The 92,188-nt window shown below is 70.4% G+C and carries 76 protein-coding genes, 3 tRNA genes and 2 pseudogenes (1 of these 81 only partly in view); 43 read left to right on the top strand and 38 right to left on the bottom strand.

Features of this window, described 5'->3' with window-relative positions; all coding sequences use genetic code 11:
- Window positions 1-374 (bottom strand): annotated as a pseudogene (locus tag ACWD3I_RS11380) (peptidase M4 family protein); the annotation flags it as partial.
- A 319-nt stretch (window positions 375-693) separates the two neighbouring features.
- On the opposite strand from ACWD3I_RS11380, the gene leuA reads away from it, so the two are divergent.
- The 6 genes from leuA (at window position 694) to ACWD3I_RS11350 (ending at window position 8,173) form a co-directional block, all read left to right on the top strand.
- Window positions 694-2,415: a 2-isopropylmalate synthase gene (leuA, locus tag ACWD3I_RS11375; protein ID WP_365393888.1), complete on the top strand. Its 1,722-nt coding sequence runs from the start codon at window positions 694-696 to the stop codon at window positions 2,413-2,415.
- Window positions 2,416-2,677: 262 nt separating this feature from the next.
- Entirely contained in the window at window positions 2,678-3,373 is a 696-nt protein-coding gene (locus ACWD3I_RS11370; protein WP_365393887.1) for a TerB family tellurite resistance protein, read from the top strand.
- Window positions 3,374-3,545: 172 nt separating this feature from the next.
- Entirely contained in the window at window positions 3,546-5,633 is a 2,088-nt protein-coding gene (locus tag ACWD3I_RS11365) for an MMPL family transporter (RefSeq protein WP_365393886.1), read from the top strand.
- A 73-nt stretch (window positions 5,634-5,706) separates the two neighbouring features.
- Window positions 5,707-6,918: a sensor histidine kinase gene (locus ACWD3I_RS11360; protein ID WP_451084068.1), complete on the top strand. Its 1,212-nt coding sequence runs from the start codon at window positions 5,707-5,709 to the stop codon at window positions 6,916-6,918.
- Complete coding sequence (locus ACWD3I_RS11355) at window positions 6,915-7,595, top strand: response regulator transcription factor (protein ID WP_365393884.1); 681 nt, start codon at window positions 6,915-6,917, stop codon at window positions 7,593-7,595. Before ACWD3I_RS11360 ends, ACWD3I_RS11355 begins: the two co-directional genes overlap by 4 nt.
- A 128-nt stretch (window positions 7,596-7,723) precedes the next feature.
- A complete protein-coding gene (locus tag ACWD3I_RS11350; RefSeq protein ID WP_365393883.1) occupies window positions 7,724-8,173 on the top strand; it encodes a protein-tyrosine phosphatase family protein in 450 nt (149 codons plus the stop codon).
- Here ACWD3I_RS11350 and ACWD3I_RS11345 read toward each other — a convergent pair.
- On the bottom strand, window positions 8,147-8,719 hold the full coding sequence (locus ACWD3I_RS11345; protein WP_365393882.1) for a class I SAM-dependent methyltransferase: 573 nt from the start codon (window positions 8,717-8,719) through the stop codon (window positions 8,147-8,149). The genes ACWD3I_RS11350 and ACWD3I_RS11345 overlap by 27 nt on opposite strands.
- A gap of 56 nt (window positions 8,720-8,775) precedes the next feature.
- Here ACWD3I_RS11345 and ACWD3I_RS11340 point away from each other — a divergent pair, with 56 nt between their 5' ends.
- Complete coding sequence (locus ACWD3I_RS11340; RefSeq protein ID WP_365393881.1) at window positions 8,776-9,543, top strand: AraC family transcriptional regulator; 768 nt, start codon at window positions 8,776-8,778, stop codon at window positions 9,541-9,543.
- 4 nt (window positions 9,544-9,547) lie between these two features.
- On the opposite strand, the gene bla is transcribed toward ACWD3I_RS11340, so the two are convergent.
- A complete protein-coding gene (gene bla, locus ACWD3I_RS11335) occupies window positions 9,548-10,369 on the bottom strand; it encodes a class A beta-lactamase (protein WP_365393880.1) in 822 nt (273 codons plus the stop codon).
- Window positions 10,370-10,563: 194 nt separating this feature from the next.
- On the opposite strand from bla, the gene ACWD3I_RS11330 reads away from it, so the two are divergent.
- Window positions 10,564-11,712, top strand: coding sequence for an abortive phage infection protein (locus ACWD3I_RS11330; RefSeq protein WP_365393879.1), 1,149 nt, complete (start codon window positions 10,564-10,566; stop codon window positions 11,710-11,712).
- Here ACWD3I_RS11330 and ACWD3I_RS11325 read toward each other — a convergent pair.
- The gene (locus ACWD3I_RS11325; protein WP_365393878.1) at window positions 11,700-13,175 is read right to left on the bottom strand and encodes an alpha/beta hydrolase; all 1,476 of its coding nucleotides are present in this window, start codon (window positions 13,173-13,175) and stop codon (window positions 11,700-11,702) included. The genes ACWD3I_RS11330 and ACWD3I_RS11325 overlap by 13 nt on opposite strands.
- Window positions 13,176-13,743: 568 nt before the next feature.
- On the opposite strand from ACWD3I_RS11325, the gene ACWD3I_RS11320 reads away from it, so the two are divergent.
- From ACWD3I_RS11320 to ACWD3I_RS11300, 5 genes are all read left to right on the top strand, one after another.
- Complete coding sequence (locus tag ACWD3I_RS11320; RefSeq protein ID WP_365393877.1) at window positions 13,744-13,959, top strand: hypothetical protein; 216 nt, start codon at window positions 13,744-13,746, stop codon at window positions 13,957-13,959.
- A 25-nt stretch (window positions 13,960-13,984) separates the two neighbouring features.
- On the top strand, window positions 13,985-14,611 hold the full coding sequence (locus ACWD3I_RS11315; protein WP_365393876.1) for a DUF1266 domain-containing protein: 627 nt from the start codon (window positions 13,985-13,987) through the stop codon (window positions 14,609-14,611).
- Between the two features lie 137 nt (window positions 14,612-14,748).
- Entirely contained in the window at window positions 14,749-15,495 is a 747-nt protein-coding gene (gene recO, locus ACWD3I_RS11310) for a DNA repair protein RecO (RefSeq protein ID WP_365393875.1), read from the top strand.
- 23 nt (window positions 15,496-15,518) lie between these two features.
- Window positions 15,519-16,370, top strand: a complete 852-nt coding sequence (locus ACWD3I_RS11305) for an isoprenyl transferase (RefSeq protein ID WP_365393874.1) — start codon at window positions 15,519-15,521, stop codon at window positions 16,368-16,370.
- A 76-nt stretch (window positions 16,371-16,446) separates the two neighbouring features.
- Window positions 16,447-17,793 (top strand): histidine-type phosphatase, encoded by a 1,347-nt coding sequence (locus ACWD3I_RS11300; protein ID WP_365393873.1) that lies wholly within the window; start codon window positions 16,447-16,449, stop codon window positions 17,791-17,793.
- Here ACWD3I_RS11300 and ACWD3I_RS11295 read toward each other — a convergent pair whose 3' ends face one another.
- Genes ACWD3I_RS11295 through ACWD3I_RS11280 form a run of 4 tightly spaced genes read right to left on the bottom strand, consistent with a single transcriptional unit; the run spans window position 17,794 to window position 20,925 of the window.
- A complete protein-coding gene (locus ACWD3I_RS11295) occupies window positions 17,794-18,210 on the bottom strand; it encodes a Fur family transcriptional regulator (protein WP_365393872.1) in 417 nt (138 codons plus the stop codon).
- Window positions 18,211-18,269: 59 nt separating this feature from the next.
- Window positions 18,270-19,172: a metal ABC transporter permease gene (locus ACWD3I_RS11290; RefSeq protein ID WP_307030872.1), complete on the bottom strand. Its 903-nt coding sequence runs from the start codon at window positions 19,170-19,172 to the stop codon at window positions 18,270-18,272.
- Window positions 19,172-19,918: a metal ABC transporter ATP-binding protein gene (locus tag ACWD3I_RS11285; RefSeq protein WP_365393897.1), complete on the bottom strand. Its 747-nt coding sequence runs from the start codon at window positions 19,916-19,918 to the stop codon at window positions 19,172-19,174. The genes ACWD3I_RS11290 and ACWD3I_RS11285 overlap by 1 nt, the downstream gene beginning before the upstream one ends.
- Window positions 19,919-19,968: 50 nt before the next feature.
- On the bottom strand, window positions 19,969-20,925 hold the full coding sequence (locus ACWD3I_RS11280) for a zinc ABC transporter substrate-binding protein (protein ID WP_365393871.1): 957 nt from the start codon (window positions 20,923-20,925) through the stop codon (window positions 19,969-19,971).
- 186 nt (window positions 20,926-21,111) lie between these two features.
- On the opposite strand from ACWD3I_RS11280, the gene ACWD3I_RS11275 reads away from it, so the two are divergent.
- From ACWD3I_RS11275 to ACWD3I_RS11255, 5 genes are all read left to right on the top strand, one after another.
- Window positions 21,112-22,494, top strand: coding sequence for a glycine--tRNA ligase (locus ACWD3I_RS11275; protein ID WP_365393870.1), 1,383 nt, complete (start codon window positions 21,112-21,114; stop codon window positions 22,492-22,494).
- 140 nt (window positions 22,495-22,634) lie between these two features.
- Window positions 22,635-23,546 carry a DUF4394 domain-containing protein gene (locus tag ACWD3I_RS11270; protein WP_365393869.1) on the top strand — a complete coding sequence of 304 codons (912 nt, stop codon included), beginning with the start codon at window positions 22,635-22,637 and terminating at the stop codon, window positions 23,544-23,546.
- Between the two features lie 67 nt (window positions 23,547-23,613).
- Window positions 23,614-24,225 carry a LysE family translocator gene (locus ACWD3I_RS11265; RefSeq protein WP_266892644.1) on the top strand — a complete coding sequence of 204 codons (612 nt, stop codon included), beginning with the start codon at window positions 23,614-23,616 and terminating at the stop codon, window positions 24,223-24,225.
- A gap of 77 nt (window positions 24,226-24,302) precedes the next feature.
- Window positions 24,303-25,316 (top strand): aldo/keto reductase, encoded by a 1,014-nt coding sequence (locus tag ACWD3I_RS11260; RefSeq protein WP_365393868.1) that lies wholly within the window; start codon window positions 24,303-24,305, stop codon window positions 25,314-25,316.
- Between the two features lie 25 nt (window positions 25,317-25,341).
- Window positions 25,342-25,947 carry a TetR family transcriptional regulator gene (locus ACWD3I_RS11255; protein ID WP_365393867.1) on the top strand — a complete coding sequence of 202 codons (606 nt, stop codon included), beginning with the start codon at window positions 25,342-25,344 and terminating at the stop codon, window positions 25,945-25,947.
- On the opposite strand, the pseudogene ACWD3I_RS11250 reads toward ACWD3I_RS11255, so the two are convergent.
- The 4 genes and pseudogenes from ACWD3I_RS11250 to ACWD3I_RS11235 all read right to left on the bottom strand — a co-directional run.
- Window positions 25,848-26,326: pseudogene (locus ACWD3I_RS11250) on the bottom strand (helix-turn-helix domain-containing protein); the annotation flags it as partial. The gene ACWD3I_RS11255 and the pseudogene ACWD3I_RS11250 overlap by 100 nt on opposite strands.
- 82 nt (window positions 26,327-26,408) lie before the next feature.
- Window positions 26,409-26,606 carry a hypothetical protein gene (locus tag ACWD3I_RS11245; protein WP_365393866.1) on the bottom strand — a complete coding sequence of 66 codons (198 nt, stop codon included), beginning with the start codon at window positions 26,604-26,606 and terminating at the stop codon, window positions 26,409-26,411.
- A 9-nt stretch (window positions 26,607-26,615) separates the two neighbouring features.
- Window positions 26,616-26,822, bottom strand: a complete 207-nt coding sequence (locus ACWD3I_RS11240) for a hypothetical protein (RefSeq protein ID WP_046262677.1) — start codon at window positions 26,820-26,822, stop codon at window positions 26,616-26,618.
- Between the two features lie 85 nt (window positions 26,823-26,907).
- Complete coding sequence (locus ACWD3I_RS11235) at window positions 26,908-28,338, bottom strand: MFS transporter (protein ID WP_365393865.1); 1,431 nt, start codon at window positions 28,336-28,338, stop codon at window positions 26,908-26,910.
- A 101-nt stretch (window positions 28,339-28,439) separates the two neighbouring features.
- Between ACWD3I_RS11235 and ACWD3I_RS11230 the strand changes: the two genes are divergently transcribed.
- On the top strand, window positions 28,440-29,315 hold the full coding sequence (locus ACWD3I_RS11230; protein ID WP_451084067.1) for a helix-turn-helix transcriptional regulator: 876 nt from the start codon (window positions 28,440-28,442) through the stop codon (window positions 29,313-29,315).
- A 195-nt stretch (window positions 29,316-29,510) separates the two neighbouring features.
- Here ACWD3I_RS11230 and ACWD3I_RS11225 read toward each other — a convergent pair whose 3' ends face one another.
- A complete protein-coding gene (locus tag ACWD3I_RS11225; protein ID WP_365393864.1) occupies window positions 29,511-30,956 on the bottom strand; it encodes an MFS transporter in 1,446 nt (481 codons plus the stop codon).
- Window positions 30,957-31,053: 97 nt separating this feature from the next.
- Here ACWD3I_RS11225 and dusB point away from each other — a divergent pair, with 97 nt between their 5' ends.
- The gene (dusB, locus tag ACWD3I_RS11220) at window positions 31,054-32,208 is read left to right on the top strand and encodes a tRNA dihydrouridine synthase DusB (protein ID WP_365393863.1); all 1,155 of its coding nucleotides are present in this window, start codon (window positions 31,054-31,056) and stop codon (window positions 32,206-32,208) included.
- 15 nt (window positions 32,209-32,223) lie between these two features.
- Here the strand turns inward: dusB and ACWD3I_RS11215 are convergent, their stop codons facing one another.
- The 3 genes from ACWD3I_RS11215 to ACWD3I_RS11205 all read right to left on the bottom strand — a co-directional run bounded on the left by ACWD3I_RS11215 (window position 32,224) and on the right by ACWD3I_RS11205 (window position 37,481).
- The gene (locus tag ACWD3I_RS11215; RefSeq protein ID WP_451084066.1) at window positions 32,224-33,906 is read right to left on the bottom strand and encodes a CDP-alcohol phosphatidyltransferase; all 1,683 of its coding nucleotides are present in this window, start codon (window positions 33,904-33,906) and stop codon (window positions 32,224-32,226) included.
- Window positions 33,907-34,131: 225 nt separating this feature from the next.
- On the bottom strand, window positions 34,132-36,075 hold the full coding sequence (locus ACWD3I_RS11210; RefSeq protein ID WP_365393862.1) for an amylo-alpha-1,6-glucosidase: 1,944 nt from the start codon (window positions 36,073-36,075) through the stop codon (window positions 34,132-34,134).
- Window positions 36,072-37,481, bottom strand: coding sequence for an MGH1-like glycoside hydrolase domain-containing protein (locus tag ACWD3I_RS11205; protein WP_365393861.1), 1,410 nt, complete (start codon window positions 37,479-37,481; stop codon window positions 36,072-36,074). The genes ACWD3I_RS11210 and ACWD3I_RS11205 overlap by 4 nt, the downstream gene beginning before the upstream one ends.
- A 120-nt stretch (window positions 37,482-37,601) precedes the next feature.
- On the opposite strand from ACWD3I_RS11205, the gene ACWD3I_RS11200 reads away from it, so the two are divergent.
- Window positions 37,602-38,798, top strand: coding sequence for an ROK family protein (locus ACWD3I_RS11200; RefSeq protein ID WP_365393860.1), 1,197 nt, complete (start codon window positions 37,602-37,604; stop codon window positions 38,796-38,798).
- A 406-nt stretch (window positions 38,799-39,204) separates the two neighbouring features.
- Complete coding sequence (gene ppdK, locus ACWD3I_RS11195; protein ID WP_365393859.1) at window positions 39,205-41,925, top strand: pyruvate, phosphate dikinase; 2,721 nt, start codon at window positions 39,205-39,207, stop codon at window positions 41,923-41,925.
- A 125-nt stretch (window positions 41,926-42,050) separates the two neighbouring features.
- Here ppdK and ACWD3I_RS11190 read toward each other — a convergent pair whose 3' ends face one another.
- A complete protein-coding gene (locus ACWD3I_RS11190) occupies window positions 42,051-42,440 on the bottom strand; it encodes an excalibur calcium-binding domain-containing protein (RefSeq protein WP_365393858.1) in 390 nt (129 codons plus the stop codon).
- A 259-nt stretch (window positions 42,441-42,699) separates the two neighbouring features.
- Window positions 42,700-43,860 (bottom strand): alkaline phosphatase PhoX, encoded by a 1,161-nt coding sequence (locus ACWD3I_RS11185; protein ID WP_365393857.1) that lies wholly within the window; start codon window positions 43,858-43,860, stop codon window positions 42,700-42,702.
- A 234-nt stretch (window positions 43,861-44,094) separates the two neighbouring features.
- On the opposite strand from ACWD3I_RS11185, the gene ACWD3I_RS11180 reads away from it, so the two are divergent.
- A complete protein-coding gene (locus ACWD3I_RS11180) occupies window positions 44,095-45,024 on the top strand; it encodes an oxidoreductase (RefSeq protein ID WP_365393856.1) in 930 nt (309 codons plus the stop codon).
- An 11-nt stretch (window positions 45,025-45,035) separates the two neighbouring features.
- The gene (locus ACWD3I_RS11175; RefSeq protein WP_365393855.1) at window positions 45,036-45,488 is read left to right on the top strand and encodes a hypothetical protein; all 453 of its coding nucleotides are present in this window, start codon (window positions 45,036-45,038) and stop codon (window positions 45,486-45,488) included.
- Between the two features lie 27 nt (window positions 45,489-45,515).
- Here ACWD3I_RS11175 and ACWD3I_RS11170 read toward each other — a convergent pair whose 3' ends face one another.
- From ACWD3I_RS11170 to ACWD3I_RS11150, 5 genes are all read right to left on the bottom strand, one after another.
- Window positions 45,516-46,283, bottom strand: coding sequence for an SDR family NAD(P)-dependent oxidoreductase (locus ACWD3I_RS11170; protein WP_365393854.1), 768 nt, complete (start codon window positions 46,281-46,283; stop codon window positions 45,516-45,518).
- Window positions 46,284-46,375: 92 nt separating this feature from the next.
- Entirely contained in the window at window positions 46,376-46,957 is a 582-nt protein-coding gene (locus tag ACWD3I_RS11165; protein ID WP_365393853.1) for a TetR/AcrR family transcriptional regulator, read from the bottom strand.
- A gap of 59 nt (window positions 46,958-47,016) precedes the next feature.
- Complete coding sequence (gene nirD / locus ACWD3I_RS11160) at window positions 47,017-47,367, bottom strand: nitrite reductase small subunit NirD (RefSeq protein WP_046260233.1); 351 nt, start codon at window positions 47,365-47,367, stop codon at window positions 47,017-47,019.
- Window positions 47,364-49,970, bottom strand: coding sequence for a nitrite reductase large subunit NirB (gene nirB, locus ACWD3I_RS11155; protein WP_365393852.1), 2,607 nt, complete (start codon window positions 49,968-49,970; stop codon window positions 47,364-47,366). Before nirB ends, nirD begins: the two co-directional genes overlap by 4 nt.
- On the bottom strand, window positions 49,970-51,181 hold the full coding sequence (locus tag ACWD3I_RS11150) for an NAD(P)/FAD-dependent oxidoreductase (protein ID WP_365393851.1): 1,212 nt from the start codon (window positions 51,179-51,181) through the stop codon (window positions 49,970-49,972). Before ACWD3I_RS11150 ends, nirB begins: the two co-directional genes overlap by 1 nt.
- A 231-nt stretch (window positions 51,182-51,412) precedes the next feature.
- Between ACWD3I_RS11150 and ACWD3I_RS11145 the strand changes: the two genes are divergently transcribed.
- Complete coding sequence (locus ACWD3I_RS11145) at window positions 51,413-52,195, top strand: sulfite exporter TauE/SafE family protein (protein ID WP_365393850.1); 783 nt, start codon at window positions 51,413-51,415, stop codon at window positions 52,193-52,195.
- A gap of 14 nt (window positions 52,196-52,209) precedes the next feature.
- The gene (cpt, locus tag ACWD3I_RS11140; RefSeq protein ID WP_365393849.1) at window positions 52,210-52,731 is read left to right on the top strand and encodes a chloramphenicol phosphotransferase CPT; all 522 of its coding nucleotides are present in this window, start codon (window positions 52,210-52,212) and stop codon (window positions 52,729-52,731) included.
- 4 nt (window positions 52,732-52,735) lie between these two features.
- Here the strand turns inward: cpt and ACWD3I_RS11135 are convergent, their stop codons facing one another.
- Entirely contained in the window at window positions 52,736-53,632 is an 897-nt protein-coding gene (locus ACWD3I_RS11135) for an NAD(P)-dependent oxidoreductase (protein ID WP_365393848.1), read from the bottom strand.
- Window positions 53,633-53,731: 99 nt separating this feature from the next.
- Here ACWD3I_RS11135 and ACWD3I_RS11130 point away from each other — a divergent pair, with 99 nt between their 5' ends.
- Complete coding sequence (locus ACWD3I_RS11130; protein WP_365393847.1) at window positions 53,732-54,148, top strand: winged helix-turn-helix transcriptional regulator; 417 nt, start codon at window positions 53,732-53,734, stop codon at window positions 54,146-54,148.
- On the opposite strand, the gene ACWD3I_RS11125 is transcribed toward ACWD3I_RS11130, so the two are convergent.
- Both ACWD3I_RS11125 and ACWD3I_RS11120 read right to left on the bottom strand, forming a co-directional pair.
- The gene (locus tag ACWD3I_RS11125) at window positions 54,086-54,712 is read right to left on the bottom strand and encodes a class F sortase (RefSeq protein WP_365393846.1); all 627 of its coding nucleotides are present in this window, start codon (window positions 54,710-54,712) and stop codon (window positions 54,086-54,088) included. The genes ACWD3I_RS11130 and ACWD3I_RS11125 overlap by 63 nt on opposite strands.
- A gap of 115 nt (window positions 54,713-54,827) precedes the next feature.
- Window positions 54,828-55,349 (bottom strand): hypothetical protein, encoded by a 522-nt coding sequence (locus tag ACWD3I_RS11120; protein ID WP_365393845.1) that lies wholly within the window; start codon window positions 55,347-55,349, stop codon window positions 54,828-54,830.
- A 277-nt stretch (window positions 55,350-55,626) separates the two neighbouring features.
- On the opposite strand from ACWD3I_RS11120, the gene ACWD3I_RS11115 reads away from it, so the two are divergent.
- Entirely contained in the window at window positions 55,627-56,211 is a 585-nt protein-coding gene (locus tag ACWD3I_RS11115) for an NADPH-dependent FMN reductase (RefSeq protein WP_365393844.1), read from the top strand.
- A gap of 118 nt (window positions 56,212-56,329) precedes the next feature.
- On the opposite strand, the gene ACWD3I_RS11110 is transcribed toward ACWD3I_RS11115, so the two are convergent.
- Window positions 56,330-57,991, bottom strand: a complete 1,662-nt coding sequence (locus ACWD3I_RS11110; RefSeq protein WP_365393843.1) for a M4 family metallopeptidase — start codon at window positions 57,989-57,991, stop codon at window positions 56,330-56,332.
- 149 nt (window positions 57,992-58,140) lie between these two features.
- Here ACWD3I_RS11110 and ACWD3I_RS11105 point away from each other — a divergent pair, with 149 nt between their 5' ends.
- Window positions 58,141-58,554 carry a gamma-glutamylcyclotransferase family protein gene (locus ACWD3I_RS11105; RefSeq protein WP_365393842.1) on the top strand — a complete coding sequence of 138 codons (414 nt, stop codon included), beginning with the start codon at window positions 58,141-58,143 and terminating at the stop codon, window positions 58,552-58,554.
- 173 nt (window positions 58,555-58,727) lie between these two features.
- A complete protein-coding gene (locus ACWD3I_RS11100; protein WP_365393841.1) occupies window positions 58,728-59,651 on the top strand; it encodes an intradiol ring-cleavage dioxygenase in 924 nt (307 codons plus the stop codon).
- A gap of 43 nt (window positions 59,652-59,694) precedes the next feature.
- Here the strand turns inward: ACWD3I_RS11100 and ACWD3I_RS11095 are convergent, their stop codons facing one another.
- Window positions 59,695-61,785: a molybdopterin oxidoreductase family protein gene (locus tag ACWD3I_RS11095; protein WP_365393840.1), complete on the bottom strand. Its 2,091-nt coding sequence runs from the start codon at window positions 61,783-61,785 to the stop codon at window positions 59,695-59,697.
- Window positions 61,786-62,099: 314 nt separating this feature from the next.
- On the opposite strand from ACWD3I_RS11095, the gene ACWD3I_RS11090 reads away from it, so the two are divergent.
- From ACWD3I_RS11090 to ACWD3I_RS11080, 3 genes are read left to right on the top strand one after another with little or no spacing between them, the layout of a single operon-like run.
- On the top strand, window positions 62,100-63,647 hold the full coding sequence (locus ACWD3I_RS11090) for an amino acid adenylation domain-containing protein (RefSeq protein ID WP_365393839.1): 1,548 nt from the start codon (window positions 62,100-62,102) through the stop codon (window positions 63,645-63,647).
- Window positions 63,644-64,891: a ferredoxin reductase domain-containing protein gene (locus ACWD3I_RS11085; RefSeq protein WP_365393838.1), complete on the top strand. Its 1,248-nt coding sequence runs from the start codon at window positions 63,644-63,646 to the stop codon at window positions 64,889-64,891. The genes ACWD3I_RS11090 and ACWD3I_RS11085 overlap by 4 nt, the downstream gene beginning before the upstream one ends.
- Window positions 64,892-64,906: 15 nt before the next feature.
- On the top strand, window positions 64,907-65,674 hold the full coding sequence (locus tag ACWD3I_RS11080; protein ID WP_365393837.1) for an enoyl-CoA hydratase-related protein: 768 nt from the start codon (window positions 64,907-64,909) through the stop codon (window positions 65,672-65,674).
- Here ACWD3I_RS11080 and ACWD3I_RS11075 read toward each other — a convergent pair.
- The gene (locus ACWD3I_RS11075; RefSeq protein ID WP_365393894.1) at window positions 65,661-66,341 is read right to left on the bottom strand and encodes a SanA/YdcF family protein; all 681 of its coding nucleotides are present in this window, start codon (window positions 66,339-66,341) and stop codon (window positions 65,661-65,663) included. The genes ACWD3I_RS11080 and ACWD3I_RS11075 overlap by 14 nt on opposite strands.
- 310 nt (window positions 66,342-66,651) lie before the next feature.
- Between ACWD3I_RS11075 and ACWD3I_RS11070 the strand changes: the two genes are divergently transcribed.
- The 5 genes from ACWD3I_RS11070 to ACWD3I_RS11050 all read left to right on the top strand — a co-directional run bounded on the left by ACWD3I_RS11070 (window position 66,652) and on the right by ACWD3I_RS11050 (window position 73,589).
- Window positions 66,652-67,500 carry a sirohydrochlorin chelatase gene (locus tag ACWD3I_RS11070; protein WP_365393893.1) on the top strand — a complete coding sequence of 283 codons (849 nt, stop codon included), beginning with the start codon at window positions 66,652-66,654 and terminating at the stop codon, window positions 67,498-67,500.
- A 61-nt stretch (window positions 67,501-67,561) separates the two neighbouring features.
- The gene (locus ACWD3I_RS11065) at window positions 67,562-68,815 is read left to right on the top strand and encodes a deoxyguanosinetriphosphate triphosphohydrolase (RefSeq protein WP_365393836.1); all 1,254 of its coding nucleotides are present in this window, start codon (window positions 67,562-67,564) and stop codon (window positions 68,813-68,815) included.
- A 177-nt stretch (window positions 68,816-68,992) separates the two neighbouring features.
- Window positions 68,993-70,258: an NAD(P)/FAD-dependent oxidoreductase gene (locus ACWD3I_RS11060; protein WP_365393835.1), complete on the top strand. Its 1,266-nt coding sequence runs from the start codon at window positions 68,993-68,995 to the stop codon at window positions 70,256-70,258.
- 29 nt (window positions 70,259-70,287) lie between these two features.
- A complete protein-coding gene (gene dnaG / locus ACWD3I_RS11055; protein ID WP_365393834.1) occupies window positions 70,288-72,189 on the top strand; it encodes a DNA primase in 1,902 nt (633 codons plus the stop codon).
- A gap of 104 nt (window positions 72,190-72,293) precedes the next feature.
- A complete protein-coding gene (locus ACWD3I_RS11050; RefSeq protein WP_266892727.1) occupies window positions 72,294-73,589 on the top strand; it encodes an RNA polymerase sigma factor in 1,296 nt (431 codons plus the stop codon).
- 134 nt (window positions 73,590-73,723) lie between these two features.
- Here ACWD3I_RS11050 and ACWD3I_RS11045 read toward each other — a convergent pair whose 3' ends face one another.
- The 4 genes from ACWD3I_RS11045 to ACWD3I_RS11030 all read right to left on the bottom strand — a co-directional run bounded on the left by ACWD3I_RS11045 (window position 73,724) and on the right by ACWD3I_RS11030 (window position 79,410).
- Window positions 73,724-75,652, bottom strand: a complete 1,929-nt coding sequence (locus ACWD3I_RS11045; protein WP_365393833.1) for an ABC transporter ATP-binding protein — start codon at window positions 75,650-75,652, stop codon at window positions 73,724-73,726.
- Window positions 75,652-77,385 (bottom strand): ABC transporter ATP-binding protein, encoded by a 1,734-nt coding sequence (locus ACWD3I_RS11040; protein ID WP_365393832.1) that lies wholly within the window; start codon window positions 77,383-77,385, stop codon window positions 75,652-75,654. Before ACWD3I_RS11040 ends, ACWD3I_RS11045 begins: the two co-directional genes overlap by 1 nt.
- 162 nt (window positions 77,386-77,547) lie before the next feature.
- On the bottom strand, window positions 77,548-78,987 hold the full coding sequence (locus ACWD3I_RS11035; protein WP_365393831.1) for a xylulokinase: 1,440 nt from the start codon (window positions 78,985-78,987) through the stop codon (window positions 77,548-77,550).
- Between the two features lie 117 nt (window positions 78,988-79,104).
- Window positions 79,105-79,410, bottom strand: coding sequence for a YtxH domain-containing protein (locus ACWD3I_RS11030; protein ID WP_365393830.1), 306 nt, complete (start codon window positions 79,408-79,410; stop codon window positions 79,105-79,107).
- A 134-nt stretch (window positions 79,411-79,544) separates the two neighbouring features.
- On the opposite strand from ACWD3I_RS11030, the gene ACWD3I_RS11025 reads away from it, so the two are divergent.
- The 5 genes from ACWD3I_RS11025 (at window position 79,545) to ACWD3I_RS11005 (ending at window position 81,530) form a co-directional block, all read left to right on the top strand.
- A tRNA-Asn gene (locus ACWD3I_RS11025) sits at window positions 79,545-79,617 on the top strand.
- Window positions 79,618-79,623: 6 nt separating this feature from the next.
- Window positions 79,624-79,696, top strand: a tRNA-Asn gene (locus tag ACWD3I_RS11020).
- Between the two features lie 180 nt (window positions 79,697-79,876).
- A tRNA-Ile gene (locus tag ACWD3I_RS11015) sits at window positions 79,877-79,950 on the top strand.
- Window positions 79,951-80,892: 942 nt separating this feature from the next.
- Window positions 80,893-81,126 carry a type II toxin-antitoxin system VapB family antitoxin gene (locus ACWD3I_RS11010; RefSeq protein WP_053672219.1) on the top strand — a complete coding sequence of 78 codons (234 nt, stop codon included), beginning with the start codon at window positions 80,893-80,895 and terminating at the stop codon, window positions 81,124-81,126.
- On the top strand, window positions 81,123-81,530 hold the full coding sequence (locus ACWD3I_RS11005; protein ID WP_365393829.1) for a PIN domain nuclease: 408 nt from the start codon (window positions 81,123-81,125) through the stop codon (window positions 81,528-81,530). The genes ACWD3I_RS11010 and ACWD3I_RS11005 overlap by 4 nt, the downstream gene beginning before the upstream one ends.
- Window positions 81,531-81,588: 58 nt before the next feature.
- Here ACWD3I_RS11005 and ACWD3I_RS11000 read toward each other — a convergent pair whose 3' ends face one another.
- The 5 genes in view from ACWD3I_RS11000 to pglX are tightly spaced (each overlapping or abutting the next) and all read right to left on the bottom strand, a layout consistent with a single transcriptional unit that may run on beyond the window.
- A complete protein-coding gene (locus ACWD3I_RS11000) occupies window positions 81,589-83,721 on the bottom strand; it encodes a DEAD/DEAH box helicase (protein ID WP_365393828.1) in 2,133 nt (710 codons plus the stop codon).
- Window positions 83,718-85,046 carry a BREX system ATP-binding protein BrxD gene (gene brxD, locus ACWD3I_RS10995; protein ID WP_365393827.1) on the bottom strand — a complete coding sequence of 443 codons (1,329 nt, stop codon included), beginning with the start codon at window positions 85,044-85,046 and terminating at the stop codon, window positions 83,718-83,720. Before brxD ends, ACWD3I_RS11000 begins: the two co-directional genes overlap by 4 nt.
- Window positions 85,043-87,808, bottom strand: a complete 2,766-nt coding sequence (gene pglZ, locus ACWD3I_RS10990; RefSeq protein ID WP_365393826.1) for a BREX-2 system phosphatase PglZ — start codon at window positions 87,806-87,808, stop codon at window positions 85,043-85,045. The genes brxD and pglZ overlap by 4 nt, the downstream gene beginning before the upstream one ends.
- Window positions 87,808-91,722, bottom strand: a complete 3,915-nt coding sequence (locus ACWD3I_RS10985; protein ID WP_365393825.1) for a PglY protein — start codon at window positions 91,720-91,722, stop codon at window positions 87,808-87,810. The genes pglZ and ACWD3I_RS10985 overlap by 1 nt, the downstream gene beginning before the upstream one ends.
- Window positions 91,715-92,188, bottom strand: the end of a protein-coding gene (gene pglX, locus ACWD3I_RS10980; protein WP_365393824.1) for a BREX-2 system adenine-specific DNA-methyltransferase PglX. It continues 3,282 nt past the right edge of the window; the window shows 474 of its 3,756 coding nt (coding positions 3,283-3,756); its start codon lies beyond the right edge, outside the window — the gene reads right to left on this strand; the stop codon is at window positions 91,715-91,717. Before pglX ends, ACWD3I_RS10985 begins: the two co-directional genes overlap by 8 nt.

Below are 92,188 nucleotides of genomic sequence, written 5' to 3'. Positions count from 1 at the left end.
ATGGAGTCGCGCTGGTACGCCGCCAGGAACAGCTCGAAGGTGGCTCCGAGACCGGCGTAGGCACGGTTGACCGTGGCGTCCTTGCCGGGCTCCGATCCCTCGGTGCGCACCTTCTTGCCGGGCAGGTCGGTGCGGTGCCGGGCGTCGTAGACGGTGCGGTGCGGCTTGCCGGCCTCGGTGCCGGGCGGCGCGGCGACGGAGGGGGCGCCGACGACGGTGGTCAGCCGGCGGTGGGTGCGCTCGAAGGCGTCGCGCTCCAGGGTCCTGCGGGCGGGATCGGCGAGCGCGGGGTCCTCGGCCTGGGCGAGCTTGTCGAGGACGTGCGGTGGTACGACGGTGCAGAAGACGGGCTCAGAGCCCCCGTGGGTCGTCATGCCCGGCACCATTGCACTGTGTTATGCCGCTGTCACTACCCGCAACCATGATTGGTGAAATGTGCGGATAAGGAGCCTGGATCGCCGCTCCCGAGTGGTATGGCGCACGTTTTGTCCCGTTGGTCCCCCGGGTCCCGCATACTGATACGGCGCCCCGCACGGGCAGCGGCTCGGCTAACATACTTCGCATCATGCGTTTCGGGCTGCTTCTTCTTAGCTGCCGCGGCGAGGGCCTGTAGTCCAGGTCGACTCCCTCCCCGCGGAGCTTGGCGTTGCGTCGTCGGCCGTCCTTCCGGACATCCTGAGGAGCCCCCGCATCATGGCGAACCGCCAGCAGCCCAGTGCCATGCCGATCCACAAGTACGGCCAGTACGACCAGGTCGACATCGCGGACCGCACCTGGCCGAACAACCGGATCACCGCCGCCCCCCGCTGGCTCTCCACGGACCTGCGCGACGGCAACCAGGCCCTGATCGACCCGATGTCGCCCGAGCGCAAGCGCCGGATGTTCGACCAGCTGGTCAAGATGGGCTACAAGGAGATCGAGGTCGGCTTCCCGGCCTCGGGGCAGACCGACTTCGACTTCGTACGCTCCATCGTCGAGGAGCCGGGCGCGATCCCCGACGACGTCACCATCTCCGTACTGACCCAGGCCCGCGAGGACCTGATCGAGCGGACCGTCGAGTCGCTGAAGGGCGCCAAGCGGGCCACCGTCCACCTCTACAACGCCACCGCTCCCGTCTTCCGCCGCGTGGTCTTCCGCGGCTCCAAGGACGACATCAAGCAGATCGCCGTCGACGGCACCCGCCTGGTGATGGAGTACGCCGAGAAGCTGCTGGGCCCCGAGACCGAGTTCGGCTACCAGTACAGCCCGGAGATCTTCACCGACACCGAGCTGGACTTCGCGCTGGAGGTCTGCGAGGCGGTGATGGACGTCTACCAGCCCGGTCCGGGCCGCGAGATCATCCTCAACCTGCCCGCCACGGTGGAGCGTTCGACGCCCTCCACGCACGCGGACCGCTTCGAGTGGATGAGCCGCAACCTCTCCCGCCGCGAGCACGTCGTCATCTCCGTCCACCCGCACAACGACCGTGGCACCGCCGTCGCCGCCGCCGAGCTGGCGCTGATGGCCGGCGCCGACCGCGTCGAGGGCTGTCTGTTCGGCCAGGGCGAGCGCACCGGCAACGTCGACCTGGTCACCCTGGGCATGAACCTGTTCTCGCAGGGTGTCGACCCGCAGATCGACTTCTCCGACATCGACGAGATCCGTCGTACGTGGGAGTACTGCAACCAGATGGAGGTCCACCCGCGCCACCCGTACGTGGGCGACCTGGTCTACACGTCCTTCTCCGGCTCCCACCAGGACGCCATCAAGAAGGGCTTCGACGCCATGGAGGCCGACGCGGCCGCGAAGGGCGTCACCGTCGACGACATCGAGTGGGCGGTCCCGTACCTGCCGATCGACCCGAAGGACGTCGGCCGCTCCTACGAGGCGGTCATCCGGGTCAACTCGCAGTCCGGCAAGGGCGGTATCGCGTACGTCCTGAAGAACGACCACAAGCTGGACCTGCCGCGCCGGATGCAGATCGAGTTCTCCAAGCTCATCCAGGCCAAGACGGACGCCGAGGGCGGCGAGGTCACCGGCGGTGCCATCTGGGCGGTCTTCCAGGACGAGTACCTGCCGAACCCCGAGAACGCGTGGGGTCGCGTCCAGGTCAAGAACAACCAGTCGACGACCGACACCGACGGCGTGGACACGCTCAAGGTGGAGGCCACGGTCGACGGCCAGGACACCGTCCTGACCGGCTCGGGAAACGGTCCGATCTCGGCCTTCTTCGACGCCCTGCAGTCCATCGGGATCGACGTACGCCTGCTGGACTACCAGGAGCACACGATGAGTGAGGGTGCCTCCGCGCAGGCCGCCTCCTACATCGAATGCGCGATCGACGGCAAGATTCTGTGGGGGATCGGCATCGATGCGAACACGACACGTGCGTCGCTGAAGGCGGTCGTCTCGGCGGTCAACCGAGCGGCGCGCTAGGGGGTGCCGCTCGGGGTTGTGCTGCGGCTGCAGCGCCGTCGTGGCTGGTCGCGCAGTTCCCCGCGCCCCTGAAGGCGTCTCCCGCACCGGCGTTCGCAGGCCCCGCCCGCTGTATTACAGCGGGCGGGGCCTGTCTGTTTCCGGCCATCGGCCTGTGCAGGTCACGGAGAGGTCTCGTCAGGGGTGCTGACTCCGGGTCCGTGATGTGGCTAACATCACGCCAGCACGGCGATGTTGCCGTGCCGTTACGCGGAGGTGCGACGTGCTGCCAGGACGGGGACGAAACGGCCAGGCCGTCAGGGCTGCGCGCCTGCTGGGCACCCGCACCGCGTGGACGCCCGTGGGCGACGGGGAGTTCTTCTGCCCGGGCTGCGGCGGCGACCGCAACTACCAGCGGCTGACCGGCAGACGCCGCTTCACCCTCCTCGGCATGCCCGTGCTGCCGCGCGGCGAGACCGGACCGGTCGTGGAGTGCGCCGCCTGCAAGCGCCACTTCGGCACCGACGTCCTCGACCACCCGACCACCACCCGCTTCTCCGCGATGCTCCGCGACGCCGTCCACACCGTCGCCCTCGCGGTGCTCGCCGCGGGCGGCACCTGCTCCCGTACGGCACTGGAGGCCGCCGCCTGCACGGTCCGTGCCGCCGGCTTCGACGACTGCACGGAGGACCAGCTCGGGGCGCTGGTCGAGGCGCTGGCCGCGGACACCGGACGGGTCTTCGGCGAGCCCTGCGGGGCAGGCCTTGCCATAGAGCTCCACGAGGCGCTGGACCCGCTGGCCCCGCACCTCGCCCCCGGCGGGCGGGAGTCGATCCTTCTCCAGGGCGCACGGATCGCCCTCGCCGACGGGCCCTACACCCCCGCGGAGCGGGACGCCCTCGCGACGGTCGGCGCCGCGCTCACCATCTGCGCGGACGACGTGACACGGCTGCTGGTGGCGGCGCGCACCCCCTCGTAGCAGGCGGGCGGTGCCGCCGTCGTACAACCGCCGTTACTCCCCAGGGAGTAACGGCACCTGAAGGACGCCCTCCGCAGTAACCCCCAACTCGCCCTGCCGCCCGACGAATCGGCCCCCGGCCGCCGGGAGTCTGGAACCGAACCAGACATCCGACCGAGGGGAGGCCCGACTCATGGGGGCCGCAACGACAACCATTCGGGGACGGCGTGCCGTGCCCTGGCTCGTGCTCGGGCTGTGGATCGCCGTGCTGGCGCTCACCTCGCCGTTCGCGTCGAAGCTCTCGGACGTGCAGCGCGACCGGGCCGTCGACTATCTGCCGGCGAGCGCCGACTCCACCCAGGTCGCCAAGATCCAGGACCGGTTGCCGGGCGGCGAGACGACCCAGATGGTCGTCGTCTACCACCGCGACGGCGGACTGACCGCGGCGGACCGGGCGACGGCCGCCGACCAGATCGGCGAGATCGCGAGCGCGCATACGCTCACCGCGCGGCCGGAGGGCGTCCCGTCCAAGGACGGCACCACCCTGATGTACCCGGTGGCCAGCACCGAGCCGGGCACGGACGAGGAGAAGCGCGACCAACTCGTCAACGACGTACGGGACATCGCCAAGAGCGAGGACGGCCTGAGTGTCGAGGTCGGTGGGGAAGGCGCGCTCGCGACCGACGCGAGCGAGGTCTACAACTCGCTCGACGGGCCCCTGCTCTACACCACCGCCGCCGTCGTGGCGCTGCTGCTGATCCTCATCTACCGCAGCCCGTTCCTGTGGCTGGTGCCGCTCGCCGTCGCGGGCATCGCCGACTATCTGTCCATGGGGGTCGCCTACGGGCTGAACCAGGGGTTCGGGACGTCCGTGTCCGGCCAGAGCTCCGGCATCATGACGATCCTCGTGTTCGGCGCGGGCACCGACTACGCACTGCTGCTCGTCTCCCGGTACCGCGAGGAGCTGCGGCGCATCGAGCGGCCCTACGACGCGATGGCCGCCGCGCTGAAGGGCTGTGGACCGGCGGTGCTGGCCTCCTCCGGGACGGTCGCCGCGGGCCTGTTCTGCCTCCTCGCCGCCGATCTCAACTCCAGCCGCGGCATGGGCCCGCTGGGCACGGTCGGCATCCTGTGCGCGCTGGCCGCCATGATGACCCTGCTGCCGGCCATCCTCGTCCTGCTCGGCCGCCGCGTCTTCTGGCCGCTGGTGCCGCGCTACGGCAGCACGCCCAAGGTCCGCCGGTCGCTGTTCGCCGCGATGGGCAGCTCCGCAGGGCGCCGGCCGCTGACGGTCCTCGCGGGCGGCGCGGTGCTGCTCGGCACGCTGGCGCTCGGGGCGCTGAACCTCCCCGGCAGCCTCAAGCAGGAGGACTCCTTCACCAGCAAGCCCGAGGCGGTCGCCGCCATGGAGACCCTGGGGAAGGCCTATCCGGAGCGCGGCACCCAGCCGATCTCCGTCATCGCCCCCACCGACCGTGCCGACACCGCCCTGGCCGAGGCCCGGGACACCCCGGGCGTCGACAGCGCGGCCCTCGGCCGCAGCGGCGACGGCTGGACGGAGATCTCCGTCATCGCCGGTTCCGCACCCCAGTCGGCGGGGGAGACCGCCACCATCAAGGATCTGCGCGACCGCCTCGACGGCTCCTACGTCGGCGGCCCCAGCGCCGAACAGCTCGACCTGAAGGACACCAACGCCCGGGACCGTCTGGTCGTCGTACCGCTCGTCCTCGCCTCCGTGCTGCTGATCCTGATCGCCCTGCTGCGGTCGGTCGTCGCGCCGCTGATCCTGGTGGCGGCCGTGGTCGCGGTGTGGGGCGCGGCGCTCGGCATCGGCGGACTGGTCTTCGGCCCGGTCTTCGGCTTCGAGGGCACGGACCCGGGGCTCGGCCTGCTGTCCTTCGTGTTCCTGGTCGCCCTGGGCGTCGACTACGGCATCTTCCTGATGCACCGCATGCGCGAGGAGTCCCTGAAGGGCACCGAACCGGCGCAGGCCGCGCTGATCGCGCTGCGCACGACGGGCGGGGTCATCGCCTCGGCGGGCCTGGTCCTGGCGGCGACGTTCGCGGTGCTGACCAGCATGCCGATGCTGCAGCTGGTGGAGCTGGGCTTCGTCATCGCGGTCGGCGTGCTGCTGGACACCTTCCTGGTCCGCACCTACCTGGTCACCAGCGCGAGCGTGGCGCTGCGGCGCAAGGTGTGGTGGCCGGGCGCGCTGTCGAAGCAACCGGCAGTGGGCGGCGAGTCGCCCGAGCCGGTCGCGGAGCCCGCGGGGATGCGCTGAACCGCACGCGCACAGCCGGCCGGACCTCCGGGCTCACGTCCAGGGGGTCCGGCCCCGGGCCGGATCGGCGAGGATGGAGCACGTGGTGACCCCCCAGGAGCAATTCGCCCACCCCGGCAGGCGGCTCGTCCGGCCCGCCCGGCGCGACTGGCTGTTCGCGGTGGGGGTCGGGCTGGCGTCGGTGCCGCTGGCGTTCGTGGCGCAGGGCTCCGACGCGCACACGCCGGACGTCGTCGGCTGGACGTTGTTCGGCCTCTCGGCGCTGACGCTCGCCTGGCGACGGCACTATCCGATGGGGGTGCTCCTCGCGCTCATCGTCGTGGAGGGCACCTACCACTCACTGGGGAACGCCCACTCCGGGCTGATCGCGGTGACGATGGTCGCCATCTACTCGCTCGCCGTGGCCGGGCCGCGGCGCCGGACCCTGGCCGTGGTGCCGACCCTGCTCGTCCTCAGCGTGATCATGCTGACCACCATCAATCCGGACCGGGGCATCGAGCTGATGCGCATCTCCGGCTGGATCCTGGCGTGCGCGATCACGGGCGAAGCGGTCCGCGTGCACCGCAACTACATCGGCGCGATCGTGGAACGCGCCGAACGGGCCGAACGCACCCGCGAGGAGGAGGCACGGCGCAGGGTGGCGGAGGAACGCCTGCGGATCGCCCGGGACCTGCACGACCTGCTCGCCCACAGCATCACCCTGATCGGCGTGCAGACCTCGGTGGCCGCGCACGTGCTCTCCACGGACCCCGAACGCCTCGACCGCGAGACGGTCGCCAAGGCGTTGGAGGACATCGCGGAGACATGCCGTTCGGCCCGCGGAGAGCTGCGTACGACGCTGGAGGTGCTGCGCGAACAGGGCGCCGTCGGGGACGTCCGCGGTCCGCTGCCAGGCCTCGACGGCCTGTCCGACCTCGTGGAGACGGCCCGGCAGACAGGGGCACGGGTCGAGCGGACGGTACGGATCCGCGAGGCGCCCCCGGCCGTGGGCGCGGCGGCCTACCGCATCGTCCAGGAGGCCCTGACGAACGCGGTCCGGCACGCGGGACCCGAACCGGCGATCTCCGTCGAGCTCTACGAGGATCAGGGCGCCCTGCGGCTGTCGGTGACCGACGACGGCACGGGCCCGGTGGCCGGTTCCGGAGGCGCCGGCTTCGGGCTCGTCGGCATGCGGGAGAGGGCGCGCAGCGTGGGTGGCACACTCGACGCGGGGCCGCGGCCGGAGGGTGGGTTCGCGGTGACGGCCGTACTGCCGTTGACGACTGCACTGGAGAGGGCCGTATGACGATCCGTGTACTGCTTGCCGACGACCAGACCCTCGTACGGGCCGCGTTCGCGATGCTTGTCGAGTCGGCACGGGACATGGAGGTGGTGGGGGAGGCGGCGTCCGGCCGGGAGGCGGTGGACCTGGCCCGGCGCGCACGGCCCGACCTCGTCGTCATGGACATCCGGATGCCCGACCTCGACGGCATCGAGGCGACCCGGCTGATCGCGGCGGACGAGGCACTGGCCGGGGTGAAGGTGCTGGTCCTGACGACGTACGACACCGACGAGTACATCGTCGAGGCGTTGCGTGCGGGCGCGTCGGGGTTCCTGGTGAAGGACACCAGACCGGCGGAGCTCCTGGACGCGATCCGTACGGTGGCGGCGGGGGAGTCGCTGTTGTCACCGGGCCCGACGGCCCGCCTGATCGCCCGGCTGCTGAGCCACACACCGGCGTCGGCACCGGCGCTCTCAGGCGGCCCGGAGTGCTTGTCGGAACGTGAGCGTGAGGTGCTCGTGCTGGTCGGGCGGGGGCTCAACAACGCCGAGATCGCCGAGGCGTTGGGGTTGAGTCCGTTGACCGCGAAGACCCATGTCAGCCGGATCATGGGGAAGCTGGGGGCGCGTGACCGGGCGCAGCTGGTGATCGTGGCGTACGAGTCGGGGATGGTCACGCCGGGGAGTGTGCGCGAGGGCTAGCCTCCCGGCGACCCCTCACAGCAGCCCCGCCCTCGCCCGGACGGTGGCAGCGGAAGCGGTGTCCGGGCGGGAGCCGACGCTGCTCATGGGTGTGGCGGGCCGTGTACTGCGCATGGTCGAATGGGGCCGTGGAGCACTGGGACGAGAACACCGCGGGAGTCCTGCGACTGCCGTCGGGCCGGCTGGTGCGGGGCCGTGGCCTCCGGTACCCGCTCGCATCGGGGGCGCCGACCCCTTCGTACGCCCTCTACCTCCTGGGCCACCAACCGCCCGCGGTCCCCTGGGAGTTCCACTGGATCCGCTGGCCCGACTTCCGCCTTCCGGCGGACCGGCCGGCCGCTCGCGGGGCGCTGAGCGAGGCCTGGGAGCGGGCCGCGGGCGAACGCGTCGAGGTCGCCTGCGGGGGCGGACGCGGGCGTACGGGGACGGCGCTGGCCTGTCTCGCGGTCCTGGACGGCGTACCGGCGGACGAGGCCGTCGGATATGTGCGGGCGCACTACCACCGGCGGGCGGTGGAGACGCCGTGGCAGCGAAGGTATGTGCGGCAGTTCTCAGGGGCGGCGGGCGCGGAAGCGTAGGCTGCCGGACTTCTGGTGGACGTCCACGGCCACCTCGCCGAAGCCGGCCCGCTCCAGACGGGCCGGAAGGCTCGCGGGGTCCAGGGTGTTCATCGTGTCCCGCAGGTGGAGAAGCCGGAAGCCCACGCTCGGTTGGCTGTCGCTGCCGGCGAAGGTGCCGCCGGGGCGCAGGACGCGGAACGCCTCGGCGAAGACACGGTCCTGGTGTGCGGCCGTGGGCACGTGGTGGAGCATGGTGAAGCAGACGACGGAGTCGAACGCCTCGTCCTCCAGCGGCAGTCGGGCGCCGTCGGCGTGGAGGATGCGGGCGCGGTCGCCCCACCGCTCCGTGAGCAGGCGGGCCGTGTCCGCGTCGATCTCGGCGGCCGTCAGCCTCGGCACCCGCTCCACCAGGACACGGAGGTTGGCGCCGTAGCCCGGCCCGATCTCCAGCACGTCCTCGCCGAGATCCACCTGCTTCAGGGCCCAGGGCAGGATGCGGTCCTTCGTCGTCTGCGCCCACGCCTCGGAGCTGCACAGTCTCCGGTGGGCTCGGTTCATCGGCATGGGGCCGACGCTAGGCGGGGTCCCGGGCTGTCCACTACGGGCTAGGCTGCCGTCCCATGTCGCGGAACGGACAGTACGGCCCCTACCCTCCGGCCGACACCGCGGTCTTCGTCGGCCGTTTCTCGATGCCCCGGGGCAGCTTCTTCGGCACTCACCGGCACGACCACCACCAACTCGCCTGGTCGGTGCGGGGATTGCTCCGGGTCCGCAGCGAGCAGGGCGTGTGGCTGCTGCCGCCGTCGCTGGCCCTGTGGATCCCCGCGGGCGTTCCGCACGCCACCGGTTCGGAGGGCGGTGCCCTCCTGCGCAGCCCCTACGTCGACCCCGCGTGCTGCCCGCACATCGGCTGGACCGAACCGACCGTCGTGCAGGTCACCGCGCTGCTGCGGGCGCTCGTCGACCACCTCGTCCGTACCGACCTCGCCCCACGGGCCCGCTCGCGCGCGGAGGCGGTGCTGCTCGACGAACTGCGCCCGGTGCCGGTGACCAGTGTCTCGGTCCCCTCGCCCCGTGATCCGCGCGCCCTGGCCGTGGCCGGGGCGCTGACGGCCGACCCCGCGGACGCACGCACCCTGGCCGACTGGGGCGCCCAAGTCGGCGCGAGCGCACGGACGCTGGCCCGTCTCTTCGTCGCCGAGACCGGTCTGGCCTTCGGCCAGTGGCGGGAACGGCTGCGGATGCAGGCCGCGATGCCGCACCTGGCGGCGGGCCTCCCGGTCGAACCGGTGGCCCACCGCGTCGGCTATGCCTCGGCCAGCTCCTTCACCGCCGCCTTCCACCGCGTGGTGGGGGTGACGCCGAGGCAGTACTTTCCCGTCGGCTGAGCCGTCAACCGAGCGCCTCCGAAAGCGCCTTGGCCGTGTCGGAGACCAGCAGGTCGTCGCGGGCGGCGGACTGCTCCGGCATCGTCGTCAGGACGGCCAGCACGAGCGGGGTGCCCTCCGGCGTCCAGGCGATGCCCACGTTGTTGTTGGTGCCGTAGGAACCGCCGCCCGTCTTGTCGGCTACCGTCCACGTCTTCGGCAGCCCGGCGCGCAGCCGGGTCCCGCTCGTGGTGTTGTTCAGCAGCCAGTGCGTGAGGAGCTCGCGGTCGCGACGGTTCAGGGCGTCGCCGAGGACCAGTCGGCCGTACGTCCGGCCGATCGCGTACGGGCTCGTCGTGTCCGTGATCCGCCAGGGCTCCGCCGAGTTGAGCTCGGTCTCCCAGCGGTCCAGGCGGGTCACCCGGTCGCCGAGGGAGCGGGCGAAGCGGGTGATGGCGGTGGGGCCGCCGAGCTCCCGCAGCAGGAGGTTGCCGGCGCCGTTGTCGCTGAACGTGATGGCGACCTCGGCGAGTTCGGCGACCGTCATGCCGTCGGCCAGGTGCTCCCGGGTCTTGTCGGAGCCCTCCTTCGGCAGATCGGCGTCCGTGTAGTGGATCCGGCGGGACAGGAACTCGCCGTCGCGGTCCAGATCGCGCAGTACGGCCGCGGACGCCAGGGTCTTGAACAGCGAGCACATCGGGAACAGTTCGTCGGCGCGGTGCCGGACGGTCCGGCCGGTGCCGAGGTTGCGGGCGAACACACCCAGGCGGGCGCCGTGTCGCCGCTCCAGCTCGCGGAGGCGTTCGGTGACCCCGGGGGTGCCGGCGTGCGCGGGGGCGGCCGCCACGAGGGTGGCGGCAGAGGCGGCGAGAAGGGTACGTCGGGCTAAGATCGCGCTCTCCTTCGTTCGGTGGACGTGCCTTTGGCAGGCGCGCGTGGACGATCTCCTCAGTAGATCGACGCCGGAACTCATTCCTTGGTTGCGGGGCCGTAGACCATCGGCGGACGGCGGGGCGGGCGCGGGCTCGCCACAGTGGCCGTATGGAGAAGACCAAGGGGATCAACCGGGCACAGTTCCTGGCCGGGGCGGCTGCGGTCGGGGTGGCGGGGGCGGTGCTGCCCGCGGGCGGGGCCGGGGCGGTCGGGCGGGGCGAGGCCGTCGGCCGGGGCGGGCTGACCCGGCGGGGTGTCGTCTACACCCTCGTCGCCGGTGAGACGCCGGCCACCGCGTGGAGCGCCGACCGGATGCGGGCGGACCTCCGCGCCATCCGCGACGACCTGCACGCCGACACCGTCGACGTCACCGGCGACGGCGTCGAACGCCTCACCGCCACCGCCGCCGAGGCGGCGGAGCTCGGGCTGCACATCTGGCTCCAGCCCACCCTCGGTGACGTCCCGGAACGGGACATCCTCGACCACCTCGCCGAGACCGGCCGGTTCGCGGAGCGGCTGCGTCGGCAGGGCGCGAGCGTCGAGTTCAGCGTGGGCTGCGAGTTCTGGCTGTTCGTGCCCGGGATCATCCCGGGGGACACGGTCTTCGAGCGCATCGAGAACCTCCAGAACGGCACCGTCGACTGGGCGCGGATGCAGGGCCGCCTGGCCCGCTTCACGGCGAAGGCGGCGGCGCTCGGACGCAGGGTCTTCCACGGCCGGCTGAGCTACGCCTCCGCCCCGGAGATCGACAACGTCGACTGGAACCTCTTCGATGTGGTGGGCATCGACTACTACTCGTATTTCCCGCAACGAAAGGACTACGTACGGGAGTTGAAGCAGCACCTGCGCTGGGGCAAGCCCGTCGCCATCACCGAGTTCGGCACCTGTACCTACCGCGGCGCCCCCGAGGCGGGCGGCATGGGCTGGGACATCGTCGACTACGGCAAGACACCGCCGGAGATCAAGGGCGACCCGCTCCCGGTCCGCAGCGAACGCACCCAGGCGGCCTACCTCGTCGACCTGCTGGCCGTCTTCGAGTCGATGAACCTGTACGCGGCGATGGTGTTCGAGTTCCTCACCGCGGACGCCCCGCACCGCCCCGACGACCCCCGCCACGACCTCGACATGGCGAGCTACGGCATCGCCAAGGCGATCCAGGACCGCCCCGGCGACCCGGACACGGGCTGGCACCGGGAGCCCAAGGAGGCGTTCCACGCGGTGGCCCGTGCCTACCGCAGGGCGGGTCAGCGGCAGTAGGTGTCGGCGGCGGGACGCTGACCGGTGGCGAGGAACCTCGACACGGTCTCGTCCCCGCACGCGTTGCCGTTGCGGAGATAGGAGCCGTGGCCCGTGGAGTTCACGGTGACCATGACAGCGCGTCGACCGAGGGCCTCGCGGAGCTTCAGGGCGCCGCTGACGGGGGTGGCGACGTCCCGTTCGTTCTGCACGAGCAGGATGTTCGACGGCCCTCGGTCGGTGACGCGGACCGGCGGCTCCTTCGCCTCGTGGGGCCAGGCGGCGCAGACCATCGCGTTGCGCGGCATGCCGGCGGTCAGCGGGTACTTGGCCCGGCTCTCGGCAACACCCTTCTCGTACACCGCCGTCGAGCCGGGCCACGCGACGTCGTTGCAGAGGGTCCCGGCGCCGACGGCGGTGACGTTCTGCAGCACCGCGTCGGGCGGCGAGGCGGGCGCGGGTGGCAGGGTGCCGCTCTCGGCGGCCAGCATCAGCTTGGCCAGGACGGGGAAGGCGTCGGGGGCGTAGAGGCTGTCCAGCATGGTCTGGCGCAGCACATTGCCGTTCAGCTCCTCGGGGTTGGCGCCGGGCCAGGGGAGGGGCTCCCGGTCGAGCCGCTCGGCCAACCGCAGGAACAGCGGCCGCACTTCACCGGCGGTCTCGGCGAGACGGTACGGATTCCCGGGCTCCGCGGCCCACTTCGCGAACTCCGGGAAGGTGTCCTCGACACCCTGCTCGTGCCCGGCGAGCCAGGCCCTGGAGACCTTCGTCGGGTCGGGGTCGTCATTGCTGTCCAGTACGAACCGGTCCGTGCGCGCCGGGAACAACTGGGCGTAGACGGAGCCGACATACGTCCCGTACGACACTCCCCACGCCGAGATCCTCCGCTCGCCCAGCGCGGCCCGCAGCCGGTCGAGGTCGCGGGCCTCGTTACGGGTGCTGATGTGCTGGAGGAGCTCACCGCCGTTCGCCGCGCAGGCGTCCGCCATCCGCTGGGCGGTGACCATGTTGCCGTCGACGGACCCGTCCGCGGCGGGCCACGGCCGCAGCTTGGAGAGCGCGAGGTCCCCGTGCTCCAGCCCGCAGTCGACGGAGGTGGACGGGGCGAGCCCACGCGGCGCGAACCCGATGAGATCGTAGGCGTCCCGTACCTGCTGAGGCAGCTTCTGCCCCTTGTTCGAGGGGTCGTTGAGGCTCGACCCACCCGGACCGCCGGGGATCAGGAACAGCGCCCCACGCCGGGCGTCCGGGTTCTCGCTCGGAATCCGTGAGACGGCGATCCCGATCTTCCGGCCGCCCGGGTGGGCGTAGTCCATGGGCACCTCGAGGGTGGCGCACTGCTGACGGGGGTCGAGGGTGGATCCGGCGCACTTCTTCCAGTCGAGGGCGGGCGCCTGCTCCACCGCGACGGCCAGCGGAGTGACCATCCCGAGGGCGACGGCGGTGACGGCTACGAGGGCGGCGTTGCGCTTGATCTGCGTCATGGGACCGAGCCTCGCGGATCTTCCTCACGACCCCCATCCGGTCAACTCCCTTGTTGATCGGGGGGTTTACCCCCGCCCCCGCGGCCGCGGTCGGTGATGCGGACCGGCGGCTCTGCCGGCGCGCAGGGCCGGACGGCACACAGCGTCGCACTCCCGCCACCTGCGGCTACGGATCGACACCCTGATCGCGGCGCTGGGTCACCATCCGCAGTTCCCGTGAACTCGAATACAGTCGAATGCAGTCGAATGCAGTCGAACCAATCCGCATGGCGTAGGGCGTCGATATCCGCCGCACAATTCCCCGAGCGCTTTCCCGCCACGGCTTTCCCGCCAGGGCTTTCCGTCGCGCCTTCGAGTCGTCTGCTCGAACTGCCCCATATAAAGGCCGTATACAAAAGCCCGCGAGCCATGTGAACCCTTGGCCACGGTTCAACGCCCCTGCACCACCCCGTCCTTGGCGTGCACAGACTCCTGCCGAGTGTAGGAGCACAGCGTCCGGCCGGAGGTGAAAAGCGTGAAACTCGAAAAGGCGGGGGATCCAGGTGACGGTGAAGAAAGAGGAGCGGAAATGAAACCCCCCGTCGGAAGCCACGTCGTGGACACCCGGAGCGGAAAGGTCGGCATCGTCATGGGGCACGAAGGGCCGTACGTACAACTCAGACCGTACGGCGGCGGAAAGGAGTGGGACGCGGTCCCGGACACCGTCCGCCGGGCCACCCCCGCCGAGCGGCTCAGCGCGGCGACCGCGTACGCCAACGCCCGCAGCCGGGGTGAGGTGCCTTGACGCCGGTGTCGTAGGGTGCGGGCGCATGGGCCTGTGGAGCATACGCAGATGGACGAGAGCGAGGCGGAAGGCCACCGACCGTCCTCCCGTGCCGCCGCTCACCACGCACCAGCTCTGGATGGTGTCGCTGAGCGCGCCCGTGAGCCGGGACCGGGACGCCTCGCGGACCACCCTGTACCCGTTCACGCGGACCGACGACGACGGTGCCCGGCGCTGGCTGGCCGAGCAGTGGGAGATCACCTCGCGGGACGAGCTGGCCGACCGGCTCGACGAGCTGGCCCGCTCCGGTTACCGGGCCCGGGCCCAGCGCGTCCTCGGAGTCTCACCGCTCGCCTGGGACGCCGCCCTGTACGTCGACATCTCCCGGCGCGGTTTCGCCGGCGGGATGATCACCGAGGGCGAGGCCTGGACCGCCCTGAAGAACATCGTGCCGGCGGTGGTGTCGGCGTACGCCTCCTGGCAGGAGTACGCCGACGACTATCTGCTGGGCCGGAAGGTGTGGAAGGACGGGCTGGACGGCACCCCCGACGCCCCCGCCCCGCAGACGATCGCCGACGCCCACCTCCGCGCCCTCCTCGACCCCGCCAACAGGGACAGCCCCTGGAACCTGGCCCCCTGGGACACCATCAGCCACCCCGACCGTGCCCGCTGACCCCCGCGCGTACGGGAGAATGAACCCATGAGCCTGTTCCGCGACGACGGCATCGTGCTGCGCACCCGGAGGCCGGGTGAGGCGGACCGGATCACGCTGCGCGCCCCCAGGGGACACACCACCCCGGGAGCCGCCCGATGAGCCTCTTCCGTGACGACGGCGTCGTGCTGCGCACCCAGAAACTCGGCGAGGCCGACCGCATCATCACCCTGCTCACCCGCGGTCACGGTCGGGTACGGGCCGTGGCCCGTGGTGTCCGGCGCACCAAGTCCAAGTTCGGGGCGCGGCTCGAACCCTTCTCCCACGTCGACGTGCAGTTCTTCGCGCGCGGCAGCGAGCTCGTCGGGCGCGGGCTGCCGCTGTGCACCCAGAGCGAGACCATCGCGCCGTACGGCGGCGGCATCGTCAGCGACTACGCGCGGTACACCGCCGGGACGGCCATGCTGGAGACGGCCGAGCGGTTCACCGACCACGAGGGCGAGCCGGCCGTACAGCAGTACCTGCTGCTCGTCGGCGCCCTGCGGACGCTCTCCCGGGGCGAGCACGCCCCGAACCTGGTGCTCGACGCCTTCCTGCTGCGCTCCCTCGCCGTCAACGGGTACGCCCCGAGCTTCAGCGACTGCGCCAAGTGCGGTATGCCGGGTCCGAACCGGTTCTTCTCGGTCGGTTCGGGCGGTTCCGTCTGCGTGGACTGCCGGGTGGCGGGCAGCGTCGTACCCTCGCCGCAGACCCTGGAACTCCTCGGCGCGCTGCTTACGGGAGACTGGGAGACCGCGGACGCGAGCGAGCCGCGGCACGTCCGGGAGGGCAGCGGGCTGGTCTCCGCCTACCTGCACTGGCATCTGGAACGCGGGCTCCGCTCGCTGCGTTACGTAGAGAAGTAAGCCGAAGAGGAATCGAGAAGCACATGGTGGTAGGCCGGCTGTTGGGGCGCCAGCGCCGCGAGTACAAGTGGCCGGAGCCGCACCCGTCCGGCGCCCGTGCGCCGAAGCTGCCCGGCGAGCTCGTCCCCAAGCATGTGGCGATCGTCATGGACGGGAACGGCCGATGGGCCAAGGAGCGCGGGTTGCCGCGCACCGAGGGTCACAAGGTCGGTGCCGAGCGCGTTCTCGACGTCCTTCAGGGCGGGGTCGAGATCGGTGTCGGCGCCATCTCGCTGTACGCCTTCTCCACCGAGAACTGGAAGCGCTCGCCCGACGAGGTGCGCTTCCTGATGAACTTCAACCGCGACTTCATCCGCAAGACCCGTGACACCCTCGACGAGCTCGGTATCCGGGTGCGCTGGGTGGGCCGGATGCCCAAGCTGTGGAAGTCGGTCGCCAAGGAGCTCCAGATCGCCCAGGAGCAGACCAAGGACAACGACCGGCTCACGCTGTACTTCTGCATGAACTACGGCGGCCGTGCCGAGATCGCCGACGCGGCGAAGGCGCTGGCGGAGGATGTCCGGGCCGGGCGTCTGGACCCGTCGAAGGTGACCGAGAAGACCTTCGCGAAGTACCTCTACTACCCGGACATGCCGGACGTGGACCTGTTCCTGCGCCCCAGCGGTGAGCAGCGCACCTCCAACTACCTGCTGTGGCAGAGCGCGTACGCCGAGATGGTCTTCCAGGACGTCCTGTGGCCGGACTTCGACCGCCGCGACCTGTGGCGGGCGTGTGTGGAGTTCGCCTCCCGGGACCGCCGTTTCGGTGGCGCGATCCCGAATGAGGAACTCTTGGCCATGCAGGGAAGGACTCCTGACCAGGAGGCCACCTCGTAGCCGCCGCGCGTTCACCCGGGCCGTCGACGCTGCGGGAGATCACCCACGGTCTCCCGCTCGTTGAAACGGCCCGCACATGAAACGCGTCACCCCCGCCCTCGCCCTCGGCGCCCTGGTCCTCACCGCGCTGCCCGCCCACGCGGACGCGGCCTCCCCCGGGGCGCACCTGGCGCACCGCGACAGCTACGGCACGAAGGCCACGTACGCGCCGGGGCAGAGCGCGCACTCCTACGGCCGGGCGCCCGCCGGCTTCACCCCCGTCTTCACGGAGAACGTCTCCCGGCACGGCTCCCGCTCCGCCACCGACAGCGAGGACGGCGATCTGATCCTCGCGCTGTGGGACAAGGCGCGGGCGGCGGGCGAACTCACCGGAAAGGGCGAGGAGTTCGGCCCGAAGGTACGGGCCCTTCAGGCCGCCATGGCGAAGGTCGGCTACGGCGATCTGAGCGGGCGTGGCAAGGAGGAGATCCACGACACGGCCGTCCGCATGGCCGAGCGTCTCCCGTCGCTGTTCTCGAGGATCGCCGCCGACGGGGAGAAGATCGACGTCGTCAGCTCCGGACAGGGCCGGGCCGTCGACAGCGCGAACATCTACGCGGGCGCCCTCGGCGACACCGACCCGTCGCTCACGTCCCTCATCGGCGCGACCCGCACCGACAAGGACCAGCTCTACTTCCACAAGGCGGACGGCGGCGCCGCGTACCGCGACTACATCGCGAACGACCAGCGGCTGGCGAGCACCCTCGAGTCGATCACCGACCAACCCAAGACCCACAAGGCCGCCCGCAGCGTGCTGCGCCGGCTCTTCAAGGCCGACTTCGTGGCCGGGCTCGGCGCCAGCGACCAGATCGCCGCCGCGACCGCCGTCTACAACCTGTACGCCATCGCCCCCGCGATGAGCCAGGAGAGCCCGGACGGCAAGGGCTGGGGCATGGAGCGGTACATCTCGCGCTCCGACGCCGACTGGTTCGGATACCTCAGCGACGCCGAGGACTTCTACGAGAAGGGGCCCGGCTTCGCGGACAGCGACATCACGTACAAGATGGCCGACGTTCTGCTCGACGACTTCTTCCGGCAGGTCGAGGCCAAGAAGGCCGGCACCAGCACCCTCGGTGCCGAACTCCGCTTCACCCACGCCGAGGAGATCATCCCGCTGGCCGCGCTGATGGGCCTGCCGGGCAGCACCCGGGGCGTGACCGAGGCCGAGCCGTACACCTACACCGACAACCCCTGGCGCGGCGCGTCCGTCGCCCCGCTCGGCTCGAACATCCAGTGGGACGTCTACGAGAAGAACGGCCGCTACCTGGTCCGCATGCTCTACAACGAGAAGGAGACCGCCTTCAAGGCGAGCTGCGAGCCGATCGCCAAGGGCAGCAAGTTCTACGACCTGGACGAACTGGAGCGCTGCTTCGGGCGGGCGTAGCTACTTCGTCGCCGCCGCGCAGTCCGCGCAGGTGCCGAAGATCTCCACCGTGTGCGCCACATTGACGTACCCGTGCTCCGCCGCGATCGCCTCGGCCCACTTCTCCACCGCCGGGCCCTCGACCTCGACGGCCTTGCCGCACACCCGGCACACCAGGTGGTGATGGTGGTCGCCGGTGGAGCAGCGGCGGTAGACGGACTCGCCGTCGGAGGTGCGCAGGACGTCGACCTCGCCCGCGTCGGCGAGGTTCTGGAGCGTGCGGTAGACCGTGGTCAGGCCGACCGAGTCGCCCTTGTGCTTAAGCATGTCGTGGAGTTCCTGCGCACTGCGGAACTCGTCGACCTCGTCGAGCGCCGCCGCCACGGCGGCCCGCTGTCGGGTCGCGCGGCCCTTTACGGGCGGTCCAGCGGTCGTCACCGGTTGCCTCCTCACGTCTGCACTTGCCGGGCCATTGTGCCAGCCCGGTCTGTGCGGAGTCAGACGCCGACCTTCCCGGTCCCCTCCCGGCTGGCCGGAATCGTGCACTCCGCCGGGTCGCCGCCGGGCTGTGCCGCGGCCGCCTGACGGGCTCGGCGCCGGGCCAGCGGGGTCGCCAGCACGGTCAGCACGATGAACGCGCCGATGGTCAGCAGCACGATCGTCGCGCCGGGCGGGACGTCCTGGTAGTACGACGTCACCGTGCCGCCGATGGTCACGCTGACGCCGATGGCCACGGCGATCGCGAAGGTCGCCGCGAAGCTACGGGTGAGCTGCTGCGCCGCCGCCACGGGCACCACCATCAGGGCCGACACCAGGAGCAGGCCGACCACGCGCATGGCGACCGTCACCGTCACGGCCGCCGTGATCGCGGTCAGCAGGTTCAGGGCGCGCACCGGCAGACCCGTGACGCGCGCGAACTCCTCGTCCTGGCTGACCGCGAAGAGCTGCCTGCGCAGGCCCAGGGTGACCAACACCACGAAGGCGGCGAGCACACAGATCGCGGTCACGTCGTCCTGCGAGACCGTCGAGAGCGAGCCGAACAGATAGGAGGTCAGGTTCGCGTTGGAGCCCGTCGGCGCGAGGTTGATGAACATCACGCCGCCGGCCATACCGCCGTAGAAGAGCATCGCGAGGGCGATGTCGCCGCGGGTGCGGCCGAACCAGCGGATCAGCTCCATGAGGACCGCGCCGAGCACCGACACGACGGTCGCCGTCCACACCGGCGACCAGGAGAGCAGGAAGCCGAGGCCGACGCCGGTCATCGCGACGTGGCCGATGCCGTCGCCCATGAGGGCCTGGCGGCGCTGGACCAGGTAGATGCCGATCGCGGGGGCCGTGATGCCGACGAGGACGGCGGCGAGCAGGGCCCGTTGCATGAAGGCGTAGTTCAGGAATTCCATCAGCTCAGCAGCCCCGTCCGGATCGGTTCGGCGTCGTGAGCCGCGTGCGGGTGTACGTGGTCGTGGCCGGGCAGCGCGTGCTGGCCGACGGCCTTCGGGGGCGGGCCGTCGTGCATCACGCAGCCGTCGCGCAGGACGACCGCGCGGTCGATCAGCGGTTCCAGGGGGCCCAGTTCATGGAGGACGAGGAGGACGGTCGCGCCCTGCGCCACCTGCTCGCGCAGGGTCCGCGCCAGCACCTCCTGGCTGGCCAGGTCGACGCCCGCCATCGGCTCGTCCATGATCAGCAGTTCGGGGTCGGAGGCCAGCGCGCGGGCGATGAGTACGCGCTGGTGCTGGCCGCCGGAGAGGGCGTTCACGGAGTCCTTGGCGCGGTCCGCCATGCCGACCAGCTCCAGGGCGTGGCGTACGGCCGCGTGGTCGGCCTTGCGCAGCATGCCGAAGCGGGCCCGGGACAGGCGGCCGGAGGCGACGATCTCGGTCACCGTGGCGGGCACGCCGCCCGCGGCCGTGGTGCGCTGCGGGACGTAGCCCACGCGCGCCCAGTCGCGGAACCGGCGGCGCGGGGTGCCGAACAGCTCGATCTCGCCGGCCGCGACCGGCACCTGGCCGATGACGCTGCGCACGGCCGTGGACTTGCCCGAGCCGTTGGCGCCGAGCAGCGCGACGACCTCACCGCGGTGCACGGTGAGGTCGATGCCGCGCAGGACGGGGCGTGAGCCCAGGTCGGCGCGGACACCGCGCATCGATATGACGGGCTCGATGACGGGCTCGCTCACGAGGGCCTCCGTAACGATCACTTGGCGCCTAGTGCTGTCTTGAGCGCCGAGAGGTTGGACTCCATGACCTGGAAGTAGTCGTCACCCTTGGACTTGTCGGTGATCCCCTCGAGCGGGTCGAGGACGTCCGTCTTCAGTCCCGCGTCCGAGGCGAGGGTCTTCGCGGTCTTGTCGGACACCAGTGTCTCGTAGAACACAGTGGTCACACCGTCGGCCTTGGCCTCGGTCTGGAGCTCCTTGATCCGGGCCGGGCTGGGCTCGCTCTCCGGGTCCAGGCCGGAGATGGCCTCCTGGGTGAGGCCGTAGCGCTCGGCGAGGTAGCCGAAGGCCGCGTGGTTGGTGAAGAAGACCTTGGTCGCGCTGTTCTTCAGCCCGTCCTCGAACCGGGTGTTGAGGTCGTCGAGCTTCGTCGTCAGCGCGGCGGCGTTCTTCTTGTAGTCGGCCGCGTGGTCGGGGTCGGCCTTCTCGAAGGCCTTGGCGACGCCCTCGGCGACCTCGCGGTACTTCACCGGGTCGAGCCAGATGTGCGGGTCGAGGGCGTGCTCCTCCTCGTCGGCGTGCTCCTCGGAGGATCCGTGCTCGTGCTCGACGTCGCCGTGGTCCTCGAGCTTCGTCAGCGTCGCCGCGTCGATCTTCGTCTTGACCTCGGACTGGGAGACGGCCTCGTCGACGGCCGGCTGGAGGCTCTTGAGGTAGAGCACCGCGTCCGCCTCGCCGAGTTCGGCGGTCTGCCGGGTGCTGAGCTCCAGGTCGTGCGGTTCCTGGCCGGGCTCGGTCAGCGTGGTGACGTTCACATGGTCCCCGCCGATCTGCTGGGCGAGGTACTGCATCGGGTAGAACGACGCGACGACGTCGAACTTGTCCGTGTTGCCGGCCGCGGCGCTGTCGGTCGAGCAGGCGGACAGGGCTCCGAGGCCGAGAGCGGTGGCCGCCGCGATCGCGATCCCGGATATGTGGTGTCGTCGTACGTTCATGACAGTCATTTTCAACAAATATGGAAACGGTTGTCAACAAAGCGTGGTAGGAGGCCTGTGAGGGCCCGTAGACCGAACCGATTTGATTGAGGGGCAGGCACCGCCGGTAACCTGAGGCATTCGCTCTGAAGCACTGCTCGATCGCAGAGATGCTTCGTCGCCCGTCGTCGTAATGAAGAGAGCACCGTGGCCGCCGACAAGATCGACACCATCGTCAGCCTGAGCAAGCGCCGTGGCTTCGTATTCCCCTGCAGTGAGATCTACGGCGGCCAGAAGGCCGCCTGGGACTACGGACCGCTGGGTGTCGAGCTCAAGGAGAACCTGAAGCGCCAGTGGTGGCGCTACATGGTGACCTCGCGCGAGGACGTCGTCGGTATCGACTCGTCCGTGATCCTGGCCCCCGAGGTCTGGGTGGCCTCCGGCCACGTCGCCACGTTCTCCGACCCGCTGACCGAGTGCACCTCCTGCCACAAGCGGTTCCGTGCGGATCACCTGGAGGAGGAGTACGAGGCCAAGAAGGGCCGCCTCCCGGAGAACGGCCTCGCGGACATCAACTGCCCGCACTGCGGCAACAAGGGGCAGTTCACCGAGCCCAAGCAGTTCTCGGGTCTGCTCTCCACGCACCTGGGCCCGACGCAGGACACGGGCTCGATCGCGTACCTGCGCCCCGAGACCGCGCAGGGTATCTTCACCAACTTCTCGCAGGTGCAGACCACTTCGCGCCGCAAGCCGCCGTTCGGCATCGCCCAGATGGGCAAGTCGTTCCGCAACGAGATCACGCCGGGCAACTTCATCTTCCGCACCCGTGAGTTCGAGCAGATGGAGATGGAGTTCTTCGTCAAGCCGGGCGAGGACGAGAAGTGGCAGGAGTACTGGATGGAGCAGCGCTGGAACTGGTACACCGGTCTCGGCATGCGCGAGGAGAACATGCGGTGGTTCGAGCACCCGCAGGAGAAGCTCTCCCACTACTCCAAGCGCACCGCTGACATCGAGTACCGCTTCCAGTTCGGCGGCAACGAGTGGGGCGAGCTCGAGGGTGTGGCCAACCGCACCGACTACGACCTCAACGCCCACTCCAAGGCCTCCGGCCAGGACCTCTCCTACTACGACCAGGAGGCCCAGGAGCGCTGGACGCCGTACGTCATCGAGCCCGCCGCCGGTGTCGGCCGCGCGATGCTGGCGTTCCTCCTCGACGCCTACATCGAGGACGAGGCCCCCAACGCCAAGGGCAAGCTGGAGAAGCGCACGGTGCTGCGCCTCGACCACCGGCTGGCCCCGGTGAAGGTCGCGGTGCTCCCGCTGTCCCGCAACCCGGAGCTGTCCCCGAAGGCCAAGGGCCTCGCCCAGGCGCTGCGCCAGAACTGGAACATCGAGTTCGACGACGCCGGCGCCATCGGCCGCCGCTACCGCCGCCAGGACGAGATCGGTACGCCGTTCTGCGTCACGGTCGACTTCGACACGCTCGAGGACAACGCGGTCACCGTCCGCGAGCGTGACTCGATGAAGCAGGAGCGGGTGTCGCTGGACCAGATCGAGGGCTACCTGGCGAGCCGACTGATCGGCTGCTAGTCACGAGCGGTGCACGAAGACCCCGGTTCCGTAACAGACGTAACGGAACCGGGGTTTCGCCCATCCAGGGCGCAATCGCCTCCGAAGGGGAGGACATGCGCGGCCCGCAGGGGGCCACGCGGTCTCTCACGGGGGCACTCATGCGCAAGCAAGCAGTCATCGGCGTGGCCACGCTGGCCCTGGCCATCGGCACGGTCGGCTATGTGGCGGCGAACGACCAGGGCGACTCCCCTTCCGGTGTCTCCACCCAGTCCGGCACCTCGGCCGGGCTCCCCGGTGCCGCGGGCGGCCGGCTCAACGCGATCGGCCTCACCGGCGGCGGGCGTCTCGTCAGTTTCCGTGTCGACCGTCCCGACCGCATCCTCCCGCTCGGCAAGGTCGGCGGCCTCACGGGTGACAGCAGCCTGATCGGCATCGACTACCGCGTCCAGAACGGCAAGTTGTACGGCGTCGGCGACAAGGGCGGCATCTACACGATCCGCGAGATCGGCGCCAAGGCCACCAAGGTCTCCCAACTGAGCGTGGCCCCGCAGGGCACGAACTTCGGCGTCGACTTCAACGCGGCCGCCAACCGGCTCCGCGTCATCAGCGACACCGGCCAGAACCTCCGCCACAACATCGACGACCCGGCCGGCGCCCCCGCGGCGGGCACGACCGCGACCGACGGCACCCTCACCAACCCGCCGGTGCCGCCCGCGACGACCGGTGCGACGGCGACGGGCGTGACAGGGGCGGCGTACACGAACAACGACCTGAGCGCCGCGACGGCCACCACCCTGTTCGACCTCGACACCGCCCAGGACCGCGTCTCCGTCCAGTCCCCGGCCAACGCGGGCAACCTCGCCCCGACCGGGCAGAAGGGTGCCGACGCGCCGGGCGACTCCGGCTTCGACATCTACAGTTCGACCAGGACCGGGACCAACTCCGCCTATGCGGTGACGGGTTCGCGTGCCTTCCGGGTCGATCTGCTGACCGGCACGGCGGCGGCCACCGGCTCCTTCCCGAAGGGGTGGCAGGTGGTCGATCTGGCGATCCCGTTGAAGCAGGGCTGAGTGGTCCCCGTAGCGGCTGCTCGATTGGCCCTGTAGGCGGACGTGGCGGCCACGGCAGGGTGGCGGTATGAGTCTCGCGTTCCTGCTGACCACCCTCGTCGTGGTCGCCACTCCTGGTACCGGTGTCGTCTACACGCTCGCGGCGGGGCTGTCGCGGGGACGGCGGGCGAGCGTCGTCGCGGCGTTCGGCTGCACCCTGGGGATCGTGCCGCACATGGTGGCGGCCATCACCGGGGTGGCGGCGCTGCTGCACGCGAGCGCGACGGCGTTTCAGGTCCTGAAGTACGCCGGTGTCGCGTATCTGCTGTGGATGGCGTGGGCGACGCTGCGGGACCGGGAGGCGATCGCCGTGGAGCGGGACGCCGCTCCCGTCTCCGCGGGGCGGGTCGTCGTCCGGGCCGTGCTGATCAACGTCCTCAATCCGAAGCTGACGATCTTCTTCTTCGCGTTCCTGCCGCAGTTCGTGCCGTCGGGGGAGTCGGGCGCGTTGCTGCGGATGCTGGTGCTGAGCGGGGTGTTCATGCTGGCCACCTTCGTGGTGTTCGCCGCGTACGGGGTGCTGGCGGCGTCGGTCCGTCGCCATGTGATCGGGCGGCCGAGGGTGATGGCGTGGCTGCGACGGAGTTTCGCGGGGTCGTTCGTACTGCTCGGGGCCAAGCTGGCCACGACGGATGGCTGACAGATAGCAGATAGCAGATAGCCGGTGACAGCTGACAGATATTGAAATCTGTCAGCTGTCATGTCAGGGTGGAGGGCATGACGACACAGACCCCCCGCACTCTCGGAACCACCGGCCCCCGGGTCTCCGCCCTCGGTCTCGGCTGCATGGGCATGTCCGGCGCGTACGGCGAGTCGGACCGTGCCGAGTCCATCGCCACCGTCCACGCCGCCCTGGAAGCAGGCGTGACCCTGCTCGACACCGGCGACTTCTACGGCATGGGCCACAACGAACTGCTGATCGCCGAGGCCCTGCGCACCGCCCCGGCCGCCCTCCGCGAGAACGCGCTGACCAGCGTGAAGTTCGGTGCCCTGCGCGGCCCGGACGACGGCTGGTACGGCTTCGACGGCCGCCCGGCCGCCGTCAAGAACTTCGCCGCCTACTCCCTCCAGCGCCTCGGCGTCGACCACATCGACGTCTACCGCCCCGCCCGGCTCGACCCGGACGTGCCGATCGAGGAGACCGTCGGCGCGATAGCGGAACTGGTCGAGAAGGGATACGTCCGCCACATCGGGCTCAGCGAGGTCGGCGCCGACACCATCCGCCGGGCCGCCGCCACCGCCCCGATCGCCGACCTCCAGATCGAGTACGCGCTCATCTCCCGCGGCCCCGAGCGGGAGATCCTGCCCACCCTGCGCGAGCTGGGCATCGCCGTCACCGCGTACGGCGTGCTCTCGCGCGGACTGCTCTCCGGTCATGTCGCGGCCGGGCAGGGGTTCGCGGCGAACGACTTCCGCGCCCACTCGCCCCGCTTCCAGGGCGACAACCTCCAGCACAACCTCACGCTCGTCGAGTCCCTGCGCAAGATCGCCGAGCAGAAGGACGTCTCCGTCGCGCAGATCGCCATCGCCTGGGTGGTCTCCCGCGGCGAGGACATCGTGCCGCTGATCGGCGCCCGCACCCGCGAGCGGCTCGGCGAGGCCCTCGGCGCCCTGGACGTGGCCCTGGACGCGGCCGACCTCGCCACCATCGAGGCCGCCGTACCGGCGGACGCGGCGGCCGGTGAGCGGTACGCCCCCGCACAGATGGCCATGCTCGACAGCGAGCGCTGATCGCGGTGCCGGGTACCGTCTACGCATGCCTCCGACCAGCGAGACCCTGACCGCCGAGCGCATCCTCGAGGCCACCGAGGAGGTGCTGCGCCGCCACGGCCCGGCGAAGGCGACCGTGGTCGACGTGGCCCGCGCGCTCGGTGTCAGCCACGGCAGTGTCTACCGGCACTTCCGTACGAAGGCGGCGCTGCGGGAGGCCGTGACGAAGCGGTGGCTGGACCGGACGACGGAGGAACTGGCCGGCATCGTCGCGGCCACCGACCGGGACCCGCAGACCCGGCTGCGCGACTGGCTCGCGGCTCTCCTGGAGGCGAAGCGCCGCAAGGCGGGCGACGACCCCGAACTCTTCGCCACGTACTCGGTGCTGGCCGCGGACGCCGGTGAGGTGGTCGGCGCCCACCTCACCGAGCTGACCGACCAGCTGACCGAGATCGTGCGGGCCGGCGTCGCGGCGGGCACCTTCAGCACCCCCGACCCGGCCACCACGGCCCGCGCCCTCTTCCACGCCACCGGCCGCTTCCACGACCCCGGTTACGCCCGGGAGTGGGAGCGGCCGGAGGTGTGGGACGACTTCACGGCGGTGGTGGATGTGCTCGTGCGAGGGCTGCGGGCCCAGGTGCCAGGGGTCTGACAGGGCGTCTGCCCGCCCTCGGACAGCGCAAGGAACCGGTGTTCCGTGGGCGAGATCCCGTACGCGGCGCGGAAGGCGCGGGTGAGGACGGAGGAGCGGGGGATGCCTCAGCGGTCCGCGATGGTGTGGACCGGCGTGGAGCGCAGCGCGGGGTTCGCCAGATCACGGTGGGCGCCCGCCGGCCGCCGGCCGCGGATCCAGGCGGCCACCGTCTCGCCGGACCCCTCTTCCTGGACGAGCCGGTGCAGATGGCTGAGGGAGATGTGGTGCGCGGCGGCGATCATGTGCGGCCGTAGCTCGGGGTCGTGCGCGTGCTGTCGGATGAAGGCCCCCGTACGTGGGTGACCGTGACCCGGCGGCGGGTCTCGGGCGGCAACGCCCGGGTCGGACTGCCGCACCATCCGCGCGTTCCGCGGATACCGGGTCGGCAGCACCCGCACCGGCCCGGAACGTGGTCCCGATCACCCCGCCCTGTGCACGATCAGCCGGGACTGTCCGCCCCCGAACGCACTACGGAACGCCCTCGTCCCGACATCGCCCTGGGCGAAGACACCGCGCCTGTCGATGTGGAGGACGATGCGGTCGCAGAAGTCGTCGAAGGTGCCGATCGGGCGGCCCCGCAGGCCGACGATCAGCTCCCTGGGCTCCTTCTTCGGCATGGACGCAGGTCAGCCCGCGCTCGGGTCCACCGTCGCCTGGTGTTCCTCCGCGAGGTGTTCCTCCGCCTTCAGCCACGGCAGGAACTGCGCGTTCTTGCGCCAGCCGCAGGTGTCGCATCTGATCGTGCGTTGCGCGCCTTTGCGCTGCACTTGGACGACGTGCTCACGTCCGTGTTGGTCCCAGCGGCTCACTTTGCTCGTGTTGATCTGCAACATGGCCTCGCCTCCGGCTAGGAGTGTGCAGCAAGACCAACATCAACAGGAGCATCTTCACGGCAAGTTCGTCGATCCTTGAACCGCCTCACCCGACCGTCCGCGGCAGCCGCAGGCTCAGCAGCCCGGTCAGGGCCACGCCCACCAGCTGCACCAGGAGTGTCGTCACCAGCGCGTCCCGCATGCCCAGCCCCGGGGTCAGGGAGAGGAACAGGGTGCCGAGCGTCGCCACGCCCAGTGCCAGGGCGGACTGTTGGGTGGTGACCATGACCCCGCTGCCCACGCCCGCCCTCGCGGTCGGCACCTCGGAGAGCACGATCCGGAAGATCACCGGGAGTTGAAGGGCCTGGCCCGCGCCCGCGATCGCCGCTCCGGGCAGCAGCTCCACGAGGCCCAGGTCCGGCCAGGAGCGCCACGCCGCCAGCGCCATCAGGCCCACGCCCACCGCCTGGATCCCGGCGCCCGCGGTCACCACGCGTGTCCCGTACCTCGTCACCAGCCGCGGACCCGCGAGCGAGACGAAGAAGAACACCACCGCCATCGGAGCCAGCGCGAGACCCGCCTGTACCGGGCCGAGGCCCGCGCCCCGCTGGAGCGCCACCGCGATCACGAACATGAAGCCGCTGAAGCCGATGGAGAACGGCACGATCATCACCAACCCGCGCCGCAGGGACACCAGTCGGAACAGGCTCGGCGGCACCAGCGGCGTCCGCCCCCGCCGGTCCGCCCCGCGCTCCACCGCGTAGAACGCCGCCGCCACGAACGGGAACGCCGCCAGCGACAGCCACGTCCACAGCGGCCACCCCGCGGAGCGGCCCTCGGTCAGCGGGGCCAGCAGCGCGAGCAGGGACGCGGCGAGCAGGACCGTGCCGGGTCCGTCCACCGGCTCCGGGTTCTGGGAGCGGGTCTCCGGGACGGCACGGGCGGCCAGGAACAGGCCCACGAGGACGACCGGGACGTTCACCAGGAACACCGAGCGCCAGCCGGTGCCCGCGATGTCCGCGGCGACCAGTACCCCGCCGAGGATCTGGCCCGCCACCATCGAGAGCCCGGCGGTCGCGCCGTACAGGCCCATCGCCTTGGCCCGCCGCTGTCCGGAGGTCGCCGCCTGGATGGTGGCCAGCACCTGCGGCAGCATCGCCGCGGACGCCGCGCCCTGTGCGACCCGGGCCGCGACCAGGGTCCACGCGGTGGGGGCCAGCCCGCAGGCCAGCGAGGTCAGGCCGAAGGCCGCCATGCCGCCGAGGAAGAGCCGGCGGCGGCCGAAGAGATCGCCGAGCCGGCCGCCGAGGACGAGGAGGACGGCATACGCCAACCCGTAGCCGGAGACGACGAGTTCGAGGACCGACTCGCTCGCCGCGAGGTCGTGGCCGATGGTGGGCAGGGCGACGTTCACGATGAAGAAGTCGATGAGGGGGAGTGCCGCGCCGAGCAGCACGGTGAAGAGTCCGAGGCCGCCGAGCACGGGTGGCGCGCTCGCGGTGCGGACCTGGCCTGGGGTGGTGGTTTCGGTGCTCACGGAGACAAGCCTCCGCTTCCCGTCAGACGGGTACCAGAGTGTCTTTATCCTGGTAGAAGGAGTACCTGGAAACAGGGTCCGTACGGCGGCACGCTGGAGGCATGACGATGACGGTCCAGGAGACGACGACGGCGGCTCCCGCGGACATCCGGCGGCACGAGCTCGCCGCCTTCCTGCGCCACCGCCGCGAGCACATCACGCCCGAGCAGGTCGGCCTGCCCCGCGGCCGCCGGCGCCGCACCCCCGGTCTGCGCCGCGAGGAGGTCGCCCACCTCTCCGCGGTCGGCGTGACCTGGTACACCTGGCTGGAGCAGGCCCGTGACATCCAGGTCTCCGTGCAGGTCCTGGACGCCCTCGCCCGCAGCCTGCTGCTCGACCCGAGCGAACGCGCCCACCTCTTCCAGCTCGCCGGGGCGGCGGACCCGACGCCGGCCACCAGCTGCCCGTCGATCACGCCCGCGCTGCGCCAGGTGATCGAGCAGATGGAGCCGATGCCGGCCTGTGTGCAGAACAGCCGCTACGACATCCTCGCCTACAACCGCACCTACGGCCTGCTCCTGTGCGACCTGGACGCGGTGCCGCCCGAGGACCGCAACTGCATGGTCCTCTGCTACACGAACGAGGAGTGGGCCGGGTCGATCGTGCACCTGGAGGAGACCCGCCGTCTCATGGCCGCCCGGCTGCGCGCCGCCATGGCCAACCATCTCGCCGAGCCCGCCTGGAAGATGCTGCTGAAGCGGCTGCGCACGGAGTCCCCGGAGTTCTGCGAGGCCTGGGACCGGCACGAGGTGGTCTCCCACCGCAGCAAGCAGAAGGAGTTCCTCAACCCCTACGTCGGCCGGGTCTCCGTCATCCACACCGACCTGTGGCTCGGACCGGACCTGGGGCCGCGCATGGTCACGTACACGCCGGCGGACGAGGAGTCGCGGAAGCGGCTGGAGAAACTGCACGCGATCGCGGTCGCCAGGTCGGCCTGATTCACCGCGTCAACGGTCAGCTCCGGGCGCACGCAGGCCAGTACTGGCTTTCGGCTACTGGCTTTCGGTGCGACGGCGAGGTCCGGCGGCAGGCACCACGTACAGCTGGACCTGCTCAGGGGCGCGCGGGGCTGTATCGAGTTACGGCTCCGCCGCGCGGGCGCGACCAGCCACGACCAGCCCGCACCCGCCGAACTACGCGCCCACCCTCGCCACTTCGCGCACCTCGACCGACTCCAACCGCTCAGCGGTCCGCTGAGCGGTCCCACGGGCCCAGGCCCCACTCGTCACCGCGCCCAGCACCAGCACCGCGAGCCCGCACCCGGCGATGATCCACCAGGCCGGCACCGAGGCGGAGACGAACGTGTCGGCGTACGAGGACGACCCCACGCCCGCCACCAGCACGGCCCCCACCACGGCGACCCCCAGCGTCTGTCCCAGCTGCCGGCTCGTGGAGGCGACCGCCGCGGCGACCCCCGCCTGCGACCGAGGCATCCCCGACACCGCCGTGTTCGTGATCGGCGCGTTCACGAAGCCGAACCCGACTCCGAACAGCACATACCCGATCAGCAGGGTGCCGTTGGACGTCTCCGCGTCGAACGCGGCGAACAGCACCCCGCTCGCGGTGATCGAGACGCCGGCGACCAGCAGCGGCAGCCGCGGTCCGTGCCGGCCGACCAGCCGTCCGGACAGCGGGGCGCAGAGGAACGCGGGGGCCGCGATCGGCAGCATCCACAGGCCGGCGTGCATCGCGTCGAGACCGCGGACGTTCTGCAGGTACAGGGTCGACAGGAACAGGAACCCGCCCAGCGCCGCGAACGCGCTGATCGCGATCACCGTGGCCCCGCTGAACGGTGCCGAGCGGAAGAACCGCAGATCGATCAGCGGCTCGGTACGCCGGGGCTCGTACACCAGCAGCCCGATCAGCGCGGCCGACGCCAGCACGGCGTACGGCAGGACCGAGCCGAACCCGGTGTTCGGCGCCTCGATGATCGCGTACGTCATCGAGCCGAACAGCGCGATCACCAGGAGCTGGCCGACCGGGTCGGTGCGGCGGGCCTTGGGGGCGCGGGACTCGGGGACGAATCGGAGGGTGAGCAGGAGAGCGGCGAGACCGACCGGGACGTTGATCCAGAAGATCGAGCGCCAGCCGACGGTGTCCACCAGCAGGCCGCCCACCAGCGGTCCTGCCGCCATGGAGATACCGACGACCGCGCCCCACGCCCCGATCGCGCTGGCCCGCTCACGGGGGTCGGTGAAGGTGTTGGTGATGATCGACATGGCCACCGGGTTGAGCATCGAGCCGCCCACCGCCTGCACCATGCGGAAGGCGACCAGCGCCTCCAGGTTCGGGGCCAGCGAGCACAGCACCGAGCCGATCGTGAAGACGACCAGGCCCACGACGAAGACCCGCTTGCGGCCGATCCGGTCGGCCGTGGAGCCGGCCAGCATCAGCAGCGAGGCGAGCACCAGCGTGTACGCGTCGATGGTCCACTGCAGACCCGACGTGGTGGTGTCGAGATCGTGCTGCATGGACGGCAGGGCGACGTTCAGCACGGTGTTGTCGAGGCTCACGATCAGCAGGCTCATACAGCAGATCGCGAGGACCAGCAGACGTCGGCGGAAGCTGGGCTCGGGCATGCGCTTCATCGTACGCCGATATCGATAGTGCGTCTAACTAATGGTAGGTACAAGATCGGTCGGCCGAGCACGGGTCGCCGTACGCGACAATGGGGGAATGCCCACGACCGTGACCACCTCGAACACGACCCTGCAGATCGGGCCGCACACCGTGCAGCCGCCCGTCGTCCTGGCCCCCATGGCCGGGATCACCAACGCGCCCTTCCGCACCCTGTGCAGGGAGTTCAGCGGTGGCAAGGGGCTGTTCGTGAGCGAGATGATCACGACCCGGGCGCTGGTCGAGCGCAACGAGAAGACCATGCAGCTGATCCACTTCGACGCGACCGAGAAGCCGCGCTCGATCCAGCTGTACGGCGTCGACCCGGCGACCGTCGGCAAGGCCGTCCGCATGATCGCGGAGGAGGGCCTCGCCGACCACATCGACCTGAACTTCGGCTGCCCGGTCCCGAAGGTGACGCGCAAGGGCGGCGGCTCGGCACTGCCGTACAAGCGGAATCTGCTGCGCGCGATCCTGCGCGAGGCGGTGAGCGGGTCCGGCGACCTCCCCGTCACGATGAAGATGCGCAAGGGCATCGACGACGACCACATCACCTACCTCGACGCCGGCCGTATCGCCGTGGAGGAGGGCGTGACGGCCATCGCGCTGCACGGCCGCACCGCCGCCCAGCACTACGGCGGCACCGCGGACTGGGACGCGATCGCCCGGCTCAAGGAGCATGTGCCGGAGATCCCCGTCCTCGGCAACGGCGACATCTGGTCGGCCGAGGACGCGGTGCGGATGGTGCGGGAGACGGGCTGCGACGGAGTGGTGGTCGGCCGCGGGTGCCTGGGGCGGCCGTGGCTGTTCTCCGACCTCGTGGCCGTCTTCGAGGGCCGTACCGAGGACATCGCGCGTCCCGCGCTGCGTGAGGTCGCCGACGTGATGGTCCGTCACGCCACGCTCCTCGGTGAGTGGATCGGCGACGAGGCCCGCGGTGTCATCGACTTCCGCAAGCACGTGGCCTGGTACCTCAAGGGCTTCGCGGTCGGCTCGGAGATGCGCAAGCGCCTCGCCATCACCTCCTCCCTGGAGGAACTCCGGTCCGGTCTCGACGAGTTGGACCTCGACCAGCCCTGGCCGACGGGCGCCGACGGGCCGCGTGGACGTACGTCGGGGAACAACAGGGTTGTCCTGCCGGACGGTTGGCTCAAGGACCCGTACGACTGCGCGGGGATCGGCGAGGAAGCGGAACTGGACACCTCGGGCGGCTGAGGCGGGGGCGGATCCTCAGTCCTTCGACGGGTGCGGGGTCGAGCCGTACGCCGTCAGGAAGCGGTCGCGGAAGGAGCTCATTTTCCAGACCGGGGCGTTGTGGGAGGGGCGTAGGCCGTCGGTCCAGTTCCAGTTCGCGATCTTGTCCAGGATCTTGGGGTCCTTGGCCACGATCGAGACCGGGACGTCCCGGCTGGCGTGGTCGCCGCTGACGCGGGCGATGGGCTGATGGTCGCCGAGGAAGACGAGGACGGTGTCGTCGGTGCCGTAGCGCTCCAGCCACTGGGTGAGGGCCGTCACCGAGTACTGGATCGACTTGCCGTACTCCTCACGGGACTTGGTCGAGTCGGTGACGATGTCGCCGGGCTTCTTGCCGGCCTTCTGGATCGCGTCGAAGACCGAGCCGTCGCCGAGCCGGTCCCAGTCCACCAGCTTCGGGATCGGCGCCCACGGCTGGTGGCTCGACGTCAGGATGACCTCCGACATCAGCGGCTTGTCCCGCTTCTTGCCGTGGACGAGGCGCTGGAAGGCCTCCAGCGCATACTGGTCCGGCATCGTCGACCAGCTGAACTTCGGTCCCTGATAGCCGAGTTGGAAGGCGTTGTAGACCTTGTCCAGGCCGTAGTACTTCGCCTCCGGCCAGCCCTTCTGGATCCCCGGCATCACCCCGACCGTGTCCCAGTCACCGGTCTTCTGGAACGCCTTGGTGAGGGTCAGATGCTCCCCGGAGGTCACCGTGCGATACCGCTGCTGGTTGTCGATCCACAGCCCCGACAGAAACGTCGAGTGCCCCAGCCAACTGCTGCCCCCGTACGTCGCCGACGTCAGCCACCCGCTCTTGGCATGGAACCCCGCCTTGTCCAGCGCCGTCGTCCGCGCCGCCAGCGTCGAGTCCACCCCCGGCGCCATGATCGGATCCTCGATCGCGCTACGGCCGTAGCTCTCGATGAACGTGAAGATCACGTCCTTGCCCCGCAGGTCCGGCACCAACTGCGCACCCGGCGTTGCCCCGAACGTGTCCGCCTTCGCCTCCTTCGCGAACGCCGCCTCGTCCCGGACCGTGTCCGCCACCCGCCGCGCCTGGATCTTCAGCGCGTCGGCGGCCCGGTCGGAGGCGATGGGCGTACCGGCGATCTGCAGCCCGAGCGCGTAGCAGGTGATCCACGCCAGGGCCGCGATGAGCGTGCCCCGCGCGGCGACCGGTCTGCTCGCCACCAGGACGTTGCTCAGCCGCACCATCGCCAGCGCCATGACCCCCACCAGCACCAGCACCAGCACGACCGCCCCGACGGCGGCCAGCACCGCGAACGTCCCGCCCATCGAATCCGCGACATACGACTGCGCGTCGTCCAGCAACTCCCAGTCGAGCACCAGGTTGAAGCCCCGCCCCAGATACTCCCGGAACCCCATGTCGAGCACGTTCAGCACGGTCAGCAGCCCGAGCCCCACCCCGGCCACCACCGCCACGACCGCCCGAGGCCGCCGCGGCAGCCACAACGCCACCGCCGCCCCGAGGATCGCCTCGGCGGGGATACGGGTGAACCGGTTCGGCTTCAGCGCGCCCAGGGCGTTCGGCAGCAGCAGCGCACCGATGACCAGCAGAGCGGCGAGGGCGGTGACCGTCCATCGGAGGATCGGCGGACGCGCAGAAGGCGCGGGTGTGTCCGGCAGTTGCCGCGTGCGCAGAGTGACGGCCACCCGAGGGTCCTTCCGTACGGAACTTGGCAGGGCGGCGGATCCGACATGGGGTCTCGGACCCGCCGCACTCCCGTACGGCTCGCTTCAGGGGCCCGTTCACAGCACCGGGCAAACAGGCAGCAAACAGCAGACCAAGGGCAACTGCACCCACCTGAGGGGCGCGGGGAACTGCGCGACAGGCCACGAAGCACCCGCACCCGAAATTCGGCCCTCCCAGCGGAGCGTCTACGCACCCCCTACCGCGGTCAACAAGGCAAGAGGCGCCGCCGCAGACCGAGACTCCCGCACACACGCATGCGGATACGGCACCGGCTCCGCATGCGAGTCCCGCCCGTACCCCGCGAGAACCTCCGGCAGCCGATGCCCCGTGGCCGTCGCCGCATCCACCAACGCATGCGCGACCACCCGCGCCTCGTCATGCAGCCCGTACCGGGCCAACCCCAAGGTGATCAGCGCGTTGTCATGCGGCCACACCGACCCCCGGTGATACGAGAGCGGGTGATACGCCGACTGCCCGGCCGCCACCGTCCGCACACCCCACCCGGAGAAGAAGTCCGGCTCCAGCAACCGCCGCCCCACCGCCTCCCCGTACTCCTTGTCCAGCAGCCCGGACCACAGCAGATGCCCGGCATCCGAGGCCAGCGCGTCCACCTGCTGTCCCTCGCCGTCCAGCGCCAACGCCGGGAACGTCCGGTCCGGCATCCAGAAGTCCCGCTGGAAACGGTCCCGCAGATCACCCGCGGCCTGTTCGAGGAGCGCCGCGTACGTCTCGTCCGCCCAGACCGTCCGCGCCACCCACGCCGTACGCCGTAGCGCGTCGTACGCGTACCCCTGGGCACCGGCGGCCATCACCGCCCCGCTCGCCCGTGTCCCGTCGGCCCAGCAGATCGCCCCGGGTGAGTCCTTCCAGTTCTGGTTGGCGAGCCCGCCCTGGTCGGCGCGGTAGACGAGGTATCCGCGCGAGGTCAGCCCGCCGTGGTCCAGCATCCAGCCGATCGCCGCCCGGGCATGGGACTCGAGGCGCCGGGCCATCGCGACGTCCCCGGTCTGCTCCACATACGCCCCGAGCAGCACCAGGAACAACGGCGTCGCGTCCACCGAGCCGTAGTAGCGCCCGTACGGCACCTGACCGAAGTGCGCCAGCTCCCCGTGCCGCACCTCGTGCACGATCTTGCCGGGCTGCGCCACCGAGTCCGCGCCGACCTCCGTGGCCTGGGCCGCGGCGAGCGCGGGGAGGGTGGCGGCGGCCAGCTGGGGACGGTAGGGGAGGGCGAACAGCGAGGTGAGCAGTGCGTCGCGGCCCAGCAGGGTCAGGAACCAGGGTGCGCCGGCGGCCGGGACGCGCAGTTCCTCGCCGTCCGGTCCGGTCGCCGGGACCTGGAGCGAGGCGAGGTCGGCGAGGCCACGGGCGCACGCGGCGGCCAGTTCGGGCCAGCCGGTCGGGAAGGCGACGCCCTCCACGAACTCGCCTTCCAGGGCGAGGAGTTGGGCGTTCAGCGCGGCCGGTGACTGCGGTACTCGCAGGGCCCGTTTGTCGCCGTGCGGCCGTGCCATCACCCGCAGCGTCAGCTCCGCCGTGCCGTGCGGCTCCAGTTCCAGCGTCCAGACGAGGCGCCGGGCTCCGGTGCCCGTCTCCTCGACGCCGTCCGGAGCGGGCTCCGCCGTCACCGTCGTACAGGAACGCCATTCGCCGCGCTGGTAGGTGAACTCGACGCCCGCTTCGAGGACTTCGCGGGAGCGGGTGGCGCCTGTTTTCGTGTACGTGCGGTAGTCGGAGCGGAGTTCGAACTGGTCGGTGAAGTCGGCGTCGGCGGTGACCGCGAGCCGGACCGTGGCCGGCGCCGGGCGGTTGCTGGTGACGCGGAGGGACTCGATGAACGAACCGTCGCCCACGGCCTGTTCGCGGAAGATCGTGTACGCGGGCGGCTCCTGGCGGCCGCCGCGCGGGACGAGGACACAGCGCGCGGTGTCGCCGTCGGCGACGGGGGTGAGGGCCTCGGGCACGGCGCCGTCGACCGTCAGCTGCCAGCGGCTGAGGTGGCGGGCGTCGCGTACGAACAAGCCCTCCGGGGACGGGGAGGCGCCGCCCCGGACCCCGCTGATGTCCCCGCCGTCGCCCACAGCTGCGAACGTCCCGCCGTGCACGAGCAGATGATGCCGGTCCGTCATTGCAGGTCCCCTCCCTTGGCTGTGCCGGTGTGCAGCAGGTCGAGCGTGAGCGCGGCGGTCCAGCCGAAGCCGGTCGCGCCGCAGGCCTCGCCGGTGTACGGGTCGACGTACTCGGCGAAGCCCGAGGTGTCCGCGATGTCGAGGACGGCCCGGCGCAGGGCGTCGGCGCGGCCTCGCTCTCCATGGGTGCGCAGGCCCCGCTCCATCAGCCAGCCGGTGTTGAACCAGGCCGGGCCCCGCCAGTAGCGGTGCGGGTCGAAGGCCTCGCCGAGAAGGTCGTAGCTGGGGACGAGGCGGGTGGTGCCGCCCAGGCCGAAGTGCTTGGAGGCGGTCGTGCGGACGAGGGCCTCGACGATGTCCCGGGGGAGCGTCGGCAGCAGGAGCGGGATGAGCCCGGACACGCTGCGCTCGGGGATCAGACCTCCGCCCCGGACGTCCCGGGAGAAGAACATGCCCTCGGCCGGGTCCCACAGCCGGTCGATCAGCGCCGCCGTCAGACGCTCCGCGCGCGCGTGCCGGGCCGTGCCGGTCGCGCCGAGTTCCTGCGCGATACGGGCGAGGGCGTGCTCGGAGGCGATGAGCAGGGCGTTGAAGGAAGGGTCCTCGACGGCGAACCCGCTGTGGCCGTCCCCCTGCCTCCCGCCGAGCCCGTCCCTGTACTCGCCGTCCCTGTAGTCCGTCGCCAGCCGTACGTACCGCCCGTAGTCCAGATCCGTCGGCCGGTCCTCCGCCGCCCCGTGGTCGAGGTCGGCGCGCCGGAAGGAGCGGGCCGGGGCGGGGGTGACGCGGGAGAGCGGCAGGTCCCAGCAGGGGCTGTTGTCCATCCCCTGTTCCCAGGGGTGCACGACGGACGCCAGCGATCCCCCGCCCAGATCCCGCCGGTGCAGCAGATAGCGGTGCCAGGCCGCCAGCCGGGGATACATCCGGGTGAGGAAGCCGCGCGCCCGTGACAGACCCGGGTCCGCGCAGTGCACCAGCCACGCGGCCAGCGCGTGCACCGGTGGCTGCACGATGCCCGAGGTCTGTACGGTGCGCGGGGCGCCCGCAGCGCGCCCCGCGGTCGAAGAGCGCCAGAAGTCGGGGCTCGGGAAGTACGCGTCGAGTGGCACGGAGGGGTTGAAGACGATGTGCGGGATGCGCCCGTCTCCCCACTGGGCGGCGAGGAGTGTCTCCAGTTCCGTCTGCGCCCTGAGCGGTGACAGATGCCGCAGGCCGATCGCGATGAACGCCGAGTCCCACGACCACTGGTGCGGATACAGGCCGCGCGAGGGCACCGTCGAGGTGCCGGTCCAGTTGTCCTCCAGTACCCGGGCGGCCCTGCTGTGCAGCGAACTCCGGGTCGGGGGTGGATCGTATACAAACTCACGTTCTGTGAGACGGGCTGTGAGCTGGGCAGTGCGATCCACTCGGGGCTCCCCGAAAGACGTCCGGCCGACCGGTTCGGTCGTGGCTACCGTAGGGTTACGTCTATTTAACACGCAAAACTCAATATGTAATGCAGAGTTGAGAAACACAAGGGGGTGCGCATGACCGGACGGGGTCAGGGAAGCGCCGGCGATCTGCTCGAACTGGTACGAAGCGGGCGCGCGATCACGCGCGGCGCGCTGCAGCAGGCCACCGGGCTGTCCCGTGCCACCGTCGGCCAGCGCCTGGACCGTCTCTTCCGCGCGGGCTGGCTGCGCGAGGGCGCCGGCGGTCCCGTGGACTCCCCGCTCGGCGGGCGCCCCTCCATCACCCTGGAGTTCGACGACGCCCATGCCGTCGTCCTCGTCGCCGACCTGGACACCCGGCACGCCCGCGCGGCCGTCCTGTCGCTGACCGGCGAGCTTCTGGCCGAGCACAGCGGCACGCTCGTCATCGAGGACGGGCCGGACGTGGTGCTGGGGGAGCTGGGCCGCTGGTTCGCCGAGCTGCTGGAGAAGGCGGGCCACCGCGCGGGCGAGGTCTGCGGGATCGGGCTCGCGGTGCCGGGGCCGGTCGACAGCGAGAGTGGCCGAGTGGTCCAGCCACCGATGATGCCGGGCTGGGACGGCTACGACATAAGAGGCCGCCTCGCCCGCTCCTTCACCGAGCACACGGGGGCGGCCCCGGTACCGGTCCTCGTCGACAATGACGCGAACCTCATGGCGTACGGCGAACAGCGCACGTCCTGTCCCGACTGCTCGGCGTTCGTGCTGGTCAAGGTCTCGACCGGCATCGGCGCCGGGGTCGTCGTCGGCGGCTCGATCTTCCGGGGCATCGACGGGGGTGCCGGGGACATCGGCCATATCCGGGTGGGCGCGGACGCGCTGTGCCGGTGCGGTTCCCGCGGCTGTCTGGCCGCCGTCGCCAGTGGTGGTGCCGTGGCGCGGCGGCTGGCCGAGGCCGGGGTGCCCGCGGCCTCCGGATCGGATGTGCGGGACCTGCTGACCGCCGGTCATCCGGAGGCGGCGGCGCTCGCCCGGGAGGCGGGGCGGCAGGTCGGGGACGTCCTGGCGACCGTGGTGACGCTGCTGAACCCCGGGGTTCTGATGATCGCCGGTGATTTGGCCGGAACTGCCTTCCTCACCGGTGTGCGGGAGCTGCTGTACCAGCGGGCGCTGCCGCGCTCCACCGCTCATCTGGACGTCGTGACGTCACGGCTGGGGGAGCGGGCCGGGCTGGTGGGGGCGGGTGTGCTGGTCGTGGAGCACCTCTATGCCCCTGAGCGGGTCGAGGAGCGGCTGGCCGCGATCGGCGTGTGACCGGCACGTTTCGGTCCCAACACCCGTCCGCATGGTGAAATCCGGGCGCCTGTGGCAGCGTGATTCTCGCCACCCTTGATAGGGGTAGCGCTCAGATGAGCGGATCTTGAGCGGCTGCACTTCTCCAAGGGGTGGCACTCGGTGCCACCCTTTGATCGTTCATCGATCGAAATCAGGCGTGCTGAATGCCGCTCAGATGAGCGATGTGCCGCCACTTCGAGGGTTCCTGTGTTCAAGAAGTGAAAACACCTGGGCCCACTCGCTTGCCAAGCTTTGACTTTCAATCCGCTGGCAGACGACTGGTTACGGGCACATGACGCCCATGTGGACCTCCCCAGACGCCTTCGATCTGGGTATGTTCCCCGTCGTCAGGGCAGCCACCGCGTCCTCGAGGGAGTCGAGAACCGTGTCGGAAAACAGAGAACCCCATGTAGCGAAGTTCGTTTACGACTTCACCGAGGGAAACAAGGACCTCAAGGACCTCCTGGGTGGCAAGGGCGCGAACCTCGCCGAGATGACCAACCTGGGACTCCCCGTTCCTCCCGGCTTCACCATCACGACCGAAGCCTGCAAGGTCTACCTGGACAGCGGCGCGGAGCCCGTGGCACTGCGTGACGAGGTGAGTGCGCACCTCGACGCCCTCGAGACACAGATGAGCAAGAAGCTCGGCCAGGCCGACAACCCGCTCCTCGTCTCGGTCCGCTCCGGCGCCAAGTTCTCCATGCCCGGCATGATGGACACGGTCCTGAACATCGGCCTCTCCGACAGGTCCGTGAAGGGCCTCGCCGAGCAGGCGGGCGACGAGCGGTTCGCCTGGGACTCCTACCGCCGACTCATCCAGATGTTCGGCAAGACCGTCCTCGGCGTCGACGGCGAGCTCTTCGAGGAGGCGCTGGAGGCGGCGAAGGCGGCCAAGAAGGTCCACGTCGACACGGACCTGGAGGCGGCCGACCTCAAGAAGCTCGTCACCAAGTTCAAGAAGATCGTCAAGACGGAGGCCGGGCGGGACTTCCCGCAGGACCCGCGCGAGCAGATGGACCTCGCCATCGAGGCGGTCTTCAACTCCTGGAACACCGACCGCGCCAAGCTCTACCGCCGCCAGGAGCGCATCCCCGGCGACCTGGGCACGGCCGTCAACGTCTGTTCGATGGTCTTCGGCAACCTCGGCCCCGACTCGGGCACCGGCGTCGCCTTCACCCGCGACCCGGCCAGCGGCCACCAGGGCGTGTACGGCGACTACCTCCAGAACGCCCAGGGCGAGGACGTCGTCGCCGGTATCCGCAACACGGTCCCGCTCGCGGAGCTGGAGTCGATCGACAAGAAGTCGTACGACCAGCTGATGCAGATCATGGAGACCCTGGAGAACCACTACAAGGATCTCTGCGACATCGAGTTCACCATCGAGCGCGGCCAGCTCTGGATGCTCCAGACCCGCGTCGGCAAGCGCACGGCGGGCGCGGCCTTCCGTATCGCCACGCAGCTCGTGGACCAGGGCCTCATCGACGAGGCCGAGGCGCTCCAGCGCGTCAGCGGCGCCCAGCTGGCCCAGCTGATGTTCCCGCGCTTCGACGAGGACGCGAAGGTCCAGCAGGTCGGCCGGGGCATCGCGGCGTCGCCGGGTGCGGCGGTCGGCAAGGCGGTCTTCGACTCGTACACCGCGGTGAAGTGGTCGCGCTCCGGCGAGAAGGTCATCCTGGTCCGCCGGGAGACCAACCCCGACGACCTGGACGGCATGATCGCCGCCGAGGGCATCCTGACCTCGCGCGGCGGCAAGACCTCGCACGCGGCCGTGGTCGCGCGCGGCATGGGCAAGACCTGTGTCTGCGGTGCCGAGGAGCTCGAGGTCGACACCAAGCGGCGGCGGATGACGGTGCCCGGCGGCCATGTGGTCGAGGAGGGCGACGTCATCTCCATCGACGGGTCGAGCGGCAAGGTGTACCTCGGCGAGGTGCCCGTCGTCCCCTCCCCGGTCGTGGAGTACTTCGAGGGCCGGATGCACGCGGGTGCGCAGGACGCCGACGAGCTGGTCGAGGCCGTGCACCGGATCATGGCGTTCGCCGACCGCAAGCGCCGGCTGCGGGTGCGGGCCAACGCGGACAACGCCGAGGACGCGATGCGCGCCCGTCGCTTCGGCGCGCAGGGCATCGGCCTGTGCCGCACCGAGCACATGTTCCTCGGCGACCGGCGTGAACTGGTCGAGCGCCTCATCCTGGCCGACACGGAGACCGAGCGCGAGGAGTCGCTGAAGCAGCTCCTCCCGCTCCAGAAGCAGGACTTCGTCGAGCTGTTCGCGGCGATGGACGGCCTGCCGGTGACGGTCCGTCTCCTGGACCCGCCGCTGCACGAGTTCCTGCCCGACATCACCGAGCTGTCGGTGCGTGTGGCGCTCGCGGAGTCCCGCCAGGAGCCGCACGAGAACGAGCTGCGGCTGCTCCAGGCGGTCCACCGGCTGCACGAGCAGAACCCGATGCTGGGTCTGCGCGGTGTACGCCTCGGTCTGGTCATCCCGGGCCTGTTCACGATGCAGGTACGGGCGATCGCGGAGGCGGCGGCCGAGCGCAAGGCCGCGAAGGGCGACCCGCGCGCGGAGATCATGATCCCGCTCGTCGGCACCGTCCAGGAGCTGGAGATCGTCCGCGAGGAGGCCGACCAGGTCATCGCGGAGGTCGAGGCGGCGACGGGTGCGCAGCTCAAGCTGACCATCGGCACGATGATCGAGCTCCCGCGCGCCGCGCTGACCGCGGGTCAGATCGCGGAGGCGGCGGAGTTCTTCTCCTTCGGCACGAACGACCTCACCCAGACGGTGTGGGGCTTCAGCCGGGACGACGTGGAGGCCTCGTTCTTCACGGCGTACCTGGAGAAGGGCATCTTCGGCGTCAGCCCGTTCGAGACGATCGACAGGGACGGCGTCGGCTCCCTGGTCAAGCTGGCCGCGGAGGCGGGCCGCAAGACCCGCCCCGACCTCAAGCTCGGCGTCTGCGGCGAGCACGGCGGTGACCCGGAGTCGGTCCACTTCTTCCACGAGGTCGGCCTGGACTACGTCTCCTGCTCGCCCTTCCGTATCCCGGTGGCGCGCCTGGAGGCGGGCCGCGCGGCCTCGGAGTCGGCGGGCAGCGACCACCGCTAGGCCTCACGGCCACCGAACCCCGGAACCGACGCCTGTCCCCGACCCTCAGTACCGATGGGCGTCGGTTCCGGATCACCAGGAAGGGGCGGAACCCTGTGCGGGGGTACCGCCCCTTCGGTCTGCCTTCAGTGGTCGGCGCGCCGCCTGTTCACGACGACCAGGACGCCCGCGCCGGCGAGCATGACGGACATGCCGGCGGCCGCGAAGTACGGGGTGTTGTCGTCGCTGCCGGTCTCGGCGAGGTCCGTGTCCTTCGGGGCCGCGGTGTCCGCCTCCTGGTCCTCGGCGGGGGTGAAGTCCGCGGGCGGGCTGTCGCAGCCGATGCCGTCGCCGTCGCGGTCCAGATGGGTGCCGTAGTGCTCGTCGCCCTCGGGGATGTTCGCGTAGCCGTTCTCGTACGCCTCGGTGCAGTTGGCGAACGGGTGGTCGCCGTCGTGCGCCTGGGCGGCTGAGGGCAGGACGGCGAGGGCCAGCGCGGCGACGACGATGGCGCCGGGCTTGCGGAGCAGGTTCACGGCGGGTCCTTACGGGGTTCGTGGTGACAGGAGGTGCCCGAAGGTAGTGCGAGACCGTGATGGTGGAGGTGGCGTGAAGAACCCGTGATGCGAACGTGACGCGACCGGACGGAAGCGCACAGTGATCGCTCAAGTGCGGTCGTACATAAGGGCATTGTGGTCCGCATGGTGAAGTCAGCTGTCGCAGCCGACCCCGCACCGCTTCCGGGCCCACTTGGGGGCGGGTCCGGAAGCGGCGGGCGGTGTGGTGCTCACGCGTCTACGACCGGAACGGCCCCGTCACCTCGTACGTGATCCCGCCCGACGAACTCCCCGTCGTCCCCCGCTGGCTGGAGAAGTACAGCCGCGTGCCGTCCGGGGAGAAGGCAGGGCCCGTGATCTCCGAGGACGACTGGCCGTCGATCCTCAGGAACGGTGCCACCACGTCGTCCGGGGTGATCAGACAGATGTCCATGCTGCCGCCGTCCTCCGCGACGAAGAGGTCGCCGGAGGAGGAGCCGGTGATGTTGTCGACGCCGGTGAGCGGGGCCGTTCCCGAGGCGACCAGGGAGTCGTCGTAGGCCAACTCGTAGGTGTTCGAGGCGAGGTTGAGCTGCCAGACGCGGTTGTCGCCCTTGGTCGTGAACCAGACCTTGTCGTCGGCGTAGTGGCAACCCTCGCCGCCGTTGAAGGACTTGGAGCCGGAGACCTGGGTGCGGGTCGAGGTGGGGGAGCCGTCCGGGTCGGGGACGGTCGTCCAGGTGTAGGAGCCCGAGGTGGCGGTGCCGGCGACCAACACCTGGAGGGTGCCGGCGGAGAGGCTGCCCCAGGTCGACGGTACGAAGCGGTAGAAGCGGCCGTTCGTCTCGTCCTCGGTCAGGTAGATCACCTGGCGGACCGGGTCGGCCGCGGCCGCCTCGTGCTTGAAACGGCCCATCGCCGGTCGCTGCACCGCCGCGTTCGTGCCCCATGGGTCGGTCTCGTAGACGTACCCCCGGTCGACCTCCTCGCAGGACAGCCAGGTGTTCCACGGCGTCCGGCCGCCCGCGCAGTTCTGCCGGGTGCCGGACAGGATGCGGTATGCCGAGGTGATCGCGCCGCTCGACGAGAACCGCACCGCGCTCGCACCGCCGGAGGGGTTGATCTCCGAGTTGGAGACGTAGATCCAGCCCGAGCCGTCCGCGTAACAGGCGCCGCCGTCCGGGGCGTTGTGCCAGGTGTACGACGTCCCGGTGACCGTCTGGCCCGAGCGGGCGATGACCCGGCTGGTGAAGCCCGACGGGAGTCTGATGCCGTTGGCGTCCGGGGAGCCGAGCGCCCCGTAGGGGCCCGTGCCGGGCTGGGCCGGCGCGGCGTACGCGGCGCCGCGCCACAGGGTGCCGCCGAAGACGGCGGAGGTGCCGCCGACGGCGGTCGCACGGAGGAAGGTACGACGTTCCACTGTCGCTCCAAGAGGTGCCGTGACCGTCCCGCCACCGGTCGGGGGCGGGGGCGTGCGGGTGGGAACCTAGGGGAACTTGATGGACATGTCATGGACGGGTCATGAACGCGTGGGCTCGGACGGTTCCACGAGGCGGTCGTGCGGGAGAACGCGGTCCGGTGCGTCCTGTCGACGGCGGGCCGCATCGGGGGCAGGCTGGCGGCAAGCGCCGAAGCGGCGGGAAGGAGCCCGGGCATGTCCTCCGGCTGGAACGAGCAGAACATCCCCGACCAGCACGGCCGCACCGTCGTCGTCACCGGAGCCAACAGCGGCATCGGCTACGTCACCGCGCGCGAGCTGGCACGCAAGGGCGCCCGAGTCGTGCTCGCCTGCCGGAGCGAGGCGCGCGGGACCGAGGCGGGGGACCGGCTGGTCACCGAAGTGCCGGGCGCGCGGGTGGAGTTCGCGCGGCTCGACCTCGGGGACCTCGCCTCCGTAAGGGAGTTCGCGCGGACATTGCCGTACGACCGACTCGACCTGCTGATCAACAACGCGGGCGTGATGGCCCTGCCGTACGGCACGACGGCGGACGGCTTCGAGACCCAGTTCGGCGTCAACCATCTGGGCCACTTCGCGCTCACCGGGCTGCTGCTGCCCGCGCTGCTCGGCACCCCGGGCGCGCGGGTGGTGACCGTCTCCAGCACGACGCACGCCCTGGCCAACATCGACATCGACGATCTCAACAGCGAGCTGCGGTACCGCCGTTGGGTCGCCTACGCCCGCTCCAAGACCGCCAACCTGCTCTTCACCCACGAACTGGCCCGCAGACTCGCCGCGGACGGCTCGGACGTCGTCGCGGCGGCCGCCCACCCGGGTTACGCGGCGACCAACCTCCAGTCGGCCGGCCCCCGCATGGCGGGCCGCCGCTTCACCGAGCGCTTCATGGCCGTCGGCAACAGGTTCTTCGCCCAGCCGGCGGAGGCGGGCGCCCTCCCCACCCTCTACGCCGCCACCGACCCCGACGTGTCCCCCGACTCCTTCACCGGCCCGTCCCTCGCGGGCTGGCGCGGGTCGCCGGGACCGTCCTGGCGAGCGCCCTGGACACGCAACGACCAGGCGGGAGAACACCTTTGGGCCGCGTCCGAGCGGCTCACGGGAGTGTCGTACGACGCCCTCAAGGCCTAGGGTCACTCGCCATGCGACCGGACTTACCGACGAGGCTGCCGAGTCATCCCCTCAACACCGCACTGCTGGACTACCTGCGGGCGACGGCTGCTCCACCGAACGGACCGGACGGACCCGACGACTACACGTTGGGTGAGTGGCAGCTGCACGCGCACCCCGATCTGCTGGATCGGCTGGAGGAGTTGGCTCTGGGCGTGCCCCTGAACGCCGCCTACGGCATTCCGCTCCTGGCCCACAAGGGCGTCGCGGCCGTCGCCGCCCAGGGGACGGGCACCCTGCTGATGCGCCTGCCCGGGCCACCGGCCGACCTCGAAGAGGGCCGCTGGCCGGTCCCCGAGCTCACCGGTCACGGATGGTGGACCGTCGATGCCTGGCAGAGGGACCTGCGCATCGTCGAGGGAGACCACAGGCTCCTGATGGCCATCGAGCAAGCGTTGTCCCACACCCGGGACCTCATGTCCTAGCCCTGTGCGGCACTTCCGGCGTGGCGTTCACGCCGTCTTGCCGCTGTCCACCACCAGGTCCGCGCCCACCACGGACGAGGCGTCGTCCGAGGCCAGATAGAGGACCGCGGCGGCGATTTCCGCCGTGGCGGAGGCGCGGCCGAGCGGCACCGAGTTCTCCATGCGCTCGGCGCGCTCGGCCTCCGTCTCGCCGGGGAGCAGCGACATCTCCGTCTCCACGGGGCCGGGGCTGACCGCGTTGATGCGGACTCCGTCGCCGATGTGGTCGCGTGCGGCGCCCCGGGTGAGGACGGAGACGGCGGCCTTGGTGGCGGCGTACGCGGTGGCGCCCGGGTGGCGGGCGTGGACGCCGAAGACGGAGGCGATGTTGACGATCGCGCCGCCGGAGGGCTGGGTCCGCATCTGGCGGACCTCGGCCTGGAGAGCGTGGAAGACGCCGGTGACGTTGATGTCGAGCTGTTCGGTCCAGTCGGACTCCGGCAGTTCGGCCAGCGGCTGCCCGCCCCGGAAGACGCCCGCGTTGTTGACCGCCACGTCGAGGGAGCCGAAGCGGTCCACGGCGGCGGCCACGACGGCCTGGACGTCGGCGGCACGGGACACGTCGGCGGTGAGGGCCAGCGCCTTGCCGCCCGCCTCCTCGATCAGGGTCGCCGTGTCGTCGAGGGGTTCCCGCCGCCGCCCGACCACGACGACCTGCGCCCCCTCGGCGGCGAACGTCAGCGCGAGGGAACGGCCGATGCCGGAGCCGGCACCGGTCACGAGAACGGTCCTGTCGTGGAAACGAGTCCTGGTCATGATCTCCCCTTATTCTTGACCGATCGGTTCAGTATGGCGCCAAATAAAAAGGCGGCCCTCAGCAGGCGGCGGCTCTCGGCAGGCAGCGGCCCTCAGTCCAGCAGTGCCAGAGCCTGTTCCGCCGCGTCCCGCACCCGCGCCGGGTCCGGGGAGGCCTTGCCCACCACCTTGAGGCCCTGGAGCAGTACCAGCAGCATGCGGGCGAGGGCGAGCGGATCGCGCCCCGCGCCGAGCTCGCCCTGGGCCCCGGCACGGACCAGTGCCGAGTGCAGCACCGTCTCCACGTGGTCCCAGCTCCGCTCGACCTGCCGCGCGGCGGCCGGGTCGTGCGGAGCGAGCTCGGCTGCCGTGTTGGTGATGAAGCAGCCGTTCAGGCGCAGGTTCTCGGCGGTGGCCTCGTCCGCGTAACGCCGTACGAGCGCCAGTACCGCGGGCAGTACCGGGCCCGGCCGGGACAGCTCCCCGAGCAGGTCCGGGAGCTGTTCCCGATAGCGCTCAAGGGCCTTCAGATACAGCTCGTGCTTGTTGCCGAAGGTCGCGTAGAGGCTGGCGCGGCCGATGCCGAGGTGCTCGACGAGGTCGGACATGGACGTCGCCTCGTAGCCGCGCCGCCAGAACAGCTCCAGGGCTGCCTGCAGCGCGGCCTCCGGATCGAACTCCTTGGTCCTGGCCACGTGTCGCAGCCTAGGTCCAATGAGAACGGTCGGTCAAGAAAGGCTTCTCCGGGAGCGGGCTACGACACCCGGACCTGGTACGTCGGGATCCGTACCGTCTCGTCGTCCAGGCACTGCCCCGACAGCAGATCGAAGCGCTGCTTCAGCAGGGGCGAGGCGACGAACGGCCGGCCCTCGTGGGTGCCGGTCAGTCCGCGGGAGAGGACCGCCGCGCCACCGAACGGGTCGCGGTTGTCGATGGCGTACAGCTCGCCCGCGCGGTCGCGGAAGAGGGCCGCCTGCCGGCCGTCGGGCAGCAGGGCCGCCACGCCGCGGCCCGGCAGCAGGACGTTCAGGTCGCAGACCGTGAACCAGCTGTCGTCGAGGCGCAGTTGGATCTTCAGGGCGGTCGTCTCGGGTGCCAGGGTCATCGCTGGGCGCTTCCTTCCAGGACGTCTTCGGCGGGACGCATGCCGATGGACAGCAGGGGCAGGTCGGGCTTGATCTGGTCGCGCTCGGGGACGAAGCCGACGACCGGGTCGGGGGTGTCCGGCGCGTTCACGAAGGACACGAACCGGGCGAGCTTCTCGGGGTCGTTGATGGTGTCGGACCACTCGTCGCGGTAGTGGGCGACGTGCGAGGTCATCAGCGACTCCAGCTCCTCGCAGATGCCGAGGGAGTCCTCCACCACCACGTCCCGGACGTGGTCCAGGCCGCCGGGGATCCGCTCCAGCCAGGTGGAGGTGCGCTCCAGGCGGTCGGCGGTGCGGATGTAGAACATCAGGAACCGGTCGATCAGCTTGATCAGTTCGGTGTCGCTGAGGTCCTGGGCCAGCAGGTCCGCGTGGCGCGGGGTGGCGCCGCCGTTGCCGCCGACGTACAGGTTCCAGCCGCCCGAGGTGGCGATGATCCCGAAGTCCTTGGACTGGGCCTCGGCGCACTCGCGGGCGCAGCCCGACACCGCCGACTTCAGCTTGTGCGGGGAGCGCAGGCCCCGGTAGCGCAGCTCCAGGTCGATCGCCATGCGCACCGAGTCCTGGACGCCGTAGCGGCACCAGGTCTGGCCCACGCAGGACTTCACCGTACGCAGCGACTTGCCGTAGGCGTGACCGGACTCGAAGCCCGCGTCCACCAGCCGGGTCCAGATCAGCGGGAGCTGTTCGACGCGGGCGCCGAACATGTCGATCCGCTGACCGCCGGTGATCTTCGTGTAGAGGCCGAAGTCGCGGGCGATCTCGCCGATGACGATCAGGCCCTCCGGGGTGATCTCACCGCCGGGGATACGCGGGACGACCGAGTACGAGCCGTTCTTCTGGAGGTTGGCCAGGAAGTGGTCGTTGGTGTCCTGGAGCGCGGCCTGTTCGCCGTCCAGGACGTAGACGTCGGCACCGATCGTCGAGGCGAGGGAGGCGATGATCGAGGCCACGGCCGGCTTGCAGGTCTCGCAGCCGTCGCCGCCCCGGGCGCCCTCGCGGCCGTAGCGGTCCAGCAGGTCCTGGTAGGTGCTGATGCGCAGGGCGAGGACGATCTCGTAGAGCTCCTCGCGGGTCTGCGAGAAGCAGCCGCACAGGCCCTTGTCGACGACGACGCCGGACGCCTCCAGCTCGGCGGTGACCAGCTGGCCGAGGACCTTGACGCAACTGCCGCAGGTCGTACCGGCCTTGGTGCACTTCTTCACCTCGGGCACGGTGGTGCAGTTGTGCTCGGTGACCGCGCCGCGGATCGTGCCCTTGCGGACGTTGTTGCAGGAGCAGATGATCGCGTCGTCCGGCAGCGCGCTCGGGCCGAGCTGGACGGACTCGCCGGCACCGGCGGGCAGCACGAGCGACTCGGGCGAGACCGGCGGGACCGAACCCGTGAAGGCCTTCAGCGTGCCGTACGCCTCGGCGTCGCCGACCAGGATGCCGCCGAGCAGGGTGCCGTCGCTGCCGATGACGAGCTTCTTGTACAGGCCCGAGCGGGAGTCGGAGTAGACGACGTCGAGGCAGTCCGCGGTCGCGCCGTGCGCGTCACCGAAGGAGGCCACGTCCACGCCGAGCAGCTTCAGCTTGGTGGAGAGGTCGGCGCCGACGAAGGAGGCCTCGTCCGACGCGATGGTCGCCGCCGCCGTCTCGGCCTGCTCGTAACCGGGGGCGACCAGGCCGTACACCCGGCCGTCGGCGGCCAGCGCGCACTCGCCGATCGCGAAGACGTGCGGGTCGGCGACCGTGCGGCACTGCTCGTCGACGGTGATGCCGCCGCGCTCGCCGACCGTGAGGCCGCAGTCGCGGGCCAGCTGGTCGCGGGGGCGGACACCGGCGGAGAACACCACCAGTTCGGTGGCGAGTTCGGAGCCGTCGGAGAGCTTCATGCCGGTGACGGCACCCTCGGAGTCGACCACGATCTCCTGCGTGCCGACGCCCGTGTGGACGCTGAGGCCCATCTGCTCGATGGTGCGCAGCAGCGCCGCGCCACCGCCGTCGTCGACCTGCACCGGCATCAGGCGCGGCGCGAACTCCACGATGTGGGAGGTGAGTCCGAGGCCCTTCAGCGCGCCCGCGGCCTCCAGGCCGAGCAGACCACCGCCGACCACGGCACCGGTGGTGCGCGTCCTGGCGTACTCCTCGATGGCGAGGAGGTCCTCGATGGTGCGGTAGACGAAACAGCCCTTGGCGTCCTTGTTGGGGACCGGCGGCACGAAGGGGTACGAGCCGGTCGCGAGGACGAGGATGTCGTAGTCGAAGACCTGCCCGGACCGGGCGGTCACCCGGCGGGCCTCACGGTCGACGGTCTCCGCCGGGTCGCCGACGTAGAGCTCGATGCCCTCCTTCTCGATGAACTCCATGTCCGTCATCGAGAGGTCCTCGGGTGTCTTGCCCGAGAAGTACGAGGTGAGCGCTACGCGGTCGTAGGCCGGGCGCGGCTCCTCACAGAGCACGACCACGCGGTGCGTGGCGGTCAGGCCGCGCTCGGCGAGCGCTTCGAGGAAGCGCTGGCCGACCATGCCGTGGCCGACGAGCACGATCGTGGGAGTGGTCTCCCTGTTGGCGGTCATCAGGAGCCTCCATCGTTGGTGAGCAGGTGGAGCAGAGGACCGTCGTCGGGGAGCGGCTCTGCTCCCTCCCAGGCGCGCGCGAGCGCGCCGACGGTGCCGAGTTCGCCGACGAGGACCCCGCCGACCAGGCGGTCGTCGCGGACGACGACCTTGCGGTAGGTACCTCGGGTGGCATCGGCGAGCTGTACGACGTCGTCGCCGGGAAGTGCCTCCGTCTCGCCGAACGCGGCGAGGTCGAAGGCGGTGCGACCGGGCAGTGTGAGCCGGGTCAGCGAACGGGTGCCGGTGTAGCGGGCGGTCGCCCGCCCGGCCAGCAGCTCGGCGAGCACTTCGGCCTGTTCGAGGGCCGGAGTGGCGAGCCCGTAGACGTTTCCGTCGTGCTGGGCGCAGTCGCCGATGGCGTGGATGTACGGGTCGGAGGTGCGCAGTTGGTCGTCCACGACGATGCCCTTGCGGACCTCGAGGTCCGCACTCCAGGCGAGGCCCGCGCGCGGGCGGACCCCGCAGGCCAGGACCACCAGGTCGGCGTCGAGGGCGTATCCGTCGGCCATCTCGACCGAGCGGACCGCGCCGTTGACGCAGCGCACGTCACGCACCCGCAGGTCGGTGTGGACCTCGACGCCGAGCTCGCCCAGATGGCGCCGGACGAGCTGGGAGGCGTTCGGGTCGAGCTGGCGCTCCATGAGTCGCTCGGACTGCTGGGCGAGGATCACCTGCGCGCCGCGCTGGGCGAGCGCCCGGGCGGCGGAGACCCCGAGGAGTCCGCCGCCGATGACGACCGCCTTCGCACCCGGCCGCACCGCCTTGGACAGGCCCAGGCAGTCGTCCATGGTGCGGAAGGCGTGGACGCCCTCCGGCAGGACGTGGTCGGGGGTGAACAGACCGCGCAGGGGCGGCAGCACCGGGTTCGAGCCGGTGGCCAGGACCAGCCGGTCGTATGCGATCTTCGAACCGTCCGCGCACTCGACGGTCCGCGCCTCCCGGTCGATGCCGGTGACCCGGGCACGGGTGAGCTCCGCGGGCGCCGGCAGCGCGATCACGTCGGGGCTGTACCGTCCGGCCAGCACCTCGGCGAGCAGTACCCGGTTGTACGGGCGGTGCTCCTCCTCGCCGATCAGCGTCACGGGCGTGCCGAGCTCGCCGAGCCGCCGGGCGAGACGGACGCCCGCGAGCCCGGCGCCGATCACCACCACACGCGTATTCGAGGTCATGTCCAGGAGCGTGCGTTGCCGGTGTTACCCGACCGCATCGCATCTGTTTCCCGCGAGGAACGCTGCCCTCAGCGGGGGCGGTAAGCGAGTGTGAGGGTTCCGGGAGTGCGCCGGGGACGGGCTGTGAGGTGGCGAAACCAGCGGAATCCATGCAGGTGACATCGTCTACGAGGCTCAGCGGAAGCTCATCTCGATGGACTGGACACCTATCTCCTGTCTAGGGTCCCGATCATGCCCGACATATCGCTGACCACCCTCGTCGTCCTGTGCCTCGCGGCTCTGGCCGCCGGCTGGATCGACGCCGTGGTCGGCGGCGGGGGTCTGCTCCTGCTCCCGGCCCTGCTGCTCGGCCTGCCGTCGAGCACCCCGGCCGCGTACGCCCTCGGCACCAACAAGGCGGTCGCCATCGTCGGCACGTCCGGCGCGGCGGTGACCTACGCCCGCAAGGCCCCGGTCGACGTACGCCTCGCGGTCCGCATCGGCCTCGCGGCCCTCGCCGGCTCCTCGGCGGGGGCGTTCTTCGCGGCGGGGATGAGCACGGAAGTACTGAAGCCCGTGATCATGGTGGTGCTCCTGGCCGTCGCCGCCTTCGTCATCCTGCGCCCCGCCTTCGGCACCGCCCCCGCGACCGGCCCGGCCGGCCGGCGCCGCATCCTCGCCGCGATCGGCCTCGCCGGCCTCGGCATCGGTTTCTACGACGGTCTGATCGGCCCCGGCACCGGCACCTTCCTGGTCCTCGCGCTCACCGCCGTCCTCCATTTCGACCTGGTCACCGCCTCCGCCACCGCGAAGATCGTCAACTGCTGCACCAACGCCGGCGCGCTGGCCACCTTCGCCTGGCAGGGCACGGTCCTGTGGCAGCTGGCGGGGCTGATGGCCGTGTTCAACCTGGCGGGCGGCACGCTCGGCGCGCACACGGCACTGAAGAAGGGGAGCGGTTTCGTACGGGTCGTGCTGCTGACGGTGGTGTTCGCGCTGGTGACGAAAATGGCGTACGAGCAGTGGCTCGCCTGACCTACGGTGACCCCATGGCGACCCAGGTGATCGTGGTCAACGGCGGCTCCAGCTCCGGCAAGTCCGGGATCGTGCGGTGTCTGCAGGCGGTGCTGCCGGACCCGTGGCTGGCCTTCGGGGTCGACTCGCTGATCGAGGCGATGCCCGGCGAGGGCGCGGGGATCGAGTTCGCCCCGGACGGCGGGGTGCACGTCGGCCCTGAGTTCATGGCCCTGGAAGCGGCCTGGGCCCAGGGGATCGCGGCCATGGTCCACGCGGGCGCCCGCGTGATCATCGACGACGTCTTCCTCGGCGGACCGTCGACCCAGGACCGCTGGCGCCGGGTCCTCGACGGCCTGGACGTGCTCTGGGTCGGCGTCCGCTGCGAGGCCGCGGTGGCCGCGGGCCGGGAGATCGCCCGCGGCGACCGGGTGCGCGGGATGGCGGAGAAGCAGGCGGAGATCGTCCACCAGGGTGTGGTGTACGACGTGGAGGTGGACACCGCGGGGACCGAGTCCCTGGAGTGTGCGCGGACGATCGCCGCGCACACGCGCTAGACCTTCAGGACTTCTGCTGCTGTACGAGCAGCTCGACCACCCCCGTGATGTCCTCGCCCCCGTGCCCGTCCGCGACCCGCCGCGCCATCAGGGCCGCGTACGGCGCCAGCAGCTCGGTGCTCACGCCCTGCTCCTCGGCCGTGCGCAGCAGCGTGGCGTTGGCGGCGGACTGCATGGCCAGGTTGGAGACCACGCCCTTGGCGTAGTCGCCGCTCTCCAACTGGTCGGCGGCCATGTGCACCATGAACGTCATCGCGGTCAGCCACTCCGCGAGCAGCTGGGCGAAGTCCTTCGGCGCGATGTCCTCCCGGTGGATCAGCGCGAAGGCGTGCGTGATGCCCGCGAACATGCCGTCCATCGCGCTCAGCAGCGCCACGTCGTGCAGCGCGGCGGACCCGGGATCCGCGCCGACGTACGTGGTCGCGGCCGGCACGGCGAGGGTGTCGCGGTGCTCCGCGAAGAGGTCGGCGGAACCGCTGTAGAAGACGTAAGCACCGGAGTCCGGCACCTCGATCATCGGCGGTGTGCCCATGATCCCGCCGTCCAGGAAACGGGCGCCGCGCGCCTGTGCCCAGGCGGCCCTCGCGCGCCCCTGCCCCGGCGTCCCGGTGGTGAGGTTCACCAGGTCCCGGCCCTGGAGATCGGCTGTGTCGAGCGCCTCGCCGACCGACGCGTCGCCCAGCAGACAGGCGATCACCAGCCGGTTCGCGGCCACCGCCGCGGCGGCGCTCGCGGCGACCGTCGCGCCCTCGGCGGCCAGGGCCTCGGCGCGGGCGGGGGTGCGGTTCCAGACGGTCACGGGATGGCCGGCGGCGAGCCAGGTGCGGGCGAGGGCGGTGCCCATGGCACCGGCGCCGAGGAGGGTGAGCGGGGTCTTGGTGGTCAGGGCGTTGTCAGTCATGCCGCTTAGGGTTGTTCGTGGGGAAGCGCCTGCTCAAGTACGTACTTGAGAGTGGGTGGTTACCGCCGGGAAAGAGTCCAGGCAGGAAGAGGGGGCGGCATGGCGAGGGCACGGCGGCCGGGGTCGTACGTCTGCGGGATCGACGCGGCGATGGATGTGATCGGCGGCAAGTGGAAGGTGCTCATCCTCTGGGCGCTGCATGAACGGCCGTGCCGATTCGGCGAGCTGCGCCGGGAGCTGCCGGGGGTGACGGAGAAGGTGCTCGCGGCTCATCTGCGGGAGCTGGAGGCGGACGGGATCGTGCACCGGGAGGCGTACGACGAGGTGCCGCCGAGGGTCGAGTACTCCCTGACCGAGCGGGGCGAGACGCTCAACGAGGCGCTGGGGCCGCTGGGGGACTGGGGCAAGGAGAACATGCTCGGCGGTGCCCCGGCGAACCCGCTCGACGGTGCTTCAGCGACTGCCGGTCAGATGCGCGAAGACGACGACGTTGCCCTGATAGCCGGTCGCCCGTGAGTAGCCCCCGCCGCAGGTGATCACCCGCAGCTCGGGCCGGTGCGCCGCGCCGTACACCTTCTCGTCGGGGAAGTCCTTCGCGTCGTACACCTCGACGGAGTCGACCGAGAAGACGGCGGTGCCGCCGTCGCGCCGGGCCACCTCGACGGTGCTGCCCTTCTTCAGGGCGCCGAGGTCGTAGAAGACGGCGGGACCGTCGGCGTTGTCGACATGTCCGGCGACGATCGCGGTGCCCGTCTCACCGGGGGTGGTGCCGGCCTCGTACCAGCCGGCGAGGTTCTCCTTCGCGGCGGGCGGGACGTCGAGGCTGCCGGTCGGGGTGAGTCCGAGGCCCATCAGGGGGGCGTTCACGCGGATCGACGGGATGCGGATGCGGTCCGGAGGTGAGGGCGGCAGCGCGGGCGCGGAGCGTGCGTCGGTGCGGTCGGCGCGGGCCTCGGCTGCGGACGGCTGCGGCGGTGCGTGCGTCGCGGCGCCACTGCGCAGCAGCCAGGCACCGCAGCACAGGGCGACGACGGTGACGGCCGCTATGACGAAGTTGCCGGCGCTGCGGTGTCCGCGCATGCCGAGCCTCCTTTTCACTGAGCCTGCCCCTGTCCCCCTCCGGGCCGCGAGGGGCGTCGGACCCGGAGGGGGAGGGGACATGCGGTACCGGCGGACGGACAGCGGAGGGTGTCCGTCAGATCCCGTCGCCTCTCGCCCGGCGATGCAGGAGCCAGGTACCGCCCGCGGCGGCGACGGCGAGAGCCGCCACGCCGGCCGCGGTCTGCACGGGATCGGGGCCCAGAGCGCCACCGACCCCCGTCTTCACACTTCCTCGGGGATACACCTGCTGACGGGTGGAGGTGAGCGTGACCACCAGGTCGCCCGTGACCCGCCGGCCGCCCTCCGCGCACGTAGCGACGATCTCGTACGTCCCCGGCTGCGCGCTCTCCGGCACCTGGAACTGTCCGATCGCGTCCTGCTCATGGGTGCTCGGCGCGAGCGTGAACGGTCCGGCGCCCACCGCACTCGCGTCGCCCGCCGCGGTGTCGCCGTCCTCGCACGCCGCCGTGTTCACCGTGACCTGTCCGCCGGGCACGACCGAGGACGGGTACACCTCCAGGCTCTTGGCGTCCGCGGCGTACACCGGTGCGGCGGCCAGCCCCGCGGCCGCGACGGCGAGCGCGGTGCCGGTCAGCATGCGGGCGGTACGGCGCATCGGTGCTCCCTCGAGCTCTTCGGTGTTCCCTGCCCTTCCGAGGTAAGTGGCAGCGGGCCGAGCGCGCTTCCTGAGGGTGCGTCAGAAATGGGGTGAATGGGTGTCAGGTCGGTGTGCGGCGGGGCTGTGGTGATGGTGTTTGGGCAGGTCACCGGCGTAGCGCGGAGGTGTCGCGGAAGAGAACCCGAAGGGCGCAGAGCGGGGGTGCGACCGGGTGACCCGGCGTCGGCGGCCGGGGCTTGACCTCAACCTTTGTCGAGGTATCAGGCTGTCTCTCATGCAGATCACAGACGCACCTCTGAAGGTCACCCTCGTCGTCGGCAGCAACCGCCACGGCCGCTTCGGCCCCGTCGTCGCGGACTGGCTCCTCGACCTGATGCACGACCGGGAGGACCTGCTCCCCGAGGTCGTGGACGTCGCGGAGACGGACCTCCCCATGTCCTTCGCCCGAACCCAGGAGGCGACGGCGGCCCTCTCCGGAATCTCCCCGAAACTGGCCACCGCGGACGCCTTCGTCGTCCTCACCCCCGAGTACAACCACTCCTACCCCGCCGGCCTCAAGAACCTCGTCGACTGGCACTACACCGAGTGGCAGACCAAGCCCGTCGCCCTTGTCTCGTACGGCGGCATGTCGGGCGGCCTGCGAGCGGTGGAACACCTCCGGCAGGTCTTCGCGGAACTGCACGCGGTGACGGTCCGGGACACGGTGTCCTTCCACAACGCGGGGGCGTCGTTCGACGACGAGGGGAGGCTGAAGGACCCGGCGGGACCGGAGGCGGCGGCGAAGACGATGCTGGACCAGCTGGTGTGGTGGGGAAGGGGGCTGAGGGAGGCGAGGGAGCTGAGGCCGTACGGGGCGTAGCCCCGCCCCTTGCTCGATCAGGGCCCGGGACCGGGTTCCTGGGAAGGCGGTGGCAGTGCGGCAGGGAGCCTGGTCACGCCCGCTGCCGCACTGCCACCGCATCGCCGGCGGCCGCGCCTCAGCTCACGTTCACCGCACTCCACGCCGCGGCCACCGCGTTGTACTCCGTGCTCCCGGACCCGTACAGGTCCTTCGCCGCGTTCAGCGTCGCCGTACGCGCACCCGCGTAGTTCGTCGAGGACGTCATGTAGACCGTCAGTGCCCGGTACCAGATCGCGCCCACCTTGTTCCGGCCGATGCCCGTCACCGAAGAGCCGTTGCAGGTGGGGGAGTTGTAGCTGACGCCGTTCACCGTCCGGGCGCCGCTGCCCTCGGCGAGGAGGAAGGCGAAGTGGTTCGCGACACCGGACGAGTAGTGCACGTCCAGGTCCTTGACCGTCGAACTCCAGCAGTCCGCCGAGTTCCCGTCCTTCGAGGGCTTGTCCATGTAGCGCAGCGCGTCCCGGCCGAAGCCGGAGCGGACGATCTTCTCGCCGATCAGATAGTCCCCTGAGTCCGTGGAGTTCCCCGCGTAGAACTCCACCAGGGTCCCGAAGATGTCCGAGGTGGCCTCGTTCAGGCCGCCCGACTCACCCGAGTACGTCAGCGCCGCCGTCTTCGACGTCACACCGTGCGACATCTCGTGGCCCGCCACGTCCAGCGACACGAGGGGGCCGAGCTGTGTCCCGTCGCCGTCGCCGTACGTCATGCAGAAGCAACTGTCGTCCCAGAAGGCGTTGTTGTAGTTGTTGCCGTAGTGGACGCGGTTGAACGAGCCCTTGCCGTCGCCCGCGATACCGCTCCGCCCGTGGACGTTCTTGTAGTAGTCCCAGGTGACGTCGGTGCCGTACTGGGCGTCCACGGCCGCCGTCGCGCGGTCCGAAGTCGCCCCCGTTCCCCAGTGGTTGTCGGCGTCCGTGAAGAGCGTCGCCGGGGCGCGGCTGATGCAGATGCCCAGGATGCAGAGGTCCGTCTTGTTCGCCGCGTCGCCCGTGTATGTGTTTCCACGCGTCGCGTCCTTGAGCTGGTACGTCGATCCCGACAGCGTCGTCTCCAGCGGCACCGTCCCGCCGTACAGCGACTTCCCGTCACCCGTCGCCGTCTCGATCGAGTCCCACGCGTCGATCTGCGCACCCGTGCCCGCGTCGGTCAGCACCGTGCGCCCGACCGGGTTGCCGAGCGAGTCCTGTGCGACGACGTTCGTCCGCCAGGCCAGCTTCGGCGCGCCGTGCAGGGCGTCGACGACCAGCTGTGGCTCGGCCGTCAGCTTCTTCAGCGTCTCGCCGAGGTTGGCCGCGCGCAGCGCGTTCGCCGCGAGGACGGCGGCCTTCGGGGCGGTGAGGCCAGGGGTGACCGAGGACAGTGCGATGGGCCGGCGGGTGGCCCTGTCGGTGCTGCGGTACGTTCCGTTCGCGTCCAGGTGGACCACGAAGTCGCCGCCCAGTACCGGGATTCCGCGGTACGTACGGTCGTAGCGGACGTGCTGCCCGCCGTCCTTGTCGACCACCACGTCCCGGACCTTCGTGTCCTGCGCGGCGGTGAGGCCCAGCTTCGAGGCCTGTGCCACGAGCACGTCCGCCGCGTTGTCGATCGCGGTGGCCCGGGTCGGCCTGTCGGCCGCACCCGCGGTCGGGGAGAGCGCGGTGGCCAGGAGGGCCGCGGCGGTGGCGGCCATGCCGACCGTGGCGAGCCGGGACCCCAGGAGGGTGTGGACAGGGCGAACGGGACGTATCCGGCTCATCTGTCTCCTTGAAAAGGCGCCTTGGGGCGCGTGGGGGGAAAACGAGGAGGCGCGAGTGCTGCCTGAGATTTAAGGGGCCATGACATGTCATGTCCATAGGGCGTCTGTGCACGTCCGGCACCCGTGTGTGAGGAGAGAGAATCGTTTCTGTGAGACTCCCGTTCTTCGTCTACGGCACCCTGCGACCCGGAGAGGTCAACCACGACCACTTCCTCCGCGGCCGCACCGGCTCAGAGGAGCCGGGACGGCTCGACGGCGTGGTGCTGTACGACGGTCCTGGCTATCCGTACGCCGTCGAGGAGCCCGGGGGCACCGTCCTCGGGGAGCTCGTCACCGCCCTCCCCGAGGCGTACGACGACCTCCTGGTCGCCCTCGACCGGCTCGAGGACTACGCGCCCGGCGATCCCGACAACCTCTACGAGCGGATCGAGCGCGACGTCGTACGGGACGTCGACGGCGTGTCCGCGCGGGCGTGGGTGTACGTCGCCGCCCCCGCCGTGGCGACCGAACTGCGTGCCCGCGGCAAGCTGATCGGCAGCGGCGACTGGCTGGTCCGCGGCTGAGTGACTTGTGGACCGTGACGGTCGAACTCGGCCACCAGCGGCGCGAGTACGGCGAGAGCCTCCGCCCCTGGCACACCCTCGTCCAGCCGCTCGCTCACGGCAACTGAGCCGTGTGGGCGACCGGCCCGTGCGGCACCCCCGTCCGGCGCAGGGGCGGTGCCTAGCCTCCCGCCATGAACGGCAAGAAAGACACAGACAGCGACATCACCAGACGGCGCGTCCTCGCGCTCAGCGGCGTCGCGGCCGGGGCCGCCGTGGGGTTCGGCGTCACCTCGTGCTCGTCCGACGACGACACCGACACCCGGGCCGCCGCCTCCGGTACGGCCACCGCCTCCGCCGCCACCTCCGACATCTGCGTCCTCAACGGCAGCGTCACGCAAGGCCCGTACTACCTCGACGGCGCTCTCTTCCGGAAGAACATCACCGACGGCAAGAAGGGCGTCCCTCTCACGGTGAAACTGACCGTGCTGGACCGGACAGAGGACTGCGCGCCCGTGAAGGACGCCGCCGTCGAGATCTGGCACTGCGACGCCTGGGGCTACTACTCCGGCTACACCACCGCCAACCCCGGCGGCTCCGCCCCCGCCGAGAGCGAGGACACCAGCGGCGCCGACGACAAGACGTATCTGCGCGGCTACCGGACGACCGACGGCAACGGCGTCGTCGAGTTCACGACGATCTACCCCGGCTGGTACACCCCGCGCGCCACCCACATCCACGTCAAGGTGCACACCGGCGGCAAGAAGGCCGACGACACCTACGAGGGCGGCAAGGTCAACTGGACGGGTCAGCTCTTCTTCGACGACAAGTACGGCACCGAGGTCTACGGGACCGAGCCCTACAGCCGGCACTCCGGGACCGTCACCAAGCTCGACGACGACATGGTGTACGCGGGCGGCGGCGCCAAGGACGGGCTCCTGACCATCACCGGGTCCGTCGCCAAGGGGTTCACGGGCACCCTGACCGTCGGCATCGACCCCGACAAGGAGAGCACCGGCGCGGGCAGCGCAGACGGCGGCAGCCCGCCTCCCGGCAACGGCAGCGCCCCGCCCGAGCCGCCCACCGACTCCCCGGTGCCGATGCCGTCGGGCACATAGGCCGCACCGGCGTCATCACCGGCGGGAAGGGACGGCCCCGCGCCTACGGCTTCACCGTCTCCAGCCGCACCGCGCACGCCTTGAACTCCGGCATCCGCGAGGTCGGGTCGAGTGCCGGGTTGGTGAGGGTGTTCGCGCGGCCCTCGCCCGGCCAGTGGAAGGGCATGAAGACGGTGTCGGGACGGATGCCGGTGGTGATGCGGGCCGGTGCCACGGCCCGGCCCCGCCGGGACACGACCGCCACCGGGTCGCCCTCGGCCGCGCCCAGCCGGGCCGCGAGCCGCGGGTGCAGCTCCACGAACGGGCCCGGTGCGGCGGCGTTCAGCTCGTCCACGCGCCGGGTCTGGGCGCCGGACTGGTACTGGGCGACGACCCGGCCGGTCGTCAGCAGCACCGGGTACCCCTCGTCCGGCTCCTCGGCGGAGGCCCGGTGCGAGACGGGGACGAAGCGGGCACGGCCGTCGGGCGTGGCGAAGCGGTCGAGGAAGAGGCGGGGCGTGCCGGGATGTCCCGCTTCCGCATCGGCGTCGGCCGTGGGACACGGCCAGAACACCCCGTTCTCCTCGGCCAGTCGCCGGTAGGTGATTCCCGAGTAGTCCGCGGGCCCGCCCGCGCTCGCCCGCCGCAGCTCCTCGAAGACCTCCTCGGGGTCGGTCGGGAAGCCCTTCTCCACACCGAGCCGGTCGGCCAGTTCGTGCATGACCTCCAGGTCGCTGCGGATGCCCTCGGGCGGGGTGATCGCCTGGCGGCGCAGCAGCACCCGGCCTTCCAGGTTGGTCGTCGTGCCCGTCTCCTCCGCCCACTGCGTGACCGGCAGGACGACGTCGGCGAGCTCCGCCGTCTCCGACAGCACGACGTCACAGACGGCAAGGAAATCAAGGGACTTGATGCGCTCCTCGATGTGTGCGGCGCGCGGCGCCGACACCACCGGGTTGGAACCCATCAGCAGCAGCGACCTGATGTCGACACCCAGGGCGTCCAGCAACTCGTAGGCGCTGCGTCCGGGGCCGGGCAGCGAGTCGGGCTCGACTCCCCACACCTCGGCCACATGCTGTCGTGCCGCCGGGTCGTCCAGCTTGCGGTAGCCGGGCAACTGGTCGGCCTTCTGGCCGTGTTCGCGCCCGCCCTGTCCGTTGCCCTGCCCGGTCAGACAGCCGTACCCGGAGAACGGCTTCCCCGCCCGGCCCGTCGCCAGGCACAGGTTGATCCAGGCGCCCACGGTGTCCGTGCCCTTGGACTGCTGCTCGGGCCCGCGCGCGGTCAGCACCATCGCGGCCTCGGGCTCGCAGAACATCCGTACGGTCTCGCGGAGTTGCGGCACGGGAACGCCGGTGATCCGCTCCACGTACTCCGGCCAGTGGGCCATCGCCGCGGCGCGGGCCTCCTCCCAGCCGGCCGTACGCTCGTCGACGTACGCCTCGTCGACCCGCCCCTCGGCGACGACCAGGTGCAGCAGGCCCAGCGCCAGCGCGAGGTCGGTGCCCGGGCGGGGCATCAGATGCAGGTCCGCCTGCTCGGCGGTCCTGGTGCGGCGCGGGTCGATGACGATGAGCGTGCCGCCGTTCTCGCGCAGCTCGTTGAAGAAGCGCATCGACGGCGGCATGGTCTCGGCGAGGTTGGAGCCGACGAGGATCACACAGCCCGTCTTCGGGATGTCCTCCAGCGGGAACGGCAGCCCGCGGTCCAGGCCGAACGCCTTGATGCCGCCGGCCGCCGCGGAGGACATGCAGAAGCGGCCGTTGTAGTCGATCTGCGAGGTGCCGAGGACGACCCGGGCGAACTTGCCCAGCGTGTACGCCTTCTCGTTCGTCAGGCCGCCCCCGCCGAACACCCCGCACGCGTCCGGACCATGCTCCGTACGCGTACGCCGCAGTTCCCCGGCGATCCGGTCCAGCGCCTCGTCCCAGGTGGCGGGCACCAGCTTGCCCTCGGAGCGCACCAACGGGGAGGTCAGGCGCACCCGGGAGGAGAGCACCTGGTGAGCCGTGCGGCCCTTGCCGCACAGCGCACCCCGGTTCACCGGAAAGTCCGCGCGCTCGGTGACCTCCACGCCCCCGTCCTGGACGGGCGTGAGGTTCATCCCGCACTGCAGGGCGCAGTAAGGGCAGTGGGTGGGCGTCGCGGAGTTCTGCATGCTCCTCAGCGTGCTTCCGCCGTGTTACGTGCGCGACGGCTCCCTGTTACGCGAGCGGGACGGCGACCTCCCCGCCGGACGCCGGGCGCGGTGAGGCCGCCCGGCCGGGCGCACAGGTGCCCACCCCGAGTCGCCGCCGACTGTGACGAAAGTTGCCTCTGCTGTGAAAGACGTCACATGTGGCTCGTTCCCTCTCGTGGTTGGCCGATGACGCGTCGTTGAGAGTTGAAAAACCGGAGCTACAGTCGAGCGCGGATCCAGCTTGGCGCCAGGCAATCTCTCACGCGAAAAGCCAGCCAGGAGGTTTCCCCAGCATGCCCCTGCGCCATTTAGCCCCCCGCGACCAGCACCTCTTCCACCGGTACGGCTTCGGCCCGGCCGTCCCCGTCCCGGACCCGCTGATCCACCACGCCGTCGAGCGACAGGCCGCCGCCGCCCCGCATGCCGTCGCCGCCGAACACCTCGGCGCCCGGATCACCTACGGCGAGCTCGACCGTTACGCCGACGCCCTCGCCGCCCGTCTGATCCGCCAGGGTGTGCGCCCCGGCGACCACGTCGGTCTCTTCGTCCGCCGCTCCGTGCCCATGCTCGTCGGCCTCCTCGGCATCCTGAAGGCGGGCGCCGCCTACGTCCCCCAGGACGTCGGCCTCGCCCCCGCCTCCCAGCTCGCCCACGTGATCCGCGCCGCCCGCACCCGTGTCGTGATCACCGTCGCCGAGCACGCCCACCGCGTCCCGCTGCCGCCGGGCCACCACCTGATCGCCCTCGACGAGCCGCTGCCGTACGTCCCGGGCCCCCGCACCGCCGCCCCCGCACCGAGACCGGACGTCCGGGTGCACCCCGACGACGGCTGCTACGTCCTGTTCACCTCCGGCACCACCGGCCGCCCCAACGGGGTGAAGGTCACCCACCGCAACGTCGCCAACATCCTCCTCACCGCCCCCGGCGACCTCGGCATCCGCCCCGGCGACCGGGTCGCCCAGCTCCTCAACATCGCCTTCGACATGGCCGCCTGGGAGATCCTCGGCTGCCTCGCCCACGGCGCCACCCTCGTCATCCGCGGCAAGGACATCGCGGCCGCGGCCCGCGGCGCGGACGTCGTCATCGCCACCCCGACGGTCCTGTCCGGCGTCGACCCGGCGAGCTGCCCGCGCGTGCGCACGGTGGCGGTGGCGGGGGAGCCCTGCCCGCGCCCGCTCGCCGACCGCTGGGCCCGCCAGGCGACGTTCTACAACTGCTGCGGTCCGACGGAGACGACCATCGTCAACACGATGCGCCGCCACGAGGTGTCGTCCCGGATCCTCACCATCGGCCGCCCCACCCCCAACAACACGGTCTACGTCCTCGACGCCGACCTGCGCCCGCTCCCCATCGGCGAGATCGGCGAGATGTGGGCGGGCGGCGCCTGCGTCTCGGCGGGCTACCTGGAGAACGACCGGCTCAACGCCGAGCGCTACGCCCCCGACCCCTTCCTCGGCGCCGGCCACCGTATGTTCCGCACCCGCGACCTGGGCCGCTGGACCCCCGACGGCGAACTGGAGCACCTCGGCCGCACCGACGACCAGGTCAAGGTGCGCGGCTTCCGCGTCGAACTCGACTCCGTCTCCTCGGTGCTGGAGTCGGTCGAGGGCTGCCGGCGCGCGGTGACCCTGAAGCAGGACGCCCGCACCCTGGTCTCGTTCGTCACCCCGGCCGACGTCGACCCCGACACGGCCCGGCGCGCGGTGGCGGACGCGCTGCCGTACTACTGCGTGCCCGAGAGTGTCATGGCCCTGACGCATCTGCCCGAGACGGACCGCGGCAAGATCGACAAAGCGGCGCTGCTACGGCTGGCCGAGGAGCGCGCGGTGGTGTCCCGATGACGACCTCACTCGAGCGCCGGTCGGTGGAACTGCCCCCGCGGACCTCGGCCCCGCGCCGACTGCTGAAGCACCCGCGGCTGATGCACTACAACCGCCTGGCGGCACTGGTACTGACGGCCAACCTGGTCTTCCTGTACGTGAGTTGGACCCCGTCGACCCGCACCATGGGCCACGCGGCCCTCGCCGACCTGGCCCTCGCGATCCTGGTCCGCCAGCAGTACGTGATCAACCTCCTCTTCAAGCTGGCCACCTGGGCGCCGACCAGCTGGCCGCTGAAGGTCCGCTGGACGCTGGGGAAGGTGTACCACTTCGGCGGACTGCACGTGGGCGGCGCGCTGGCGGGGGCGAGCTGGTTCCTGGCGCTCACGATCACCACGACCGACGGCCCGCTCAGGGCGGTGGGCTGGACCCTGACGGCCCTCCTCGCACTGATCATCGCCACGGCCCTGCCGCCCTTCCGCTCCCGCCACCACGACCACTTCGAGAAGATCCACCGCTTCGGCGGCTGGACGGCCCTCGCCCTCTTCTGGACGCACACGCTCCTGGCGGCCCCGGGCCCGGTGGAGGTGGCGGTCCTGTCGGTCGTCACCTTCAGCGTCGCCCTGCCGTGGCTGCGCCTGCGCAAGGTCGACGTACGCGTCGAACGCCCCTCCCCACACGTGGTGCTGGCCCGCTTCGACCACGGAGAGACCCCCTTCGCGGGCTCCTCCACGGCCATCAGCCGCAGCCCGCTGAAGGAATGGCACTCCTTCGCCAACGTCCCGGCCCCCGGCGAGCCCGGCTTCCGGCTGACGATCTCCCGGGCCGGCGACTGGACGGGCGACTTCATCGACGACATGCCGAACCGGATCTGGGTGAAGGGCATCACCACGGCCGGAGTCGCCAACATCGAGACCCTCTTCACGAAGGTGGTCTACGTCGCGACCGGCAGCGGCATCGGCCCCTGCCTCCCGCACCTCCTGGCCGCCGAGGTCCCCTCCCGCCTGGTCTGGGCGACCCGCGACCCCCGCACCACCTACGGCGACGACCTCGTCGACGAGATCCTCGCCGTCCAGCCCCACGCCCTGATCTGGGACACCTCCCGCGACGGCAAGCCCGACATGGTGCGCCTCGCGTACGTCGCCTACCGCGACTTCGGCGCCGAGGCGGTGATCTGCATCAGCAACAAGAAGCTCACCTGGCAGGTCGTCCACGGCCTGGAACAGCGGGGGATTCCGGCGTACGGCGCGATCTGGGACTCGTAATTCCACGGAGGAGAAATGAACACGATAAAGATCGAGCGCCACGGCCGTGTCGTGGCCGTACGCCTGCACCGCCCCCACGTCCGCAACGCGCTGAGCGGCGAACTCCTGACCGAACTCCTCGACGCCCTGCGCCCGTTGGACGCGGACCCCGAGGCCGGCTGCTTCGTCGTCACCGGCTCGGAGCAGGTCTTCGCGGCGGGCGCCGACATCAAGGAGATGGCCGCGAGGACGGCCGTGGACATGGCCGCGGAGGACTACTTCAGCGCATGGGAGGAGTTCGCGGACCTGCGCACCCCGAAGATCGCCGCCGTCAACGGCCATGCCCTGGGCGGCGGTTGCGAACTGGCGATGATGTGCGACCTCGTGATCGCGGGGGAGTCGGCGGTGTTCGGCCAGCCCGAGATCAAGCTCGGCGTGATCCCCGGCATCGGCGGCACCCAACGCCTGACCCGCCTCGTCGGCCGGGCCAAGGCCATGGACCTGGTCCTCACCGGCCGCACGATGGACGCGAGGGAGGCGGAGAGCGCCGGACTGGTCTCCCGGGTCGTCCCCGACGAACGGGTCCTCACGGAGGCCCTGGGGGCGGCCGAGACGATCGCCTCGTACGGCCGCACGGCGGTCAGGGCCGCCCGCGACTGCGTCGACCGGTCCCTGGAGACGGGCCTGCGCGACGGCATCCGCTACGAACGCCGCGTGTTCCACGCCCTGTTCGCGACCCACGACCAGAAGGAGGGCATGACCGCCTTCCTGGAGAAACGCGCCCCGCGCTTCACCGGGCGCTAGCGAGCGCCTGGCCGACCCCCGGTTCCTCGGGGCCGAGGAACCGGGGATCCGGCTCGAAGACCGCGTCCAGAACCGCCTTGCCGGCCGCGACGACCTCCCGCGCCCCGCCGTAGTACCAGGTGGCGTCGTGCTTGGCCTCGACCCCGATGCCGTACGACGTCACACCGGCCTGCCGGCACAGCGCGACGGCCCGCCGGATGTGGAAGCCCTGGCTGATCAGGACGGCCCGGTCGACGCCGAAGATCTTCTTGGCGCGGACGCAGGAGTCCCAGGTGTCGAACCCGGCGTAGTCGCTGACGATGCGCCGGTCGGGAACGCCGTGCTCGGTCAGATAGGTGCGCATGGCGTCGGGCTCGTCGTAGTCCTTGCGGCTGTTGTCGCCGGTGACGAGGACGACCTCGATCCGGCCCTCGCGGTACAGCTTCGCCGCCGCGTCCAGCCGGTGGGCGAGGTACGGCGACGGCTCGTCGTTCCACAGCCCCGCGCCGAAGACGACGGCGACCTCGGTGTGCGGTACGTCCGCGGTCGTGCGCAGCCGGTCGCCCGTCACGACGTACATCCAGGTCGCCGGCAGCAGCGCCAGTACGCACCCGAGCATCACGGCCTGCACCAGCCGCCGCTGCCCGGTACGGGTGCGGGGGATACGTGGCCTCCGCGGCCTGCGCAGTCTCACGGGCGGTCCCTCCCTGGTCGTCCTTCGACAGTCAGGGACGTGATGTAAGCCTCCACGGTTCGCCTAAGAGCACGTGACCAGCCTCACCAGCGCCGGTGAAACCGCAGGTCAAGCCACCTCACAATGCCCTCCCACCCCACCGTGAACCCACGGAAAATCCCTGTTATCTTCGCGCAACGGGGCGGCAACCTCCCGCCCCCACCATCAGTTCATGACGCCGTCGAACCCTCCGCGCGACGAGTCCACCGCCAGCCCCGGCGCCCTGCTGCTCCCGGGGGCCGACCTCGACAGTACGGCGCACCTCATGAACCGGATCAGCAGCCAGCTCGCCAGCCAGCTCAGCCTCGTGTCGCTCGACGGCAGGCGGCGCCCCGAACCGCCCGCGCTCGTCGTCGTCGCCCACGGCAGCCGCGACCCGCGTGCCCTGAGCACCGTACGCACACTCCTCGACAAGGTCCGCGCCCTGCGCCCCGGCCTGTCCGTCCGGCTCGGCCACATCGAGCTGAACGAGCCGCTGCTGCCCGACACCCTGGCCGCCCTCGGCGACCGCGAGGCGATCCTCGTCCCGCTCCTGCTCAGCCGCGGCTACCACGTCAAGCGCGACATCCCCGAGATGGCCGCCGCGACCCGGGTACGCGCACGCGTGGCCGCCCCGCTCGGCCCGCATCCCCTCCTGGTGGAGACCCTGTACTCCCGCCTGGTCGAGGCCGGCTGGCACACCCGCATGGACGACACGACGCGCGGCCGGACCGCGGTGGTCCTGGCGGCGGCGGGTTCCCGCGACCCGGAGTCCAAGGTCGACACCGGCCGCACGGCCCAGCTCCTCTCCGACCGCCTCGGCGTCCCGGTCGTCCCCGCCTACGCGACGACGGCGGCTCCCAGGGTCCCGGACGCCATCGAGGTCCTCGCGGCGAGCGGCCGCACGAGGATCGCCATCGCCTCCTACTTCACGGCCCCCGGCCGCTTCGCGACGGAGTGCGCGGAGGCGGCCCCGTGGATCGCCTCGGCCCCCCTGGGCACACACCCGGCGATGGCGAGGCTGCTCCTGCACAGGTACGACCAGATGACCAACCTCAAGGGCGCGGGGCAGCATCAATCCGCGGCTCCGCCGCGGGGCGCGACCAGCCACGAACACCCCGCACTCGCCGGATAGCGGAACCAGGCAGACGCGAAGGCGCACTCCGTTTGTCAGTCCCTGCCCTTACTGTCGAGACATGTCGTACGACCTGGAGTCAACCGAACGCTGGGCCCCGGAACCGGACAAACGCCCCGGCCGCACCGCCTTCCAACGCGACCGCGCCCGCATCCTCCACTCATCGGCCCTCCGACGCCTAGCCGGCAAAACCCAGGTCGTCACCCCCGGAACCCGCAGCCAGGCCTGGGACGCCAGCCCCCGCACCCGTCTCACGCACTCCCTGGAATGCGCCCAGGTAGGCCGCGAGCTGGGCGCGGCCCTCGGCTGTGACCCGGACCTGGTGGAAGCCGCCTGCCTCGCCCACGACCTCGGCCACCCGCCCTTCGGTCACAACGGCGAACAGGCACTGAACGAATTCGCCGAGGACTGCGGCGGCTTCGAGGGCAACGCCCAGTCCCTCAGACTCCTCACCCGCATCGAACCCAAACGCTTCACCCCCGAAGGCTCCGTCGGCCTCAACCTCACCCGGGCCGCCCTCGACGCGGCCACCAAGTACCCCTGGCCCAGAGGCGCCCACCCGACGGACCCCAAGAGCCCCAAGTTCGGTGTGTACGACGACGACCGCCCCGTCTTCGACTGGGTCCGCAAGGCCGCCCCCGGCACCCGCACCACCTTCGAGGCCCAGGTCATGGACTGGTCCGACGACGTGGCGTACTCGGTCCACGACGTCGAGGACGGACTGCACGCCGGCCACATCGACCCCAACTACCTGCACGCGGAACCCGAACGCGAGGCGGTCTTCGCGGTGGCCCTCGGCCGGTACGTCCCGCAGGACACCGACCCGGCGGAACTCGCGGCGGCCCTGGACCGGCTCCAGGACCAGCCCTGGTGGCCGCACGGCTACGACGGCTCGGCCGTGGCCCAGTCCCGCCTGAAGGACGCCACCAGCCAGCTCATCGGCCACTTCTGCCTCGCCGCGGAGGCCGCCACACGCGCGCGGTACGGCACCGGGCGCCTGACCCGCTACACCGCCGAACTCGTCGTACCGCACGAGACCCGGCTGGAGTGCGCGGTCCTCAAGGCGGTCGCCGACCGGTACGTCATGCAGCGCGCCGAGCAGGAGCGGCTGCGGGCGGACCAGCGGATCGTGGTCGCCGAACTCGCCGAGGCGCTCACCCGTCGTGCCCCGGACGGCCTGGAGCCGCAGTTCCGCGCGATCTTCGACCAGGCACCCGACGACCGCGCGCGCAAGCGCGTGATCGTCGACCAGATCGCCTCCCTCACCGACGCCTCGGCCCGCTCGCTGCACGCACGGCTGACGGGTCAGGCATGACAGCGATGTCGTGTTCGCGTGTTCCCGGCCGGGTACTTGTGCGACATATGTGCCACGGGTGACGCCAAACGCGCCCGATTGTGACCCTCCGTGGCCTGATCGGGCCACTCCCTCTTCCCCCATCACGCTCCGTGCGGGACGCTCCCATGTGGCGGCACCCTTACGAGGAGGCATCAAGTGGTCGACGCGGATCAGACATTCGTCATCGTCGGAGGCGGTCTCGCCGGCGCCAAGGCGGCCGAGACGCTCCGTACGGAGGGCTTCACGGGCCGCGTGATACTGATCTGCGACGAACGCGATCACCCCTACGAGCGCCCGCCCCTCTCCAAGGGCTATCTGCTCGGCAAGGAGGAGCGCGACAGCGTCTTCGTGCACGAGCCGGCCTGGTACGCGCGCAACGACGTCGAGCTGCACCTCGGCCAGACCGTCGACGCGATCGACCGCACGGCCAAGACGGTCCGCTTCGGCGACGACGGCACGCTGGTGCACTACGACAAGCTCCTCATCGCCACCGGTGCCGAGCCCCGCCGCCTCGACATCCCGGGCACGGACCTCGCGGGCGTCCACCATCTGCGCCGCCTCGCCCACGCGGAACGGCTCAAGGGAGTGCTGGCCGCGCTCGGCCGGGACAACGGCCACATCGTGATCGCCGGCGCCGGCTGGATCGGCCTGGAGGTCGCGGCGGCGGCCCGCGAGTACGGCGCCGAGGTCACCGTCGTGGAGCCCGAGCCGACCCCCCTGCACTCCGTGCTGGGCCCCGAGCTCGGCGCGCTCTTCGCCGACCTCCACCGGGAGCGCGGCGTCCGCTTCCACTTCGGCGCGAAACTGACCGAGATCGTCGGCCAGGACGGCATGGTGCTGGCCGCCCGCACCGACGACGGCGAGGAGCACCCGGCGCACGACGTCCTCGCCGCCATCGGCGCCGCCCCGCGCATCGCCCTCGCCGAGGCCGCGGGACTGGAGATCGCCGAGCGCGCGTACGGCGGCGGGATCGTGGTCGACGAGCGGCTGCGCACCTCCGACCCCGACATCTACGCCGCCGGCGACGTGGCCTCCTTCCACCACGCCCTCTTCGGCACCCGGCTGCGCGTCGAGCACTGGGCCAACGCCCTCAACGGCGGCCCCTCGGCGGCCCGCTCGATGCTCGGCCGTGACCTCGCCTACGACCGCGTGCCCTATTTCTTCTCCGATCAGTACGACCTGGGGATGGAGTACAGCGGCTGGGCGCCCCCGGGGTCGTACGACGAAGTGGTGATTCGGGGGGACGCAGGAAAGCGTGAGTTCATCGCGTTCTGGGTGAAGGAGCGCCGGGTGCTCGCCGGGATGAACGTGAACGTGTGGGACGTCACAGAGCCCGTCCAACAGCTGATTCGCTCGAAGACACAGGTGGACACCGAGGCGCTGGCGGACCCACACGTTCCGCTCGAAAACCTCGTCCCTTAGATGTCAGTTCTGCCCCGTAGACTCACCTCGTGGCAGGACGGATCAACGACGAGGACGTGAAGGCGGTACGGGACGCGGTCCCGATCGACGCCGTGGTGTCCGAGTACCTCCAGCTGCGGAACGCGGGCGGAGGCAACCTCAAGGGCCTGTGCCCCTTCCATGACGAGAAGTCGCCGTCCTTCCAGGTCAGCCCCAGCAAGGGTCTCTTCCACTGCTTCGGCTGCCAGGAGGGCGGCGACACCATCACGTTCGTGATGAAGGTCGACCACCTCTCCTTCTCGGAGGCCGTCGAGCGCCTCGCCGGGCAGGCCGGCATCACGCTGCGCTACGAGGAGGGCGGCTACAACCCCTCCCACCAGCGCGGTGAACGGATCCGCCTGGTCGAGGCCCACAAGATCGCCGCCGACTGGTACGTGGAACAGCTCGCCACCAGCCCGGAGGCCGACACCGGCCGCAAGTTCCTCGCCGAGCGCGGCTTCGACCAGTCCGCCGCCGAGCACTTCTCCGTCGGCTACAGCCCCCAGGGCTGGGACCACCTCACCCGCTACCTGCGCGGCAAGGGCTTCACCGACAAGGAGCTCCTGCTCTCCGGCCTCTCCCAGGAGGGCCGCCGCGGCCCCATCGACCGCTTCCGCGGCCGCCTGATGTGGCCGATCCGCGACATCGGCGGCGAGGTCGTCGGCTTCGGCGCCCGCAAGCTCTACGAGGCCGACACCGGCCCCAAGTACCTCAACACGCCCGACACGGCGATCTACCGGAAGTCCCAGGTCCTCTACGGCATCGACCTGGCGAAGAAGGACATCGCCAAGGCGTCCCGCGCGGTCGTCGTCGAGGGCTACACCGACGTCATGGCCTGCCACCTCGCCGGCGTCACGACCGCCATCGCCACCTGCGGCACCGCCTTCGGCAGCGACCACATCAAGATCCTCCGCCGGCTCTTGATGGACAACGGCTCGGCCCGCGTGATCTTCACCTTCGACGGCGACGCGGCCGGCCAGAAGGCGGCCCTGCGCGCCTTCGAGGACGACCAGAAGTTCGCCGCCGAGACGTACATCGCGATCGCCCCCGACGGCATGGACCCCTGCGAGCTGCGCCTCGCGAAGGGTGACGAGGCGGTGGCCGAGCTGGCCGAACCCCGCACCCCGCTCTTCGAGTTCGCACTCCGCCAGATCGTCGTCCGCTACGACCTGGACACCCCGGCAGGCCGGGCGTCCGCCCTGGACGAGGCCGCCCCGATCGTCGCCCGCATCAAGAACAGCGGCGCCCAGCACGAGGTCGCCGTCCAGCTCGCCGGCATGCTCGGCATCCTCGACACCCAGTTCGTGGTCAAGCGGGTGGCCCAGCTGGCCCGTTGGGCCCGCGACCGCGGCGGCAAGGGCCCGGCGCCGGCCGCCCGCGGCCCGCAGCAGTACGACTCCGCGCCCCGGCCCCAGGCCTCAGGACCGGCCCTCAACCTCCGCAACCCCGTCTACGCCACCGAACGCGAGCTCCTCAAACTCGCCCTCCAGCGTCCCGAGTTGGTCTCCCCGGCCTTCGACGCGTACGGCATCGACGAGTTCACCGCCGCACCCTACGCCGCCGTACGCCAGGCGATCATGGAGGCCGGCGGCGCCGAGTACGGCGTACAGGACTCCCAGGACTACCTCGTGAGAGTCCGCGAGACCGCGCCCGACGACACGGTCCGCGCGATGGTCACGGAGCTGGCCGTCGAGGCGATCATGCGCAAGACCGTCGACGAGATCTACGCGGGTGTACAGCTCGTGGCGGTCCGCCGCCGCGCCGTCGAGCGCCGCATCATCGACATCCAGTCCACGCTCACCCGTCTGGGAACCCACGGAGATCCGGCGCAATTGGCCGCGGTACAGAACGAATTGTGGGTACTCCAACAGTACGACCAGGCGCTGCGCGGGCACGGAGCCGCAGCTCTCTGAGGGGTTTGCGTCCGGCAGGGTAACCACCCGGTCACGGACCGGACTCAAAAAGTCACCGCACGCCCCTCGTGGCGGCGATGTGTCGTACTCCACACTGGGTTCCGGTGCCTGAGTCCTCGGAGCGCGGCCGATCCGTCCCCAGCGGGTCCCACACCCCCGCGGTTCCGCTCATCGCGTACGGGACGGACAGCGGCGAGGCCGTCGACTCCGCCCCCGAAACAGCGCTGCCGCTCACTTCTGCAGCGATCATCCTGGAGGTCGCCCCCGTGCAGACCCAGACCCTCAACAAGACCGACGCCGGTACAGACGGCGCGGAGCCGGATACGGAGACCGACGTTCTCACCGCGGTCCCCCCGCAGAGCCGTGTCGTGCACCACCCCGAGGCGGAGCCGGAAGAGCCGCCGGCCGACGCCCTGGAGACCGTGGAACCCGCTGAGCCGGTCGAGGCTCCGCAGCCGAAGAGCCGCAGCCGCGTCGCCGACACCAGCAGTCCCTCCTCCGACCTGTTCCGTCAGTACCTCCGCGAGATCGGCCGTATCCCCCTGCTCACGGCAGCCGAGGAGGTCGAGCTGGCCCGCCGCGTCGAGGCCGGCCTGTTCGCCGAGGAAAAGCTCCTCAACGCCCCTGACCTGGAAAGCCAGTTGGCGATCGACCTGGACCGACTGGTCGTCATGGGACGGATGGCCAAACGCCGGCTCATCGAGGCGAATCTGCGGCTCGTGGTGTCGGTGGCCAAGAGGTACGTCGGCCGCGGCCTGACCATGCTCGACCTGGTCCAGGAAGGAAACCTGGGCCTGATCAGGGCCGTCGAGAAGTTCGACTACGCCCGCGGCTACAAGTTCTCGACCTACGCGACCTGGTGGATCCGCCAGGCCATGTCCCGGGCTCTCGCCGACCAGGCCCGCACCATCAGGGTCCCGGTCCACGTCGTGGAGTTGATCAACCGGGTCGTCCGTGTGCAGCGCCGCATGCTGCAGGAACGCGGCTACGAACCGACCCCGGAAGAAGTGGCCGCCCACCTCGACCTCGCCCCGGAACGCGTCAGCGAGGTCCTGCGCCTGGCCCAGGAGCCGGTCTCCCTGCACGCCCCGGTGGGCGAGGAGGACGACGTGGCCCTCGGCGACCTCATCGAGGACGGCGACGCGACGTCGCCGGTCGAGTCGGCGGCGTTCCTGCTGCTCAGGGAGCACCTGGAAGCGGTGCTGTCGACTTTGGGGGAGCGGGAGCGGAAGGTCGTACAGCTTCGTTACGGCCTGGCGGACGGCCGCCCGCGCACGCTGGAGGAGATCGGCCGGATCTTCGGCGTGACGCGGGAGCGGATACGGCAGATCGAGTCCAAGACCCTGAACAAGCTGCGGGATCACGCTTTTGCGGATCAGCTTCGGGGCTATCTGGACTGATGCCGGGTGCGGGTGGTCCGTGGTTGCTCGCGCGGTTCCCCGCGCCCCTGAAAGGCGCGTTCAGCTGAGCGCCCCTTCAGGGGCGCGGGGAACCGCGCGACCAGCCACAACGGACCCGCAGCCGCCCCGCGTGCTCAGTCGACCTCTGCCACCGCCTGCGCGAACTGTGCCTTGTACAGCCGCGCATATGCTCCATCGGCGGCCAACAGGTCCCCGTGCGAACCCTGTTCCACGATCGACCCGTTCTCCATCACCAGAATCGTGTCCGCGTCCCGGATCGTCGACAGCCGGTGGGCGATCACGAACGACGTCCGTCCGTGCGCCAGTTTCGCCATCGCCTTCTGGATCAGCACCTCGGTCCGGGTGTCGACGGACGACGTCGCCTCGTCGAGAACCAGGATCACCGGGTCGGACAGGAACGCCCGCGCGATGGTGATGAGCTGCTTCTCACCGGCACTGACCCCCGAACCCTCGTCGTCGATCACGGTGTCGTACCCGTCGGGCAGCGTCCGGACGAACCGGTCCGCGTGCGCGGCCCGCGCGGCCTCCTCGATCTCGCCCCGCGTGACCTCCCGCGAGGCCCCGTACGCGATGTTCTCCGCGATCGTGCCGCCGAACAGCCAGGTGTCCTGCAACACCATGCCGATCCCGGCCCGCAGTTCGTCCCGGGACATCCGCGCGATGTCGACCCCGTCGAGGGTGATGCGCCCGCCGGATACGTCGTAGAACCGCATCAGCAGGTTGACCAGCGTGGTCTTGCCCGCGCCCGTCGGACCCACGATCGCGACCGTGTGCCCCGGCTCCACCTTGAGCGACAGATCCTCGATGAGCGGCTTCTCGGGGTCGTACCGGAAGGACACGCCCTCCAGCGCCACCCGCCCCCGCAGCTCGGCGGGCCGCTCGCCCGGCATGGGGTCGGCCTCCTGCTCCTCCGCGTCGAGCAGCTCGAAGATCCGCTCGGCCGAGGCGACCCCGGACTGCACCAGGTTGGCCATCGACGCGACCTGCGTCAGCGGCATCGAGAACTGGCGCGAGTACTGGATGAAGGCCTGCACATCACCGATGGACAGCGTGCCGGAGGCGACCCGCAGGCCACCCACCACCGCGACCAGCACATAGTTCAGGTTCGACACGAACATCATCAGCGGCTGCATGACCCCGCTGTTGAACTGCGCCTTGAACCCGGCCTCGTACAACGCCTCGTTCTGCTCGGCGAACTGCTGCGCCGACTCCTCCTGCCGCCCGAACACCTTCACCAGCGTGTGCCCGGTGTACATCTCCTCGACGTGCGCGTTGAGCTTGCCGGTCGAGCGCCACTGCTGCACGAAGTGCGGCTGCGACCGCTTGCCGACGCGCGTGGCGATCACGAACGACAGCGGCACGGTGACGAGCGCGACCAGCGCCAGCAGCCATGACACCCAGAACATCATCGCGAGCACCCCGACGATGGTGAGGATCGAGTTGATGAGCTGGCCCATCGACTGGTTGAGGGTCTGCCCGATGTTGTCGATGTCGTTCGTCGCCCGGGACAGCACCTCACCGCGCTGCCGCTTGTCGAAGTACGACAGCGGCAGCCGCGACAGCTTCGTCTGCACGTCCTCCCGCATACGGAACATGGTCCGGTTGACGACCCGGTTCACCAGCCGCGTCGCCACCAGCATCAGCAGCCCGGCGACGACGAACACGACGAGCGCGATCAGCAGGACGTTGCCGACGGCACCGAAGTCGATGCCCTCACCCGGGGTGAAGTCGGTGCTGCGGAGCATGTCGGCGACCTGGCCGTCCCCGCGCTCCCGCATCGCCTGAAGCACCTGCTCCTTCGAGGCGCCGGGCTCCATCTGCCGTCCGACGATGCCCGCGAAGACCAGGTCGGTGGCCTCGCCGAGGATCTTCGGCCCGACGACCGACAGACCCACGCTGACGAACACACAGAACACCAGCGCGTAGACCGTGAACCGCTCCGGCCGGAAGTGGCCGACGAGCCGCCGCCCCGACACCTTGAAGTCCATCGACCGGTGATCGGGGCCGGTCCCGGCCATCATGCGCCCCATGGGCCCGGCCATCAGGCAGCCTCCGCTTCCGTGAGCTGGGAGAGCACGATCTCCCGGTAGGTCTCGTTGTCCGCCATCAGCTCGTGATGCCGGCCGGTGCCGACGACCCGTCCTTCGTCGAGTACGACGATCCGGTCGGCGTCCCGGATGGTCGCCACCCGCTGGGCGACGATCACGACGGTCGCCTCGGCGGTCTCCCGGGACAGGGCCGCGCGCAGGGCCGCGTCGGTGGCGTAGTCGAGGGCGGAGAAGGAGTCGTCGAAGAGGTAGATCTCCGGGCGCTGCACGAGCGTACGGGCGATGGCGAGCCGCTGCCGCTGACCACCCGAGACATTGGTGCCGCCCTGGGCGATGGGGGAGTCCAGCCCGTTCTCCAGCCCCCGCACGAAGTCCTTGGCCTGCGCCACCTCCAGCGCGTGCCACAGCTCCTCGTCCGTGGCGTCCGGATTGCCGTAGCGCAGATTGCTCGCCACGGTCCCCGCGAAGAGATACGGCCGCTGCGGCACCATCCCGACGGTCCGCGCCAGCAGCTCGGGCTCGATGCCCGCCACGCTCTCCCCGTCGACCAGCACCTCACCGTCGGTGGCGTCGAACAGCCGGGGCACGAGCCCCAGCAGCGTGGACTTGCCGCTGCCGGTCGACCCGATGACGGCGGTCACCTCACCGGGCCGGGCGACGAGATCGACGGCCCTGAGCACCGGCTCCTCGGCGCCCGGATAGCGGAAGCCCGCCCCGCGGATCTCCAGATGACCATGGCGCCGCAGCTCCAGCACCGGAGCCTTGGGCGGAACCACGCTCGACGAGGTGTCCAGCACCTCCTGGATCCGCTCGGCGCACACCTCCGCGCGCGGCACCATCATGAACATGAAGGTGGCCATCATCACGGACATGACGATCTGCATCAGATAGGCGAGGAACGCCGTCAGGTCGCCGATCTGCATCTGCCCGCCGTCGATCCGGTGGGCGCCGAACCACACCACCGCGATCGACGACACGTTCACCACCGTCATGACCATCGGGAACATCAGCGCGAGGTACTTACCGGTGCCCAGCGACATCTCGGTGAGCTCGGCGTTCGCGTGCCGGAAGCGGTCCTTCTCGTACTCGTCGCGCACGAAGGCGCGGATCACCCGGTTGCCGGTGATCTGCTCGCGCAGCACCTGGTTCACGGTGTCGAGGCGTACCTGCATGGCCCGGAACAGCGGGCGCAGCCGCCGCACGATCAGGGTCACGCAGACACCCAGCACGGGGACCACCGCGACGAGGACCGCGGACAGCGGCACGTCCAGGCCGAGCGCCAGCACGATGCCGCCCACGCACATGATGGGCGCGGACACCATCAGCGTGAACGTCATCAGGGCCAGCATCTGGACCTGCTGCACGTCGTTCGTCGTCCGGGTGATCAGCGAGGGCGCCCCGAAGTGACCCACCTCGCGGGAGGAGAAGGACTGCACCCGGTCGAACACGGCGGCCCGCACGTCCCGGCCCAGGGCCGCGGCGGTCCGCGCGCCGTAGTACACGGCACCGATGTTGCACACGACCTGGATCAGCGAGATACCGATCATCAAGGCGCCGAAGGACAGGATGTACCCGGTGTCGCCCTTCACGACGCCGCTGTCGATGATGTCCGCGTTCAGCGTGGGCAGATAGAGGGTGGCGCAGGTCTGCAGGAACTGCAGCACCACCAGGAGGGCGATGGGTTTCCGGTAGGGCCTGAGATAGGTCCGCAGAAGTCGTATGAGCACGCTTGGTCTCTCGGAGTCGGCGGTGGGAGCAGGGTGGTTGCCCCTGGCCCCTATCGTCGGACACTCCCCCCGCGTTACCTCAACCGATTAAGCCGACAGCAGTGCTTCGTACGGCCTTCCGGGTACGGAAGCGCTGGTTTCCTACCGGTCTCTTACCTTCCGCTACGACCGGAACGCCCCCGGATGCGTCTGCTCCCGCACCGACACGAACTGCTGCCGCACCGCCTGCCCCACCGCCAGGTCCTCGCCGGGCTCCAGGATCTGCGCGGCCGCCCCCTGCCAGGCCGGCGGGTTGCGCGGGTCGAGAGTGCCCTGCGACACACCGAGCGCCCAGGCGGCCTGCCGGGCGGCGCCGCGCGCCGCGTAGTCCGCGGGCTGCGGTACGACGACCTGCGCCCCGAAGATCGACGGTGCCGCCGTCTGCACGGCAGCCAGTTCGGCCGCCGCCCCCAGCAGAAAGACCCGCCGTACCTCCACACCGCGTCCGCGCAGCACGTCGAGCGCGTCGGCGAGCCCGCACAGCATGCCCTCGAACGCGGCCCGCGCGAGATGCTCCGCCTTCATCGACTCCCGCCGCAGCCCGGCGAGCGTCCCGGCGGTGTGCGGCAGGTTCGGCGTCCGCTCGCCTTCCAGATACGGCAGCAGTACGAGGCCGTGGGAGCCCGGCGTCGACTTCATCGCCAGCTCGGACAGGCTCTCCAGGTCGGGCAGCCCGAGCAGCTCGGAGGTGCCGCGCAGGGTGCGTACGGCGTTCAGCGTGGTGACGACCGGCAGGTGCATGCCGGTGGCGTCGGCCAGCGACGTGATCATCCCGGTGTTGTCGACGAGCGCCTCGGGGTGCACGGCCATGACGGAGCCGGAGGCCCCGAGCGAGACGACGGCGTCGCCGAGCCCGATCCCCAGCCCGAAGGCGGCGGCCATGGTCTCGCCGGTGCCGGCGGAGATCAGCAGCCCCTCCGGCGTCGTACCGGCCGCGTCGGAGGGGCCGATCACCTCGGGCAGCATGGCCTGGTGACCGAGCGCCAGCTCGACGAGGTCGGTGCGGTAGCCGCCGGTGGCGGCGGACCAGTAGCCGGTGCCGGAGGCGCCACCGCGGTCGGTGGTCCGGCGGACCGGCCTGCCGAGGAGCTGCCACACCAGCCAGTCGTGGGCCTGGAGGAGGACGGCGGTACGGGCGGCCGCGTCGGGCTCGTTCTTGACCAGCCAGCGGAGCTTGGTGACGGGCTGGGCGGCCTGGGGTACGCATCCCACCGCCTGCGCCCACGCCTCGCGCCCGCCGAGCGCGTCGACCAGATCGGCCGCCGCGACCTGGGCGCGCTTGTCGCCGCCGACGAGTGCGGGGCGCACGGTGTTGCCCTGGGCGTCCAGCGGCACGACCGCGTTCTGCTGGGACGACACGCCGATGGCCTGCACGCCCTCGAGGAGACCGCCGCCGGCCGCCTCGCCGAGGGAGAGGAGCCAGGCCTGGGGGTCGACGTCGGAGGGGCGGCCTTCCACCGGATGCTGGGCATACCCCTGTTTGAGCACGGCACCGGTGTCCGCGTCGCAGACGACGATGCGAGTGAAATCGGGCGAACTGTCCAGCCCGGCGACTATCCCCATGGCGGAAATTCTATGGGCCACGCGCCGTGGGAGTGCGCGGGCGCTGTCGGGCGCGGGTGCGTCGCGGTCCTTCGCGCCGTTCCCCGCGCCCCCAGGTCTGCTTCCGGCATCGCCCGGCTATGTGTTGCTGGTGCCCCAGTCGTCCTCTGCTGCACCGTTCGTGTTCCTGTTCCGCAGGGAGCGCACCCGCTGGGTCACCGACTCGGGAACCCGCTCGCCCACCTTCTCGCTCACCACGTGGTACGCCTTGCCCGCGAACTGGCGGCCCTGCTGGGCGGCCGACTCGGCGGTGTTGCGGACCGCGGGGTTCTGGGACACCTGACGTGCCGACTTCTTCAGCTGTTCGTAGCGTTCCCGTCCGGCCCGGGTGCCCAGCACGTAACCCAGTGCCAGCCCGGCGACGAACGTGAGCTTGTAGCGCATGGCGGAGCCACCCTTCCGTCGTGGAGGAGTACCGATTGGCGGAGCACCCCCCTGCTTGCGCTAATGTATGTGTCGCAGCGAACGCCCGCCCCCTGGCGAATACCCAGGGAGGTACGTTCGATGCAACGAGGCATTCCTCCGTAGCTCAATTGGCAGAGCAGCCGGCTGTTAACCGGCAGGTTACTGGTTCGAGTCCAGTCGGGGGAGCTTCGATCTTCCGTAGCTCAATTGGCAGAGCAGCCGGCTGTTAACCGGCAGGTTACTGGTTCGAGTCCAGTCGGGAGAGCGCGTTGAAAAAGGACCCCCGAAGGGGTCCTTTTTCATGTGATCGCCCTTGCCCCGGGAACCGTGCAGGTCACAGCGGAGTCCTTCAGGGCATGCGAAGTCGACCATACGAAGCAGGAGATCGTATGAGCGGCTATGCTGCGGCAGACGGCGCGCACACATGTACGCGACACGCCGCTATGGGGCGGTAGCTCAGCCGGTTAGAGCAGCGGACTCATAATCCGTCGGCCGTGGGTTCGAGTCCCACCCGCCCCACCTGTGCAGGCTTCTGACCTGCGGAAACGTTCATTTTGTTCTGTCGGGTCGTCAACTTTGCCTGAACGGACTGAATCCGCTGCTCGTGAGTTCGGCCTCGTTCCCGGTGTCGATAGTGCGAATGCACCCTGACCTGCACGGATGTTCCAGTTCGTAGCGGTTGAACCTTGCTGTATATGGCTCCTGTGGCTGGTTGGGCGCTGGATTCGGGACGCTGGCTGGACGCGAGGAAACCGGAAGGGGTCGCTCCGGCGCCGATCCATCCATTCTGCTCAGGGGTGTAGCAGGGTAGGTGCGGTGTGGTGGCGACTGGGCTTGCCTGGATCGTGCCGTTGCCGACGTGGCCGGGCGGCGTGAGGGAGAAACGGCCCGTACTGAAAACGGCCCCAGATCGCACCAGGGAGTCGCCCCCCAGTGCCTCACGGCTCCCCCGGGGCATATAAGCCGAGAGTTGCCGACGTACCCCGTTCGGCTGCTCGGACTACGGACTGCCTGTAGTTGGGTGGCCGAGTGACGGACGATGAGCAGGGTGCTGGGCACCCCCTAGATCACGGCGTAGCCGCCAACCGTGGGGCGGCGAGAAGCGGCCCATACAGGAAACGGCACGAAGGTCATTCAGGGTGCGCGGAGGGCCGTGAACCCTCACCGCGTCCCGTGCGCGGTGTTCGTTCTGCGACGCGGGGGACGCGGGGCAAGCCCAGCCTGCGCGGGGCCGACTCGTAGGCCTTGATCCTGTTCGCCTGGGAGTGGGAGCTATCTCCGTGTACACGGGGATAGCTCCCAGGCTGGTGTCGAGGGCTCCGAGACGGTCAAGTCGGTGCTGCGCATGCGGGGGATAGATCCTTGAAGATCTTCGACTCAAGGGTCTGTTTGGGTCTATGGCCGTGCCCAATGTTGGTGATGTATCATGGGTGCATACATCGTGGATGTTGGAGGTGTCCGATGTCCGTCACGCAGATTGATCTCGACGACGAGGCGCTGGCCGAGGCCATGCGGCTTATGGGTGTCACGACGAAGAAGGAGACCGTCAACGCGGCCCTTCGGGACTACGTGGCGCGGATCAAGCGGCTTGAGGCTGCGGAGAAGCTGGCCGCACGGGGTGCGCGTGGTGAGTTCGAGCAGGCCGCGGCGGCGCATGACGCGGAGAAGCGTGCGCGACGCGAGGCCTTCGAGTGATCACGTATCTGGTGGACACCTCGGCTCTGTGGCATCTGTTTCGCACCCCAGGTGCGTTGCGTCCCTGGGAGGGACACATTGCTGCCGGGGTGTTCCACCTCTGCGAGCCGACACGGGCCGAATTTCTCTACTCGGCAACCAGCCCGTCCCATCGGGATGAGCTCGCAGAGGAACTGGACGCGCTCTGCTTGCTCTCTCCGGTTCCGAAGAACGCCTGGCGTTGGGTCGACACCGCCCAGTACAAACTGACCCAGCGGGGCCAGCACCGCGCGGCTGGAGCGATCGACCTGTTGGTGTGTGCGACCGCGGTCCACCACGGGCACACCGTCCTCCACGTGGACAACGACTTCGCGACGGTGGCAGGAGTCCTCAAGGAAGTTCAGCAGCGGGACGTACGAGCTTGATCTTCTGGAGCCGGTTCACGCTGTCGGTTTGTTGGCCTCTCGATGATCGATCCCCAGGTCACTGCTCCAGAACTGTGAACCTGGTCGGTCCTCTGAGCGCGGCCGCCGCACCTTCCAGATCCGCGAGCCGAGCGGCAAGGGTGGCCTCCGCGAGCCGGGTCGGCAGTGCGGCGTTGAACTTGAGGCCGTTCAGCGCACGCGCGTCCACTGCCGGAAGACACAGCTGATCGGCGGCCTCCGAAATGACCTTCCTCCATTCTGAGGGCGTCGCGTCCTCGCGAAGTCGGATGCAGGTGTCAGTTGGCCGCTGGAGGGGATCGGCGATCGTGGTGAGCGTGGCGGCCAGGGTGGCGTTGGCCCGGTAGCCAGCCCAGGTCCACCAGCGCACACTGGTGTCGCGTCCGCCCCTTACGACCACCGTCCCGTCGGGGTGGATCAGTTCCGAGCTGCTCTCGCGTGCCTGAGTGAGCGCGGTCTTGGCGCGCCCGGTGAGGGCGACCGGTGGGTCGGCGCCGAGGAGTACTTCCCGTGCCGCGCGCGTCAGTTCGTACGAGGCGGTCCGGCCGGAAGCTGCTCCTCCCCAGCGCGCCTTCCCGCCGCCGTCGACCGGTTCGACGAAGCATCGCCGCCGGGACCAGTCGATGTACGTCACCTGCCAGCTCTGCCCGGCGAGGAGCAGGCGCCGAGGCCCCACCACCTCTTCGGTCAGCAGCGCGGGATTGGTCGTGCCGATCTCGGTACGTCCCGAGAGCACCGTAAATTCCGGAGCCGCGGTGAACACCGCGGTGAGGTCCATGAAGTGCCGGTAGCCGAAGCGGCGTTCCGCCTCGGGGCCGATGAACAGCATCCCTCCGTCCTGGTCGAGGAATCCTTCCTCGACCAGGTGGCGCACGATAGGTTCGGCCGAGACTCCGAAGGGACCGAGCCCTCCCCACCATTCCTGCCACATCCGGTCCCCGACTCGATGCTCCTGCAGGCAGAGGGCCAGCACTTGTTGGGCGACGATGTGGCGAGGCTCCGGCGGGGCCACCACCGGCTCCACCCAACCGCGCGACCACAGCAGTAGTAGGGCTGCTGCAGCGATCAGTCCGTCCTCGTCGACAGTGAGGAACAGACAGTTGCGGGTGGAACCCGGCCGTCGGCCGGTCCGGCCAAGACGCTGGAGGAAAGAGGCCACGGTGGCGGGTGCATCGATCTGGATGACGCGGTCCAAGTCGCCCACGTCGATGCCGAGTTCGAGGGTGCTGGTCGAGACGATCACGCAGTCGCGTGCTTCGGCGAAGGCTTCCTCTGCCCGCCGCCGCTCATCCACTGACAGGGACGCGTGGGACAGGAAAGTGGTCACACCCTTGGCCAGCAGGCTCTCTCCGAGCTTCTCGACCTGTCGGCGCGATTCGCAGAACACGAGCCGCTTCTCGCCGCGGTGCAGGGCAGCGATCACCCTGGCCGCGTTCTCCAGGGAGCCCACATAGTCGACCTGGATGTCGCCGGGCGGCGGCAGTACAGGGGATGCCTCGCGCAGGTGCGGGGCAACGACCCGTGCCGCGCGGTGCCCGCTCCCGGATCCCTGCAGCCAGGCGAGCAGGTGATCCGGGTTGCCCACCGTCGCGGAAAGCCCGATGCGTTGTACCGGTCGTCCCACGACCCGTTGCAGGCGCTCGAGCACGGCCAGCAGGTGCCATCCCCGGTCGTCCCCTGCGAAGGCGTGCACCTCGTCGACGACGATGGCCTGCAGTCCTGAGAAGAACGCCCGGTGATCGACATTGGTGCTGACGAGCATCGCTTCCAACGATTCCGGAGTGGTCAGCAGCACGTCCGGCCGGTCCCGCAGGATCTTCTTACGACGCGGCTGCGACACGTCTCCGTGCCACAGGGCGGCGGTCCGCCCCAGCCAGGAGGCGTACGTCTCCAGGCGCGGCAGAAGGTTGTTCAGCAGCGCCTTCAGCGGACAGACATACAGCACCGAGGTGCCGGTCCAGTTCTCCTGCGCCATCTTCGAAAGCAGCGGGAAGGAGGCGGCCTCGGTCTTCCCGCCGGCGGTCGGGGCCAGAAGAACAGCGTCCGAGCCGTCGAGCAGCGGCTCGATCGCCTCCTCCTGCAGCGGGCGGAGCCCCGGCCATCCCAGGGTGTTGACGATGTGATGGACCAGTCCGGGATGTAACCGGTCAAGTGGCTCGGGCGCGCCTGTCATGGCAGCTCCAGCTTGATCTCGTCGGCGCTGTCGGCTGCCGCGTTGCGTTCGACCTCGCTCAGCTCGGTGGCGTGCACTGTCAGCGCGTAGTCCTTACGCGGGTCGAAGTCGTCGAATTCGTCGACCCGGTCCATTACGTCCGCGACGAGCTTGCGCAGGAACAGCCGTGGGGCGATCCCGACCCGCCCGCCGAACTTGCCTGTCATGGCGGTGGCCAGTTCGGCTACGTACGCGTCGTCGACCCGCGCGGCAATGCGCTCAGGGTTCTTGGCCGTCCGAGCGTACAAGTCCCTCACCGAACGGCCGAGTTCGCCGAGTCGTACGAGGTCGAAGCCGGTCAGACGTAGTTGGACCGCCCGCGGCGAATCGAAGCGCGGATCGGTCGAGAAGTCCGTCGCCAGCCGTTGGGCGAGCGGCGGGAGTCGCTGTGCGCCCTGCTGTCCGTCGTAGAAGGCGGGGGTGCCGGTGATTACCAGGAAGAGCCCGGGGAAGCGGCCCGCGTCGATCTCGTCGAGAAGCTGACGCAGTGCGTTCAGCCCCTTCTCCCGTACGTCCCCCCGGACCCTTTGCAGGGTCTCGATCTCGTCCAGGACCACCAGGAGCCCGGGGTGCCCACAGTCCTTCAGTACGGTGAGCAGCCCCTGGAGGAAGCCGAGCGCCGCGAAGTGGTCCAGGTCTCCGCGTACTCCTGCGGTCCGTCGTGCGGAGGCGGCCACCGACTTCTGGCCGCCGAGCCAGGCGATCACAGCCTCGGCGGTCGCCGAATCCCCGGCAAGGGTGGCCTTGCGGTAGCCGCGCAGAGCCGCGGAGAACGCTGGCGTGGTCCGGGCGACCGCGCGCAGTCGTTCCTCCAGCAGCTCCTCGACCGCCGCCTCCAACGCCTCGTTTTTCTCTGCGAGTTCGGGATGTGCCTCGTCCACCTCTTGCTCAAGGGTGTAGAACCACCCGTCGATCACCGAGCGCAGCGCGCTGGCCGGTTCGGTCGCGGTGGTCAGCCGCTCGGTGAGCCGACGGTAGACGGTCTCCAGCTTGTGCAGCGGGGTCTCCGTCTCGGAGATCTGGATCTCGGCGGTGGCGAGCCCGGCCCGTTTGGCGCGTTCGGCGAGCCAGCGTGCGAAGAAGGTCTTGCCGGACCCGTACTCTCCGCGAATAGCGTGGAAGGACGCGCCACCCGATGCGATCGTGGAGATCCGCTCATCCAGGGCGGGCGTGAAACGGTCCAGGCCCACCGCGAACAGGTCGAGTCCTGCCTGCGGCACGGTGCCACGCCGCAGGGCGTCGATGACCTCGCGGCGGCGAGCGGCGCTGACGGATGGCGCGCTCACACGCTCTCCTCGGACAGCTCGAACTGCTCGCGCAGCGTCTCACGGTTGAGCCTGACCCTGGCCCGAGAGTCGATCAGGCTGATGACCTCGTAGCCCTCGATGTTCAGCAACCGGGTCAGCACGGTCACAAGGCCCTCGGGCCGGGTGTTAGTGCGGCCACCCGAGCCGATGGCGGCCGCGGCGACTGCCGCGAGCGAGAGCGTGCCGCCCGCGTGGTCGAGCGCGTCGATGACGGCGGCCACTACTTTGTGCTCCGGCGGCTTGCGGACGAACTTGCGCTGATGCTTGTAGATCGTGGTGTCGAGGATCCGCTGGCCGAGTGTGAGCACGGCCGGTTCCGCCGGTGGGGCGGCGGCGGGCACCTCGACCGCGTCGTCGGCGAAGAGCTCACCTTCCTGCGGCCGTGGCTTCGGCTTGGCCTTCGCTGCCCTTTTCCCCGGTTTGACAGGGATGGGCACCGGTAGGGATGTGGCTTCCGCCTCCCACCACGACGGCTGTACGGTTTCGCGTGGCAGCTCGCTCCACTCCGTGGGTGCCAGCTCTGCCGACGGCGCCAGGACCAGCACCGGCACCGTCATCTCGGCGAGCGCAGCACCGCCGTGGTACCCGGACTTGCGCGGGGTGTAGCGGATCTCCTCCGACCAGGGCACGGTGACCCGTCCGCCGTTCTCCAGCACCCGGGGCCCGGAAAGCGAGACCTCGCCTTCACCGACCTCCGGCCCCGTACGCCAGCGGGCCGACTCCACGCCCTCGGCGGTCGACGGCCCGACCTCGGCTCCTGTTCGGTCCAGCACATGCCCGTGATCGGACACCAGTACCACCGGACGCCCTTGCCCACGCGCGGAGTTGAGGAGCTCGGTGAGGTACTTCACCTGGCTCACCGACCAGTCGGCGAGTGTGCTCCGCTGCCCGTGATCGAGACTCTCGCCGATCGTGTTCAGTACGACGCCGACTACGTCGTCCGAGGCGATCGCTGCGACCAGCCGCGGGTCGAGCAACTGGTCGGCCGGCCCGGGGATTTCGTTCTTGTGGAAGAGGACTGCCGTGTGCCGGTGCTGATTCCAGAATGCGGCGAACCCCTCCTTCTCCGCGCTCTCACCGCCCGACACAGGCCGTCCGCACAGCAGGGTCGCCCGGCTGATCACCGTCACCGAAGGGACCATCGCGACAGCGGCGGCCCGCCGTCCGTCGCCGGACAGTTCGCTCCACCGCCCCGCCCCGGTCAGCTCCTCGCCGAGCTGGGCCGCGACCGCGCTGCTCATCCCGTCCAGGACGAGCACCAGCGGCGGCCGCACCTTCGTCAGCGGCAGTGCGATCGTCCGCAGGACGTCCTCAACGAGCAGCGCCCCACCGGGCTGCGCGGCGGTGGCGCGCTCGACCCACGGCCCGAGTTGGGCCGCGAATGCCTCGTCGAGCAGCGCCCGCCGCCGTCGCACCGCGTCGTGCACCGCGCGATACGCTAGCGCGGGCTCGGCCTCTCCACCGCCCACCCATAGCTGCGCGAGTGCCCGGTCCACCCACCCCCAGTCGGCCACATGCGTACGCACAGCCTGACCGACCGAGGACACGGCCGGTTCCGGCGTGTCCAGCCAGCGCCGCAGCCGTACCGCCATGCGCGCGAGCTCGACCTGCTTCGAGTAGAGGACGGAGGCGAGTTGATGCTCCGCCACATGCTCCCAGGCGGCTTGAGCGGCCTGTGGCCCTTTGGACAGGGCGTCGGCCAGCCTGCGCAGCCGCGCCTCGAAGCTGGATGGCAGGAAGGGGTTGCCGGCCAGTGCGGCGGTCAGATGGGCGTCGTCTGCCAGCCGGTCCGCCTGGTGCAGCACATCGACAACCCGCTGCAGGGCCTCCTCACTCTGTGGTCCCCGGCCCGATGCCTCGCCGATCCAGCGGGTCAGGGTGCCTTGCACCGCCCGCGCGTAGGCGCGCAGTTCGGAGGGCCGGGAGCCTCGCCCGAACACCGAGCCCAGTGCGACAGCCGCGTCGGCCGATGCCGTGTCGCCGGTCATGACGGACGCCAGCACACCCAGCGCGGTGGCCTCGGCCCCTCGCCCCTGGAGTGCGAGCCGCAGGAGCACAGGCGCAGCCTCGCCCGCACTCTGCGCCAGCCATTCGGTGATGCCCCGGCGTTCGGCCTCCGGCAGCGCGGCGAGGCGCTCGGGACCGCCCGGTGTACGGGACCAGGCCAGCAGCGCGTCGACGTCCACCGACGCCCCGCCCTCGAAGAGGCCCTCAAGCCCGAGCCGCACCCCGACCAACGCACGCATCGCCGCGTCCAGGGTGAGCACGGCGCCGTGCTGCGGCCAGCCGCCCTGCGCCGCATCGGGCTCGGCGTCGATCAGCGCGGCCGGCAGCCACAGCCATGGATCGCGCCGCATGCGCGGGTCGAGGTCGGAGGCGCCGAAGAGCTGCTTGACGATATCGGCCTCGTCTACGGCGATGATCTGCGAGCGCACCATCTCACCCAGCAGATCGAGACTGATCCGGTCCCCCGGCACATCCGTGGTGACCACCAGCAAGTCCGCGTCCTCGGTGGCCAGATGGGCCTGCCAAGCATCGGTGAGTCCGAGTACCGAGGTGGTATGGGCGACTCGGACCTTGCGCCGTGTCCCGTCGCCGACCGGCACGCTGAACTCTTCGGGCCCATTCGCCGCGTATTTCCCGTGCACCAGCAGCAGCCGCCGGCCCTTGGTACGGGTCAGCCGGGTGGTGAGCAGCCCGGTGATGACCCGCTGGTCGAGTTCGGGCACGAGGGCTCCCATCAGAGATCACCTTCCGGCAAGCTCAAGCCGTCATCCTGACCGGCCTGCACCACCTTCCATTTGATCTCGATCTCGACGTCCGGATGTGTGGCGGCGTACTCGCGAATCTCGTCCTGTACATCGGTGAGAGTCCGGTTGAGCGCGTGTTCCTGCACGTGCCCGCCCTCCGAGGCCTTCACCCGTCGCGAGCGACGAGGGGCAGCCGTAGCAGTGGTAGGCGGGGACGGCAGCGGTGACTGGTCGTCTGTGGTGGGGCTTGCACTGTTGTGACCGGTACCGGAGCCGGGGGAGTTCACCTCCGGCGCAACGGTCGGCGGGGGAGGTGGCAACACAGGCGCGACAGTGCTCAGCCGCGCCGCCTCGTTGATCAGAGCTACGGCCTGACCTCGTGCCGCGTTGAGGACGGGCTTCAGGCTGGTGTTGGGCTCGTTCCGCGACGCCGCGTCCGCGATCTCCGCGAGCAGTCGCTCGGACCGGTCGGCGAGGCCGTCCCCGCGGGCGGTGTACTTCCGTACGCTGTCGATCAGTTCCCAGTCGGTGCTCTCCAGCGAGTCCAGCACCTCCTGGGCCGAGGAGATCACCTTGCCCAGTTCGAAGTACGTGCTCACATACGTCGCAGCCGCCAGGTCCCGGGCGAGCGGTGTCGCCTCCGGAGTCTGCTTGATCCGCGCGAGGAGGTCGGCCGCGTCCCGCACCGACTGCTCGCGTGCGGTCGGCGCCTCGCCGGTGATGCCGAGGGCGGAGCGGTAGCGGGCCAGAGCCCGCCGTAGCCCGCTGACGGCGGCCTCGCGCGCCTCCGCCTTGGTGCGGACATCCGCCGCGAGCGCGTTGACGTTACGGGTGTACAGCTCCGTCGGCACGCTCGTGCCGAACAGCGCCGCGGCCCGCTCGTGCGCCCTGGTGTACTCCTCCTCGCTCGGCCGTTCCTGTGCCCGCAGCGCCCAGCCAGGGCCTATCTGGTCCAGTGCAGGCGCCTTTTCGGCCTTGCCGTTGTAGACCCAGGAGCGGTCCGCGAGCAGGGCGTAGGTCGCGATCACCAGATTGGAGACCAGCCTGTCCAGCCCCGTCCAGCCCAGTTCGGCGATCCAGGCGCGGATGTCTTCAACCCCGAAGTCGCCCTTCGTGCCGTGCTTGCCCGCCTGCTGGTCGATGTGCCGGCGCCAGTCCGTGGAGACGTTCAGCGGCCCGTCGTGCACCTCGCCCAGCTCCAGTGGATGCACGATCCGTGCCACATCGCCGAGGTCTCGGCTGTCGACGACGACTCGGCGCGAGCTGTCGTCCATGGCCTTGACGATCCAGCCGTAGGCCATCTTGAACTTCGCGGCGGTGACCGGCTTGCGGCTTTCCTGACGGTCGAAGTTCGGATGCTTGGGATACATCGCGTCCAGCAGCCCGTCGGCGAGCTTCAGCAGGTTGTACTCGAAGGCCCCGCCGCCCTGGAGCTGCGGACTGTGCCCGGCGTACAGCGCGTGGACGTGCTTGCCCTCGGTGACCTGGGCGCCCAGGTCACTCTCGTTGGCCCTGGCGATCCCGTACGCCTGATGCAGCACCTGCCCCAGCTGTGCGACGAGCGTTTCGCGCTGCGCCTCCAGCTGATGCCGCACCCGTACCTGGTCGTCAGAGCCGAGATGAGTCGCGAAGTCCTTCAAGCGGTCACGATCGAGCAGGTAGTTGATCTTCAGTAGGCGGCCGAGCTGGGTACCCCGCTGGCTGGAGACGAAGGACGGCAGCCAGACGACGGTCGCTGCGTCCGGCTTCTCCCGCTGCAGGCGGTAGACCCGGTTTTCGTCCGCGCTGGGTGTGCCCTTCTCGTCCTCGTCGAAGGGGTAGTCGATGACCAAGCGGATCCGGTCAGGGGTGGACGGTTCGAACTGCGCGTCGGGCAGGATCTGAGGATCGCGTACGTTCTCGAACACGAACTCCGCGGTCCGGCGCGTTCCGTGCCAGACGATCTCACGGTCGGCGACGAGCGTGCCGTTGTCGGCGATCTTCAACTCCCGCCACAGCCACTCCTGCACCCACCGCTTGCGTGCCCCGAGGGTGTCCTTCTCGCCGACGCTGTCCAGGATCGGCTCCACATCCAGATCAGACAGATGCAGCGTGAACACCGGGTCCAGGTCATGGCCGTCGCTGCGCAGCTCTCCGGGGAACTGCGCCTGGAGCTCCTGCATCCGCCTGACCACGATCCGGTCCTCCTGACCGGTGCGCGAGCGGATCGACCCGTGGTTCAGCGCGTTCAGCCGCGGCCCGGTCAACCGGGCGAGAGCCGGCACTTCGGGTGCGAGGTAGGCGAGCAGCATAGTCTTGACGAAGCGTTCGTCGGCGTTGTACTTGGTGTCTTCGGCAGACCCGTACTTCTCCAGCAGGTGGTCCTTCACCTTGCCGTGGAAGCGCGTCGCGGCCTCGGCCTCACTGCGCAACCGGTCGGTGAACGCCTCGCCCATCCCCTCGGCCAGTACGTCCCACAGGTCGCCCAGTGGGATCAACTCGCCGACCTTCATGTCCTCGCGCCGCTGGTAGAGCATCTGCTGGAGCAGCTTGAGACCGGTGCGCTCGCGCTGGAGTGCGCCGGAGAGTGCGACCAGGACGTTGAGGAGGACGGGCGAGACGGGGTAGAGCGCCTTGAAGTCCTTCCAGTCGGCGTGGGTGACGCCATTGGCGTCGAGGAGTACGTCACGTACCGACTGGTTCGAGGTCTCGATCCGGGCGAAGGCCGCTTCGAGGGCGGCCTTCGCGGCGTCGTCCCTGGGCTTGAGGACGCGCTCCTTGATGATCTCGGGGAGGTTGCGGTCCTCCAGACTGATCGGGTCGATGCGCCCTGCCAGGTACTTGACCTGCTGTTCAAGGTTCTTGGCCTCGGCGCCGACGGCGTCCGAACCGATCAGCTCGGACAGGTCGCGCTGGCGGGATATGAAGGAGATGACCGGCAGCGCGCGGCCGCCCGTGCCCGACTCGATCAGCTTGACCAGCTTGTTGACCTCGTCATTGACGAAGGTCCGCTCACGCAGGTGAGCCTGGAGCCAGAGGATCAGCTCGTCGAGGAAGAGGATCAGACCGTCGTAGCCGAGGGACTTGGCATGCCGGCTGATGATGTCCAGGCCGTTCTCCAGCGGGAGGAAAGCGTTCTTCGCGCCGAGAGCGCCACGGGAGTATGAGGAGTACGGACCGGACAGCAGTGCGGACGCCAGCCACTCGCGGACTTTCGGATCGGGGGAGGCGGCGAGGGCCTGGTCGAGGAGAGCCGGGGACCAGGTCTCCGGGGCCTCCTTGACGTCGAGGTCGACCAGGTCGTCCTCGTCGTCGGCCGCTGAGGTCTGCAGGGCGGGTGTCTTCTCCTCCTTGGGCAGCGCAGGATTGCCGAGCCAGCGGACGAACTGCTCGTCGTCGGCGAAGAACTCCCGCTGGCGGTGGGCGTCGTCGAACATCGCGTCAGCCCGGTAGACCGGCGGCACCGGCGCGTCCGGGTGTAACTGCCGGACTGTACGGACGTAGCCGCCGAGGATCGCCGAGTCGAGATCGGTCGCGCCGACCAGGTGGAACGGCACCATCAGGAACTTCCGGTTCCGTAGCCATGCGTCGTGATCCGCGATGATCGGCTGGAGCGTGGGTTTGGCGCGAGCGGCGGGGTCGTTCGAGAGGATCGCGTGCAGCACGGTCATGAAGTGGCTCTTGCCGGAGCCGAAGGAGCCGTGCAGATAGGCGGCGTCGGACGTCCCCGCCCGTACGGATGCCTCGACGATCTTCAGCGCACGACGCAGTGCCTGTTCCAGCTGCGGAGTGACCACGTACTCGGCCACGCGCTTGGCGGTCTCGTCGAAGCCACCGGACAGCTCGATCTTGAACGACCCGGCACGGACCACCTCGGACAGGTCCAATACGTCCCGGAGGTAGAGCTCGCCGCCGCTGCTACTCATCGTCTTCCACCATCTTCATCGTGCCCGTTGTCTTCGTCTGTGCTGCCGTGGTTGCCGTCTTACGCGCCCGGGCCTTCTTCACCGGACGCCAGTCGCTGAGCGAGCTCGGGGTAAGCTGCGCGCTCGCCAACTCCCCGTCCAGGAAGCTCTGGAACTCCTCGGCGGCCGACTGCTCACCCCACTCCTCGTCGACCTCCCCGAACCATTGCCGCAGCCACGGCATGAGCTCCGCTATCCCGGAGAGCAGCGGCACGAGCCGCTCGGCCGCCCAGTCCTGCTGCTTGCGGCGCTCGCTGACGATGTTCAGCAGGGCGGTCGCCTGGTCGCGTTGATCCCAGCCCGCCCAGCCGAGGAGGAGGGTCGGGTCGGAGTCGGGGTTCGCGTCCGGGTAGGACACGAAACGCTCCTTGGGTACGTCGAGCTTCCCGCGGTTCGACCAGTAGGACTGCTTGGTGAAGTCCGCGGA

The sequence above is a fragment of the Streptomyces sp. NPDC002817 genome, assembly GCF_053592055.1.
The sequence above is the reverse complement of the archived record's forward strand: the minus strand, read 5'-3'. Positions and strand labels throughout refer to the sequence as shown.

Bases quoted from the DNA above. Each gene is read 5' to 3' on its own strand.
- leuA (WP_365393888.1), top strand. From the start codon at position 694: ATGGCGAACCGCCAGCAGCCCAGTGCCATGCCGATCCACAAGTACGGC.
- ACWD3I_RS11365 (WP_365393886.1), top strand. From the start codon at position 3,546: ATGGGGGCCGCAACGACAACCATTCGGGGACGGCGTGCCGTGCCCTGG.
- ACWD3I_RS11360 (WP_451084068.1), top strand. From the start codon at position 5,707: ATGGAGCACGTGGTGACCCCCCAGGAGCAATTCGCCCACCCCGGCAGG.
- ACWD3I_RS11355 (WP_365393884.1), top strand. From the start codon at position 6,915: ATGACGATCCGTGTACTGCTTGCCGACGACCAGACCCTCGTACGGGCC.
- ACWD3I_RS11345 (WP_365393882.1), bottom strand. From the start codon at position 8,719: ATGCCGATGAACCGAGCCCACCGGAGACTGTGCAGCTCCGAGGCGTGG.
- ACWD3I_RS11340 (WP_365393881.1), top strand. From the start codon at position 8,776: ATGTCGCGGAACGGACAGTACGGCCCCTACCCTCCGGCCGACACCGCG.
- ACWD3I_RS11330 (WP_365393879.1), top strand. From the start codon at position 10,564: ATGGAGAAGACCAAGGGGATCAACCGGGCACAGTTCCTGGCCGGGGCG.
- ACWD3I_RS11325 (WP_365393878.1), bottom strand. From the start codon at position 13,175: ATGACGCAGATCAAGCGCAACGCCGCCCTCGTAGCCGTCACCGCCGTC.
- ACWD3I_RS11320 (WP_365393877.1), top strand. From the start codon at position 13,744: ATGAAACCCCCCGTCGGAAGCCACGTCGTGGACACCCGGAGCGGAAAG.
- ACWD3I_RS11315 (WP_365393876.1), top strand. From the start codon at position 13,985: ATGGGCCTGTGGAGCATACGCAGATGGACGAGAGCGAGGCGGAAGGCC.
- recO (WP_365393875.1), top strand. From the start codon at position 14,749: ATGAGCCTCTTCCGTGACGACGGCGTCGTGCTGCGCACCCAGAAACTC.
- ACWD3I_RS11305 (WP_365393874.1), top strand. From the start codon at position 15,519: ATGGTGGTAGGCCGGCTGTTGGGGCGCCAGCGCCGCGAGTACAAGTGG.
- ACWD3I_RS11300 (WP_365393873.1), top strand. From the start codon at position 16,447: ATGAAACGCGTCACCCCCGCCCTCGCCCTCGGCGCCCTGGTCCTCACC.
- ACWD3I_RS11290 (WP_307030872.1), bottom strand. From the start codon at position 19,172: ATGGAATTCCTGAACTACGCCTTCATGCAACGGGCCCTGCTCGCCGCC.
- ACWD3I_RS11285 (WP_365393897.1), bottom strand. From the start codon at position 19,918: ATGCGCGGTGTCCGCGCCGACCTGGGCTCACGCCCCGTCCTGCGCGGC.
- ACWD3I_RS11280 (WP_365393871.1), bottom strand. From the start codon at position 20,925: ATGAACGTACGACGACACCACATATCCGGGATCGCGATCGCGGCGGCC.
- ACWD3I_RS11270 (WP_365393869.1), top strand. From the start codon at position 22,635: ATGCGCAAGCAAGCAGTCATCGGCGTGGCCACGCTGGCCCTGGCCATC.
- ACWD3I_RS11265 (WP_266892644.1), top strand. From the start codon at position 23,614: ATGAGTCTCGCGTTCCTGCTGACCACCCTCGTCGTGGTCGCCACTCCT.
- ACWD3I_RS11260 (WP_365393868.1), top strand. From the start codon at position 24,303: ATGACGACACAGACCCCCCGCACTCTCGGAACCACCGGCCCCCGGGTC.
- ACWD3I_RS11255 (WP_365393867.1), top strand. From the start codon at position 25,342: ATGCCTCCGACCAGCGAGACCCTGACCGCCGAGCGCATCCTCGAGGCC.
- ACWD3I_RS11245 (WP_365393866.1), bottom strand. From the start codon at position 26,606: ATGCCGAAGAAGGAGCCCAGGGAGCTGATCGTCGGCCTGCGGGGCCGC.
- ACWD3I_RS11240 (WP_046262677.1), bottom strand. From the start codon at position 26,822: ATGTTGCAGATCAACACGAGCAAAGTGAGCCGCTGGGACCAACACGGA.
- ACWD3I_RS11230 (WP_451084067.1), top strand. From the start codon at position 28,440: ATGACGATGACGGTCCAGGAGACGACGACGGCGGCTCCCGCGGACATC.
- ACWD3I_RS11225 (WP_365393864.1), bottom strand. From the start codon at position 30,956: ATGCCCGAGCCCAGCTTCCGCCGACGTCTGCTGGTCCTCGCGATCTGC.
- dusB (WP_365393863.1), top strand. From the start codon at position 31,054: ATGCCCACGACCGTGACCACCTCGAACACGACCCTGCAGATCGGGCCG.
- ACWD3I_RS11210 (WP_365393862.1), bottom strand. From the start codon at position 36,075: ATGACGGACCGGCATCATCTGCTCGTGCACGGCGGGACGTTCGCAGCT.
- ACWD3I_RS11200 (WP_365393860.1), top strand. From the start codon at position 37,602: ATGACCGGACGGGGTCAGGGAAGCGCCGGCGATCTGCTCGAACTGGTA.
- ACWD3I_RS11180 (WP_365393856.1), top strand. From the start codon at position 44,095: ATGTCCTCCGGCTGGAACGAGCAGAACATCCCCGACCAGCACGGCCGC.
- ACWD3I_RS11175 (WP_365393855.1), top strand. From the start codon at position 45,036: ATGCGACCGGACTTACCGACGAGGCTGCCGAGTCATCCCCTCAACACC.
- ACWD3I_RS11170 (WP_365393854.1), bottom strand. From the start codon at position 46,283: ATGACCAGGACTCGTTTCCACGACAGGACCGTTCTCGTGACCGGTGCC.
- nirD (WP_046260233.1), bottom strand. From the start codon at position 47,367: ATGACCCTGGCACCCGAGACGACCGCCCTGAAGATCCAACTGCGCCTC.
- nirB (WP_365393852.1), bottom strand. From the start codon at position 49,970: ATGACCGCCAACAGGGAGACCACTCCCACGATCGTGCTCGTCGGCCAC.
- ACWD3I_RS11150 (WP_365393851.1), bottom strand. From the start codon at position 51,181: ATGACCTCGAATACGCGTGTGGTGGTGATCGGCGCCGGGCTCGCGGGC.
- ACWD3I_RS11145 (WP_365393850.1), top strand. From the start codon at position 51,413: ATGCCCGACATATCGCTGACCACCCTCGTCGTCCTGTGCCTCGCGGCT.
- cpt (WP_365393849.1), top strand. From the start codon at position 52,210: ATGGCGACCCAGGTGATCGTGGTCAACGGCGGCTCCAGCTCCGGCAAG.
- ACWD3I_RS11135 (WP_365393848.1), bottom strand. From the start codon at position 53,632: ATGACTGACAACGCCCTGACCACCAAGACCCCGCTCACCCTCCTCGGC.
- ACWD3I_RS11130 (WP_365393847.1), top strand. From the start codon at position 53,732: ATGGCGAGGGCACGGCGGCCGGGGTCGTACGTCTGCGGGATCGACGCG.
- ACWD3I_RS11125 (WP_365393846.1), bottom strand. From the start codon at position 54,712: ATGCGCGGACACCGCAGCGCCGGCAACTTCGTCATAGCGGCCGTCACC.
- ACWD3I_RS11120 (WP_365393845.1), bottom strand. From the start codon at position 55,349: ATGCGCCGTACCGCCCGCATGCTGACCGGCACCGCGCTCGCCGTCGCG.
- ACWD3I_RS11115 (WP_365393844.1), top strand. From the start codon at position 55,627: ATGCAGATCACAGACGCACCTCTGAAGGTCACCCTCGTCGTCGGCAGC.
- ACWD3I_RS11110 (WP_365393843.1), bottom strand. From the start codon at position 57,991: ATGAGCCGGATACGTCCCGTTCGCCCTGTCCACACCCTCCTGGGGTCC.
- ACWD3I_RS11100 (WP_365393841.1), top strand. From the start codon at position 58,728: ATGAACGGCAAGAAAGACACAGACAGCGACATCACCAGACGGCGCGTC.
- ACWD3I_RS11095 (WP_365393840.1), bottom strand. From the start codon at position 61,785: ATGCAGAACTCCGCGACGCCCACCCACTGCCCTTACTGCGCCCTGCAG.
- ACWD3I_RS11090 (WP_365393839.1), top strand. From the start codon at position 62,100: ATGCCCCTGCGCCATTTAGCCCCCCGCGACCAGCACCTCTTCCACCGG.
- ACWD3I_RS11085 (WP_365393838.1), top strand. From the start codon at position 63,644: ATGACGACCTCACTCGAGCGCCGGTCGGTGGAACTGCCCCCGCGGACC.
- ACWD3I_RS11080 (WP_365393837.1), top strand. From the start codon at position 64,907: ATGAACACGATAAAGATCGAGCGCCACGGCCGTGTCGTGGCCGTACGC.
- ACWD3I_RS11070 (WP_365393893.1), top strand. From the start codon at position 66,652: ATGAACCGGATCAGCAGCCAGCTCGCCAGCCAGCTCAGCCTCGTGTCG.
- ACWD3I_RS11065 (WP_365393836.1), top strand. From the start codon at position 67,562: ATGTCGTACGACCTGGAGTCAACCGAACGCTGGGCCCCGGAACCGGAC.
- ACWD3I_RS11045 (WP_365393833.1), bottom strand. From the start codon at position 75,652: ATGGCCGGGCCCATGGGGCGCATGATGGCCGGGACCGGCCCCGATCAC.
- ACWD3I_RS11035 (WP_365393831.1), bottom strand. From the start codon at position 78,987: ATGGGGATAGTCGCCGGGCTGGACAGTTCGCCCGATTTCACTCGCATC.
- ACWD3I_RS11030 (WP_365393830.1), bottom strand. From the start codon at position 79,410: ATGCGCTACAAGCTCACGTTCGTCGCCGGGCTGGCACTGGGTTACGTG.
- ACWD3I_RS11010 (WP_053672219.1), top strand. From the start codon at position 80,893: ATGTCCGTCACGCAGATTGATCTCGACGACGAGGCGCTGGCCGAGGCC.
- ACWD3I_RS11000 (WP_365393828.1), bottom strand. From the start codon at position 83,721: ATGACAGGCGCGCCCGAGCCACTTGACCGGTTACATCCCGGACTGGTC.
- pglZ (WP_365393826.1), bottom strand. From the start codon at position 87,808: ATGGGAGCCCTCGTGCCCGAACTCGACCAGCGGGTCATCACCGGGCTG.
- ACWD3I_RS10985 (WP_365393825.1), bottom strand. From the start codon at position 91,722: ATGAGTAGCAGCGGCGGCGAGCTCTACCTCCGGGACGTATTGGACCTG.